Source organism: Microtetraspora sp. NBRC 16547 (assembly GCF_030268965.1).
In the GTDB taxonomy this organism is placed as follows: Bacteria; Actinomycetota; Actinomycetes; order Streptosporangiales; family Streptosporangiaceae; genus Microtetraspora.
Genome location: NZ_BSSE01000012.1, coordinates 113,435 through 205,428, shown reverse-complemented (window position 1 = coordinate 205,428; position 91,994 = coordinate 113,435). Strand labels below are relative to the sequence as shown.

Sequence of the window (91,994 nt, the reverse complement as noted above, 5' to 3'; positions counted from 1 at the left end):
CCGGCTAACCGTCCTCGGGCTGTGCACGTTTACGCGTACTCGCCTCCGCAGCGGGAGGTGTACGCCGACAACACTCACACAGCGTCACGAGAGCCATGCCCCAGGCCCACTGGCATGGCTCTCTTTTCACTAACACTCCAAGGCAGTTGATCAGCAAGTGGCTCTCAAACCGACCGACACATGGCTCTCGGATCCACCTTCATAGCCAGATTGCCGTACACGTTCGTGTGGATCGACGCCTTGGCCTTCGACGGCCCCGCCGACAAAGGCCAAGGCGCTGGGCGACACCTTCGACGGCCTTCTGACCCGGCTGGAGGCGGCCTCCCATGCCCAGAGCCAGTTCGTCGCCAACGCCTCCCACGAACTCCGCACCCCGCTGACCCGGCAGCGGGCACTCGGCCAGGTCGCTCTGTCCGACTCCATGGCCAGTGTCCGTGCGGCCCCTTGATGCCCTCGGCAACGACCGGCAGGACGTCGCTAACGGCACCTCGAGATCGGCGGCCGGCTTCGCCCCCGCACTACTTCCCGGAAGCGGTTCCGGGAAGGGTCAGTGCGTGCACGGTCTCGGTGGAGTAGTCGGCCACGTGCCTGGCCTTCCCGGTGTTGATGTTGACCGCGTAGAGGCTGTACTCGCCATCCAGGGTGAGGACCATGACCTCGGACGGGCTCTCCCAGACGGAGATCGTCAAGATGCCCCTGGGCTTCGCCAGGCCGCGGACGGTCACTTTCCGCAGGATCCGCCCGGTCTTGGTGTCGAGGAGCGTGAGCACCGGCTTCGACTGGTCCTTCATGTCGAAGGCGGCCACCGTGCGGCCGTCCGGGGCGAGCTCGCTGAAGTTGATGAACACGCCGTCGAAGCGCGCCGGCTTGCCTCCGCCTGTCACGGGCATCAGCCACAGGTCGGTCTTGGTGTACCGGACCAGCTCGACAACGCCGCCCTTGACGGTGATGGCCTCGTACTTGCCGGGCAGGGTCATCGACGTGCCGGTGCGCATGTCGATCAGTACGCCGGGCTTCTTGCTCCCCACCTTCGGGTCGAAGACCAGATAGCGGCCGTCGTCGGAGACCACGAGCTGGTTGCCCACGTCGAGCTGGTCCTCCGTCACCTTGACGGGGGAGCGCACCTCGGCGCCGGTCACCAGGTCACGGACGATGTGCGCCTGGGCCTCGCGGCTGTAGTAGGCCAGCATGCGCCCGTCCCGGCTGACGGCGAGGCATACGGTTTGGCTCCTGTCGCTCGCGACGAGCGCCTGCGGCACCCGGTAGGTCGTGCCGGTACGGGTGACCACCCGCCACTCCTGGACGCCGCAGTCGATGATGCGCCCCATGCGGTCGAAGAGGCAGGGCGTCTGGTAGGCGTGGCTTACCGGACCCACCTTGCCGTCCGGCAGATCGGCCACCGTGTCGGCGCGCTGCGGCGTGGCCGTCTGGGCGCCGCGGGGCCAGACCGCGATGGCCCCCTCCGTCGTCGCCACCAGCGCCGCGACCGTCACGATCGCGGTCAACGCCATCCTGGTCCGCCGCCTGCGCCGGTGTCCCGCGATGGCCGCGTCGGCCAGGCTCACCGGCGGGGCCTCTTCCGCGAGCTTCTCGAGCGCCTCGTGCAACCTTGTCATCGGATTACCTCCTGCATGCGCAGTTCTGCCAGCTCTGGCGCGAGCGCGCGCAGACGGGCCAGCGCATGGTGGGTCTGGCTCTTGACATTGCCGATCGAGCAGCCGAGTGTGGCGGCCGTCTGCGCCTCGGTGAGGTCCTCCCAGAAGCGCAGCACGATCACGGCCCGCTGCTTGCGGGTCAGCTTGGCCAGCGCCTGGCGCAGCACGATCCGGTCGAGGGTGGCGTCGTCATGGGAGGCACCGCGCTCGGGCGGATCAGCGCTCGGTAACTCGCGCCTGAACCGGCGCCTCCAGGAGATGTACTCGTTGACCAGCGCTTTGCGCGTGTACGCCTCCGGGTTACCGTCCCTGGACAGCTTGGACCAATGCCCGACGACCTTGGTCAGCACGTTCTGCAGCAGGTCCTCGGCGAGGTGGGCGTCTCCCATGAGCAGGTACGCGGTCCGCATCAGTGCTTGCTGACGGGCGCGTACGAACTCACGGAAGTCGTCGTGACGATCCAATGTGCTCTCCTCTCGCCCGTTCTCAACGCGGCCTATGGGACGAAAGGTTGCACTGTTTTCACAATTGAGGGGACCCGCCATGGTGGACCCCCGGGAGACGCGCCAGGCCATAGCCGCCGAGGCCCTGCAGAGCGCGGCCAGTGGACGCGCCCGCGCGCTGGCCGCCCTGGAGTCCGCCACCAGCCTTGTCCGAACCGCCGTGCTGGCCGGGCACCGGCAAGCACGGCCATCCGGCCTGGAAGGGCGACGGGCGGGGGAATGTAGCAGGCGAACGACCAGTCACGCTAAGGAGCCCGGGTGGGCACTCGGTTTGGCGGTGTCGTCTGAGGTCGTTTCGGTTGTGGTGTAGAGGACCTCGCGGCTCTGCTCCGCGGCGCGGATGAGCTCTTCGCTGACGAAGTCGAGGAAGCGGGCGACGTTCTCCAGGCGGGTGGCGGCCGGGGTGCCGCGGCCGAGGATGCCGACGCCTTGGCGTGCGGCCTCGACGACCTGGTCGTTGGAGCGGGCGCTGCGGATCATCGACTGGTACCACAGGTCGTCGTCGACGACGTAGCGTTCGCGGCGGCGTTCGTCGCGTTCCCGGCGGATGAGGTCCAGGCTCTCGAGGAACGTGATCGCTTTGGAGATGGACGCCGGGCTGACCTGGAGGCGCTGGGCGAGTTCGGAGGCGGTGAGGCTGCCGGTGTCGATGGTGTAGAGGCAGCCCAGCACCCGGGCCATCATCTTGGGCAGGCCCGAGGTCATGAAGACGGTGGTGAGGGTCTCCTGGTAGTCGCGCACGGCCTCGGCGTCGCGTCCGTGGGGCTGCGGGGGCGCCTGCGACCCTTGGGGCGCGGCCTGCCTGCGCCGGTGGGTGCGCTGCTGGGTGGCGCGGTGGGCCAGGTCAGCGCGGTAGCCGGTGGGGCCGCCGTTCCGCATCACCTCACGTGTGATCGTGGAGGTCGGGCGGTCGAGGCGTCGGGCGATCTCGGCGTAGGCCAGGCCGTCGGCCACCCCCAGTGCGATCTGCTGGCGCTCCTGCTGGGTGAGCCTGCCTCCCGGCATCACGACCCCCTTCATGCTCCACGGGTGCTCCACGGGTGCTCCATGGCGCTGCTTGGTGTTGTTTGATGCCCCCACCATAGCGTTCAGCTTCAATGCATTGCAATGATCGAGCGGCCGTCATTGCGTTAACCTCGAAGGCTGTTGCAACAGTTTTCTTGATTCTACCTGCATCGATGTAGATTCTGCGCAACGTGGATGTTGCATGGATTTGGAAAGCAACGTAGCGTTTCCGGTGTCAGAAACAACACGGCACAAGGAACACACGATGCAGAAGTTCGACACCCCCACCCCGATCACCACCATCCTGAACACCCCCGCCGGACGCGTCACCTTCATCGCCGCCGACCGGACCGACACCACGGTCGAGGTCCTGCCCGCAAACACCTCCAAGAGCCGCGACGTGAAGGCAGCCGAGCAGACCACGGTCGAATACGCCGACGGCGTCCTGCGGATCGAAACCCCGGCCAAGAACCAGTACCTCGGCCCGACTGGATCCATCGAGGTGACCGTCAAGCTGCCCGCCGGCTCCCGCATCGAGGCCAAGACCGCCAGCTGCGAGCTCCGCACCGTCGGCCGCCTCGGCGACGTCGCCTTCGAAGGCGCCTACCGCCAGATCAAGATCGACGAGGCCACCAGCGTCCGCCTCACCGCCGTCGACGGCGACGTCGAGGTCGGCCGGCTGGGCGGCCCCGCGCAGATCAGCACCTCAAACGGCGACATCCGGATCGCCGAGGCCACGGGCGGCACGGTCGTTCTGCACACCCACTCCGGCGACATCTCGATCGCCGCCGCCGCCGGCGTCTCGGCCTCCCTGGACGCCGGCACCCCCAACGGCCGCATCAGCAACGCCCTCAAGAACGATGGCACCGCCGACCTGGACATCCGCGCCACCACCTCCAACGGCGACATCACCGCCCGCAGCCTGTGACCCGCAGCCCCTGAGAAGCAGAACCATGACCAACCTGGCCATCGCGCGAACGGACTGCGCACGTCCTACCCCGACAAGAACCACACAGAGCACTAAGTTGACCACGGCCAGGGCGCCGAGGAGAGCGGCGCCCGCCATCCCTTCACGCCAGCGGTAGAAGGTGCGCCGGGAGATACCGCCCAGTTCGTCGAGGACCTGGGTAACGGTCAGCAGTTCGTCACGACGGCTCATCCGGCGCCACCCCCGAAGTCCGCCGAGGATGGCGGCGGTGGCGAGCCGATGAGGACGCGCGAGCGGATCACCACCAACATCCGCAAGGGCGTACTCGAGTACTGCGTGCTCGCGCTCCTCTCGCAGCGCGACATGTACGGCCTGGAACTGGCCGACTGGCTTGTCGCTCGCGGCCTGACCGCGAGCGAGGGCAGCCTGTACCCGCTGCTCGCCCGCATGCGGCAGGCAGGCAGCGTCGAAACCCGCTGGCTGACCCCCGAGCAGGGGCATGCTCGGCGGTACTACGCAATCACGGCCCAGGGAAGGGCGCAGTTGCGCGTGTTCGCGGCGGTGTGGCGCGACATCCAGCCGCACGTGGATGAGCTGATAGGGGAGGAAGCATGACGAACGATGCCCTACCCGAGGCGGCAGAGGCCTACCTGCGAGCGCTCGGCGTGGAGTTGTCGGACGCGCCACCCGACACGGTGCGAGAGATCGTCGAGGATGTCCACGCGCACATCGCCGACGCCCTGGACAGCGGACGGACCATGGACCAGGCTCTGGCCGGTCTCGGCAGCCCGCAGGCCGTCGCGGTGCAGGCGCGCGATGAACTCGCACTTCCGGATGGTGCTCTCGAGCAACGACCTCCGGCGGCTCGACGGCGACCCACGTCGTCATCCGGTGGTTGACCGTACGACCCGACCTGTCGTCCGGCGTTTCATCGCCACGGCCTCTCGGTCATCAGGCCCGATCTACGAGTTCATGACCATAGCGAGATCGCGAAGATCCATTCGAGCCGCACTCCTGACCACGCCCACACGCCGCTGACATCCTCGGAGGTCACGGCCCGGCCGTGAGCTCACGCAGACCAGCCGTCCACCGACCTTGACTCAAGTCCGGATCTCCGGAATCTGGCAGATCCGGACTGATCAGTGCTTGCGCTTCTTGCCGTGGCCGCTGCGGCGCCCTCGTGATCCGGGGGCCGGGCTGGGCACGCGGCGCAGCCGGTGAGTTCGGGCCCGCATCGGCTCGGCCACCAGGGTACGCAGCTCCCGCATGCTCACCTCGGCCGGATGGCCCGAGTTCAGCACCGCCTCGATCGCCCCGAGTGCGTCCTTCCCAGCCATCTCGGTGAGCTGCTGAACGACCTCCTCCGGCCCGCTCAGCTCCAGGAGGGCGAGCAGTCCCTCGGTCATCAGGGCGAGGTGCTCCTCGGGCGTGAGGTCCTCCAGCGCCAGCTCACCGGCATCGAGAAGGGCGGTCACGGCGAGGGGGCCCAGCACCGGATCGCGGCGCAGTCCCGCCATCATCGACCGGCCGCGTACCTCGACCAGGGTGGCGAGCATGGCGGCTGCTCGGGTGCGGAACGGGCAGGCGCGAATCGCATCCAGAAGCGACTCGACGCTCCTGCCATGAACCGACAGCCAGCCCTCCAACTCGGTGGCGGAGGTCTCCAAGGTGTAGTGCTCGGCGAGCACACCCAGCAGCTCTGCCGACGACGCGTCTGCCATCTCTCCGACCAGCGGGACGTGCCGGCCTTCCGCGAGCATTCGCTCCCGCATGGCGCGCACGCCCAGCGGCGTCAGCCGTACCAGCAGACCCGGCTCGGCCAGATGCGAGAGGAGCCGCGCGCACACCTCGGGCGGCAATGTTCGCTCCTCCTCGCCGAGGTGGTCACCGAGGTCACTGGAGTACGTCTCATCCGCCACTCCGTGGCTCAGCTCGACGGCGCCGAGATCGGACAACGCCTCGAGCGCCGCGACCAGATCCCTGTCGACCTGTCGCCGCCAGATTTCCCGCTGGGGGTCCTCACGAAGATCGAGCCAGAATTGCCCCTCACAGGCCAGCCACACGGTCTCCTGGAGCCGGATCACGGGAACGGGGCTCGGCATGCCGTACACCGAGGCGAGCACGTCGGGCAGGATCTCGTCGAACCTTTCGACGAGCATCGAGGAGCCGGCCCATGCGGAGGCCGGCGCGCCGATCGCGGTGCCCAGCTCGAAGAACGCCTCGAAGGCACGTCGCCACAGTGCCTCCGGATCGCGTATGACCGGCGCGGCCTTGGCCACCCGTAGCAGACGTCCCTTGGCCACCCGAACCAGCCGGGCCTTCTTCGCCCAGCTGAGCATGAGGTTGACCCGGGGCATCTCGGTCGAGCTGCGAACCTTCAGCTCCTGCTCCCCCGTGCTGAGCAGCTCGGCCAGCTCTCGGGCGTCAGCCAGCCGCAGGTTCCCGGTGGTGGTGAGCGGCCGCCCCTCCGCCCCCACCCACTCGGCCAGGACGGCGAGTTGCCGCGCACTCGCACTCCGGGCCGCCGCTTCGGCGAGCTCGGCCGGGGGTGGAAGAGTCACCGGAAGCTGGGCGAAAGCGCGCTCCTCATCGAGCTCCGGTGCCAGGAACCGGCCCCTGACCAGCTTGTCGAGTACGTCGGAGTCGTAGCGCACCCGCCCGGCTTCGATGTCTCGCTGGAACCTGCCGAAGGCCCTGCCATCGGTCAGGTCTACGCCGTTGTCGAGCGCCGTCTGCGCCCAGAACTTCCCGATGCTCTGCCGGAGCGGGTCGGCCAGCGCGGCCGGATACTCCGCACCGACCGCGGCGACAGCCGCTTCCAGCTCCGCCAAGGTTGCGCCGCGGGGATCACGCAGCCCGGACGCGGCGAGGTAACGCAGGAGCGTCAGCAGGCTCTCGGGCGCGGCGTCGAGAACGTCACGATGGGCGACGACGTATCGAGGGATCCACTCCAGCAGGAGCCTCCGCACCTGCCTGGGATCCCAGTACGCCAGCCGGCCGTCGCGGCTACGGTGGCGCGAGTCCAGAGCCGCCGACAGCACCATGCCGTCGGCGGACATGCCGTGCTCATCCGCCCAGGCGAGGCAGCGACGGATCAGGAGATCCTTGGCCGCTTCGAACTCCTCGATCTCTTCCGGTTCGAAGTAGGTCCGCATCATGCACTCCGTCGTCTCAGGTCAGCGATCGGGTCAAGGGCGGCTCGGTTCTCATGACCACCGAGGGCCATTTTTCCAGCACCCGACGGCAATCCGTTCCACAACCGGCGAGTCCGGCGACGACTTCGTTCCCCAGCCTCTCGCCTCCTCCGGCGAGTCCTGCCCGTTTCATGATCAATCGCGCTCAGCCGAGTCACCCAGCTGACGGGGCGGTGCTCAGCGCCGAGTTACCGTCAAGAGATGACCGTGGTCAAGGCCGTCCTGATCGACATCGACGGCGTCCTCACCGTCTCCTGGCGGCCGATTCCGGGCGCGGCCGACGCCTTGTCCCGGCTGCGCGACCAGGGAAGGGCGATCGCGCTCGTCACCAACACCACCTCGCATACCCGAGCGTGGCTCGCGCGGACCCTGACCGACGCCGGGTTCTCCGTCAGCCTCGACGACATCGTCACCGCGCCCACCGTCACTGCCTCCTACCTGGCATCGCACCATCCGAGAGCGCGCTGCACTCTGCTGAACAGCGGGGACATCCGTGCGGATCTTCCCGGGGTGGAGCTGGTCGAGGACGATCCCGATGTGGTGATCGTGGGCGGCGCCGGCCCCGAGTTCAGCTACGAGGCGCTCAACCAGGCTTTCGCGTACCTGCACGGCGGCGCCCGGTTGGTGGCCATGGCGCGGACCCTCTACTGGCGCACCGACCGGGGCCTGCAACTCGACGGCGGGGCCTTTCTCGCCGGGCTGGAACAGGCCGCCGGGGTCGAAGCCGAGGTCGTGGGCAAGCCGTCCCCGGCCTTCTTCGCCGCGGCGCTCGACGTGCTCGGGGCGAGTCCTGCGGAGGCGATCATGGTCGGCGACGACGTGCAGGCGGACGTGATCGCCGCGCAGCGCTGCGGGATCAGCGGCGTCCTCGTTCGCACGGGCAAGTACCTCCCGCGCGCTCACCAACTCGCCGACCCGGCCCCTGACCACGTCATCGACTCCTTCGCGGACCTCCCGGCGTTGCTCGACGCCTTGGAGGCGTAGACGGGCAGGGACATGCTCCGTGGAAGGCCTGATCGGCACATATAGGTGGTGGGACGGCGAGCCCGGCGAAACGACCATGACGCCGAACCCACCCGCCGCTCCTTTTAACTGATCACGGGCTCAGCAACCACAGAAGTCCGTCGCGAAAATTCTGGATCAATTACACCGAGCTCTGTCCGCGGAAAGAAAAAGTCCCCGAACAGTGCGGCAACGGCGGTCATGCTCCGCCTGAGGGCCGGATTCTTCCCCAACTAAAGATCAGCCGTTCATAAATCATGTTAGGGCCCGCCCCACCACACTCCATGACAGATCTTCTCGATACGGCCGCCCCGTACAGCGGCGCCATCGTGGGTGGTGCCCGAACTACGGCCTCGCGATACGGCAAAGGAACTCGTGCCGGAGCGCCGAAGGTATGCGTCTCTCAGCAGCGGGAACAGTCTTGTATAACCTATCGGCCAGCGCGAATCTCGCACGTAAATGGTTACCCTGGACCATGCGCAGCAAGCAAGTCCTGCCGGAATGGCGCGTCCGGCCCACAGCCGGGTGGTACGGGATTCCCCTCATCATCTTTCTGGGAGGGGCGGCTCTATGGGCGTTCGCCCTGGCGACATGGCTGGAACCGAAGACGCTTCCTACCATCTTTAACGCCGACGGCGTTGTAATCGACTCAGCGTACGAGCAGGTCGTGCGGTTGTTCTGGGCTGGCGTCGCCTGTTTTGCCGTCGCGCTCGGCTCCACCACCGCCCTGGCACTGGCGCGAGGCCGAACCCGGCGCCGGTTCAAGGCCTGACAAGGCCTCCTCCACCGCGGGAAGCGGGGAAAGAGCATTCCGCCACCCGCCTCGGCGCCCGACTCGACACATGCCTTCAGTCAGGGCAGCGCGGCGATCAAGGCACGGAGCACGATCGAACTGCTCGTCGCCATCCGGCTCCCCCGATCGGCCGACAGCGGAAATCCGTCACCGCCCCTTCCCCCTTGGCCACTTCGACGCGTGCCGCAGCCAGAGACAGCAGGCCCGGGACGCGGACACTCAGTGCGACCACCCTCAGGTAAGGAAGCAGCACGGAGGAGGAGTGCCGGAGCCGTTCGTCGCGATCCGCGGCTGGCTGGGCGGACTGTCTTCGTAACCGTCCGGTGCCGCGGTCACGGACGTCTGGCGGCGATCATCGACGTCCGCCCTTGCGGTCCGCCGTACCAGAACCGCCAGCCGAGGTCGTAGACCCGGACGTCCTCCGCCCCGCACTCGCGGAGCACTTCGGCGTAGTCACGGGCGTTCCGGAAGTCCGCGAGGCGCAGCCTGCCTCCCGGCTTGAGCACCCGGAACGCCTCGCTGACGGCTTTGGCGCGGCCGTCCGCGTCCGGAATGTTGTGAACGGCGAGGCTGGACACGACCAGATCGAACGTGGCGTCCTCGAAGGGCAGGCTGCGCATGTCGCCGGTGACCAGCTCGACTCGGTCCGCGACTCCTTCGGCGCGGGCGTTGGCCCAGGCGGCATCCTGGCTGTTGCCCGACTGGTCCCGGGTCCACAGGTCGAGGCCGGTGACCTTGCCTTTCGGGACCTTCGCCGCCGCCCTGAGCAGGACGAGACCGCGGCCGCAGCCGAGATCGAGGACGCGTTCATCCCCTTTGAAGGCGAGTCGGTCCAGCTCCGCGTCCCAGATCCGGAACTTGCCGCGGAACGTGGTGTGCGCGAACAGCGCCGCGCCGATTATCAGGATGAGCCCGCCTATCAGTAGCACCACCCCAAGGATCGGCCAGCCGATCGCGAAGGTCACGGCGGCGAGGGCCAGTTCCGCGACTCCCCCCAAGGCCAGTCCGGCCAGCACCGCCGGGGCGTCGACGCCGTAATTCGCACGTAGATCCACCACGGTAAGTTCTTACCTTTGACGGACTTGTCATGTACAGAGTTAGCGAGGCGGAAGCGACAGTTCGGTCGGCTCGGCCGGCGCGGCGGTACCGTCCGAGCTCTGGCCGGCTACCCGTACTGATTTCGGCCGACGTGGCGTGGCGGGGGTAATGCCCGGCGGCCATCCGGTTCTCACCCTGCCTGTTCTTCGCCCGAGCGAGTGACGGTCAGGTGCGGGGTGCGGGTGCTCGGGCTCGACCCATACCGGCAGCGGAAACGGCTGCGGCCGTTGGTGGGGATCATGCTGCAGGAGGGCGGCTTCTTCAACGATCTCACGGTCGCCGAGACGGTCTCGCTCTGGCGCGGCATGGCCAAGGACGTGGGCCGACCGGTCAACGAGCGGATCCTGGAAGACGTCGCGCTGGAGGAGAAGGCCAGGACGAAGGTCAGGCAGCTGTCCGGCGGGCAGAAGCGGCGGCTCGATCTGGCGCTGGCCGTACTGTCCCGGCCCGAGCTCCTCTTCCTGGACGAGCCGACCACCGGGATGGACCCGGAGGCGCGGCACGCCACCTGGCGAGTGATCCAGCGGCTGCGCGCCGAAGGGACGACCGTCCTGCTCACCACCCATTACCTGGAGGAGGCCGAGCGCCTGGCCGACCACCTGGCGATCATGCACGAGGGGCGCATCCACAGTCACGGCACGGTCGAGGAGGTCGTCGCCGGGTGCGGCGACCTGATCAGTTTCCACCTTCCCCTGACCACCGAGTCGGCACTCTCCGGCCCGGGTGATCGGTTGCCGTTCCTGGGCGGAGCGGCGCCGACGGTGAGCCACGCCGACGGCTGCGCCACCGTCTACAGCCTGGAGGGCGGTCGGCCCGCCGAGCGCGGACACGCCGCCTTGCGAGCTCTGCTGGCCTGGGCCGACGAGGAGCGGGTGACCCTGCAGCGGCTGGAGGTCCGCCGTGCTGCGCATCCCGGCGGAGTTGATCCCGGTGACCCCGGTAGTGGAGATCATGCGCACCGCCTACCTGGGCCGGGACTTCATCGCCGGCGGCGGCGAGCCGCTCAGCGTGGCCCAGCAGTGGCTGTCGGCGCTGCCCTCGCTGGGCGTCCTGGCCGCCTGGATCGTCGTCGCGGGACTGCTGGCCCGGTGGTTGTTCCGATGGGATCCGCGCCACGGATAGTCGATCCACTGGTCCGCGAGGACGACGGCGGTGCGGGGGCGACGACCGCGAGTGCGGGAACGGGCCTGCGGTTGGCCACGGAACCACGATGAAACGGCGGGCGAGCCGGCCCCTACTCAGGCGCCGGCTCTCGGCTCAGTGCCGCCCCGGCTCACGCGCCGGCCACTGCCTCTGCCTCGACCTCTACCTCTGCGCCGGCCACTGCGCCGGCCACTGCGCCGGCCTCGGCGGCTGATGCCCCCGCGGCGGACTCCGTCGGGGCGGCATCGGGATGGGCCGCGATGAACTGCTCGATGACCTCGTCGGCGACCTTCCCGCGAAGGGGAACATCCAGGCCCTGCTCGCGTGCCCATTCGCGAACGTCGGTCGCGGTGTAGCCCCGCAACCGGGGGGAGACGTCGGCGGTCTTCTTCGACCGTGACGCCTGCTTCACCTCACGGGAGTTCTCCAGGACCTCTTCGATGAACTCGAGAGCGTCGCTGAGCCGCTGCTGGTTGGCGTCGGACAGGTCGATGGCGAAGGTCCGGTTCAGCAGCGGGAACTCCCGTCTCGCCACATCATCGCCCTCGGAGCGGTCGAGGTCGTCAACCAGTATTACCTTCTGCGCCACGTGCAGCCCTTTCCGGGTGGATCTCCGTCTGTCTGGACCGTGGCATCCTACTGGTGGTTGTCGGAACGATCATGTTATTGATCCGCCTTCCGCCATGGCGCCGTGCCCCTCCGAGATGAACACCTGTGCGCGAGCGCTCGCGGCTTGCATGATCCGCAAAACTCTGCTGCCGCGCTCGGGGGCGCGGGCCGATACTTGGGCGCATGAATTTCTCCGTACGGCAGTGCGAGCCCGTTGAGGCCGAGGAAGTGCTGCGGGTCAAGAACACCTCATGGCAGGAGGCGTACCGGGGGCTGATGCCTGACGATCATCTCGACGGCCTGTCGGTCACGGCGGGGGCGGTCGAGCATTGGCGGGCGATGATGGCCGATCCGGCGCGCGGTGTCGTCGTCGGGGAGATCGAAGGACGGATCGTCGGTCTCAGCGCCTTCGGCCCGGCGCACAACGGGGATGCCGGCGGCGAGGTCTATGCGATCTACACGCTCAGGGAGTGCTGGTCGAGGGGGCTGGGAAGCGCGCTCATGGCCCGTTCGCTGGCACGGTTGCGCGAGTTGGGTCACCGCGAGGTGGGACTCTGGGTGCTCGAGGACAACTCGCGGGCTCGTCGTTTCTACGAACGGACCGGATTCGTTCTTTCGGGACGCATGGAGACGACGGAGCTCTCCGGCGTGTCGCTGTCGGAGGTCCATTACCGGATGACGCTCACCTCGGACGCCGGATGATCAGCCGATCGACCTGGCCGCTCGACATCATCGAGCGGCCTTCTTTTTGGGCCTTGTAACGCGGCGGTGTCAAAGTTACGATCGCGTCAACTCTTAGGAAACTTTATTAAAAGATTCCCGGAGCCACCCGCCTCCCGCCCCGTAAGGCCCCTAAGGAGCGCGCATGAGATTACGTCGCATGGCGACGGCGGTGCTCGCCGCCCTCGCAATGTCCGCCGCCGGCATCACCGCCACCACGCCCGTCGCGTACGGCGCCTCGGCCAGGCTGGCCGCCTATCCGGCCTGGCAGGCGTGGACCGCCTACAGCGTCGGCGCCCGGGTGACCTACAACGGCGTCGACTACGAGTGCATCCAGGCCCACACCTCACAGCCGGGGTGGGAGCCGCCGATCGTCCCGGCCCTGTGGAAGCCGGCCGGTGGCGGCGGAGGCGACACCACGCCGCCGAGCGCCCCGGGCAACCTCCGCAGCACGGGCAGCACGACCAGCAGCATCTCCCTGGCCTGGAACGCCTCCACCGACAACGTCGGCGTGACGGGCTACAACGTCTACCGGGGCGGGAGCCTGGTGACGACCGTCACCGGCACCACCTACACCGACAGCGGCCTGTCCGCGGGCACCTCCTACAGCTACACCGTCCGCGCCAAGGACGCCGCGAACAACCTCTCCGCTCCCAGCAACACGCTGACCGCCAGTACGCAGGGCGGCAACGGCACGCCGGGCACGCCAGGGACGCCCACGGTCACCGGCAGCACGAACTCGTCGATCTCGCTGTCCTGGTCGGCCTCCAGCGGCACCGTGACCGGCTACCGCGTCTACGAGGGCGGAACGCAGGTCGCGCAGGTCACCGGGACCACCGCCACGATCTCCAGCCTGGCCGCCTGCTCGTCGCACACCTACACCGTCAAGGCGTACAACGCGAACGGGGAGTCGGCGGCCAGCGGATCCGTGACCGGTAGCACCACCGGCTGCCCGACCGGCGGGCGGATGGCGGGCGCGCCGTACCTCTACATGGGCTGGGGCGACCCGCCGAACGCCGGTACGGTCATGGACGCCACCGGGATCAAGTCCTTCACGATGGCGTTCATCCTGTCCAGCGGCGGCTGCACCCCGGCGTGGGACGGCCAGCGCCAACTCGCCGGCGGCGTGGACGCGCAGACGATCTCGACGATCAAGTCCAAGGGCGGCAGCGTCCAGATCTCCTTCGGTGGCTGGCAGGGCAACAAGCTCGGCCCGAACTGCTCCACCCCGGCCGCCTACGCCGACGCCGTGCAGCAGGTCATCAACGCGGTGGGCCCGGCGGTCGTCGACTTCGACATCGAGAACACCGACGAGTTTGAGAACTACACGGTCCAGGACCGCATCCTCAACGCCCTGAAGACCGTCAAGCAGAACAACCCGAACGTCAAGGTCGTGGTCACCTTCGGCACCACCACCACGGGCCCGAACTCCCACGGTGTCCGGCTGATCAACCAGGCGAAGGCGCTCGCGGTCCCGATCGACAACTACACGATCATGCCGTTCGACTTCGGCGGCGGCGCGAACATGTACCAGAACACCGTCAACGCCGCCGAGGGTCTGAAGAACGCGCTCAAGTCCGCCAACGGCTGGACCGACGCGCAGGCCTACGCGCACATGGGCATCTCCGGCATGAACGGCCTGTCCGACCAGCAGGAGCAGACCAGCCCGGCGACCTGGACCCAGATCCGGGACTGGGCGCTATCCAAGGGCCTGACCCGCCTGGCCTTCTGGTCCGCCAACCGCGACCGGCCGTGCCCGGGTGGCGGCGTGACGTCCAACTGCAGCGGCATCGCGCAGCAGAACTGGGAGTTCACCAAGATCACGGCCGGTTTCTGATCGGCGGCCTCCGTGGATCCGCGTCGCTTCGCGGGTCCACGGACCGCCCCCGGCCGGTACGGCTCACGCCCGCGACGGCGCCCGCAAGCGCGAGCGCGAGCCGTCACATTTCCGGCCGCAGGCCCTCACTTCGGTGAGGGCGGTCGCATGCCGCCTGCACTCATCACCAGGCGACGGGAAGCGCGGCGAACCCTCCGGTGAGGCGGTCGGCCCGCACCGCCAACTCCTCGTACGGCACGGCCAGGCGCAGACCGGGGAAGCGCGCGAAGAGCGCCCGGAACACGGCGCACAGCTCCACCCTGGCGAGACTCGCCCCCAGGCAGTAGCGGCTCGCGTAGCCGAAGCCGACGTGCGGGTTCATGCTTTCCCGCTCGATGTCGAAGCGGTCGGGGTCCGCGTAGGCGTGCTCGTCCCGGTTGGCGGCGAACGTCGCCAGCACCACCAGCTCACCGGCGCGAACGGTCACGCCGCCGATCTCGACGTCCTCGTGCGCGTACCGGACCAGGCCGTGCTGGCTCGGCGCGGCCACGCGCATGATCTCCTCCACCGCCCCGGCGACCCGCCCGGGGTCGCGGACCAGGGTGTCCCGCTGGTCCGGGTCGCGGAGGAGCAGCAGCACGCCGTAGTCGATCTGGTTGACCGTCGTCTCGTGTCCGGCGAACAGCAGGCCGCCCGCGATCCTGGCGACCTCGTTCTCCGGCAGCTCCGCGGTGGCGAGATCGGAGTAGACGTCCTCGCCGGGACGCTTCCGCTTGGCCCGGACGATCGCGTAGCTGTACGCGTTCATCTCGGCCTGGGCGGCGGCCGACCGCTCCGGGTCGGACAGGTCGGTCATCTCCTCCGCGATCGCCCGGAACCGCTCCCTGTCCGCGTACGGCACGCCGAGCAGCTCGCAGATCACCTGGATGGGCAACGGGACGGAGAGGCGCTCGTGCAGGTCGGCCGGCGGCCCCAGATCCGCCATCCGGTCGAGCAGCCTGTCCACGAGGAACGCCACCCGGGCGGAGAGCCTCCGCATCCGGCGCGCCGAGAAGGCGGGCGCGAGCAGCCGCCGCATGGAGTCGTGGACGGCGCGTTCCGTCGCGTGGTCGCCGGTGGGGCCGCCGGCGAACGCGCTGTTGGACAGCCGGGGCGCCGACTCCGGGGTGGGATGCGACCGGCCGAACCGCTCGTCCGCGAAGACCTGCCTGATCTCCTCCCAGCCGCTCACCAGCCAGGCCTCGTCCCCGGTCTCGGTGTGGATCCTGGTGATCGGGTCCCTGGCCCTCAGCTCCGCGAACTCGGGGGAGATCTCCAGGACGTCAGTCCGTACGAACGGCAGCCGAGGCAGTCCGGACATGATCAGATTTCCCTTCGAGAGACCTGAACCTTTCCCGATGTCTCTCCGCCCACCGGTCGAACAAGCCCGTCAAAGCATCCCTTGACGTCACTTTCATGCACATAAGGGAAAGAGTGGGCTGCCGCCCCATGCGCGACAGGAGGGTTATCGCCGACCGAAAGTGGACATTTTGGGGGGTTGACCGGGACAAGTCATAGCCAATGGCCCTACGTTCCTTTTTATGCAACAAACGCCTGGTTATCAGCAGCACCCGTATGACCACTCCCCCCAGCAGCAACGGCAACCCCAACAGCAACAGCCGCAACCTGGCCCGACACCGCCGACCTCCCGCCGGAAGTCCCGCAGCAAGGCGCCGTGGCTGATCGTCGCCGTCATCCTGGTCGTCGCGGTCGTCGGCGTGGTGACTTTTCTCCTGACGGGCAGCGAGAAGCCCGAGTCGGCCGCGAAGCCCGCCAAGAGCGCGGCGGCCCCCCGTGCGCTGCAGACACCGGACGCCGGGCAGCGGGCGGTCTACCTGGAAACCCTCCAGTCGATCGCGCCGGGGCTCGCCGCGAACGAGGACCGGGCGATACGGCAGGCCGGCAAGGTGTGCGACCGGATTCTCAACCCTCCCGAGAGCGGCCCGAGCCTGGCCCAGTACACGATCGCGGAGCTGTCCAGCGGGGACACGACGATCACTCAGGCACAGGCCTTCAAGGTGATCGTCGCGGTGAAGGTGTGGTGCGCCAAGTCCTGAGCCCGAACCCCTGCTCGGTCATATTCGCCGGACCAGAGAACCCGTCGGGAGGCTAGAAGATTCGCAGGGAGACCAGCGGACCCGTCGGGCCCGACATCATGCCGGTGGCCGGATCACCTCATCATCCGGCCGCCGGCATGCCACCGGCCTGCCATCGACATGAAGACCGTCTACCACTTGCCGACCGCCATCCCCTGTTCCCGATCCCTCAGTCCCGCCGCCACCCTGCGCTCACCGGTCCGGCCCGCCATGCCCCACACCGTTCCACCTGTGCGCGCCCTCGGGCGGCCTCGCCGCCATGGGCGTACGGCGGCGTGCCACAGGTGGCACTATTGACCACTTTTGGTATGGGATCTCCCTTTTGCGGGAAAGTGCTGTCCTAAATTGCTCACGTGGGCGACGACAAAGCCCCTGTGAGCATGTGGCAGCGATGCTCCATCAGGACCCGCCTGACAGTGATCACGAGTTCTCTCATGGCGCTGATCTGCACTGTCGTGGCGGTGCTCGTCCTGATGGCCGTGCGGGAGAACGTCCGGGAACGTCGCGTGAGGAACCTCGTCACCCAGGCGGTGGACATCACCCAGCAGGTGCACGAAACGGGCAAGGTTCCTCCTCTGCCCGACACTCCGGGCACCGCGATCCAGGTGTTCGACCCGTCCGACACTCTCATCGCGGCCACGCCCAACATGGTGAACGCGCCACCGATGAACAGGCTGATGTTGCGGCCCACGGGCGTCGCGACCAGCAACATCTGCGACCTTCGGGCGTTCCCCGGCGAGTGCAAGATCGGTATCTACTTCCCCTTCCACATGCCCGACGGGGTGTGGCGGCTCCACATGGCGGTTCCCGATCCTCCCTGGTACGTGAGTTTCACCGTGCTCGGCCTGGTCATCGCCGGGTGGATGCTGCTGGTGGGGGCGACGGCCCTGGCAGCCAACCGGCTCGTGGGCAGTGTGCTCGCTCCTGTGGACGTCATGACGTCCGAACTGGCCGAGATCACCGTCGGCGACCTGAGCCGGCGGGTCCCGGTCCCCTGGTTCCATGACGAGCTGCGGCGGCTCGCCGAACGGGCGAACCAGACCTTGGACCGGGCCGAGACGGCGGTCGAACGGCAACGCCGGTTCGCCTCGGACGCCTCCCATGACCTGCGCAGCCCCCTGACCGCGATACACCTCGAGATCGAGGAGGCGCTCCTTCACCCTGAGAAGACCGACTGGAAGACCACCGCGCGTGCGCTGCTGGACAGCGTGGAACGGCTCCAGGCCCTGGTCTCCTGCCTCCTGCAGATCGCACGGCTGGACGCGGGCGCTCCCAGAGGACGCGACACCGTCGATCTCGCCGATCTGGTGACATCCGAGCTGGCACTGCGACCGCGCAGCATCACGGTGACCGAACAGCTCACCCCCGGCGTGACGATCAACGGCGACCGGCTGTACCTCGCCCGCCTGCTCGGCAACCTCCTCGACAACGCGGAGCGCCACGCCGAGAGCAACGTGACGGTCACGGTCTCCCGCGACGACGGGACCGCGGTGCTCGAAGTGCTGGACGACGGCGACGGCATACCGGCCGACAAGCGGGAGATCGTCTTCCAGCGCTTCGCCCGGCTGGACGCCTCACGGAAGAAGGACACCGGAGGCACCGGCCTCGGACTGCCCATCGCCAGGCAGATCGCCGAGAACCACGGGGGCACACTCACGATCGCCGACTGCCCGCGCGGCGCCAGGTTCGTGCTCCGCATCCCCTGCGCCCCCGAAAAGCGCTGAACAGCGCCCCTGAACGCGCCCCCGAACAGCGCTGAACAGCGCTGAACAGCGCCCCTGTGCAGCGCCGCCGAACCGTCTCGTCCGTGGCCGACGGTCAGTACGGCGTGGCCATGTCCAGCAGCGGGGCCAGCGCCGACTCCAGATCCGTGATGCCGCCGTACAGCACGCCGGTCATGCCGAGCGCCACCGCGGCCTCGACGTTCTCCGCCCGGTCGTCGATGAACAGGCAGCGGTCCATCGGGACGCCGGCCCGCTCGGCGGCGATCTCGTAGATCCCCGCGTCCGGCTTGACCACGCCGACTCTGGCGCTGTTCACGACCTCGTCCGCGAAGTACGCGAGTCCCAGCAGGGCGAGGTCGTCCTCCACATCGGGGGTCGCGTTGGTCACCAGCACGACGGGCACATGCGCCTGCGCGAGGCGGAGCATCTCCACCACGTTCTCATCGGCGCGGAACGGGGTCCGGGTGAACATGACGGCGAGCTCGCGGGCCTGCTCCATCGGCACGTGGTCGGCGAGCGCCGCGGCGATGACCTCGCCCCACTGCTCCACGGTCTGCTCGCCCCGCAGCACCGGCAGGTCGTTCTCGGGCGCGAGAGCGATCTTGGCGGTCGTTCCCTCCGCCAGCCCGGCCACGCGTTCCATCCGGGTCAACTCGGTCATGTCGTAGAAGCGGATCACACCGTCGAGGTCACACAGCACCGCGTCGAAGGGTCTGCCGTGCACAGCCTGGGGATTCGTCACGGCACCTCCATAGCACATCCTCCGTCACTTAAGCCGAATGTCCCGGAGGGTCAGCCCTCCGGGACGTCCGGCTCTGTGCTCTCTTTCGCGCGACGTTCCGCGCTCTGTCCGGTGCTCTGTCCGGTGCCCTGTTCGGTGCTCTGTTCGGTGCTCTGTTCGGTGTGCTGTCCGGCGCGCCGTCCTGGGCGCTGGTCCGAGCCTGGTTCTCCGCCCTCACCGGAACTCCGTCCGGCCGCCTCCGGCGTTCCCTCCGGAGGCGCATCCGCGGCTCCCACTCCGGCGTCGTGCCGGCCGTCACGCCGGGTGTCCCGCCCTGCCTGCCTGAGCGCGAGGCGCAGGCCGTACTCGATCTGGGCGTTGACACTGCGCAGGTCGTCGGCGGCCCACCTGGCGACGGCGTCGTAGACGGCCGGATCGAGCCGGAGCAGGAGCTTCTTGCGTTCAGGCATGGTCAGGCATAGAGGCTGCCGGCGTTGACCACCGGCTGGGTCGCCCGGTCGCCGCAGAGGACGACCAGGAGGTTGGACACCATCTGGGCCTTGCGCTCCTCGTCGAGTTCGACCACGCCCTGCTCGGTCAGGCGGTCCAGGGCGAGACCCACCATACCGACCGCGCCTTCGACGATGTGGGCGCGCGCGGCGACCACCTGAGCGGCCTGCTGCCGGACCAGCATGGCCTGGGCGATCTCCGGAGCGTACGCCAGGTGAGTGATCCGGGCCTCCAGCACCTCGACCCCCGCGAGCACGGTGCGCTCGCGCAGCTCGGCGGTAAGCTCCTCCGCCACCTCGGCGCCGTCGCGCAGGCTGGTCCGGCCCTCGACGTGGGAGTCGTACGGGTGGCTGGTGGCCAGGTGACGCACGGCCGCCTCCGACTGGATGGCCACGTACTGCTCGTAGTCGTCGACCGCGAACGCCGCGCGCCCGGTGTCCACGACCTTGTAGACGACGACTGCTGCGATCTCGACCGGGTTGCCGTCGGCGTCGTTGACCTTGAGCTTGGCCGTCTCGAAGTTGCGAACCCGCATGCTCACGCGCTGCTTGGTCGTCAGCGGGAGCACCCACTGGAAGCCGGCCTCGCTCACCGACCCGATGTACCGGCCGAGGAACTGCACGACCTTGGCCTCGTTGGGGTTGATCACGGTGAAACCCGTGGCTGCGAGGAAGAAGACCGCGATCCAAAGGATCAGTGCCAGGCCCGGGACGGCGAACTCACCCGGGTTCTCGCTCAACGATCCATCGCTCATCCCGTCCCCCAGCCCGCTTCGCAGCGCGATGGCGACGATCACGCCACCGAGCACCAGCAGCCCGATCAGTACGGCGAAGCCGTTCAGACGGAACGCCCGACGCTCCATCGTTCCTCCTTGCTATTGAAGTGATATCACTACGATAGCCCAGAGATAGCCCATTCGCGCAAATCGGATATTTCCCAACTCGGCCGGCGCCCCCGATGACGAGAATGCGCGTTCCGGCCGCCGCGGCCGCGTCGAGCAGCGCCATCGTGGTCGCCGCAACCGTGTGCTCCTGCCCGGGGACGGGCTTCATCGGGTGTTCCTTTCCTTGACGAGGCTCGGGACGGAAGAGTGCGGGCGGGGACGCGGGGGAATCTGTGCCGCGACGATCGCGGCGAGCGAGAGAGCGAAGCCCCCGAGCTGGATCGGGACGAGCGTCTGGCCGAGCAGGACGACGCCGAGAAGCGCGGCGACCATCGGCGAGAGCAGGCCGAGGACCGCGACCGAGGTGACCGGCAGCGTGGTGACGCCGCGGAACCACAGGACGTAGGCGAACAGCCCGCCGAACAGACCCAGCCAGAGGTAACCGAGGACGGCGGGGCCGTCCACCGCGGGCGGCGGGCCCTCGACGAGGAACGTGACGGGCACCAAGAACAGGCCGCCGGCGGTGAGCTGCCAGCCGGCGAACGCGGTGGGGCCGACCCCGGCGGGACGCCCCCAGCGCTTGGTGAGCGTCACCCCGAGCGCCATAGTGACGGCACTGGCGAGGCCCGCCACGAGCCCGACGCCGTCGAACGCCGCGTTCGGGCCGATCACCACCAGGCCGACGCCTACGAAGCCGATCACCCCCCAGACGAAGCGCCGGGCGGACGGGCTCTCATGGAGGATCGCCACGGCCAGGACGGCGACGATGATCGGCTGGGCCGCTCCAAGCGTGGCGGCGACGCCTCCCGGCAGGCGCTCGGCCGCCGTGAACAGCAATGGGAAGAACAGGCCGATGTTCAGCACGCCGAGCGCCGCCGCTTTCCACCACCACGCCCCGCGCGGCAGGGTCCGGGTGATCGCCAGCGCGATCAGGCCCGCGGGCAACGCGCGCAGGAGCCCCGCGAGCATCGGATGCCCCTGGGGGAGAAGCTCGGAGGTGACCACGTACGTTGTGCCCCACACGACGGGCCCGAGTGCCGTCACCGCGGTGCGGAACAGGTTCCCGTACGCGCTACCGGTTTTGACGGAGATTGTGTGTGCTGTCGCGTTTGTCACGAGCCCAGTCTCAGGCGGCGGGCATCAATGAGTCCAATACATACTTGTCACTTCATCAATCTCGATTCACGATTGATCCATGGAGCTTCAGCAGTTGCGCTACGTGGTTGCCGTCGCCGAGACGAACAGCTTCACCCGCGCCGCCGAGCGATGCCTCGTCGTCCAATCCGCCCTCAGCCACCAGATCGCGCGCCTGGAGCGGGAACTCGGCGCCAGGCTCTTCGACCGCACCAGCCGCCGAGTGCGGCTGACGCCCGCCGGTGAGGCGTTCCTCCCCGCCGCCCGCCAATGCCTGGACGCCGCCGAGCGTGCCGCCGCCGACGTCGCCGCGGCCGTCGGAGAGATACGCGGACGGCTCACCGTGGGCGTGATCCCCACCGTCGCCGCGGTCGACATCCCGGCCGCGCTGCACGACTTCCACCGGCGGTACCCGCACGTGCGCATCGGCCTGCGCGTAGGCGCCAGCGAGGAACTCGTCGAGCAGGTCAAGCAGGGTGCCATCGAAGTCGCCTTCCTCGGCCTGCCGGCCACGGCCCGCCCTCAGGGCGTCCGCGCGTACGAGTTGGCCCGTGACCGGCTCGTCGCCGTGGTCGCTCCCGGTCACCCGCTCGCGAAAGAGCCGGATGTCGACCTTCGCCGACTGTCCTCCGAGGTATTCGTGGACTTCCCGGCAGGGACGGCCGGCCGCAACCAGTCCGACCAGGCGTTCTCCGCCGCGGGCCTCGGCCGCGACGTCGCCTTCGAGGTAACCGCGGCGGATCTCATGGCCCGGCTCATCCAGCAGGGTCTCGGCGTCGCGATGCTGCCGTCCACCTACACACCCCAGCTCACCGGCGTGGTCACCATCTCGGTGACCGACGCGCCCGCCCGGGTCGAGCACCTGGTCTGGAGCCGCTTCGGCCTCACGCCCGCGGCGACCGCCTTCCTCACCGCCCTCGGTGTCCCGTCCGAACTCCTCACGGAGCGGAGCCGGCACGACCGGTGAAGTCCTGAGGGCCTCCAACCGCTCGCTGTACTGGGCGGGCGGCTGCCTGGGGCGTCGTGGAACCTGCTCGGCCCGCCCTGACCGGCGGCGTGGGTCAGCGCTGGGCCGGCTGCTGGGCGGGGTGCTGGGGGCCTTTGGCGTACATGTCGGCGATGTGACCGGCGAGCACCGTGAAGAAGCCGGTGAAGCCGAGCAGCGCGAGCACCGCGCCGACGATCACGTCATTGCGGGTCGCCGTGGTCCAGGTCACACTGTCCGGTTGCTGGCCGGTCACGAACGGCGCCGCGACCAGCCAGACCCCTATTGCGAAAAGCAGGCCGATGCCGGCGATTCCCCATCTGCTCACCAGTCCTCCTCGGTGTGCCTGTTGCCGGTCCGCTCAAGCTGGTCGGCGGCCAGCGCGGCCACCAGCGGCTTGAGCAGGCTGTGCAGGTCCTCTGTCGTCGGTACGGCGGGAGCGGGGGCGGGGGGCTGTTCCTGCTCCGACGACGCGGCGGGCTGCTCGGCGGGCCGCTCGGGAAGAAGCCCGTCGGCGCGGAGCTGTGCGCGCCAGGCCCGGGCCCACACCACGATGGTGGCCAGGGAGAGCGCGCACGCGCCGGCTCCCGTCCACATATCGACCTTCACCGCCGTCCCGCCGGAGGGATAGTCCAGCCCGTACGGCGCGAGCATCAGCCAGACGCCGGCGCCGAGAGCGGCGGTCGCCGTGATCAAGCCGGCCAGATAACGGGTCATTTCCTCTCCTTTTCCGTCAATGCCGCGAGCAGCACCTGGCCGGCCAGCGGTCTGAGCAGCCTCCGGGAGGCCACGCGGGCCCGGGCGGCGTCGTCCGCGCCGACACCCGCGGTGCCCGTGCTCCCGTCAGCGCCCCCACCAGCGCCCTCGTCAGCGCCGCCACCAGCGCCGTCCCCCACGTCCGGGACGAGCCGGGCGGCGGCCGCGAGCAACCGGGGCGAATGCCCGCGTTCGAGCCGGTCGGCGAGCCAGGCGAGGGCGACGCCGGTCACCGCCAGCGTCACCGCGCTCGGCTGCGTGGGCGTCTCCCCGCGCAGCGGCACCTCCTTCAGGAAGAGCGCGAGCAGCAGGCTGGCGACGGCGAACGGTATCGCCCACAGGTAGACGGCCTGGACCGCCTTGGTGAACGCTTCGAGCAGTTCGTGGAGCTGCGCGGCGGGCAGCCGCGCGAGCAGGCCGGGATCGAGCTGGACGGCCTTCGGCGGCAGCCCGCCCTTGGCCAGCTCCTCCTCAAGGGTGCGGATCTGGATCGTGCCGAACAGCGCGGTGCCCAGCGAGCCGCCGAGGGTGCGGAAGAACGCGATGGCGCTGGAGGCGGTGCCGATGTCACGCGGGTGTACGGCGTTCTGCGTGGCCACCAGCGGGACCTGCATGAATCCGCCCACGCCCAGCCCGACCACGACCGTGAAGGCCATGAGCAGCGCCATCGAGGTGTCGACCTCGACCAGGCTGAGCAGGTAGAGCCCCCCGGCCAGGATCGCGGCGCCGATGACGGGCATCGCCTTGTACCGGCCGGTCTTGGAGACCACCACCCCGCTCGCCAGGGAGGCGACGATCACGCCGCCGGTCAGCGGGACCAGGGCGAGCCCGGACTCCGTCGCCGTGTCGCCGCGGACGATCTGGAGATAGGTGGGCAGGTAGACGACGGCACCGAACAGCGCGACGCCGGACAGCAGCGACAGCCCGGCGCTGACCGCGACCACCGGATCGGTGATGACCCGCGGCGGCAGGATCGGCTCCGCCGCGCTGCGCTGCCGGGCGGCGAAGGCCACGGTCAGGCAGACGCCCGCGACCGCGAGGCCGATGATCTGCGGCGAGGACCAGTCGTAGGTGCGGCCGCCCCACACGGTGACCATCAGGATTGAGCACACGGCGGCGACCAGGAGGACGGCTCCGGGGTAGTCGATGCTGTGCTGCGTCCTGGTGCGGGGCAGGTGCAGCGCCACCGCGATCACGGCGAGCGCGGCCACGCCGAGCGGGAGGTTGATCCAGAAGATCCACCGCCAGGTGGCGTGGTCGGTGAAGAACCCGCCGACGAGCGGGCCCGCGACGCTGGCCAGGCCGAACACGCCGCCGAAGAGGCCCTGGTAACGGCCCCGGTCACGGGGCGGGATGACATCCGCGATGATCGCCATGGCGAGCGCCATGAGGCCGCCGCCGCCCAGCCCCTGGACACCCCGGAACACGATCAGCTGGGCCATGTTCTGCGCGACGCCGCACAGGATGGAGCCGACCAGGAAGATGAGGATCGCGCTCTGGAAGATCTGCTTGCGGCCGTACAGGTCGGAGAGCTTGCCGTACAGCGGGGTCCCGGCCGTGGACGCGAGCAGGTAGGACGTGACCACCCAGGAGAGCTGGTCCAGCCCGCCGAGCTCCTGCGCGATCATCGGCAGCGCGGTGGCCACGATCATCTGGTCCAGAGCGGCGAGCAGCATGGCGAGCATGAGTCCGGCCATGACGAGCCGGATCTGCGCGCGAGTCAACAACGACAACCCCCGCTTCGGTCACAATGAGTGATTCAGACACTACGCAGAGATGATAATCGCTGTACCCAGAATGACCATTCTTCTCCGTCCCCGGCCGAACGACGGGCCGAACGACGGGCCGGCGAGGGACGCTCCAGCAGGACACAAGATTGCTCCAAGTGGGCGCCGCTACTCATGAAGGCATGAAGAACAGCACCGTCAGAACCCCTTTCAGAACCGCCCGCCGGGCCGGTGCTGCCGCACTGCTGGCGGTCGTCGCCGGAACCCTGGCCGCGCCGGCCGACGCGGCCGCGGCCCGGCTCCACTGGGGGCCGGTCCAGTCCCGGAGCGACCACGGCGGGTACGCCACCGCGGACGTGTGGATCACCGATTTCAGCGCCGAGACGTTCGTCGTTTCCGGCACGCTGTACGACCGCGACGGGCACCGCGACCATTGCGCGTACATCCGCGCCCGCTTCCATTACCCCGGCGGCGGCACCGGATGGGCGCGGCCGCGGACGACCTGCGCGGCGAAGAGCTCCTTCCAGCTCTCCTCCGACGGCGAGATCACGCGTGTGGACGTGAAGGTCTGCGTGCTCGATCGAGCCCAGCGGGCGACGCTGAGCTGCTACGTCGACCCGATCAAGGCCGAGACGGTGGCGAACTGGCCCCGCTAGCCACGGGCGTGACCCCGGCGCCGGAAAAATCCCTCGAAAACCGGCGGACGGATGTCGAGAACCCGGCGACCGCTCCGACTGCCGTGGGGCGTGACCCCGGCGACGTCCTCTCGGTCCCGCGCGCCCTGTCGGCCCGCTGCCACCTCTCAGTCGGAGCGGGACGGGGTCCTCGACATCCGGCGTCGATTATTTCCCGAGCAGTTTTTGCTGAGCTGCTTCCGGGGCTGCTTCCGGGGCTGCTTCCGGGGCTGCTTCCGGGGCTGCTTCCGGGGCCGACTCCGGGGCTGCTTCCGGGGCCGGCTCCGGGCTGTTTCCGGGGCTGTTTTGCCGGGCAGACGCGAACAGCGCCGCCCCGCAGGACGGCGCTGCTCTACTGAAGCCTGGAACGGGCTCAGATGGTGACGCGCACCCCGTACCTCTCCAGCCAGGCGTTGAACTGGATGAACTGCTCCATCGCGGCCCTGCTCTCCTGGAGGCTGGTCGTCCCCACCTCATGATCGACCAGGCTCCGCGTCTTGGCGATGTCGATCAGCGGCGCCACCGCGAGGTCGTCCCGGCCGAGGAGCCGGAGCGTCTCGGCCTGGAGCGCCTGCTCGTACGCGGGGTCCTGCGTCGAGGGGTAAGGGCTCTTGCGGCGCTCGACCACCGACCGCGGCAGGACGTCCGCGGTGGCGGCGCGCAGGAGGCTCTTCTCCCGTCCGTCGAACGTCTTCATCGCCCACGGGGTGTTGAAGACGTACTCCACCAACCGGTGGTCGCAGAACGGGACGCGGACCTCCAGGCCCACGGCCATGCTCATCCGGTCCTTGCGGTCGAGCAGGATCTGCACGAAGCGGGTGAGGTGCAGGTAGCTGACCTCCCGCATCCGCTTCTGCAGGCCGGTCTCGCCGGGCAGCGCCTCCACCTCGGCCAGGGCCTGCTGGTACGCGTCGGCCCGGTAGGCGGGGATGTCGAGCTTGCGCGTGAGCTGCTCGTCGAACAGCGTGTCCAGGCCGCTGCGCCCGATGGACCCCCGCATCGCCAGCCACGGGAAGGTGCCGGAGTTCACCGCGCCGGCGTCGTGGAACCACTTGTACCCGCCGAAGACCTCGTCGGCGGACTCGCCGGAGAGCGCCACGGTCGAGTGTCCGCGGATCGCCTTGAACAGCAGGTAGAGCGAGGTGTCCATGTCGCCGATGCCGGCCGGTATGTCACGGGCGCGCAGGACCGCGGCCCGGACGGCAGGGTCCATCAGATCGGCCGAGTTCAGCAGGATGTCGGTGTGGTCGGCGCCGATGTGCTCGACGACGTCCTGGACGTACGGGCCGTCGGGGGTGTCACGCATCTCGTCGGGCTGGAAGTTCTCGGTGTATCCGGCGAAGTCGACGGAGAACGACCGGACCTTCGTCGTGCCCAGCGCCTTCGCGGCGAGCGCGGTCACGGCGCTGGAGTCCAGGCCGCCCGACAGCAGGGTGCACAGCGGCACGTCGGAGATGAGCTGGCGGCTGACGATGTCGTCCAGCAGCCCGCGCACGTTCTGGATCGTGGTGGGGAGGTCGTCGGTGTGCTCGCGGGACTCCAGCGTCCAGTAGCGGCGCCGGGTCATGCCCTCACGGCGGATCCGGACGAGCTGACCGGGACGGACCTCGTACATGCCGCGGTAGATGGCCCGCTCCGGTGTCTTGACGAAGGCGAGCAGCTCGCGCAGCCCGTCGGCGTCGACCACTCGCTCGGCCAGCGGGTTGGCGAGGATCGCCTTGGGCTCCGAGCCGAACAGCACTCCTGACGGGGTCGGGTAGTAGTACAGCGGCTTGATGCCCATCCGGTCGCGGACCAGGAGCAGTTCCTCGCGGCGGGCGTCCCAGATGGCGAAGGCGTACATGCCGTTGAGCCGGCCGACGAAGTCCTCGCCCCACTCCAGGTAGGCCTCGAGGACGACCTCGGTGTCGCTCTCCGTACGGAAGCGGTGGCCGCGGGCGGCCAGCTCGGCGCGCAGCTCGCGGAAGTTGTAGACCTCGCCGCTGTAGGTGAGGACGGCCAGCAGCCGCCCGTCCCGCTCCGCCGCCATCGGCTGGCGGCCGCCTTCGATGTCGATGATGGCGAGTCGGCGGTGACCGAGCACCGCGTGCGGCTCGGCCCACAGGCCCTCGGCGTCCGGCCCCCGGCACGCCATGGTGTCGGTCATGGCCTGTGCGACGTCACGCTCGGTTCTCAGATCACGGTCGTAGTCCACCCAGCCGGCGATTCCGCACATCTTCAGCCCCCTCTCGAAGAAGTTAGTACAGCTAACTAAACGCCTGACCAGCGCGGATTATGCCCGCGCGCGTACGGAATCAGTTCACCTATCACCACAAATGCGCACAAATGTCATGTAAAGCGACGAACCAACCCGTATGTGACAGATGGGTTCAGTTAGCGCAACGTGGTGATCAGATGGGGCGGTCGTACAGCAAGGAGCAGAGGATGAGGATCATGACCCGGGTCCCGGAGCAGGTGGGCAGCGCCTGCCGCGTGGAGGCGGCGGACAGCGAGGCGGTCGAGGACACCGACGCCGACGCGGCGGTGGCGGTCGAGAGGGCGAGGGGGGCGATCAGGCCGGCGCCGAGGGCCGCGATGAGCAGTGCGCGCATGTCTCCTCCAAGGTTCACGAGGGGGTGATCCGGCACCCGGCCGAACGGTTCGAGGGCGCCTGAGATCAGGTTGACCGGCGCCCCGCGGCCGATGCCACAGACAGGAGGAGTGGGCACTTGCAGTGCAACTCGCGACCGTGTGACCTGCGTGTTCTCAGGGACGGCTGCAAGATTGCACCCCGGATCGCGCCGAGGGAAGGCCCGCACGGCAGCACGATTTCGCGCGGCGGACGCGGGCCCCGGCGCCGGCCCGGGGTACGCGCGCGCGTCGGGAAGGTCAGGGTGGGGTGCGAGGGCGCCAAGAACGGTCAGGGAAGTTCGGCGAAGCGCTCCACGTTGTCGCTCCTCCCCGAGACGAGCACGATGTCGCCGTAGGACAGCTCGGTGTCGGCGGTGGTGTAGGTGAACTCCTCGCCGGGGCTCTTGACCGCCACGATCGTCACGCCGTACTTGCGGCGCAGCTTGGACTGCCCCAGCGGGACGCCCACGAACTCCTTGGGCGGATGGGTCTTGACGAGGGCGAAGTTCTCGTCGACCTCGACATAGTCGAGCATCCGGCCGCTGACCAGGTGTGCGACCCGCTCCCCCATGTCGTGCTCGGGGAAGACGACGTGGTGGGCGCCGATCCGGTGCAGGATCTGGCCGTGCTGACGGCTGACCGCCTTGGCCCAGATGTCCTCCAGCTCCAGCTCCACCAGCAGCGAGGTGGCGAGGATGCTCGCCTCCAGGTCGCTGCCGATGGCGACCACGGCGCGGTAGAAGTCGGGCACGCCGAGCTGGCGCAGCGCCTCGATGTCGGTGGCGTCCGCGGTCGCGATGTTCGTGATCCGCCCGGCCAGGCTCTGCACCACTTTGGGCCGGCTGTCGATGGCCAGCACCTCTGAGCCCCTCGCCGCCAGTTCCAGCGCGATGGAGCTGCCGAACCGGCCGAGCCCGATGACCACGATGGGGTCGCTCTTCTTCTCAGCCAACGATGACTCGCTCCTCGGGTAGTTCGTAGCGGCGGGTGCGCTCCTTGAGGGCGAGCGCGGAGCCGAGCGTGAGTGGGCCGATCCGGCCGATGAACATGAGCGCCACCAGCATCAGGTGCGCGGCCGGGGGCACGTCGGCGGTGATGCCGGTGGTCAGGCCGGTCGTGCTGAACGCCGAGACCGCCTCGAACAGCACCTTGTCCAGGCTGTGCGGCGTCACCACGAGCAGCACGTAGGTGGCCACGGCCACGAGGACGACGCCGAGCGCGCTGATCACCACCGCCTGGCGCTGGGCGGACTCGGTGAGCCGGCGGTGCCCGATGTTGACCTGGGTCTCGCCGCGCATCTCGGCCCAGATGATGAACGCCAGCAGGCCGAGGGTGGTCACCTTGATGCCGCCGCCGGTGCCGGCGCTGCCCGCGCCGATGAACATCAGGATGTCGGTCGCCAGCCAGCTGGACGGCTCCATCTGGGAGAGATCGATGCTGTTGAAGCCCGAGGACCGGGGCATGACGGCGGTGAAGAAGCTGGCCAGCAGCTTGCCGGACTCGTCGAGTGGTCCCAGGGTGGCCGGGTTGCGCCATTCGGTCATGAGGAAGAGCAGCGTGCCGCCCGCGAGCAGGAGCACGGTGCCGACGACCGTGACGCGGGTCAGCACCGACCAGCGGCCGGGCCTCCGCCACGAGCGCAGCAGCTCGAAGACCACGGGGACGCCCAGGCCACCGAGGATCACCGCCCCCGCGATGGTCAGGCAGATCCACGGGTCGGTGACGAACCCCATGAGGCTGTCCGGCCACAGTGAGAACCCGGCGTTGTTGAAGGCCGAGATCGCGTGGAACACCCCGTGATAGAGCGCGTCGCCGAACGACTCGCCGTATCCGATCATCAGCCGGCCGGTGAGGATCGAGGCGATGACCGCCTCCGAGACGAGGCTGAAGACCACCACCTTGCGCAGCACCCGGCGGGCGTCGGCCACGCTGACCGTGCTGGTCTGGGCCTGGGCCATGAGCCGGACCCGGAGCCCCATCCGGCCGGAGACCAGCATGGTGAAGAGCGTGGCCATCATCATGATCCCGAACCCGCCGACCTGGACCAGCCCGGCGATCACTGCTTCACCGAAGGTCGACCAGTACGACCCGGTGTCGACGACCACCAGACCCGTCACGCACACCGCCGAGGTCGCGGTGAAGAGAGCGGACACCCAGCCCGCCGACTCCCCGGAGGTCGTCGCGATGGGGAGGGTCAGGAGCGCGGTGCCGATGAGCACCACGCTGCCGAAGAGGGTCGCCAGGACCTGCGTCGGATTCTGGAATCGATCGAGTACGGCCGAGCCCCACCCGGCTTGCCGCCACTTCACTTCGCCGGCCCTGCCAGAAAAGACCGCCGCACCACCGAACGCCTCCGTCAAGAGAGCATCAAGAGACCATGCTAAAAGGACAATGTAAGCGACCCACGGTAACAGGGTTCGCAGGTAAAAGCCGACGTCAGCCACCTTCGTCCGAAATATGGACTGAAAGCGGTGCTGACGTGCCGATCCGGCATAACAGGTGTCAACCCGGGACTCATAAGATTGGACATGGACTGCCAGATCCGAACGAACGGGGTACCCGGTGCTACACGAGAAGCTGTCGACGATCTACGACAACGTCCTGCGCCGCAATCCCGGGGAAATCGAGTTCCACCAGGCTGTCCGTGAGGTGTTGGAGAGCATCGGCCCGGTCCTCGGCAAGCACCCCGAGTACGCCGAATCCAAGATAATCGAGCGGATCTGCGAACCCGAGCGGCAGATCATCTTCCGCGTGCCCTGGGAGGACGACCAGGGCGAGGTGCAGATCAACCGGGGCTTCCGCGTCGAGTTCAACAGCGCGCTCGGGCCGTACAAGGGCGGGCTGCGCTTCCACCCCTCCGTCTATCTGGGAATCATCAAGTTCCTCGGGTTCGAGCAGATCTTCAAGAACGGCCTGACCGGCCTGCCCATCGGAGGCGGCAAGGGCGGCTCGGACTTCGACCCCAAGGGCAGGTCCCAGCGCGAGATCATGCGCTTCTGCCAGAGCTTCATGACCGAGCTGTACCGCCACGTCGGCGAGTACACCGACGTCCCCGCGGGTGACATCGGCGTCGGCGGCCGGGAGGTCGGCTACCTGTTCGGCCAGTACAAGCGCATCACGAACCGGTACGAGTCCGGCATGATCACCGGCAAGGGGCTGAGCTTCGGCGGCGCCCAGGTCCGCACCGAGGCCACCGGGTACGGCTGCGCCTTCTTCGTCGAGGAGATGCTCAAGGCGCGCGGCACGTCCTTCGACGGCAAGCGCGTCGTGGTGTCCGGCTCCGGCAACGTGGCGATCTACTCGATCGAGAAGGTAGAGCAGCTCGGCGGCGTCGTGGTCGCCTGCTCCGACTCCTCGGGGTACGTCGTCGACGAGAAGGGCATCGACCTCGCCCTGCTCAAGGAGGTCAAGGAGGTCGAGCGCCAGCGGCTGAGCGTCTACGCCGCCAGGCGCAGCGGCGAGGGCGCGGTGTTCGTGCCGGGCCGCAGCGTGTGGGATGTGGCCTGCGAGGTGGCGATGCCGTCCGCCACGCAGAACGAGATCACCGCCAAGGACGCCGAGCGGCTGGTCCGCGGCGGCTGCATCGCTGTGGGCGAGGGCGCCAACATGCCGACGATGCCCGAGGCCATCCGGGTGTTCCTCGACGCGGGCGTGGCCTTCGGGCCGGGCAAGGCCGCCAACGCGGGCGGCGTGGCCACCAGCGCGCTGGAGATGCAGCAGAACGCGAGCCGCGACTCGTGGACGTTCGAGTTCTCCGAGCGCCGGCTGCGCGAGATCATGACCGACATCCACGCCCGCTGCCTGCGCACGGCGGACGAGTACGGCATGGCCGGGAACTACGTGGCCGGTGCCAACATCGACGGCTTCAAGCGGGTCGCCGACGCGATGCTCGCGCTCGGCCTGATCTGATCCGGGCGTCTCCCGGGGAGGGTGCCGTGTCACCCCTCACGTACTCCCCTGGTCGTATTCGACGTGCCTCTGGCCGGACGACGACCCCATGGGCGTGATGGGACGAGGATCCTCCCTAATCCACGTATCCGAAGGGAGCGCACCGTGCGCAGGGTCTACGTCGTGCTGGCCGGCCTGCAACTGCTCGCCGTACTCGCGCAGTTCTACTTCGCGGGGGTCGGCGCCTTCGACAAGCCGCAGTCCGGCGACTCGTACGCGATGCACGGCACCATCGGGATGATGGCCATCCCCGTCCTGTCCCTGCTGGCCACGGTGGTGGCCACGCTCGCCAAGGCTCCGGGCAGGCTGATCGGCCTGAGCATCACGCCGCTCGGCCTGGTCGTCGTCCAGATGCTGATCATCATTCTCGGCCGGGCGCTGGACGACGCCACCGGCGACACCACGACGGCCTCGCTGGCGGTCCTCGGCCTGCACGCGGTCAATGGCCTGGGGGTCATGGCCGTCGCCGGACGCGTGCTCGCCGGAGCCCGCAGGCTCGCCTCGACGAGTGAGACGGCGCCGAAGAACGCGACGGCGCCGGTGTCATGACCACCCCGGGGCTACTCGCGCTCGACCTGCTCGCCTCGGCCCTGACCGCGCTCGCGTGGCTGGGGACCGGGGCGGCGGCCGCCGCCCGGCGTCCGAAAACGGCACTGGCCATGTTCCCCGTCGCCGTGCTGATCACGTTGGCCCGGGTCGCCTGCGTGATCGCGCTCGCCCGCGCGGGCTGGTGGTTCGTCCAGGAGAAGGTCATCATCGAGGTGCCCCTCCTCGGCATCGCCGCACTGGTCGCGGCCGTGCTCGCCGGGCCGCGCCTGGTCCACGCGGCCCGCGGCCGCGCGGCCGCGGCGGCCCGGCCCGTCGTCGTGGTTCCCCTGTTCGGCGTCGGCTTAGCCGCGGCGGCGGGGCTCGTGCACACGCTCCTCCTCGGCTACCCCGCGACCTGGAGCACCGGCCTGCTCACCGTGGCGTTCCTCGGGGTCGCCCTGCTGCTGAGCTGGCGGATCGCCTGCCCGCCGGTGCGCGGGCTCCGGCCCGGCCTCTCGGCGATCCTCGCGGTCGGCCTGCTCGGGACCGGGCTGGCGCTCGCGCCGGTCGAGAAGACCGATCGCGGCGGCGCCGCCTCCGGCGAGGGGCAGGCGCACCAGGGCCGCCCGGTGACCGAGCTGCGCGGACCCACCGCCCCGGCCGAGGGCGGCAGAGTGCGCAGGTTCATGCTGACCGCCCGCACCGCCACCATCGCGCTGTCCTCCGGGCAGCAGGTCTCCGCGTGGACCTTCAACGGCCAGGTGCCCGGCCCGCCGATCATCGCGACCGAGGGCGACCTGATCGAGGTACGGCTGCGCAACGCCGACATCGACTCGGGCGTGACGCTCCACTGGCACGGCTACAACGTCCCCTCGGGTGAGGACGGCGTCCCCGGCCTGACCCAGGAGGCGGTCCTGCCCGGCGAGGAGTTCGTGTACCGCTTCCTCGCGACCCAGGTGGGGACCTACTGGTACCACACGCACCAGGCGTCCGACCTCGGCGTTCGCATGGGGTTGTACGGCACCCTCGTGGTCAGGCCGCGTAGCGCTCCCAGATCCGAGGGGCTGGACTTCACGCTTCCCGTGCACACGTTCTCCGGCAGGACCGTGCTGGGCAACCACGACCAGCCCATCGAGCGGCGAGCCGCCCCGGGCATGCCGGTGCGCCTTCGCCTGGTCAACACCGACAACACCCCGCACCGGTTCACGCTGGTCGGCACGCCGTACCGGCTCGTGGCGATCGACGGCAGCGACCTCAACGAACCCGGCGAGGTGAGCAAGGTGGGGCTGCGCCTGCCCGCCGGCGGCCGGTACGACGTCGCGTTCACCATGCCGTTCCCCGAGACTTCGGATGTGCGGCTGCTCGTGGACGACCGTACGGAGGGCCTGCGGCTGGTTCCCACGGGGTCCGGCGCGTCCCCGGGCGGGAGGACCGCCGGAACGCTTGGGAGGACCGCCGGGACGCTTGGGAGGACCGCCGGGACGTTCGGGACCACAGCCGGGACCACAGCCGGGACCCCCGACACCACCACCGCCGCCACCGGCACCACCACCGACACCACCGCCGCCGCCCCGACCGACACCGCGAGCCCGGCCGCCGGGCCGGTCGAGAACACCGCGAGCTGGCCCGAGTTGGACCCGCTCGCGTACGGGAAGCCCACCGCGCCGCCGATCGACGTGAACGGGCCGGTCAACCGGAGGTTCACCCTCGTCCTCGACCGCGGCCTCGCCGTGGTCGGCGGCCGGCCGGCGTACGCGCACACGGTCAACGGGCGGGCGTACCCATCCATCCCCACGCAGATCGTGACGGAAGGCGACCTCGTCCGGATCACCGTCGTCAACCGGGGACGCGAGACGCACCCGTGGCACCTGCACGGGCACCGCGTGCTCGTGCTCAGCCGCGACGGCCGCGCGCCGACCGGCACTCCCCTGCTCGTCGACACCTTCGACGTACGCCCCGGTGAGGTGTGGGAGGTGGCCTTCCTCGCCACCAACCCGGGAATGTGGATGAACCACTGCCACAACCTCGGCCACACCGACATGGGCATGGCCCTGCACCTCGCCTACGAGGACGTCACCACCCCGTTCCACGGGGCGCACGGCGGCTGACGGGCCCCCGAGGGGACCGGTTCCCCCTCGGGGGTTCCGGCGGCTTCGTGCGCACAGGTCCGGATCACAGGTCCGGATCACAGGGCCGGATATGAGCGATGGACGACAGAATCGTCCGTATGAGATTCGGGATCCTCGGCGGCACGCGGGCCTGGCGCGGCGACGGCAGCGAGGTGCCCGTCGGCGGGCCGGCCCAGCGCGCACTCCTGGCCCTGCTGCTCGCCCACCCCGGCGACGTGGTGCCGGCGGACCGCCTGATCGACGACCTGTACGGATCCGAAGCCCCGGCAGGGGCCGCGCACGCCCTCCAGTCGCAGATGTCCCGGCTGCGCCGCGCCCTGCGGCCGGACTACGCCATCGAACGGACTCCGGCGGGCTACCGGCTCGACGTCGATCCCGGTGACGTCGACGCCCACCGCTTCGCGGAACTGTCCGCCGAGGGCCGGCAGGCGTTGCGGGACGGAGACCTCGCCCGCGCTTCGGCGCTCCTGAGTGAGTCCCTCACCCTCTGGCGCGGCCAGGCCCTCGCGGACGCCGCCGACGCGGGCTCCGCGCGGGCCCATGCCGTACGCCTGGAGGAGCTCCGGCTCGATGCCGTCGAGGTTCGGATCGAGGTGGACCTGCAGCAGGGCGCGCATCGAGCCGTCATCCCCGAGCTGCGCGAGCTGACCCGCCGCCACCCGCTCAGGGAACGGCTGCACGGCCTCCTCATCCGGGCCCTGCACGCGGAGGGCCGGCAGGCCGAGGCTCTCACCGCGTACGAGGAGGTCCGGCGGCTGCTGGCCGAGGAGCTGGGCGTCGATCCCTCGGCGGAGCTCGCCGCGACGCAGCTGGCCATCCTCCGGGGCGAGCGGCCGGCCGCCGCCGCCTCGCTTCCGGCGCAGCTCACGAGCTTCGTCGGCCGGTCGGAGGACGTGGAGGTCGTCACCCGGCTCCTCGGCACCGCACGTCTCGTGACGCTGCTGGGCCCCGGTGGCGTGGGCAAGACCCGGCTGTCGATCGAGGCCGCCGGCCGCCTTCCCGATCAACTCGACGTTCGCTTCGTCGAGCTGGCGCCCCTGCGCGACGGCGCGGCACTGCCCCACGCGGTGCTCCGCGCGCTCGGGCTGCGGGAGAGCGCGCTCCTCGCCCCGCCGTCCGGCACGGAGCCCCTCCCCCGGCTGGTGGCGGCCCTGGCCGATCGCCGGCTGCTGCTCGTCCTCGACAATTGCGAGCACATCGTCGAGGCGGCGGCCGCGCTGGCTGGTCACCTGCTCGCCGTGTACCCGGGCCTGCGCATCATGGCCACGAGCAGGGAACCGCTCGGCATCACGGGTGAGAACCTGTGGCCGGTCCGGTCGCTCGCGCCGTCCTCCGCCGCGCGGCTCTTCGCCGACCGGGCCGCCGCCGTACGGCCCGGGTTCGTCCCGGACGGCGCCGGCGGCGAGGCCGTACGGCGGATATGCGAAGCGCTGGACGGCCTGCCGCTGGCGATCGAACTGGCGGCGGCGCGGATGCGCACCCACGAGCTCGACGAGTTGCTCGACCGCCTGCACGACCGGTTCCGCCTGCTGTCGCGCGGCAGCCGTACGGCCGAGGCACGGCACCAGACGTTGCGCGCGGTGGTCGCCTGGAGCTGGGATCTGCTGTCTCCCGACGAACGGATGCTGGCCAGGCGCCTCACCGTCTTCTCGGGCGGCGCGACGCCCCGGGCGGCGGAACAGGTCTGCGACATCCCGGACGCCGAGGACGTGCTCGACTCGCTCGCCGACAAGTCCCTGCTCGACGTCGGGTACGTCACCGGGTTCGGCGCCGGATCGCACACAGGATCACGCACTGGGCCCGGAACCGGCACGCGGCGTTACCGCATGCTCGACATCATCCGCGCGTACTGCGCGGAGCAGCTCGACGCGGCGGGCGAGACGGACGCGCTGCGGCGGGCGCACGCCCACCATTTCCTCGCGCTGGCGCGGGAGGCTGATCCCCATCTGAGGCGGTCCGGCCAGCTCGAATGGCTGGACCGTCTCGCCGCCGAGCACGAGAACCTCAACGCCGCGCTGCACTGGGCCGTACAGGCCGGGGAGGTCGAGCTCGGGCTCGACCTGATCGCCTCCTTGTCGTCATATTTCTGGATTCGCGGGGTGCACGCGGTGGCGGCCGCGCCCGCCGCCGCGCTTCTCGACGCGATCGGCACCAGCCTGCCGCCGGGGCGGGAAGGCGCGTACGTGCTGTGCGTCCTGACCGCGATCGGACGGCTGGACAGGGAGACGTGGCTCCTGCACAGGCAGGCGGCGGAGTCACTCCTCGCCGCCGGCAGGGGCCGCCATCCGGCCGTCACCCTGCTCTGGCCCCTGGTCAACGCGCTCGAGGGGGATCCAGCGGTGACCTTCTCTCTGCTCACCGCGGCGGGATCCGGGTCCGATCCGTGGGAGAGGGCGATCACCGACCTGATCCTGGGGTATCCCCAACTCGCCTCCGGAGACCTCGCGGCCGCCGAGCGGACCTTCACCGCGACCGTCGACGCCTTCCGCGTGGTGGGCGACCGGTGGGGTACGGCACTGGCCCTGGACGCGCTGGCCGGGATCGCGAGCATGCGGGGAGACCCGTCGCGGGCGCTCGCCCTGACCGACGAGGCGCTGCGCCTGACCCGGCGGATCGGCGCGCTGGAGGACATCGCCGACCTGTTGTGCAACCGCGGCGACTACCGCCTTGGGAGCGCCGACCCGTCCGCCGCCCGGGCCGACTTCGAGGAGGCCGCGGACGCGGCACGCCAGGCGGGCAGCCCGGCCGGCCTCGCGGCGGCGCTGCGCGGTCTCGGCGACGTCGCACGCCTGGAGGGCGACCTGCCCCGAGCGCGTGATCTGTACGAACGGGCTCTGGAGCGGTTCGACACGCACTGGGTGCGCAGCCTGGGCCACCGGACCCGCGCGCTCGTCGGCCTGGGAAGGATCGCCGAAGCGTCCGGCGACCTCGCGGATGCGCGGGCACATTACCTGGACGCGGTCGCGATGGCGGCGAGCATGGGGGCGCCCTCCGAGTGCACCTGGGGGGTCGAGGCCCTGGCCGGCGTCGCGCTGGTCGAAGGCGACGCCGCCACGGCGACCCTGCTGCTCGGCGCGGCGGCGAGCCTGCACGGCGTCACCCTCCAAGGCGACCCCGAGCTGACCGTCCAGGGTGGCCCCGAGGTGATGCGGGTGATCGACGCCGCTCGGGAGGCCCTCGGCCGGTCTCCGTACGAGGAGTTCCACGCGCGGGGCAGGGGCCTGCGTCGCGACGAGGTGCTGCGACTGATCGGGATGCCGGAAGCCGTGGTCCAGGCATCGACCGTACGTTGGTCACTCGTGCCACCCGGCGAGCACCCCGCCGCCGGGGCGCACTGAGCCGGCCCGGCCGAAGCCCTCCCAGTCGGGCCGGGTCGTGTTCCCTAAGCCGCGGGCGTGGCGTCGAAGGCCGCCGCGACCGTCTTCCGGGTCTCGTCCATCGCTGCCTGCCCCCGCTCGCGAGCCACGGATGTCATGTCGACATCGGGCATGCCGCAGGGGATCGCGAGATTCCACGGGCTGAGGTCGCCGTCGACGTTGAGCGCGAAGCCGTGGCTGGTCACGGCCCGGCTGGCCCGCATGCCGATGGATACGATCTTGCGCCCGGTGTCCTTGGTCCAGACTCCGGTGAGCAGTTCCGACCCGGGCGGGGTGTCGCGGCGCTCGGCCGAGATCCCGAGCGTGCCGAGCGCCTCGACCAGCCGCAGCTCAACCTCGCGGATGTAGTCGACGACGCCCTCGTCCGCCCGCAGCTTCACGATCAGATATCCGACCAGCTGCCCCGGCCCGTGGTAGGTGAGCTGCCCACCCCGGCCGGTCTGCATGACGGGAATACCGTACGAGGGATCGGGCAGGTGCTCCTGCGGCGTCCGCTTGCCGATCGTGAACACGGCGGGGTGGCTGAGCAGCCAGAGGGTGTCCGGCCGGCGATCCTCCTGCCGCTCGTCGACCAGAGCGGCCATTCGCTCCATGGCCTTGTCATAGTCGACCAGATCATCCTGAATCAACGTCAACGGTCGTTCACGCATCGGGCACCTCCATTCGCGAGCATAGAACGGGCGCCCAAACCGAATGCACGCAGCCCGGACCGGAATCCCGACCCGGGCAGCCCACCACCCCCGGTCACGGCTCCTTCCCGCGTGAACCTGCCGGTCAGGGCATCAGTAATGCATGCGCGCGGGCGCCTTGGGGACGAAGACCCACATGATCAAGTAGATGACGAACTGCGGGCCGGGGAGCAGGCAGGACAGCAGGAAGAGCAGCCGGACGACGTTGGGCGGCATGTTGTAGCGCTCCGCGATACCTCCGCAGACGCCGGCGATCATCTTGTGCTCTCTGGATCGGTACATGTGTGAACCCCCTTTTCGTCTGGTTCAACGAACCCTCTTCAAGATCCGGTTCCGCTGCGAACCCTGACAAAACCCTGAGATGACGAGGGGGTTCACTTGCCTCCATATCGGACAATCTTCACGGTGGCGGACAATCACCGTATAACGGAAGGACGTCTGACATGGGTATGGATGACAAGCTTTCCAACAAGGCTCGGGAGCTCAAGGACAAGGCCAAGGAGCGCGTCGACGAAATGACCGACGAAGAGCGCAAAAAGGCCAAAGCCAAGGCCGAAAAGGCCAAGGGCAATATCAAGCAGGCCGGCGAGAAGGTGAAGGACGCCTTCAAGGAGTGACCCGAGAACCGGCGGGTGGCGGGGGTTCGCAACAGCCTTCGCCACCCGCCCGGTGTCATCCCGGGCGAGCCCGTCCCAGACCCCCCACGTCTCATCGCCTCGAAGCCCCGTGCCCTCCGTGTGGAAGACCCGGTGCGTGATCCCGTGATGCTGTATGGACTCATGTCGTCGCATGGGGCTGTGTGCGCCCATGTGCCCGTCACACCGGCAAGCCGAATGAGGCGTAGCTCTTCAGCGTGATCGCGCTCGCGGTCTTCCGAACGCTCCTGGCCATCAGCCCTTTCCACGGCAGGTACGGAATGAGCTTGTAGTTCTGGTTGAGGAACCAGGCCATGAACCGGTTCTCGGGGACCATCCACTTACCGACGCCCTCGCCTTGCTTCTGGCATCCCGCGACGTAGTCCCGCATCGCGTCCTCGTACCGGGCGAAGGCAATGCGGTGATCGCCCCGGGCGGCCGCCAGCTCACCCGCGAGAACGTACGCTCCGATCACGGCCAGGCCGCTGCCCATGCCGGACAGAGGAGAGGGAGAGTACGCGGCGTCCCCGATCAGGGCGACCCGGCCGTGCGACCAGCGATCCATGCGAACCTGGCTGATCGAGTCGAAGTAGAAGTCCGGCGCGTCCCCCATGGCGCGAAGGAGCCGGGGAGCCTCCCAGCCGGCCTCGCCGAACGTCTCGGCCACGATCTTCTTCTGCTGCTCGGTGTCGTGGCGGTCATACGGAGCCGACGGTGAGCCGAAGTAGAACACGGCCTTGGCCTCGGCGTTCCCCCGAGCGCTGTACAGACCGACCAGCTTTCCCGGGGTGCTGTACGCGAGTCCCGTGTGATCAAGCCCGAGATAGTTGTCCGTCGTGAAGATCGCGAAATGCAGGCCGAGGTCCTTCACATACGACGACTCGGGACCGAAGGCGAGCGAGCGCACGTTGGAGTGCAGCCCGTCGGCCCCGATCACCAGGTCGAACATGCGCGGCGCGCCCCGCTCGAACGTGACCTGGACGCCGTCCGCGCGTTCCGAGATGGAAGTGATGGAGTCGCCGAAGACGTATTCGGTGTGTTCCTTCGTCGCCTCGTACAGGATGCGGGCGAGATCGCCGCGAAGGATCTCGACATCGCCGCTGAACAGGTCCGCGGGCATGCTCGCGAGCTTCTTGCCCGCACTGTTGACGTACGACAGGGCGCCCATGTGGGTCTGCGCGCGCTGGACGTCGGCCAGGATCCCCATCCGTTCCAGGACGGTGAAATGCGCGTCGCCGCGGAAGTCGACGGCGTATCCGCCGTCACGGAGGGCCGGTGCCCGTTCCACCACTGTGGGGGTGAAGCCATAGTGCCGGAGCCAGTACGCCAGTGCCGGGCCGGCGACGCTCGCCCCGGAGATCAGGATGTTCGCGTTCATGGCACAGAGCCTGCGTGAGCGCGCTCACCATGCCCTCATCATCCGCTCACCGGCACTCACCATCCGCTCACCGGCACTCGCCGCCGCTCGCCGCGCTCTCATCGTGCTCGCACCACGCCTTATGCCCGCCGACCGCGCCCACATCGCCGTTCAACGCGCCCTCGTCGTCCATTTACACGGTCAGCATTTAGGCCCATCCGCAGAACCGGCGTCTCTTCTTCGTCGGTTCGAACCGCTCTGCGGTCGAACTCGAGGCGGTTGCCGACGAGCGTGAGGGAGATACGCGTCCAGTCGCGCTGTTCATCGGCTCCAGCACCAGGCCGCGTCTCCGGAGCGTTCGCCATTCCCATTCCCCCGCGAGGACCGCAATCGCGAATAGGACATTTGCTCCCATCGATCGGACTGGGTGTCTTATGTCCGGAAATATCATGCCGATAATATGAGCGAATTCTTTTGGAATTTGAGTGGCATTCGGCCGCAATCTTGTGGCACTATTCATACAGGCATTCGAATCCAGCGAGAGGGGTGGGCGTGGCCGAGTCCTTCGGATCGTTGAAGTACTCCGGAAAGCGGCCACCCCGCTCCGATTCCGGACCCTGCGATGCGGAGTGGTGGGCTCGAGTAGCAGCACTCGGGGACGGCGGCACTGCTTCCAGTCGCGCCGCCTCCGGTGGTGCCGCCTCCGGTGGTACTGGATCGAGTGACGCGGGTCCGAGCGGCCCCACTCCAGATGGCGCTTCTGGCGCCGCGGGTCGGGTGTCGTGGCCGTTGGTGGCCTCGGTCCGGGAGACGGCCTCCGCGCTGGCGCTCGCGCTGGTGCCGGACTCGCCGGGGGTGTGCCTGGCCGAGGCGGAAGACCTGCTGTTCGCGCGGGATCGGCTCATCTCCGCGATCGCGGCGCGGGTGGAGCGGGTGCATGCCGCCGGTGAGGCCAAGGCGTACGGGCATGCCTCCACCAAATCGTGGCTGCGTACGGCCGCCGGGATGAGTGTCGCGGGCGCGGGCCGGATGCTGGCGCTCGCGGTGGAGCTGGCCCGCCTACCTGAGGTGCGGGCCCGGTTCGCCAACGGCAGCCTGGCGGAGGGGTATGTGACGGCGATCTGCGCGGCGACCGGCCGGTTGACCGATAAGCAGGCCGCGCTGGCCGAGCCGATCCTCATCACGCTCGCCGAGCAGGCGACTCCGGCGGAGATCGCCCGGGCCGGCCGCTACCTGCACGCGGTGCTGAACCCTGATGGGGAGGCCGATGACGCCGAGGCCGACTACCGGCAGCGTTTCCTGCTTGTGCGGGAAAGCTCCACCGGCGGCCTGGAGGGGGAGTTCCGGCTGCCCCGGGAGGCGGGCGCGCGGCTTCGGGCGTTGCTGGATGCGTACGCCAAGCCCAAGGCCGAGGGTGATGACCGGCCGCTGCGGGTGCGGAACGCCGACACGCTGATCGCGCTGCTGGAACACCAGATCGGCACCGAGCTGCTGGTTCTGATCAACGCCGAGTCCCTCCCCGACGACCCACCGGCAGCTCCCAGCCACGACACCCCGGCCCAGCGCACCCCGGCCCAGCGCACCGACACGCAAGCTGCGGCGACACAGGACATGGCAGCCTCCGACCACGGCGTCTCCGGCCATGGCGCCGACACGCAAGAGGCGGCCACGCACGACGTGGCGGCCCCGGACAGTGCCGACCACGACAGCACCGGTTCCGAAGAGGCTGCCCGCGACACAGCCGCCCAGGACAGCGGCGCGACCACCGCGGCCGCGAGTGCGGCTGGCGCCAGGACCGAGAGCGGACCTCCCGCTACAGCCTCGGCATCAGACACAGATGAGCCGCCCACAACACGACAAGAGCCGGTCAAAGCACGGCGCGCGCGGGAGCCGTCCGCAAGCGGGCGGAACACGCCCGGGCAGGAACGCGGGCCGTCCGGCCAGGGTCGTGGCACGACCCGGGATGAAGCGTGCGCGACAGCGGGTGGACGAGGCTCATCGCAACCCACGGGCGGCGCATCGCGGGATACAGCGAGTGCGTCGCGGGATAGGCGAAGCACGTCACAAGACGCAGGCGGTGCGTCGCGGGATGGGCGAAGCTCGTCACGGGATAGGCGAAGCACGTCACGGGATACGGCGAGTGGGCCGCACAGTAGGCGAAGCTCGACGCGGAGCAGGCGGGTGTCTGACTGGGTGACCCCTGGTGGACTGATCTCGGGCCGGACGCTACCCGGACTACTGCTGGCCACCGGACAGTTCCTCCCCATCACCGACATCCACCGCCTGGCATCCACCTCCAGCCTCACCCGCCTGGTCATGAACGCCGAAGGACAGGTCCTGGACGTCGGACGCACCGTCCGCCGCGCCACCAGAACACAGCGGCGGGCCATCCTCGCCCGCTACGCCACCTGCATGGTCGACGACTGCCACCTACCCGCCCACCTCTGCCAGATCGACCACGTCCAAAACTGGAGCGACGCAGGCGCCACCGACCTCGACAACCTCGGACCCACCTGCCAATTCCACAACCGCGACCGCTACCAACACCCCGACCGCTACCAACTCCACCGCGTCGGCGAGAACCGATGGGCATTCACCTACATCGGCCCCCGCCCCGGCCGCACAACAGCTCGTTGAAACCCAAGGCACGACGAACTCGCAGAAACGTTCCGGGACCGCCGCCTCGTCATCGATGAGAACTTCCGGCTTCTTCATCGAGGCCGGCTTCGGCTACCCGGGGAATTCGACGCAGTCATGGGTTTCCCTTCGCCCCAGTCCTCATGTCGCGGCCAAGGTTTCCGCAGAGCGTGCCACCCGATTCCGGCGGGGGACGGCTAGGAGCACCGCGCCGAGGAGCGCCCAGCCGCCGAGCGCCACGTCCGCCAGCCAGGCGTCCGGCAAACGGCTCGACGCGGGATCACCGGAGACGCGCGCCATCCTCGCCGGATCCCACCTGATGGGCGTCGCCTTCGGGCCTCGTTGTCCTCGGAGGAACTGATCTCCTGCGTGACACCTCTGTCCAGCGCTACCTGACCGGTGATCTCCCAATATAGGCTGATTAACCGGAACCCATGGAGCGTGACATGGACATTTCGGGCCTCCAGCAGCAGACACGGCTGATCGTGCACCAGAAGATCACCATGATGGTGAACCGGTATGTCGTCCACGTGGTCCAGCCCGATGGGTCGCCCGGCGAGGTGGTGGCCTTCGCCGAGCAGAAACGGTTGGCCTTCAAGGAACAGGTCACGCTGTACACCGACGAGTCCCGGCAACGGGTCCTCGGCGGGTTCAAGGCACGCAACGTGCTCGACGTCACCGGCGAGTACGACGTGACCGATCACGACGGCGCGCCGATCGGCGTGTTCCGCAAGGACTTCAGCCGGTCGCTGCTGCGCTCGACGTGGCACCTCAGGCAACCGGGTCTGCCCACCTACACCGGCAGCGAGCGCAATCCGGCCGTCGCGATCCTGCGCCGTTTCAGCGACTCGCTGTCGTGGCTGCCCTACCACTTCGACTTCAGCGTGGGAGCGTCGATCGCGTTCTCCGTCGAGCGCATGTGGGGCCTGCGGGACCGCTACGCGGTGACCATCCGCGACCCCCGCCTGGACCGGCGCCTGATCATCGCCATGGCCGTCGCGCTCGACGCGCTCCAGGCCCGCTGACCCAGGCCGCCGCGCACACGAACACCGCCCGCGAACCGCGGAACCCGCGGCGCCCCCCACAAGACAGAGACGGCCGCCCGGAGGCGGCCGTCTCCACGATGCGCTCAAACACCACGCTCAAACACCGCGCTCAAACACCGCGCTCAAACACCGCGCTCAAGCACCACGTTCGAGCGACGCGTTCGAGCGACGCGTTCCGGCGAGGTCAGACCCCGATCGGATGCCAGACGGTCTTCGTTTCGAGGAAGGCCGTCATGCGGTCCATACCCGGGTCGGCCAGCCAGTCGACCGTTTCCTGCGCCGGCCGGAGGACCCGTTTGAGGTTCTCCGCGGCCAGCTCCTCGCAGCGCACCGCGAGATCGGCGTCCGCGCCGGTGAGGTCGATGCCGTTGACGTCCATGTGACCGGCCAGCCAGGGGGCGATCTCCCCGGCCGAACCCGTCAGGATGTTCACCACGCCGCCGGGAAGGTCCGACGTGGCCAGCACCTCGGCAAGCGTGATCGACGGCAGCGGGGCTCGCTCCGAGGCGACCACGACACAGGTGTTCCCTGTGACGATCAGCGGCGCGATCACGCTGACCAGGCCGAGAAGCGGCCCCGCCGGCGGCGCGACCACCGCGACGACACCCATCGGCTCGACCGTGGACAGGTTGAAGTACGGCCCGGCGACCGGGTTGGCGCCGCCCCGGATCGCGCCGATCTTGTCCGACCAGCCCGCGTACCAGACGAGCCGGTCGACGGCCGCGTCCACCAGCTCGCCCGCCTTCTTGGCGGTGACGCCGTCGGCGTCGACCACCTCGGCGACGAACTGCGCCCGGCGCCCCTCCAGCATCTCGGCGACGCGGTAGAGGATCTGCCCCCGGTTGTACGGCGTGGCCGACGACCAGCCGGGGAACGCCTTGCGGGCGGCGGCGACGGCGTCCCTGGCGTCCTTGCGGGATCCCTTGGCCGCGTTCGCCAGGAAATCACCCTTGGAGGAGGTCACGGCGTAGGACCTTCCGCTCTCCGAGCGCGGGAACGCCCCGCCGATGAACAGCTTGTACGTCTTGCGCACGGCCAGGCGCTCACTCATCGAAGGTTCCAATCTCGAGTGGACGGGCCGGCTGGTACACCAGGCCGCACCGGCAGACCCCGCCGCGGTGCGCGAACCAGCCATGCCGTACGGCGAAGCGGCGTGAGCGGCGGCCGCGGGCGTAGCCGACGCCCGCTCCGGCCGCGGCGCGCCGGACGAGGCGGCGGCGCCGGCGATGTTCACACTGCAAGGTACGCCTCCAGACCGTGTCGTCCGCCCTCCCGGCCGTAGCCGGACTCCTTGAACCCGCCGAACGGCGAGGTGGGGTCGAACCGGTTGAAGGTGTTGGCCCACACGACCCCGGCGCGCAGCCGGTCCGCCATCCACAGGATGCGGGAGCCCTTCTCCGTCCAGACCCCGGCCGACAGGCCGTACGGCGTGTTGTTGGCCTTCTCCACGGCCTCCGCCGGCGTACGGAACGTCAGCACGGACAGCACCGGCCCGAAGATCTCCTCACGGGCGATCCGGTGCGACTGCGCCACACCGGTGAAGACGGTCGGCGGGAACCAGAACCCCCGGTCGGGGATCGGGCAGGCGGGCGACCACCGCTCGGCGCCTTCGCTGACCCCGGCCTCCGACAGCTCGCGGATCTTGGCGAGCTGGGCGGCGGAGTTGATCGCGCCGATGTCGGTGTTCTTGTCCATCGGGTCGCCGAGCCGCAGCGTGGACAGCCGCCGCTTGAGAGCGTCCAGCACCTCGTCGGCGACGGACTCCTGCACCAGCAGCCGCGAGCCCGCGCAGCACACGTGGCCCTGGTTGAAGAAGATGCCGTTGACGATGCCCTCGACGGCCTGGTCCAGCGCGGCGTCCTCGAACACGATGTTCGCGGCCTTGCCGCCCAGCTCCAGCGTGAGCTTCTTGCGGGTGCCGGCGACCGACCTGGCGATCATGCGGCCGACCTCGGTGGAGCCGGTGAAGGCGACCTTGTCGACTCCGGGGTGGTTCACCAGGGCGGCCCCGGTCTCGCCCGCGCCGGTCACGATGTTCACCACGCCGGGCGGCAGGTCGGCCTGGCGGCAGATCTCGGCGAACGCCAGCGCGGTCAGCGGGGTCGTCTCGGCGGGCTTGAGCACCACCGTGTTACCGCACGCCAGGGCGGGGGCGATCTTCCAGGCCAGCATCAGCAGGGGGAAGTTCCACGGGATGACCTGCCCGGCCACGCCCAACGGCCGGGGGTCGGCCCCGAACCCGGCATATCCCAGCTTGTCCGCCCAGCCCGCGTAGTAGAAGAAGTGCGCGGCCACCAGCGGCAGGTCCACGTCCCTCGACTCGCGGATCGGCTTGCCGTTGTCCAGGGTCTCCAGGACGGCCAGTTCACGCGAGCGTTCCTGGATGATCCGGGCGATCCGGAAGATGTACTTGGCCCGCTCGGAGCCGGGCAGCGCGGACCACGTGGCGAACGCCTTGCGCGCCGCCTGGACCGCACGGTCGACGTCCGCCTCGGTCGCCCAGGCGACTTCCGCCAGGACCTCCTCGGACGCCGGGTTGATGGTCTTGTGGTGATCCTCGCCCAGGGAGTCGACCCATTCGCCGCCGATGAACAGCCCGTACGACGGCTTGATGTCGACGATCTCCCGCGATTCGGGCGCAGGTGCGTACTCGAACATGGGCCGCCTCAGTCCAGGGTGAAGTAGTCGGGGCCGGCGTACCGGCCGGTGGCCATCTTCTGCCGTTGCATCAGCAGGTCGTTCAGCAGCGTCGAGGCGCCCAGCCGGAACAGGTCCGGGTTCAGCCAGTCGGCGCCCGCGGTCTCGTTGACGAGCACGAGGTACTTGATCGCGTCCTTGGTCGTACGGATGCCGCCCGCGGGCTTGACCCCGATCACGCGGCCGGTGCGCAGCCGGAAGTCCCTGACCGCCTCCAGCATGATCAGCGTCACCGGCAGCGTGGCCGCGGGCTGCACCTTGCCGGTGGAGGTCTTGATGAAGTCGGCCCCGGCCAGCATCGCCAGCCACGAGGCACGCCGCACGTTGTCGTACGTGGCCAGCTCGCCGGTCTCCAGGATCACCTTGAGGTGCGCGTCACCACAGGCGGCCTTGATCGCGGTGATCTCCTCGAACACCTTCAGGTAGTCACCGGACAGGAACGCGCCCCGGTCGATCACCATGTCGATCTCGGCGGCTCCGGCGGCCACCGCGAGCGCGGTGTCGGCGACCTTCACCTCCAGGGACGACCGGCCGCTCGGGAACGCCGTCGCCACGGAGGCGACCTTCACCCCCGAACCGTCCAGCGCGCGTACGGCGGTCGCCACGAGGTCGGGGTAGACGCACACGGCGGCGACACGGGGAACGGAGGGGTCGGTGGGGTCGGGGTGGGCCGCCTTGGCGCACATCGCCCGGACCTTGCCCGGGGTGTCGGCGCCCTCCAGCGTGGTCAGGTCCACCATCGAGATGGCCAGGTCGATCGCCTGGGCCTTGGCCGTCGTTTTGATCGAACGCGTCCCCAGCATCGCGGCCCGCGCGTCCGCACCGACCCGGTCGACACCGGGGAGCCCGTGCAGGAACGCGCGCAGCGTCGCGTTGGAAGAGGCGACCTCCGCGAACGGAGCAGTCGTAGTTGACACCACCCCAGCATCGCCGACCTGTCTCACGGTTTCCAAACCGACCGGAGCCGAGCCCCTTCCAGGTTTTTTGTCACATGTCGCCGGTCCCGCCCCGGGCGGTGCGTAGTGGATCTCCGCAGGAAGATCCGAAGAGAGATCCAAAAAAAGATCCACAGCGGATCCAGAGTGGCCGGAACCCGGCGGGACCACGGTCTAAGGGGGGCTTAGGCGTACTAGGACGCGCGCCCGAAGCACAGATAGGACATCCGCCTGATGTGGCGGAGGGGGCCTTAGCCCGAACCTTGAGTGTGTAAGGAAATAAGAGAGGAAAAAACGTGATGGGTCCCGAGCTGCACTACCAGATGATCATCAACCGCGCCGCGGAGCTCCGCGAGGAGGCCGCCCACCACCGGACCGTACGCGCCGCCATCGCGGCGCTCAAGGAGCGAAGGGACAGCGTCCACCGGGCGCGTGCGTCCCTCGGCAAGTCCCGCGCGGCATGAGCGCGCCTCGAAGGCCCGGCCGGAGTCTCCCTCCCGGCCGGGCCTTTCTGCCTCCATGACCCCTGTCCATTAAGTGGAAAGCAGGCGAAACCGTACGGATGGCGTGTAATGCTTGACCACATGATGGCCCGGGCGGTGAGCCCCGTTTTCGTCGGACGGGGCGCGGAACTCGAGATGCTGGCCGAGGCGTTCGACCAGGCCCGCAAGCAGGCGGCGGTCGCGGTGCTGCTCGGCGGTGAGGCGGGCGTGGGGAAGACCCGGCTGGTCTCCCGCTTCGCCGACCAGGCCGCCAGGGATGGCGCCCACGTCCTGGCCGGCGGGTGCGTGGAGCTCTCGGCGGAGGGCCTGGCCTACGCCCCGTTCACCGCCGCCCTGCGACAGCTCGTCCGCGAGACGAGCACCGCCGACGTGGCCGCGCTCCTGCCCGACGGCTCCGAACGCGAACTGGCCAGGCTGCTGCCCGAGTTCGGCGAGCCCAGCGGCAACCTGCACACCGAGTCCGCGCGGGCCCGGCTCTTCGAGCTGATCCTGACCCTGCTCGAACGGCTCGCGGAGCGACGGCCCGTGGTCCTCATCATCGAGGACATCCACTGGGCCGACCGGTCCAGCCGCGACCTCATCGCCTTCCTGAGCCGCAACCTGCGCGGCGCGCCCGTCCTCATGGTCCTGACGTACCGCTCGGACGAACTGCACCGCACGCATCCCCTCCGGCCGGTCCTCGCGGAGCTCGGCCGGGTGGAGGGCGTCGCCAGGATCGATCTGCCGCGCTTCACGCAGGACGAGGTGGCCGCGCAGATGGCGGGCATCCTGGGCGTCACTCCGGAGTTCGCCAAGGTCGGCAGGGTGTTCGAGCGCAGCGAGGGCATCCCCCTGTTCGTCGAGGCGCTGATCGACTGCGACGAGTGCTCCTTCCCCGAGTCCCTGCACGACCTGATCAGCGCGTCGGTGGAACGCCTTCCCGAGGACACCCAGCACGTGCTGCGGGTCTCGGCCGCGGGCGGGATCCGGGTGGGTCACGCGCTGCTCGCCGCCGTGAGCGGGCTGTCCGACGACGACCTGGAGAAGGCGCTGCGGCCGGCCATCGCCGCCAACGTCATACAGGTCGCCGACGGCGCGTACGTCTTCCGGCACGCCCTGATCCGCGAGGCCGTACACGACGACCTGCTCCCGGGCGAGCACGTGCGGCTGCACGCGCGCTACGCCATGGAGATCGACCGCGACCGTGAGCTCGTCCCACCGGGAAGGGCGGCCATCGAGGTCGCCCATCACTGGTACTCGGCCCGCGACGACGTCTGGGCGCTCATCTCGGCGTGGCAGGCGGCGGAGAAGGCGGCCCGCGCGTTCGCCTACACCGAGAAGGTCCAGTTGCTCGAACGCGTCCTCACACTCTGGGACAAGGTGCCCGACGCGGCACAGCGGATCGGGGTGGACCACGTCACCGTGTTGGAGCAGGCCTCGGAGGGCGCCTACCTCTGCGGCGAGCTGGACCGCGGCAAGAAGTTCGTCCAGGCCGCGCTCGCCGACCTGGACGAGGAGACCGAGCCCGAGCGGGTGGCCGAGCTCCTGGTCCGCCGGGCCAACATCAAGATTCACAAGCATACGTCCGGGTTCATCGAGGATCTCCGGCACGCCGAGCGGCTGGTCCCGCACTCCACCGAGGCCCGGGCCTCCGTCCTGAGCCATCTGGGCCGGGTCCTCATGCTCTGCGACCAGGTGGCCGAGGGGACCGCGGTCACCGAGGAGGCACTCCAGATCGCCCGCGATCTCGGCGACGAGGGCCTGGAGGCGGACCTGCTGCTGAACCTCGCCCTCGGACACTCGATCTCCGGCGATCTGGAGACGACCCACGCCACCAACAGCCGCGCCCTGGCCATCGGGAGGCGCCTCGAATCGGCGCGGATCACGCTGCGCGCGATCGGCAACAACGTGGACACGCTGAACAACCTCGGCCGGTCGGAGGAGGCGGTACGGCTCGCCGCCGAGGGCGAGAGGCTGGCCAAGATGTACGGCAGGTACCGCACCCAGGGCGTCTTCATCGCCCACAACCGGGCCGAGGCGCTGGAGGCGCTGGGCCGCTGGGACGAGGCCGTCGAGGTCACCGCGCGCGCCCTGACCATGGACCCGACGCGACAGAACCGCTGGCACCTGCTGCGGGTGCGGGCCGACATCGCGATCGCCCGCGGCGAGGAGGACGTCGCCAAGAAGCTCCTCACCGAAGTCGGCGCGTTCACTCTCCGGCCAGAGGACGGGACGCAGGAGTGGACCACCAACGCCCGTCTGCTGATCGGCTGGTACCTCCTCCAAGGCGAGCCGCGCAAGGCGCTCGAAGCGGCCGAATCCGCGCTCAGCAACCCGCGCTGGTCCGGGAAGGCCATGCTCGGCTGGCGGCTGCTCGCCGCGGTCCGGACGGCCTGCGACCGGGCCGCCGCCGTCGCCCCCGAGCTCACGGCGACCGTACGGAACCTGACCGGGGAGCTCGCGACCGACACCGTCGCCTGCGGGCCGGTGGGGGACGCGTTCCGCCAGGTGTACCAGGGCAGGTTCGACGAGGCGGCGGCCGCATGGAAGCTCCTGGGCCGTCCCTACCCGCAGGCCAAGGCCCTGGTGTACGCCGCGACCGCCGCGGCGGCGGACGGCGACCGCGACGGCGCCGCCGTACGGCTGCGCGCGGCCAGGCCGCTCGCGGAGGCGGTGGGCGCGGTCCCGCTCGTCACCGAGATCGACGCCCTGGCCCGGCGTGTCGGAGCGGTCCTCGACGACGCTCCGGACCGTGGACTCGCACCTGAAGTCCCGCTGACCCGGCGCGAGCTGGAGGTGCTCCGGCTGGTCGCCCAGGGGCGGACCAACCGGGACATCGCCGCAGAGCTGTTCATCTCGGCGAAGACCGTCAGCGTCCACGTGTCGAACATCCTGCCCAAGCTGGGCGTCTCGACCCGGGGTGAGGCCGCCGCGGCCGCCCACCGCCTGTCCCTGCTCAGCTGAGGGAACCCACAGCTCCCTCCCTCCCGCTCCGCTCCCCGCGTCGGGTCAGGCGAACAGCGGCTCCAGGAGGAGGATCACGCCGAAGAACGCGAACGCGGTGGCCGCGCCGTACTTGATCCACTTCTCGGGGAGATGCGCGCCGACGAACCGGCCGATGACGATCGTGAGGGCGTCGGCCACGACCATGCCGACGGTGGAGCCGATCCAGGTGCCGAACCAGCCGTGCCGCGTCGCGAGGGCAATCGTGGCGAACATGGTCTTGTCGCCCATCTCGCTGAGGAAGAACGCCGCGGTCACGGCGATCAGGACGTAGCGCGTGGTTCTCGCGGCCTTCCCCGACTCCTCGTCGCTGAGCTCGTCACCGCGTAGCGTCCACGCGGCGAAGCCGAGGAAGGCGATGCCGGCCGCGATCGAGAGCGCCGTGGTGGGGAGGGCGTCGCCGATGACCCGGCCGAGGCCGACGCTGAAGAGGTGGACGACCGAGGTGGCAATGGTGATGCCGGTGAGCACCGGCCACACCTTGAACCGGGTGGCGAAGGTCAGAGCCATGAGCTGGCTCTTGTCGCCGAGTTCGGCCGCGAAGATCACGACCAGGGATATCCAGAACGCTTCCAAGGGTCGCCTCTTGTGCTCGCGCGACCGGACCGCGTTCGGCACCCTGGGGAGCTTTCGGGCACACGACTTCGGCCCGGCAGCATGACTGACGTAGCTGACATGGCTGTCGGGCCGAAGGTCTCGTCCGCCGCATGGGCTCCGTGACCCGGCGTGAAAGATCACACCAGTGTGTCGATCCACGGATTTGGGACTACTCCCCTTCGGCTGGTTCGCCCTAACCCAGCGGACGGCGAGCAGGTGCCCATTTCCTCAGGTGGACGCCTCTCAGACGACTCCCAGACGCCTCTCGTCAGTGCCTCTCAGACGCCCCTCAGACGCCTCTCAGGGCGCTCTATTCGCCCAGGGCGAGGCCGACCATGACCGGCTCGTTCACGAGGGTGACGCCGAACTTCTCCCGCACCCCGTCGCGTACCTCCCTGGCCAGCGCCAGCAGTTCGGCCGCGCCCGCCTCGCCGGTGGGGTTCGTGAGGGCGAGCGTGTGCTTGGTCGAGATGCGCACACGCCCCTTCTCGTAGCCCTTGGGGAACCCGGCGTTCTCGATCAGCCAAGCAGCAGGGACCTTCACCGCGCCGTCCGGCATGTCCCAGCGGGGATGTCCGGGCGCGCGGAGCTCGAGGTCGGCCGCCGCCGCCGCGTCGAGCACAGGGTTGGTGAAGAAGGAGCCCGCGCTGCGCGTGTCCGGGTCGTGCGGGTCGAGCACCATGCCCTTGCCCCGGCGGAGTGCCAGCACCGCCTCCCGCGCCTCCGCGAGCGGCACCCGGTCGCCGATCTCCACGCCGAGCCGTACCGCCAGCTCCTTGTACGCGACCGGCCCCGACAGGACGGACCTGGTGAGGGAGTAGGTCACCGCCAGCACGACGTGCCGCCCGGGATCCGCCTTGAAGGCGCTGTATCGGTAGGCGAAACCGCACTGGCTCGCGGTCAGGTCACAGATCTCGCCGGTCATCCGGTCGTAGACGCGGACCGCGGTGACGGTCTGCGACACGTCCTGCCCGTACGCGCCGACGTTCTGGATCGGGGTGGAGCCCACCAGGCCGGGGATCCCGGACAGGCACTCGACGCCGGCCAGTTCCTCGGCCACACAGCGGGCGACCAGCGCGTCCCAGTCCTCCCCCGCCTGGACGGCCACCTGCCCGTCATCGGCGATCTCGACACCGGTGGAGGCGGCCCTGACGACCAGGCCGTCGAACCCCTCGTCGGAGACGACGAGGTTGCTGCCGCCGCCCAGGATCAGCACCGGTTCGCCGTTCCTGTCGGCGTCGGCCACGGCCTCGACGAGCTCGTCCTCGGATCGTGCCTCGACGAAGGCGCGGGCCCGGCCGCCCATCCGCAACGTCGTGTACGGCGCGAGCCGTACCCCTGCCAAACGGTCAGCCATGCGATTCCTCAGCGACGACGGGAGCCTCAGCGGCCGCGGTCCCGCCGCGGCAGGCCCCAGCCTATGGGTGGTCGGCGTCCCGCCGGGCGCGCCGGTCCGCGTCGTCCAAACCTTCCGTCAGGAGAGCTGGACGACGGCGCGGGCCTTGGACAGGACCCGGCTGTCACCCGACCTGGCGGTGAGGACGACCACGACCCGCTTGTCCTCGAGCTTCTCCTCGATGACGCCGCTCACCGTGATGACCGCGCCGTTGTCGTCGTCGGGGACGACCACCATGGAGGAGAACCGGACGCCGTAGTCGACGACCGCGGCGGGATCCCCCGCCCAGTCGGTCACGAACCGGCCGCCCTGGGCCATCGTGAACATGCCGTGCGCGATGACGTCCGGCAGGCCGACGGACTTGGCGAACCGCTCGTTCCAGTGGATCGGGTTGAAGTCGCCGGAGGCGCCCGCGTACATCACGAGGTTCACGCGATGTACGGGGTACTCGACGGCGGGGATCTCCTGCCCGGCCGTGACCTCGTCGTACTTGACCGTCGCAGCCATGGTTACGCCGCCCCTCCACGCTCGACGATGGTGTTGTAGGTGCGGCAGACGAGCTCGCCCTCGGGGGTCGACACGTCGCTCCGCACGGTCAGGAACTCGTTGCGGCCCACGCTGCGGATCTCGGTGATCGTGGAGGTGCAGATCAGCTGGTCACCGGCGTAGATCGGCCGCTGGTACTCGAAGCGCTGTTCGCCGTGGACCACCATGGCGAAGTTGAGCCCGAACTCGGGGTCGGAGAGCGCCTCGTCCGCGCCGGCGAGGCTGAACACGATCGGGAAGGTCGGCGGCGCGATCACGTCAGGGTGACCGGCCGCGGCGGCGGCGTCCCTGTCGGAGTAGATCGGGTTGGTGTCGCCGATCGCGGCGGCGAACTCCTTGATCTTCACGCGGCTGACCTCGTAGGGGGCAGGCGCCGTATACGCCCGCCCGACGAAATCACGGTTCAAAGCCATCGGTGCCCGTGCTCCTTCGCGGCTACAGAGCTGAGAGGCCGACGGTAACAGAACAAGGTTCGACTGTCGTTGGTCAGGCTTTCGCCGTACGCCGGCCAGGACCAACGTTAGCCCGGTCCGGCCGTTGGATCATGTGTCGCCCTGCGCCAACGACGACCACCATGGTTCTGTCTCGACACGACAAAACGGATCACCCGCGCCAAGATGGATGAACCACCCGCGTTCGCGGGTCGCGACGACGATCAGCCGTATTCGCCGGCTCCCCGGCGGGCTTTCAAAGGCGGTCCCGCTTTCAAAGGCGGCCTTGAACGCGAGAAACCGGCGTCCCTGTTCAGGAACGCCGGTTACGCGTTGGAGTGGCCTGGCACATGCCAGTGCAACGCCCCTGCCCGCTTGACGGGCGTGACAGGCAGCACGTCGAAGAGTTCTACCCGGACGCTCGGCGGCGGCGCGCCCAGTGCTTAGCGCGTCTCGCGGTGCGCCTGGTGCGTCTTGCAGTTGGGGCAGTACTTCTTCAGCTCAAGCCGATCCGGGTCGTTGCGCCGGTTCTTCCGCGTGATGTAGTTGCGGTGCTTGCACTCCTGGCAGGCCAGCGTGATCTTCGGCCTAACGTCTGTGGCAGCCACGTGGGAGTGCCTTTCTACGCTTGGGACTACTGGACAACCCGCACCCGGTGTCCTGTGTGAGGGAAACCGGGCAGGGTAGTAGCGGAGGCCGGACTTGAACCGGCGACACAGCGATTATGAGCCGCTTGCTCTGCCTGACTGAGCTACTCCGCCTTGAACCGGCAAAATCGACCGGCCACGCAAGGATACCCGACCTGGACGGCCGTCACGCACGCGCGTGCGGCCGTGATCGGGCTCGGGCACCTCCAGTGTGCCGGAGCCCACCGGAGAAACCCAAACGGTTTTGCGATGAGAGGGCGAAACCCCACCCATCACGCCAAAAGACCCGCCCGAAGGATCGAGCGGGACTTGTTAGCGAGAGCCCCCAAACGGAATCGAACCGTTGACCTTCTCCTTACCATGGAGACGCTCTGCCGACTGAGCTATAGGGGCGTGCCCGCCGCCGCTCTCGCGCTGCGGACAGGTGTAACCATACACGTCCCGGGCGACTGATGCGAAATCAAAGTGGGACGCCGTATCACCCTGGGAGTAGGGGTTCACGGCGTCCTGCGGCCGACCTGCGGGGAAGGGGCCCCACCGCTCACTCCGGGACGCTCACCCCGATGTGCGCCATCACGCACGCCGTCACGGACGCCGTCACGCACGCCGTGCCGCACCGCCGTCCCGGCCACCCCCGGCGGGGGCATGATCCAGGGTGACCGCCGGTATTCCCGCTACTGGTCTTCCGGCGTCGGCAGGCCGCCCGCGAGGTCGGCCATCTCCTTCTGGGCCGCCGGCAACTTCGCCTTGATCGCATATTTCGTGAAGTATCCGTTGCCCTTGAACGGGACGACGGCACTCAGGGTCACGGTGGCGTCGTAGGGCCGGTCCTGGCACTGGGGCAGGCACCAGGTGCCGCTGAGTCGTCCTACGCCGACCGCCCGGCTGGGCCCCCAGCTCTGCCAGCGCATCCCGCTGACCGTGCTGAACTCCGACAGCACGAGAGCCTGGGGACGCTGGTCGCTCCTGCCGTTCTCGTCGCCGTACAGGTTGAGCACGTAGATCTGCGGCTCCTCCGTGGGAGCCGTACGGGGCGCCTGGCTCGTGCAGGCGGCTGCGAGGCACAGGGCGGCCAGGGCGAGTGCGGCGGGCAGGCGCATGGTTCCCCCTCGTGAAATCGGGATTCTCCGAGGTTAGAGGGGTCGCGCCCAGCACGCCGGGAACTACGGGAACTACGGGAGCACGGCCCGCCGATCCTCGTCCCGCGACGGCAGAGGGATCACTTCACAAAGGTCGGCAAGATCGACATATCGGGCGACCTCCTCCACCGAACGGCAGTCGGCGACAGGGTGGCCGTGCCTCCGCACGCGAAGGACCTGACGGCCGTCACGGGTGGCGGGCACGATCTCGTAGCCGTGCGGCCCCACCCATCGCCGTTCCATAGTTCGACAAACTATCGCTTCGCCCCGTCAATTTCACCGAACATCACAGGTCACAACAGTTCGGGCGCGGAAGCTCGCCGGGCCGGTGCTCGTGATGCTGCTCGCGCTACTGCGGGGGGCCACCGGCGGCGGCAACGGCTGATCTTCGGTGCCTGACATCCCCAGCGGGGTCCGTCACGTCGGATAGTGGTAGAAGCCGAGGAGGTCCTTCACCGCGCCGACGTCATCCACCCTCGTCGTCGTTCCGGTGGCGAACGCGTTGATCATCTTGCCGGCGCCGACGTAGACACCGACGTGGTGGGTCTTCTTCCGGCTGCCGTAGAACACAAGGTCGCCGGGGCGCGGCACGCGCACCTTGCGCATCCTGCGGATGTGGTCGTCGGTGTTGCCGCCGCCCAGCACGTCGTCGCCGAAGGCGAGCCGGTACATCCAGCGGGTGAAGCCGGAGCAGTCCAGGCCCCGGGTCCGCTCCGCGGGGCAGGGCCGTACGGACCCGCTGTAGCCGCGGCAGGTGCCCCGGGACGGCCCCGGCCGTTTCCCGTGGCCGCCTCCCCAGGAGTACGGGATGCCCTGGGACGCGTAGGCGTAGCCGACCACTCTGACCAGTTCGTCGGCGCGGGGGACCGATCCCACGGCCAGGAAGAGCACGGCCGCACCGGCGGCCAGCCGCCCCCATCGCATGAACGCGACAATAGCTTTTCATCCCGCTTTGCCGCAGCATTCTTTCCGGAAATATCGCAATATTCCATGACAGAACGTGATATTTGCCGAGGCCACCTCCCTACCGCCATAGTCCAGCCGGAGATCACCGATCGGGCCCGGTCGGTGTTCCATCGTCACAATGAACACACAGACATGCTTTGGTCATGCGCATAGCAGGACAGATGCCGCAGTTCCAGGTGCCTGTGTGTTCATCGTGGCCGGAGGCAGGTGATCAACAGCCGGACGTGGGCACGTGCGGCCGCGGGGCCGGCTGCGTGAACCGGATCGCGTTGCCGAACGGATCGCGCAGCGCGCAGTCGATGCCGTAGAAGCGCTCGGTGGGCTCCTGGGTGAACTCGACGCCCTTGGCGAGCAATGTCTCGTAGGTCCTCCGGCAGTCGTCCGTACTGAAGATGAGCAGGCCGATCGCGCCCTTCGCGACCAGCTCGCGGACCTGCTCGGCCGTCGCGTCGTCCAGCGCGGGCGGGCCCGGCTTCTCCAGCAGGATCTCCCTGTCCGGCTGGCCGGGGACGTTGACGGTCAGCCAGCGCATGAACCCCATGTCGGCGTCGGTGTTGACCTCCAGACCGAGCTTGCCGACGTAGAAGTCGAGGGCTTCGTCCTGGTCGAAGACGTAAATGTGCGAGTGAGTGAGTGCGTTGAACATGCATGCCACGCTAGTCAGCCACGGTCGCGCGGTGCTTCTCCGAAACTGCTCGGTCGCGTCCAGGCCATCGCGAAACAGGTGGGCACGTCCGGAATGCGCCCGCGCTTCCGATGCAGCGTCGGGGATTCGCCGACGATGGCGCGGAAGGTACGGCTGAACGTGCCCAGACTGGTGAAGCCGACGGCGAAACAGATCTCCGTCACGCTCCGGTCGGTCTGGCGCAACAGGAACATCGCACGCTCCACCCGGCGGCGCTGGAGGTAGCGGTGCGGGGTCTCGCCGAACGCCGCCCGGAAGGTCCGGATGAAATGCGCCTCCGAGACGTGGGCGATCCGGGCCAGCGTGGGAATGTCGAGCGGTTCCGCGTAGGCGCGGTCCATCGCGTCACGGGCACGGAGCATCCGCCGGTTGGACTCCTCCACCGCGCGGCTCATCTACCCGCCCCCTGCGCGCCCCAGTCGATCAACGGAACGGGCACGGCACCGTGGGCACGAGCCGTACCGGCCGCCCTGGGGACCGGTACGTCGTGTGGCGGACCCTGGGTCCGCCACACGACGGACACGGTCCCGGTCGCGGTCCCCGTTCACGGGGATGTCGGCGTGTCATCGATCTTTGTACGCTGCGAGCGTGCCAGGACAGACGCGGAGGATCCGATGCCGATCACGCTGGTCATCGCGGACGATCAGGCCATGATCCGAGCCGGGCTGCGGCTCGTCCTGGAGACCGCGCCCGGCATCGAGGTCGTCGGAGAGGCGGCCGACGGCCACCAGGCCCTCACCATGGCCCGGCGACTGCGGCCGGACGTCCTGCTGATGGACATCGCGATGCCCGGTTTGGACGGACTGAGCGCCGCCCGGCTGCTCCTCAACGATCCCCACCCGCCGAAGATCATCATGCTGACCACCTTCAACACGGACGACAACCTGCATGCCTCGCTGCGTACGAGAGTGCACGGTTTCGTGCTCAAGAGCTCACCGCCGGAGCAATTGCTCGACGCCATACGGGCGGCGGCGGCCGGGGACGCGGTCATCGACCCCGCGGTCACCACACGGGTGATCGCCTCGTTCGCGGCCCGCCCCGAGCCGGACACGCCGGTTGAGCTGGCCACGCTCACGCGACGCGAACTCCAGGTGTTGCGGATGGTCGCGCACGGGATGTCCAACCCCGAGATAGCGCGGGAGCTCGGGATCGGCGACGCGACCGTCAAGACCCATGTCGCTCGGATCCTGCACAAGCTCAACCTGCGCGACCGCATCCACGCGGTCGTGTTCGCCTACGAGGCCGGGGTCGTACGTCCGGGAGGGGAGGGTGAGCCGTGCTGACGAGGCTGCTCCGCGACTGGCGGCCGACTTGGCTGGACGTGTCGCTCTCCCTCGCCGTGGGGGTGGTCGGGCTGGTCGAGTCCTTCGGCCGCCAGGGGTTCGAACCCGAACAGATCAAGGATCCGATGCCGCTGGCCGTGGGAGCGGTCATCTCCGGGGTGTTGCTGCTGTTCCGGCGCAGATTCCCGATGACCATGCTCCTCACGCTGACCACTGTCGGCTTCGCCGTACAGGTGATCACGAACACCTGGTACTACGCCGCCTGGCATTTCTACTCGACGTTGATCCTGGTACACACTGTGGGGAGCGCTGCCGAGTTGCGCAGCCGCCGCGGGATCGCCGGGCTGGTCTGCGTGCTGATCGCGTACGGCCACCTGCAGACCTTGCCGGACAACGACGTCGCCGAAATCCTGATAAAGGCCGTCTTCGTCGGGGTGGCGTACACCAGCGGCATCCTGCTGCGCCGGCAGACGGACCGGACGACACGGCTGGCCGAGCGCACCACGCGTCTGGAGATGGAACGCGAGGAGCGGGCCCGCTGGGCAGTGACCGAGGAGCGCTCCCGGATCGCCCGTGAACTTCACGACATCATCTCGCACAACGTGAGTCTGATGACCCTGCACGTGGGCGGGGTGCGCAGGATGCTCGGGGACAGCCGCGAGCGCGAACGCGAGTTGCTGCTCGGCGTCGAGCAGGCCGGACGCGAGGCGGTCGAGGAGCTCAGGCTCATGCTCGGGATGCTCCGCAGCACCAAAGACGGCGATCCGCTGGCTCCCCAGCCGGGACTGGATCGCTTGGACGACCTGATCGCGCAGGTCAAGGAGGCGGGACCGGAGGTCAACCTGCGGATCATCGGCGCTCGGCGGACCCTGCCGCCGGGACTCGACCTGTCCGCGTACCGGCTGATCCAGGAGGCCCTGACGAACGTGCTGAAACACACGCAGGCCGCCAAGGTCGACGTCACCTTCGCGTACGAGCCTGCCGAGTTGAGCATCGTCATCGTCAATGACGGGGCCGGCCCGGGCCGTATCCCGAACGGCGGGGGCGGGCACGGCCTGATCGGGATGCGCGAGCGGACCGCTATGCACGGCGGCGAGCTCTCCGCCGGCCCCATCACGGGCGGAGGCTACCGCGTGTTCGCCAGGTTCCCGCTCGGTGATCCCGCCGAGGTCGGGTGAGCCGCGGCTTGCCTCGCCCACTCCTCGTCGCTCATTCGCAGCATCCTCAGTCCGATCACTCCGGCGCCGGCCAGGTAGAGCGACCCACCCACGGCTGTGCCGATCGGGAAGATCGGCGCCCCCAGAATGCCAGGGAGCATCGCGAAGGGAGCCCACCAGGGCGCGTGGCCGGCGTAGGCCAGGGCCAGTCCGAGAAGGAACAGGCCGAACAGCCCGATGAAGCCCGGGATCTGGAACGCGTACCGGGCTCCGAGGTCGGCGAACGCCTCGTCCGCGAGCAGGGCGCCCTGAGCGGCCGGCAGCGCGCGTTCGAGCCGCGAGTAGAAGAAGTCACCGAGCATCAGCGCAGAGAAGTTCACGATGCCGAGGAGCGCGAGTCCCCCGGCGATGTGTCCGAAGACCACGGCACGCTGCCGGATCAGATGGATCATCCCGATGACGCCCGGAAGCAACAGCACCCAACTCCAGTGCAGGAGCGAGGCGCTGACCGAGACCTGGTCCGGGTATCTGCCGTAGACCCCGACGGTGTCGCTGCCCTCGCCCTGCCTGAGCGCCGGGTCGGCGACGACACCGGCCACGTAGAGGAGCGGCGCCACGATCAGGCAGAGCCCTGCCGCCTGTCTGCGAAATCTGTGTGGATCTGAGAGCGCCGACATGGACCTTCCCTTCCGTCGGGCCCGCCACCGACGGGCGGGATTGGGTAGGGAAGCTAGGCGGCGGCGCCGCCCCGCGTCGTCCCCCGCACGGCCGACCGGCGGTCCTCTATCGAGCCGACCGGGGGTCCTCCGTTGAGCGGAGCACCGGTCGATGACCACGGGCGGCCGCGCGGCATAACGCTTGCATACCGCGGCGATGATCACGGTACGCGTGGCCTACTAGGCGGCCACCGGGCGCAAGCCCCTGGTGATCCGTTCCGAGCAACTGGTCAGCGACCCGGTCTCGGTGGTCGAGCGCTACTGCGACTACGTCGGGCTACCGTTCCTGCCGCACTCGCTCAGTTGGAGTCCCGGCGAGCGACCCGAGTGGGAGCGGTACCGCGCCTGGCATGTGGACGCCATCCGAAGCGCGGGTTTCATCAGCCGCAGCAACGACTACACCGTCACCGTCGACAACAACGCCCTGCTGAAGTCCTACTACGACCACCACTATCCGTTCTACGAACTGCTCATCCAGGACGCCGACTGATCGCCCGTTGTCGGGCATACGGCCTGGGCCGTAGGCCCGGTGAGCCGGCGGTGTCACCATGCGGCCTGTCCCGGCTCGCTCAGCTGTCGACCTGGCGTTCGGTCCCCGCCGCATCGCCCAGGTCGCCTCTCCCCTCGGCCAACGGCCGTACGACCTCCGGCACGCGGCTGTCTCCTTCTGGCTCAATGCCGGCATCTCGGCCCCCGATGTCGCCGAACGGGCCGGGCATAGCGTGGATGTCCTCCTCCGCGTATACGCCAAGTGCCTCGACGGCCAACAAGAGATCGCCAACCGGAGGATTGATGAAGCCCTGACGGCGTGACATACAAGCAAAGGGGTCACTTGCGCGCGGGCGGGTTCCGCCGACCGGACGAGGGCGCCCGCGCGGGCACGCTTCCGATGGCGGTCGAGGCCAGGAGCACGAGACCGGCGATCCCCGCGATCTGGGTCTCGCCCACCGCGGGCAGGTCCGCCTTGGGGCCTCTGACCGGCGGGAACCGTCCCCGGGGATCGAGGACGACCGGTATGGTGTCGCCGCGCTCGCGGCCCTCGCAGTTGGACGCGAACTCGCGCGGGATCGGGGTGCCGTCCTCGTGGCGCAGCGTGCAGTGGTAGTTCAGGGAAGCCTTGCCGCGCGTCACCCAGGTCCGGTCCACGACCGCGTGGGCGTCGATGCCGACCAGCGTCATCGCGATGTCCAGTGCGGCGGCGACGCCGACGCCGTACAGGACGAACACCGCCAGGAAGCCGAGGGTGAGCGGCACATTCCCCAACCGGAGCGGCCGCCGCGTGCCGTACAGGTGCGTCAACGCGAACAACGTGCCGCCCACGCCGGCGATGCCGAGCAGCGCCGCGCCCGTCGTCCCCCACCACAGATGGGCAGCCGAGGACAGTGCCAGCCCGAGCAACGCGACGCCGAGCACGAGGCCTCCGCGCCGCACGGCGGAAAAGCTGACGGCCATGCGTCCTCCACAAAAACGGCGGCGTGCTGATCGAACCGTAGCGGTCACAAATGATCTGAAGGCGTCGGAAGCCCCTGACCTGGTGTTTCTTCCTTGCTCGGATACCTTCCGCTATTGATCGTTCCGGACACGATCCGGATCATGAAGCGAGCGGCCTCACGCCCCCGGACAGATCATCCCGTCGCCGTCGTCCCCTCTGGGGGAGCAGGCCAAGTGATCCGCGTGATCGCCGGGCCATAAAAGGGGGACGAGTCAGGTGGTGATGGCAGCTCCCGGGCCAGGCAGGATGTCGATGCCGGTGACGTCCATGGGACGGTCGCACACGGAACAATGCAGCTCGACGTGGCCGATCTCCCCGCAGGCGTGGTGCCGGTACAGCACCGGCGGCCCGGCCTCGCCCGCCGTCCAGCGGTCGCCCCACCGCACCATCACCATCAGCAGGTCACACAACTCCGTACCTTTGACGGTGAGCGCGTATTCGTACCGGGGCGGCCGCTCCGAATACTGCCGCCGTTCCAGCACGTCGTTGTCCACGAGCCATCTGAGCCGCTCGGTCAGCACCTTCCGGGAGATGCCGAGGCTCTGCTGGAGCTGGTCGAAGCGTCCAATCCCCACCATGACGTTGCGCAGGATCAACGGCGACCATGGCTCGCCGATCACGTCCAGTGTGCGCGCGATCGAGCAGGCCATGTCACCGAACCGGGTTCGCTGCATAAGTTCGATGATAGCCCGAGAGGGTTCCTTGAAGAGACCGACCTCTGCTAGCGTCGGCCACCGCAAGTTCCCTTAAGAGATGCACAGAGGAGCCCGCCGTGCACCGTCCCCCCGTCGTGTCGGCACAGGAATGGCAGGCGGCGCGCGAGGCGCTGCTGGTCAAGGAGAAGGAGCAGACCCGAGCACTGGACGCGCTGGCCGCGGAACGGCGCAGGCTGCCGATGGTCCCCCTCGCCGACGGCTACCGCTTCACCGCGCCGGACCGCTCGACGGTCGATCTGCCCGGTCTATTCGAGGGCCGCCGCCAGTTGGTGATCTATCACTTCATGCAGGCCCCGGGGCAGGACTGGCTGTGCACCGGCTGCGCCACCTTCACCGACAACATCGCCGACCAGTCCCACCTCAACGCCCGGCACACCCGGCTGATCCTGATGTCCCGCGCACCGCAGGAGGAGATCGACGTTCTACGGCGGCGGATGGGCTGGACCGTGCCCTGGTACTCAGCCGGCGACGACTTCTACGACGACCTCGGGCTGGGCAACGGCTTCGGGCTGAGCGTGCTGCTACGCGACGGCGCGGAGGTCTTCCGCACCTACTACACCAGCGGTCGCGGGGTCGACCGGCTCCGGCTCGACTTCAACCTGCTCGACCTCACGCCCTACGGACGTCAAGAGGAGTGGGAGGACTCCCCCGAGGGCTGGCCGCAGGACCCGACGATGAGCTGGCTCCGGCCGCGCGATGAGTACCCCACGATGTCGCGGCCGTGACCCCGCCCGCCCTCGGTTTCCGCAGCCCCCGACCGCTTGCCCAGGAGGCAGCCATGGCACGCACCCTCACCGCCCCCGAGCGCGAGCACTTCCTCGCCCTGCCGCACGTCGGCGTGCTCAGCGTCGCCACCGACGATGGCCGTCCCCCGCTCACCGTGCCTGTCTGGTACGCCTACACGCCCGGCGGAAACCTGACCTTCTTCACCGGCAGTCAAGGCCGGGTCGCGCGCAAGACCCGGCTGCTCCAGCGGTCGGGGGCCCTGAGCTTCTGCGTGCAGCAGGCCGAGTTTCCCTACAAGTACGTCACGGTCGAGTGCACGGTGGTGGAGGAGGACCGGACGCCCGCGGTCGAGGAAGTGACAGCCATCACCTCCCGCTACCTGCCGCCGGACCTCGCCCGCGCCTTCGCCGAGGCCGAGACGGCCAACCCGGCCGGCACCTTCGTGCTGTTCACCGCGCGTCCCGACCGGTGGCTGAGCTTCGATTTCGCTGATGACGCACCCGCCTCGGCCGGAGACTGAGCCGCAGCTGCTCAGGCCCGGGACGCGCATGGCCTGTGGATCTTCCCGTCACCCTCGCCCCACCCGGCTGGAACTGGTCCTTCCGGCGGCCCCGCCTTCCCCTCCGCCCTGACGGCGTGAATGCCTGCCCTACCACTGGGACCCCGGAGCGCTCCAGGGTCCTTCGGCGTTCCCAGGATCGGCTCTCAGCGCTATGCCATCTTGGCGGCCTGAACGGCGGCAGGAACCTGCTGGAGATAGAGCCGAAATCCCTCCGCCTCCGGCTCGAACCCCAACGAGGTATAGAGGCGATGAGCACCGTCGGCGGCATGGCGCTTGTGGGACAGGAGCTGGACCTTGTTGCATCCCGCAGACCGAGCGTCGCTGAGGAGCTGACGCATGATCTCGGTGGCCACGCCTCTGCGGCGATGACCGGCGGCAACCACGACTGCCTCGACAAACGCGGTGGAGGAACAGCCATAGGTCAGGTTCGGCATCACCATCAGCGTTGCCGTCCCGACTACCTGATCGTTGACCTCAGCGAGATAAACAGTGAGTCCGCTGGATCGCATCATCTGTTGCCAGGTCTGCCGTTCCAGATCCGAAACCTCGCGGGGAGAGTCACCATCTGGGCCGCGTTCGGCGGCGTATACCTGCAAGACCGCCACCAGATCCTCTGGACGGGCAGTTCGAATGGTGCAGACTTCGGCAGCATCCATCACACGATCAGCATGCCCGTCTGGAGCAGTCGCCGCCAGGGCAGCGCCCTCGACGTGAGGGCCGGACGCTGGCCGAAAGTGCTCCGCGACCTGGGGAAACACTTCATGATCCATTCCGCGTATATTCCGGGAGCAGCGACAAACAGCCGCTCTGGGCGGCACATGGCTGCATGTCTTGGGAAAGCAAAAGAGCCCCCGGAGGGGGCTCTGAGCTGCCGTTATGGCTGGTGGCAGGTCCAGGGCTCGAACCTGGGTAGGCTGAACCGACGGTTTTACAGGGCGTCGCGCTTGCGACCTCGAAAGGCTCTCTGACCTGCGGCCGAGCGGTGCCCCGGCCCTCTTCCAGAGAGGCGCGTTCCGGATATATTCCGGATCTTGCAAGCTACCCCTCCCGCGCCGGACCTGCGGATTAAAAGCTCGGCTGATCATGGTTCAGGACAGTGCAATGCAGGTCAGCGGGCCTGCGCGGCCTATCTTGAACCGCCCTGGACGGTCCCGTACTGCAACCCCAAGTGCAACCATCGGCGCTCCGATAGGCCGGGGCTGAGGAACGAAGCCCCGGACCGCCGATCGCCCCCAACCATGTTCGGTGGCCAACCACGACGAGGCGATCGCAAGGGCCGCGGGAGATCAACTTAGACAGTCGCCGCCGTGTCACTCGGCGTCATCCCTTGCTTTCGATTGCATAGCAGATGGTGCGATCCAGAGTGGGGCCGTATGATCTTTTGATCCCCGTATCCCCCGCATCGGTAATCGCCTGATCTGTTCGCTGGTTCGCATACTCCAGAAGGGACCATGTGAGCTTGAAACGTCGTCCTCCCGAGCCGACACAACGCCTCGCTTTCCGTGAAATGACTCCCGATGATCTGGACGACATGGCCGCGCTCCTGGGCGACAGCGAGGTCATGCGCTACTACCCACGTCCGATGAGCCGAGACGAGGCCCTGCGCTGGATCGAGTGGAACCAACGTGGTTATCGGGAACACGGTCACGGCCTCTGGCTGATCACACTCCGAAGCAGTGGCGAGTTCGTCGGAAACTGCGGCTTGACCTTGCAGAACATCGAAGGCGTCATCAGAACCGAGGTCGGATACCTGGTTCGAGCTGAGCTTCAGGGCAACGGCTATGCGACCGAGGCGGCGATAGCTTGTCGCGACTACGCCCGTGATGTCCTCAAGCTCGACCGACTCATTGCGATCATCAATCCGGACAACGTTCCTTCGCAACGCGTCGCCGAAAAGATCGGTCTAACGCTTGAGTGTGAGGCGGTGTATCAGGATCGGCCGGCACGGATATATGCCTCTACGCTGTGACGTGAAACGCGCCTGAGCGGTTTTCCGCGGGAGGCGGCGAGAGTGCTAGGGCGCGTATCGGATTGTGATCAATCTGCGGGATTCGCCCGTACGGCGAGGCCTGATCCGATAGGCCGTCTTGCGTGACGCGAGTCCAACTAACAGACGAAGAGTGGGAGTTCATCGAGCCTTACCTGCCAATCGGCGGGTTCGGCCCGTACCCCGAGCGGCTGCGCCGGGCCCTCTGCTGTTCAGCGGCCATGGGTTCGGGTCGTCTCGGCACAGGGGTGCGCAGTCTCTGCGGGTGACCAGAACAGCACCTTGAACAGGACCAGGCTGATGATGTCCGTCGTGAAATCCTCCTCGCTGAGGAACTTGCGGTGGATCCTGAACCGCCACTCTTGATCTCGGCGGCCGAGGTCGAACTCCTCGTTGTACGTGCTGTCTCCAGACCAGGAGCTCATCGCCTGGACCTTCCCGGAGGTCAGGTAGACGCTTCCCGATCGACTCTCACCCCAGTCCGAAGCGGTCGGCTCGCTGTCCCAGAGTTCGTACTTGATGAGAGCGTCATCACAGTGGGTGGAATCGAGTGCGATGGCGTTGGGGCCGCTGTCGGACCAGATCTCGCTGGTAGTGATGAGATTGTGAATCTGCCACGTGGCATCGACGTCTTCGGTGTCTACGATCCCCTCCAAGTACCGCGATATCTTTCTCGGATCGAGAAACGTTTTGATGATCTGTGCCATGGCTCTCCTTGAGAGCGGAGGATGGATATACGTGCCCTGATCATGACGTGCGGGGCTGACAATTCGGGTTGGCGGACGAAGTGTCGAAGCAGGCTGCTCTCCGGCGTACTGGGCCCGTCGGCCAGCCGGTTAGAGTCCGCGGACCTGCTGACGCGGGAGCGCAGTCGAGATCAACGGACGTCATCCTCACGGCACCGGATGGCATTCGGCGAGCAGGCTCGGCATGCTCCACCGAGGTTCGCATCGAAGGAGTCAGATTCTCCGGGCGGAGAGTGCCAGCAGACGTCGCAGGGCATAGGGGGCCCTGGTCGAGATCCTTCGGCAACACATCAATGAATTCGGCCTTGGCCCCGACGGGCGGCTCTTTCAAAGCGAGCGCGGCGGGGTAGTCGCCTCGACGGCCTACACGGAGGTGTGGCAGGAGGCACGAAAGCTCGCTTTCGCGCCTTACCAAGTCGTCTCACCACTTGCGCGCCGACCGTACGACCTCCGGCACGCGGCCGTTTCGCTCTGGCTCAACGCGGGCGTCCCGGCCCCTGAGGTGGCCGAGCGGGCGGGCCACAGTGTGGACGTCCTCCTACGCGTGTACGCCAAGTGCCTCGACGGCCATCAGGAGGTCGCCAACCAGCGAATCGCCAACGCCCTAACTGCCTGATGTACCACACGCACACATGGGGCCCCGGAAGCCATTCGGGGTCCTTCTTCTTTGGGTGTAGCTCTTTCTCGGGGACTGGTTGACCTGGAACGTTGAGGGCTCTGGCACAGAAAAGGTGAAGTGGTGACTCTGCGTGAGGTCACGTCGAGAGCAGGATCCTTTTCCGGAGAAGGTCGAAATTGGCGCGGCCGAACATCTGGCGCATGAGGGCCTTCACGCGGCAGATGTTGCCTTCCACCGCGCCTGAGCTGTGTGGCAGCGTCAGCCCGTTGGGCACGGCGGCGAAGTCCCGGCGGATGCCTCGCGAGTAGGAATGCAGGTGAGGCAGGTCGCCGTCCTCGATGGCGGTGAGCCATGTCTCCAGGTCGTGGGTGCCGCGGCGGCCAGTCATCATCGCGGCGAGCACTAGTCGGCCGCCTCGGCCTACCGCCAATGTCGCCGACATGGCGGTCAAGTCTGCCCGGATTCCTCCAGCTTCCGGGCGATGTGTTCGAGGGCGGCGAGATCCTCCGGCGTGAGCCGGTCGATGAAGTGGCGCCGTACCGACTCCAGGTGGGCCGGGGCGGCGTTCTCGAGCGTCTCTAGGCCGTGCTCGGTCAGAACGAGGTAGCAGCCTCTGCCGTCGGCCGGGTCGGGTTCACGCCGTAGGAGGCCGCGTGCTTCCATCCGAGTGGCGTGCCGAGAGAGACGGCTGCGTGACCAGCCCATCTTGGCGGCCTGCTCGCCCAGCGTGCTGGTGCGGCGGGGCCGCTCCGACAGTGTGCTCAGCACCTCGTAGTCGGGTTCGGAGAGTCCGATCATGGTCAGATCGTGCGCCGTACCGGACTGGACGGCGATCATCATGCGGCGGAAGGCGCGCCACGCTCGCTCCTCGTCCGGGTTCAGCCAGCGGACAGTCTCGGCCGACGAATTCGTTGACATGTAATCAATCTATCGCTACTTTTCGTTTCCATGGAAACTAAATCTGTGAGTGTCCTTGTCCTGGTGTGCAGCACCCGCCCCGGCGCCCTCGGCCCAGCGGTGGGGGACTGGCTGATGAAGACGATTACGCCCCGTGCCGCGGAACTCGGCGCCGAACTCCTGCCGGTAGCTCTCCGCGACCTCGACCTGCCGTTCCTTGATGAGGAGGAGCAGCCGTCCTCCGGTATCTACCAGCACGAACACACCCGACGGTGGAGCGCGCTCGTCGACTCGGCGGACGGCTTCCTCGTCGTGACCCCGGAGTACAACTACGGGATGCCGGCAACCCTGAAAAACGCCTTGGACTACCTCTGCCGTGAGTGGGCGTGGAAGCCGATCGGCTTCGTCAGCTACGGCAACACCTCGGCGGGCACGCGGTCGGTCCAGCACGCCAAGCAGGTGGTGACCACGCTGCGGCTGGTGCCGTTGGGTTCCACGGTAGCGATGCGCATCGCTGACGCGACGGAGAACGGCCGAGTCCGCCCGAATGCCGCTCTTGATGGGGCGGCCGTCGGTGTCCTGGACGAACTGGTCCGGGCTGCCCACGCGCTCCGGCCGATGCGCGAACCGACCCGGGGCGGGGCGCTGTCCGGCCCGCTCCCGGGGTCCTACCTGAGACCATTGACCCCTGACGATGCCCCCGAGGTCACCGTGCTGCAGCGGTGCTGCTGGGTGGACGAGGCCATGGCCAACGACACCCTGGCCGTCCCAGCCCTGCATGAGTCATCGGAACAGGTGCACGAATGGCTGGCCACCTGGCACACCTTGGGTCTGTGGCGGGACGGCCGGCTCTTGGGCATGGTAAGGGCTCGCCGCGTGGACACCGACTGGCACGTGGGCCGACTCGGCGTCGTGCCCGACCTGCGCGGTCACGGCGTGGGTCGCTGGCTGCTGCGCACCGCCGAAGCCGCCGTCGATCCGGAATGCCGCCGCATCGTGTTGTTCACCGGCGCCAACAGTCGGCAGAACATCAAGCTCTACCAGAGCGAGGGCTACCAACTGGCGCCACTCGCCGACGTCGACGGAACCGCCTGCCTCACCAAAGAGGTAACCCTCTAAGGTGCGCGACTACCGGAGCGACGGTCAGGAGCGCCAGCGGAATGTCAGGGATGGGAAGGCCGGGTATCACGACCTGCCACGCGCCGGGCAGCCATCGAGGATGGGTGTAGCTCTTTCTCGGGGACTGGTTGACCTGGAGCGTTGAGGTCTGGCTGCAGTCGTGATCGTCCTTTACCGTGCGGTGAGGAGGCGATCGCGATGGGCTCGTTGCTGGAGGAGTTGGCCCGGCGGGAGGCGGCGGCCCGAGATCGGGTCGAGGCGACCCGGGCACAGATCGAGCGGTTACGCGAGCGGCTGAGGGCTGAGGAAGAGGCGTTGTCCCGCGGGCCGGAAGCGTTGGCCTCGGGTGCGGATGCCTCGTCTGCCTCGCCGATCGGGGTGATCACGGTGCCGCGGTAGCGGCCGGGCATGGACGCGTCGGTGTTGCCGCAGGCTTACCAGGACGTGCTGGAGGTGTTGGCCGATGCCGGGCGGGCGATGCGGGCCGGGCAGATCCTGGCGGCGGTGGGCGCGCCGGCGGGGGCGGCCAAGGTGGAGGGGCTGCGGTCGAAGTTGAAGCGGCTGGTGGAGCGGGGCTGGTTGTGATCATCTGGACCTGCGGGCCGCCCGCGAGCAGCACGCGGCGATGAAAGCGCGCGAGGCAGGCGAGCGCACCGGGGTGACCGGCACCGATCAGGCGGTACGGCGCCGCGTGGAAGCAGGTCATCACCGGCTGCTGGCCACGATCTTCGGGACGGTGACGGTGCGCCTGGCGCGCCTCCGGCGCGGCCACCGTGTATCCGGCCGATGCCGTGTTGCCGCACCGGCCGAAACCCCTCGGCCAGGCTCCTGCTGTCGCCGTCATGCTCATCCTGACGGGGCTGTGCAGCCGCCCCGGTCAGCCAGGCCAGGGGCGCAACCGCGGCCACCATCCTGGGGCAGCGGCTCGATATCGCTCGTAGTCAGTGCCGAAGCTGCGGACCAGCGTCGGCTCCTCGTAGTAGGTCGCAAAGGCCCAAATCACCACGCCAGCGATGATCCCGTACTCCAGGAGCTCTGGGCGGCCCAGCAGCAGCGCCTGCCCGATGATCGCCGTCACCACCGCGAGGTACATCGGGTTGCGGACATGTCGATACAGCCCACCGACCACCAGATGCTCGGTCGGCGCGACCGGTGCCGGGTTCCCAACCCCTCGACCACGAAACGGGCGAAGGCATGCACCAGGACCGCCCCACCCGACGCGACCAGAACACCCCCAGCACTCGAACCGGAAGCCACCACTGCCCAGCGTGCCATCCGGTCAGCCACCACGGGATCAGCCCGGCCACTTCTCCACTCGATCGCGCCACTACTCCACCACCCTCGGCGACATTCGAGCCGACCGCGCCGAACATGCCATCACCGACGACGTCACCACCGGCCGCCTACCTCTGTTCGACGAGGACACCGTTCTCGTCATCTCCGAGTGGCACTACGTCGGGCGCGGTTTCACCCCCGGTGACGCCCTCCTCGCCGCCTCGTTGACAGGCACGGCCTTACCGTCGCCCTCGGCTGCCCGGGGAGGTGACGCCTGATGACGCGCAATGACCGGCTCCTCACCCTGCCCGAGGTGCTCGACGAACTCGGCGGCGTCTCCCGCCGGACCTTCTACCGCTGGCGCGAACTCGGCCACGCGCCCAAATGCATCAAGCTCCCGAACGGAGAACTCCGCGTCTGGCGTAGCGAGCTCATGGCGTGGCTTGAAACCCTGCGGGAGGCTGCGTGAGCACCTCCTATGACGTGAAGTTCTTCGAGACCTACAGAAACAAGTCCAGCAAGACGCCGTCATACGTCGTCCGGTGGCAGGTGGCTAGAAAGCGGTCTTCGAAGACCTTCCGGACCAAGGCTCTCGCCGAGAGCTTCCTCTCGGATCTGCGGCAGGCCGCCAAGCGGGGTGAACTGTTCGAGGTCGAGAGCGGGCTACCAGCCTCGATGATCAAGGCGAAGAGCGCCCGTTCCGTCTTCGACTTCGTCCGGGCGTACATCGAAATGAAGTGGCCTCACGCAGCGGCGAAGACCAGGGACAGCATGTCTGATGCGCTTTCCACGGTGCTGCCCGCGCTCACGAAGGATCGTCCCTGCCGTCCCGATCCGGACACGCTGCGAACGGCCCTGCGCAAGTGCGCTCTCATCCCCGAGGACAAGCGGCCAGACGCACCTCCGGAGATCGCCAAGGCCGTCCGCTGGCTTGAGTCGGCCTCCCTCGACCTGGCCGAACTCAACGAGACCAAGACCGTACGGCTGGCGCTTGATGCGCTCGCGCTCCGCCTCGACGGCAAGGCGGCCAGCGCGAACACGGTCAGGCGCAAGCGGGCCGTCCTGCATGCGGTCCTGGAGTACGCCGTAGAGCTGGAAGAGCTGCCGTCCAACCCACTACACAGGGTCAAGTGGAAGCCTCCCAAGACTACGGAGACCGTAGACCCGCGTGTGGTCGTCAACCCTCGGCAGGCCGAGGAGCTGCTGACCGCGGTGACCTACGTGGGCAAGCGGGGCCGGGGGCGGCGGTTGATGGCCCTGTTCGCCTGCATGTACTACGCGGCTCTCCGTCCTGGTGAGGCCGTCGCCCTTCGTCAGCAGGATTGCTATCTTCCGGCAACTGGCTGGGGCCGGCTGCTCGTCGATGTCTCTCGCCCAGAGGTCAACACCCAGTGGACGGATACGGGCGATACCCACGAGGAACGCGGCCTCAGGCACCGTGGCCGTGACGACGTTCGACCCGTGCCGATTCCCCCGGTGCTGGTCAAGATTCTTCGGCAACACATCGCAGAGTTCGGCGTCGGCCCGGACGGCCGGATCTTCCGCAGCGAGCGCGGCGGAGTGGTCGCCTCGACGGCCTATACCGAGGTCTGGCAGGCCGCCGGGCTCCTCGCCTTTACACTGGCCCAGGTCGCCTCTCCCCTCGCCCGACGGCCGTACGACCTCCGGCACGCGGCGGTCTCCCTGTGGCTCAATGCCGGCATCTCGGCCCCCGATGTCGCCGAACGGGCCGGGCATAGCGTGGATGTCCTCCTCCGCGTATACGCCAAGTGCCTCGACGGCCAACAAGAGATCGCCAACCGGAGGATTGATGACGCCCTGGTGGCGTGACGTGCAAGCCGTACAGACGGGGTCCTGGAAGCCACCCGGGACCCTTCTGCGTTTCTGGCTCAGGTCCGCGGGTCCACGACTACGCGTTCGGATGCTGTGGAACGACGGCACTTGCGATGTCCAGGATCATGGTGCGCGCATAAGCCATTACGCTCCATTTGTGGCAGGGCCTGCACTGGGAGTCGAGCTGGCGGGGCCGGTCTCCAATGAGGTATTGGACCGGTTGCGTCGGATGCTGTCCGGCCTGTCAGAGCGGTTCGTAGAGGAGCGTCCCGGACACTTTGATCTCAGCGTGGTCGCGGAGCGTCTGGATGTCGTTGATATTGATCAGGAACGTTCTCGGCCTTGCCTGGTTGTCGTCGCCGGACCGGAGGTTGGTGACAAGGAGATATTCGAGGCCGAGCATGCCGACCTACCGGATCTCGAACCGCTGATCGGGTTCGCCCCGACCCACGACGTCAGCATCATCGCGATGTGCAATCACCGCGTGGACCACGCAGTCACCGCCCTGCTCACCGCCGCGGTGATGGCCATCGTGGGCGGTGTCGTCTCGTTTGAGGTCCATGACTGGCAATTGCCCACTGTCCGAGGTCTGCCTGGCCTGATTGCGATCACGCCCGGACCCGCGCCCACTGTGTACGGGACCAGCGAGCTGCTGCGGGCGTGGGTGACTCACCCCGACTTCCGGCTGGTCAAGTAGACCTCGTGGCCATCGCCGTTGCTCAGCCTTCCAGCAGGAGGCCGTCAAGCAGTCTGTGGGCCAGAAGTCCTCTCCGTAAGCCATCTTGACCTGGGAAAACAGCCCCAAGATCATTGCACGCATATTGGTGGACCTGTGACAAACGATCGCTCAGGGCGGCACATAGCTGCATGTCTTGGGAAAGCAAAAGAGCCCCCGAAGGGGCTCTGAGCTGGGAAAATCCCGGGTGGCAGGTGCAAGGTTCGAACTTGCGTAGGCTGAGCCGACGGTTTTACAGACCGCTCCCTTTGGCCGCTCGGGCAACCTGCCGTGTCTTCCGCTTGTCGCGGCGACAGGTAGAAGAATAGCGGACTTCGGGCGTGAGCGTGACACCGGTTTGTCCCGCCGCGAACCGTAGGGCCGTACGGCTACGAGGACCCCACCGTGTACGCGAGATGATTGCTCCATGATCAGATGGGCTGACAACGAGGATCTTGCAGGACTGGTCGAGGTCGAACTCGCGGCTGACCGCACCTTCGCCCCTCTGGGCATCGTCTTCCCGTCCGGCACCACGATGATCGAGGATTGCGACGACCCCGGACGTGTGATCGTCGCCGGTCGGCCCGCGGTGGGATTCGCCCTCCTCGGGCAGGTCGACGGCCTGGTGCATCTCGATCAGCTCGCCGTGCATCCCGACCATCAGAGTGAGGGCATCGGCACGCGGCTGCTCAACGCCGTCTGTGATGAGGCCGCGGCCCGCGCCAGCGCCGTAACTCTCACGACATTTCGTGACGTCCCTTGGAACGCGCCTTGGTACGCCCGCCGCGGCTTCGCCGTATTGCCACCGGAGAAGTGGGGACCGGAGCTGCGGGCCTTGGTCGAGCATGAGCGTGCACTGGGCCTCGAACTGGCACCCCGCGTGGTCATGCGCAAGGACGTCTGAGCCTGTGGACCGCTGACGTCCGTCAGGAACGAGGAGAGGAATCCGACAGCCGACGACGATTTCGCGGCTCGGCCTCAAAGACACAGCCCATAATCTTGCGCGTCCGACTCTCAGCGCTCCCAAGCTCCCGGAGCTTGGGAGCGCTGCGTCGTTCCGGGATGCGGGCCTCTGCGGCGGGGCAGGCCGAAAGCTCTCCACGGCCTTCTCGACCACGCTTCGGCGTCCAGGGTGTTCCGGATCATCTCCACGACAGCGTCCACCTGTCTCCTCACGAGATCACCGGGGAACCGATCAGGGCCGGTAATGCTTCCGATATTCCGGACATGGAATCGGGTGACCGATGATCCAAGTGAGGAGGCCGGATGGGATCGGATTCCCACGGCCGGTTCGTGCAGATATACGAACACGCCTACCGCCCCATACTCGGGTACGTCCTGCGCCGCTGTGAGGACCCCGACGACGCGGCCGACGTGGTGGCCGAGACCTTCGTCACCGCGTGGCGGCGTATCGACGAGATCCCTTCGGGGGACGAGGCACGGCTCTGGCTGTACGGCGTGGCCCGCAGGACCCTCGCCAACCACCGGCGGGGCGAGCGGCGGCACGAACGGCGCACCGCCGCACTGCGCGAGCAGCTCGCCGTCTCCCCGGCGCTGGCCGACCCGCCACCGGGCGAGTACACACAGCTCGGCCGGGCCTTCGCCGGCCTCAGTGACGACGACAGGGAGCTGCTGTCGCTGGTCGCCTGGGAGAAGCTCGACACCAAGCAGGTGGCGCGAACGCTCGGGATCACGCGCAACGCCGTACGCGTCCGCCTGCACCGCGCGCGCAAGCGGTTCGCCCGCGCTCTGGCCAACGCCGGAATCGACCTTCCGCTCCTGGAGAGGACCGCACTGTGAACCTGACCGACCTCGCCAGAGTGCATGACGACGACCTGGACGACGACCCGGCCGGGCAGGCGTCCGGAGCGGGGGCCCAGGCGCTGCTGGCCTCGATCATGTCCGAGCCGCCGGGGCAGGGCGGCAGGCCACGCGCGAAGCGACTGCGTGGGCCCACGCCGTGGCTGGCCTCCGCTGTGGGATTGGCCGCCGCCGCGGCCCTGGTGGTCACCTTGGTGGCGGCGCCGGACGGGCAGATCCCGCGCCCGTCTCCCACCACGGCCTCACCCGGAAGCCAGCCGTCGGCGAGCCAGGTCCTGCTCGCCGCCGCGTCCGCCGTCATGAAGGCGCCAACCGCGCCGACGTCGGGCGCCTACTGGCGTACCACCACGGTCTCCTCCATGGACGCGATCTCGCCTGATCGCGGCTACATCGTCAGACGGCGCTCCTCGAAGGAGGAGTGGCTGGCCCGCCGGCCGGGAGCGCAGAGCTGGTGGATCTCGCAGTACCTCGGCGCGAAACCGCTCACCGACGAGGACGAGGCCGCCTGGCGTAGGGCCGGCTCGCCCACCGAGTGGAGGTATCCGCTCGACATGACCGGGCTTGTCGGGGCCAACTCCTCGGAAGTAGTACGAGCCGCCGCGGAGGAGAAGACGGCCACGCGGTTGCGCGGCAAGTGGAAGGGCGTAGGCGGGTCTTTGACGAAAGAGTCCATGACCTGGGACGAGATCCGCCGCATACCGAGCGGCGAGCGAGAGCTGCGCGCCTACCTCGAACGGCGCATCACCGCCCTGGCCAAGGGCGACTACGGGAACGACCCGGAATGGCGGGAGTCGGCCCTGCAGGGGAGCTGCATGGACATCGTCTTCTTCCTGCCGGTCTCTCCCGCCGTCCGTGCCTCCGCCTACCGCATCCTGGCCACCATTCCCAAGATGACGTCTCTTGGCAAGGTGAAGGATCCGCTCGGTCGTATGGGCGAGGCACTCGGGTATCAGACGCGCGACAGCATCCGGGGGGGCACCAACCAGATCGTGATGGTGATCGATCCCGAGACGGGTATGCCGCTCTCGCAGTCGTCGACGACCACGGTCGAACTCGCCGACGGGCGTACGACAGAAGTCACCAGCTTCACGGCCTACCGGCAAATGGGCTGGACCGACGACAAGCCATCTCTGCCGGCCAAGCGCTATTGACCCTCCTCCTGCGGCTTGTCGCTCTACGGTCGTCACCGGCATCGAGCGGTACGCGACCGGGTTCGGCCGGGCGCGAGGCGTCGGCTCCGACTCAACCGTTGCGGGGCCGCCGGCGCAGTGGCTCACACCGCCTGCATCCCAGCACCGGGCGATGCTCGCTAGGCTGATCTGATACGTGAAGGTGTACCGGGTCGGGGCGCGTAAGCCAGCGCGCATCGTGGTGACGCCACTCTGGGCGAACGACGAACCGGCAAGCTGAGAAAGGTCAGTGCTTTGGCAGATTCGTCATTCGACGTCGTCAGCAAGATCGACCGCCAGGAGGTGGACAACGCGCTGAACCAGACGGTCAAGGAGGTCGGGCACCGGTTCGACTTCAAGGGCACCGGAGCGAGCATCTCCTGGTCCGGTCAGAACGACGTCGAGATCAAGGCGAACAGCGAGGAGCGCGCGAACGCCGTTCTTGACGTGTTCCAGGAGAAGATCATCAAGCGGGGCCTTTCGCTCAAGGTCCTCGACGCGGGTGAGCCGAAGCTGTCCGGCAAGGAGTACCGCCTGATGGTCGCCCTCAAGGAGGGCATCGACCAGGAGAACGCCAAGAAGATCTCCAAGATCATCCGGGACGAGGGTCCGAAGGGCATCAAGGCGCAGATCCAGGGTGAGGAGCTCCGGGTCAGCTCCAAGAAGAAGGACGACCTCCAGGAGGTCATCTCCCTCCTCAAGGGCAAGGACCTCGACATCGCCCTGCAGTTCACCAACTACCGGTGACCGAGCGGTGATCTGAACGGGTCACCGCTCTCCGTTTCACGGTGATCCTGATGGGTCACCGCTCTCCGTTTCACGGTGATCCTGATGGGTCACGCGTGCCGTGCACACCGGCCCCTCGGTCCCCCATCGGCACCCCTGTACCAGATCCGCCCCGAGCAGGTCGCTCCGCTCGGGGCGGATCTATGCCGGGCTCAGGCGCGCTTCCACCGCCATCTGCCGTTGCTGTACTGCACGCACTTGTACTTGCGGCCGCTGTATTTGTCGTAGCCGTACTTTCCGCGCGCGGCGGCCGGGCAGAACGCCCCGGGGGTCACGCAATTCCACGAGTCGCCGACCCGCTGCACGCTGCACGCGGCGGACAGCGCGGACACGGACGCCGAAGCCGACACAGATGCGGAAGCGGGAGCGGGAGGGGCGAGCAGGCCGAGGCCGAAGACGGCGACGGCGGCCAGCGAGGCCCTGGAGAGAAGAGAGCCTCTGGACGCTCCAGAAGCCAAGCGGGTGGGAGACGCCGAAGCGGCGGGGATTCGCATGCGCAATCTTTCTGGACGGGGATTGTGAGAGTGGAATACACCCCGGCCCCCGCTTTGTCCCGCTAAATCGCCAAGATTGGCATAATCTCGCTGGAGAACTCACCGCAGGGCACATCGAGGGCACGTGAGACCACGAGAACACCGACAGCCACGGCCTCCGGCGGCCGCGTTCATGGCTCGCCGGGCGAGACGGCTGTCCGCCGCGGCCCGTCCCCGCGCGAGAGCGGCGAGAGCCGTACGAAAGCCGGTGGTGTCCGAGTGACCGCGCTCTCCGAGCAGGTGCGGGCCGCGATCGCCGACAACGTCCGGCACGCCCGCCGTACGCGAGGGCTCAGCATCCGCGACCTCGCCGACCGTTGCGGGTTCAGCAAGGCCCTGCTGTCGCAGATCGAGCGCGGCCTGGCCAATCCCACGCTGGAGGTCCTCTCGGGCATCGCCGAGGCCCTGGAGCTCTCGTTCGCCGACATCACCAGAACCCCGTTGTACGAGCCTCAGGTGATGCGGCGCACGGCGGCCGACGCGGCGGCGCGCACGCTGCTCAGCTCGGTGGACCCCCGCCGCTTCGAGATCTACGAGTCCCTGCTGCCGCCGGAGCACAGCCACGAGAGCGCGCCGCACGGCCGGGGGTCGGAGGAGTTCGCCTACGTCGTCTCCGGCGCGGTGACCCTGGAGATCGCGACCTGGACGGTTCGGCTGCGCGCCGGGGACGCGGTCCGGTTCTCGTCCGAGGCCGAGCACAGCTACCAGGCCGGCGCACGGGCCACCCGCCTGCTGACCATGGTCTCCATGCCCTCCGGCTAGGGAGGCACCTAGCCGGACACTCCCTGGCCCACCTTCCGGACCTCCCTTTCCGGCGGGCTCGAAACCTCCCCCCGTACGGCCTCGGGTCTCGTCTACTGCCAATCGCCGCGAAAATCCCGGTGAGCCGTCCTGAGACGGCCCGTGCGGTGGGTCAGGCCGCCCGGAGCACCACCATGCTGCGGTAGCTGGGCGCGCCGTACCACGCCAGCCGGTCCAGCGTCGCGGCGGGCAGCGGCAGGTCGAGGGCGTCGAGGTAGGTCTCGCCCAGATCCGCGTCCGTCCACGGATCGTTGGCGTAGAAGATGTCACCGTCCACGCTGTGCACCGTGATCCAGTGCGGCGAGGGCTCGGCGTGCATGCCGAGTTGCTCGATCAGCACGAGCACGATGGCGCCGTCGGCCAGGGCCGCACGCAGCTGGTCCAGGTCGAACGCCGTCGTCTCGACCGCGATGCCCCGACCGGCCAGTTCCGATCGGAAGCCCGACTGGATGAACTGCCGCAGATCCCGTTCCTCGTCCGTACGGCAGAGCTCCAGCAGGGTCGGCCGCTCTGTCGACAGCAGCACCTCCGGAACCGCGCCCCGGTCCGCCGCCGCGAGCGCCAGCCCGAGCGGGTCGCAGCCGGCCACGGTCGTGGCCTCGCGCCACATGCGCATCTCCTCGGCCCGGTCCGGCGCCTCCTGCAGTCCCAGCCCGCAGAGCGCCAACTGCAGCGCCACCGGCCCGCAGGTGAAGTCCGTGGTCTGCCGCATGTACGGCAGAGCCCGGTCGGGAGCCGCCCCCCGCCACCGCACCTGCCCGTAACCGGTGTCCGCCTGGTCGCTGGTGACCGGCGCCGCCCACACCGGGACCGGCGCCTCCTGATAGCCACGTTCCAGCGAACGCCGCCAGGCGGTCGTCCCACCCGCTTCCGCCGATCCGGTGTCCCGCACGGTGCCGGCTTCACCACCACCGGAGCCGGTGGCTTCGCCGTTCGCCGGGTCCTTGGTGGCGAAGAAGCGCTTGACCGCGACCGCGCCTTCCCTCCAGGCCCGCTCCTCGATGGTGTCCACCAGGAGGTCGGCCACCCGCTCGTCCGGCGCCCAGACGTCGACGATCTTCCGGTACGCGGTCAGCGGCCGGTGCACCTCGAACGCGGCCCCGACCAGCTCCCCGCCGGCCCGCGCCGTGACGAGGGTGCGCGCCTGGATTCCCCCGGCGCGCCGCCAGCGCCGCAGCATCTCCTCCGGCAGGTCCGGGATCCCGTCGGCGACCTGGCCGACATCCCCGATCACCGGCAGTACGTCGATATCGATCGCACCGGCATCGGTCGCACCAGCGCCGGCGACGACCGCATGGACATCACGTTCAGACATGTACGCGCAATCTCTTAGTCCGCCGCCGGAATCGAGGCCAGCAGCCGTTGGGTGTATTCATGTGCCGGAGCGCCCAGCACGGAATCGACGGGTCCGGTCTCCACCACGCGACCGTGGTGCATGACGTAGACACGATCCGCGATCTGCCGGGCGACCGCCAGATCGTGGGTGATGAAGAGCAGCGTCAGGCCGAGCCTGCGCCGTAGGTCCGCGAGCAAGTTCAGCACCTGCGCCTGGACGGACACGTCCAGCGCGGACACCGACTCGTCGCAGACCAGCAGGCCGGCACGTGGCGCGAGGGCGCGGGCGATGGCGACGCGCTGGCGCTCGCCGCCGGACAGCGCCCGGGGTCGGCGACGTGCGTACGCCGCCGGAAGCCCCACGAGCTCCAGCAACTCGCCCACCTCGGACTTCGGCCGCCCGGCCGCCCGCAACGCCTCGGAGAGCGAGGTGCCGATGGTCAGCCCGGGATTGAGCGCGGAGTACGGATCCTGGAAGACGATCTGCACCCGCCTGGCCCCCGTGGCCGCGCCGTGGAAGACGATCCGGCCGCTGTCCGGCCGCTCCAGACCGACGACGCACCGGGCGAGAGTGGTCTTGCCCGAGCCGGACTCGCCGACCACCGCGACCGTCTCCCCTGCCGCGATCTCCAGATCGACGCCGTCCAGGGCCGGTACGGCAGAGCCGGGGAACCGCTTGGCCAATCCCTCCGCGGTGAGCAACGGCGACGCCGATACTCCCTGGCCCTCCACCGTGAGCAACGGCGACGCCGAGCCTCCGGCAGACCCGCCCTCGGCTGAACCACCGCCCACAGAACCCGTTCCGGGCGCGAGATCACCGGCCCCCTCTGGAGAGGCCACCGGCAGGCCGGCCGTCTCGGGACGCAGGCAGGCCGCCCGGTGCCCCTCGGCCACCTCCGCCAGCTCAGGCTCGGCCGTACGGCAGGCGTCGACGGCGAACGCGCACCGCGCCGCGAAGGCGCACTCCGCATCGACCGACCACGGCCGGGGCACGGAGCCGGGAATCGTCGGCAGCACCGCGAGCCGATGGGTGAGCGGGGGATCGCAGGCAGCCAGCCGCGCGGTGTACGGGTGCGCGGGCGCGTCCATCACCCGGGCGGTCGGCCCCTCCTCGACCAGCCGGCCCGCGTACATCACCATGATCCGGTCGGCCCGGCTGCGGGCGAGGCGCAGGTCGTGGGTGATCAGGATCAGCCCCATGTCGCGTTCGCGCTGGAGACGTGCGATCAGTTCCAGGACCTCGTGCTGCGTGGTGACGTCGAGCGCCGTGGTCGGCTCGTCGGCGATCAGCAGATCAGGGTCGGCGGCCAGCCCGGCGGCGATTGCCACCCGCTGGCGCATCCCTCCGGAGAGCTGGAACGGGTACTTGTCCGCGACCTCGGCGGGCAGCCCGACCTCGGCCAGCAGCCGGGCCACACGCTCGGCCCGCCCTTCCGAGATGGCCCAGCCGATCTGATCTCCGCAGCGATGCACCGGGGACAGCGAGGTGAACGGGTCCTGGAGCAGCAGCGCGATCCGTGACCCCCGCACGTCGCGCCACACCGCCCCGGGTGCGGCCAGGTCGATCTCCCGGCCGGGACGCCCCTTCCGCCCGTCGCTCGCGTCCGTACGGGTGGGAAGCTCCATCCGGCCGCCCGCGTGCACTCCCTCGGGCAGCAGCCCGGTCAGCGCCTTGACGGTCATCGACTTGCCGGATCCGGACTCCCCCACGATGGCGACCGTCTCGCCGGGAGCCACGGTGAGATCGAGCCCGGCGACGATGATGCCGGAGGCCGAGGCCACCCGAAGATCGCGTACGGCCAGGAGCGGAGTCGGCGTCGGCGCCTGCTCCGGAGCCGTCATCGGTGTCGTCATCGGGCCACCATCCGTCGGTCGAGCAGGTCGGAGAGCCAGTCACCGAGCAGGTTCACCGCCGTGGCGGTCAGGATGATCAGCACCCCGGGCACGACCGCGGCGAGCGGGTTGTCGCCGAGCAGCTGCCGGCCGTCCGCGAGCTGGCGTCCCCAGTCGGGGGCGCCCGGCGGGACGCCGAGGCCGAGGTACGACAGCGAGGAGAGCGCGACCAGCGCGAAGGCGACGTTCAGCAGCAGGTTCGCCACCACGATCGGGACGATGTTCGGCGCGATGTGCCGGAACATGATCCTGGACGGCCGGATGCCGAGCACCCGTGCCGACTCGATGTACGGCCGGGGCGCCTGCTCGATGACCGCGCTGCGCACCAGCCGCACGTCCGACGGCGAGAACAGCACGATCAACACGACGACGGTGACCCAGTAGCCCCGTCCGACGAGCCCCGCGACGACGATGGCCAGCAGCACCGCGGGAAGCGCGAGCAGCAGGTCGGCGTAGCGGCCGGCCAGCATGTCGACGATCCCGCCCCGGTAGCCGGCGAACGTGCCGAGGAAGAACCCGATCAGCATCGATCCGACCGCGACCACCAGCGGGCCGGCCAGCGCGGAGCGAGCGCCCGCGAGCGAGAGCTGGAGGATGTCCCGGCCGAGCTGGTCGGTACCGAACAGGTGGCCCTCGACGCCGCCGCCGACCACTCCGAGATAGATGTCCTGTTCCAGCGCCTTCGGGGCGATGAGCTCCTGCGCCAGGGCGCAGATCGCGACGAAGGCCAGCAGCACGGCCGACAGGATCGCGACGACCGGGATCCGCCTCCGGCGCCGGTTCGACGGCCCGCTCACGCGACGGTCCGACCCGCTCATGCGCTGGTTCGACGGCCCGCTCATCACCGCACCGTCCTGGCTCGTACGCGTGGATCGATCAGCAGGTACGACAGGTCGACGAGGAACGCGGTCACGGAGACCACGAAGGCGACGGCCAGCGTCAGTGCCTGCACTACCGGGATGTCCTTGAACAGCACGGACTCCTCCATCAGCGACCCGAGGCCGGGCAGGGCGAAGGTGACCTCGATGAGCACGGTTCCGCCGAACAGGTAGGCGACCATCAGGCCCAGGCTCGTGACAATCGGGATGGCGGCGTTGCGCAGCACGATGCGCAGCGTCGCGCTCTCCGAGAGTCCGCGCCCGCGGGCGAAGGTCACGTAATCCTGGTCGAGTTCGCGGATCACCGCGGCCCTGGTCAGTTTGACGACGAACGCGCCGAGCCCGAGCGCCAGCGCGACCGCGGGCAGCGCGAGATGCCAAAGGGAGTCGAAGAACCCCTCGCCGGTGCCGTAGATCGGGAACCAGCCCAGGCCGAGCGCGAAGACGTACAGCAGCAGGAGGCCGACCGCGAAGCCGGGCGCGCTGACCCCGATGACGGAGACGGTGACGAGCACCCGGTCGAGCCAGCGGCCGCGCCGGACCGCCGTCACGATGCCCGTGGGGATCCCGACGAGGACCGAGAGCAGGAACGCCAGCCCGGCGGTGGCCGCGGTGATCCCCGTCTTCTCCAGCATCAGCGGCCCGATCGGGCGTCCGGTGCGGATGGAGGTGCCGAAGTCACCGGTGACCGCGTGCGTCAGCCACCGCCAGTACTGCTGCAGGAACGGGTCGTCCAGGTGGTACCGGGCGCGGATCTGGGCCAGCGCCTCGGGCGTGACGTTGCGGGTGCCCAGCAGGTTGCGGGCGATGTCCCCCGGCGCGAGGTACAGCATCGCGAACACCAGCAGCGAGAGGGCGAGCAGCAACAGCAGCGTCGCGCCCGCTCTACGCAGGACGAAAATGATCATCAGGCTTTTCACTGGGCCGCGTACAGGTGTTCCGGCCAGTTGGCCATCAGGGTGTATGAGGTGTAGTCCCGCACGCCGACCGCGCCGCTCAGCGCGATCGCGGACTGTCCCCACCACAGCGGGAGGTACGCCACGTCGGCGGCCTGCGCGCTCTGCGCCTCGATCAGCAGCGCGGCCCGCTTGGCCGGGTCGGACTCGGCCTCGGCCTTCGCCATGGCCTCGGTGATCGCGCCGTTGGTGTACTTCGCCGGGTTGTCCGCACCGAGGAACCAGTTCGCGAGCTCGCCCGGATCGCCGGTCGTGTTGAAGTACCACATGTAACTCAGCGGCGGGAAGGTGTTCAGTTCGGCCAGCCACTGCTCGATGGGCAGTTCCTTGACGTCGAGGGTGATCCCGATCTTCTTGAGGTCCGCGGCGAAGGCGAGCGCGGCCGTGCCGAGATGCGGCCCGGTGCTGGGATACGAGAGCGAGACGGTGAAGCCGTTCGGCACCGAGGACTGGGCGAGCTCCTTCTTCGCCTGCTCCAGGTCGTACGCGTACTGCGGGATCGCGGCCAGTTCCTTCGTCGCCTGCTCCGGCGTCCACAGCCCGCCGAACTGCTCGGGCGTGGACAGCGCGGTCGCGACCTGGCCCCGGCCGTGCAGGATGTTCTTGACGATCGCGTCGCGGTTCACCACGTGCGCGATCGCTTTACGCACGTGGACGTCGTCGAACGGCTTGGCCGACACGTTGAAGGTCAGTCCGGCGTAGGAGCGATCGGCGGCGTAGACCACGCGGGTGCCGGGCGCCGACTCCCACTGCCGGGCCTGGGCCAGCGGAACGTTCAGCGACATGTCGGCCTTGTTCGCCTTCCACGCCAGCAGGCGGGTGCTGTCGTCGGCGATGAACTCGAACCGGATCTTGGCGACCTTCGGCCGGGTGCCCCGCCAGGTGTCCACCCGGGTGAGCTCGACGTGCGAGTCCGGGGCGAACTCGGTCACCTTGTACGGCCCGGAGCCGACCAGGAGCGACTGCGCGGTGCCGATCTGGTTCTTCGCCTTCTCCCAGACGGCCTTCGGGGCGATCCACAGCGCGTCGACGTTGGACGGGATCCAGCCGAACGCCTCGTCGGCGGTCTTGCTGGTCAGCGTGATCTCGTTCGCGCCCGACTTGGTGGCCTTGTCGAGGTTCGCCCAGTAGCTGGCGGTGCTCGGCGACACCTTCGCGTCCTTGGCCATCTCGATCGAATGGAGGATGTCGTCGGCGGTGACCGGGCTGCCATCGTGGAACTTCGCGTCGTCGCGGATGGTGTAGACGTAGGTCGTCGGCGACGTGCGCTCGACCTTCGACGCCAGGGCCGGCACGATCGCGCCGGAGGTGTCCACGCCGACCAGGCCCTCCATGCAGACGCCGGCGACGTAGTAGTTCAGGATGCCGGACTCCTGGCCCGGATAGAGGTTCGACAGCGACCCGGGCAGCGCGACGCGGAGCAGCTCGATGTCCTTGCCGGTGTCCGTGCCCGCCGCGGCGCTCCCGCCGGACCCGGACCGCTCGGCCGCCGGCGCCGCGCCGCACGCCTCCAGCAGCGTGGCGGCAGACAGGATGGTCACACCCGTCACGGCCGCTTTGAGCAGCCCGCGACGGCTGAACGCGCCGCGCTCGTCGATACCCGCCATGCCACACCTTCCCGGCACCATGATGTGTCTACCAAAACGCCCCAAATGGCTAGATGCAGTAAACACCATCCATATGGGAATCTTCTAGAGGTTTCCCACTTAAGTGATAGGAAAAGGTATGTAACCTTCGGCACATCGTGGCCTATTCGTAACGCAACCTTTCGACCACTCCCGGCATCTACTAGGTGACGAAAGGAGCAAGCGATGACAAGGAAACTGGCGATCCTCGCCGCCGCCGTCGCCGCGACGACCTCCGCGCTGGCGATCCCCACCATGGCGGAGGCGAAGACGGGAGCCGCCTCCGCCGCGAACGCCCAGATCCGCTACGTCTGGGTGAAGTCCTGCGGGGAGAAGGACTACACCGTCCCCTGCGGATCCTGGAACTTCGTCACGCGCGACGGCAAGACCCGTACGCTCGGCGATGCCCGGGTCTACGCGGTGAACGCCCGCGGCAAGGTCGACAAGGAGTCGCTCGCGGCGCTCGCCATCAGCGATGACGGCGAGAAGGTGGCCTACTTCCGCAAGTCGGACAACAAGCTGGTGATCCGCGACCTCGCGACGAACCGGGTGCGTGCGCTGCCCGGCACGGCGAGCCGCCTGCCCAAGGGCCTCGGCATGAGCGACCTCGTCACCACGCTGTCCCCGGACGGGAGCAGCCTCCTGATCGACTACCAGGACGAGAACGACAAGCTCCCGTCCCTGCTGGTCAACATGGCCACGGGCAAGATCGCCAAGCTCAGGACCGATCTCTACCTCCAGGGATTCAGCCCCGACAGCCGCCACGTCCTGGCGTCCCGGTACACCCGCGAGAACACCACCGAACTCCGCGTCCTCGACGAGAACGGCGCCACGACCGGCCGCAAGGTCGTGCCGCAGGTGATCGCGAACAACACGCCGCAGGCCCTGGCGAACGACGGGAACACCGTGGCGGTGATGATCAACATGACGGGCGGCAAGCAGCGGCTACGCGTCTACGACCTGGAGAGCGACAGCGTCGGCGACGCCGTGAACGTGAACGTGCCGAAGAACGAGACACCCCAGCAGCTCAGATGGGACGACTCCGGCAACCTGACCGTGTGGGAGATGCGCAGCGACAAGGACGGCAACACGAACGGGCTCGTGCGACGCACTCTCGACCCCACCTCGGGCGGCACCACGAAGACCGACTCCTTCCCGCTCACCGCCAAGGTGTACATGTGGTGGGTGCCGGGCGAATGACCCAGTGCCACACGTAAGGACGTAAAGACGACAGGGCCGGTCACGCACCCTCGCCTCGACGTGACCGGTCTTTTCATGCGCCCTCACGCGCCCGCCGGCGCGGAAGTGTCTTGACGTGCGTCCACTGCCGTCAGCGGCGGTAGCCGGCCATCCGCTCCAGCCGGGCGACCCGCTCGGCGGTCGCCGGGTGGGTGGAGAACAGCTTGCCGAGTCCCGCGCCGCGGAACGGGTTCGCGATCATCATGTGGCTCGCCGACGCCAGCCGCCCGTTCTCCGGGAGCGGCAGCCGGCGGGCCCCCATCTCGATCTTGCGGAGCGCCGAGGCGAGCGCCAGCGGATCACCGGTGAGCCGGGCGCTCGACTCGTCCGCCGCGAACTCGCGCGACCGGGAGATCGCCATCTGGATCATCGAGGCGGCGACCGGGCCGAGGATCATCATGAGCAGCGCGCCGATGAAGCCCGGGCCGTCGTCGTCATCGGATCCGCCGAAGAACATGCCGATGTAGCCGAAATAGGTGATCATCGTGGCCAGCGCCGCCGCGACCGACGAGATCAGAATGTCCCGGTTGTAGACGTGGGACAGCTCATGCCCGATCACTCCCCTGAGCTCCCGCTCGTCCAGCATGCCGAGGATGCCGTGGGTGACGCAGACGGCGGCGTTGCGCGGGTTGCGCCCGGTCGCGAACGCGTTGGGCTGCATGGTCGGGGAGACGTAGAGACGGGGCATCGGCTGCCGAGCGTCGTAGGACAGCTCCCGGACGATGCGGTAGAGGACCGGCTGCTCCACCTCGCTGACGGGCCGAGCCCGCATGGCGGACAGGGCGATCCGGTCGGAGAAGAAGTACGCGACGCCGTTGGTCAGAAGCGCGATCACGAGAGCCAGCCGCACACCGGAGCCCCCTCCGAGCCAGGCCCCCACCGCCAGGATCAACGCGGAGAGAGCCCCCAGAAGGATCGCGGTACGCAGGCCGTTGTGGTGCACGCCTCCTCCTCACGATTTGGTGCGTTCACCCTTACCAACGTGTGTGGCCTGGCCGAACGTTCCCAGTGGGCAAGGCTCAGCCGGAGGCGGAGAGGACCAGCTGCGGAGCGACGCAGAACGCCAGCGTGACCAGGACGGCGACCCCGACGGCCACCATGACGGGCACCGATCGGGTACGGCTCACGCCCGCCGGACCGGGCGTGAACAGCTGGGCCGTCCAGGCGATGTAGTAGTAGAGCCCGATGACGGTGTTGACCGCCATCACGACGGCCAGCCACCCGAGGCCGCCGGCCACGATCTCGCGGAACACCACGACCTTGGCGAACAGCCCCGCGAGCCCCGGCGGCAGGCCGGCCAGGCAGACGAGGAAGAAGCCGAGCGCGACGGCCGTACCCGGCCGTTGGGAGGCCAGGCCGCGGTAGTCGTCCAGCTCGTTCCGCGGCGCCGTCCGGGAGACCAGCATGACCACGGCGAACGCCCCGAGGTTCATCGCCGCGTAGATGACCAGATACGCCACGGAGGCGCTGACCGCGCGCCCGCCGATCACGGCCAGCGGGGCGAGGATGTAGCCGGACTGGGCGACCGACGACCAGGCGAGCAGCCGCAACGCGGCGCGCTGGCGCAGGGCGAGGACGTTCCCCGCCGTCATGGTCAGCGCGGCCACGACCGCGACGACCGGGCCCCACACGGCCGCCTGGCCCGGCAGCCCGGTGGTCAGGATCAGGATCAGCCCGGCGAACCCGGCGGCCTTGGAGACGACCGAGAGCAGCGCCGCCACCGGGACCGGCGCGCCCTGGTAGACGTCACCGGCCCAGAAGTGGAACGGCACCGCGGCCACCTTGAACGCGAACCCGGCCAGGACCAGCACGACGGCGACCGACACGGCTCCGGAAGCCCCGGGAGCGGTGGACGAGAGGGCCGCGGACAGCCGCTCCAGGTAGAGGGTCCCGGTCAGGCCGTACAACAACGAGATCCCGAACAGCATGATCGCGGTCGAGACCACGGAGACGAGGAAGAGCTTGAGCGCCGCCTCCGAGGCCCGTCCGTCGTACCGCTTGAGCGCGGTCAGCGCGAACACCGGCAGGGAGACCACTTCGAGCGCCACGACGAGCGTGGCCAGGTCACGCGCGGCGGGCAGCAGGACCGCCCCGGCCAGCGCGCACAGCAGCAGGAAGTACCACTCTCCGGCGGGGATCCGGCGGTCGGCCAGTTCGCCCATGGACAGCAGCACGACCACGGCCCCGGCGCCGAGCAGCAGCCCGGACAGCACCAGGGTGAACCCGTCCACCACGAAGGAGCATCCGCCGCCGCCCAGTGACGCGGGCACGCAGAACGTGCGCCGTTCCCCGCCGCCCACGGCCTGCGCCACGACGACGCCGAACGCCGCGACGACCCCGGCCAGCGTGACCAGCCCGAGCACCCCCGGCGTACGGCGGGGCAGGAAGGCGTCGAGCAGCAGCACGGCCCCCGCCACCAGAGCGAGGATCAGCGGCGCGGCGATCGCGACGTAGTCGATCGACTGGATCACGTGCCCACCCCCGGGAGCATCGCCTGCACGGCGGGCGTGGTGATCGCGAGCAGGGCCTTGGGCCACAGGCCGAAGAGCACGGTCAGCACGACCAGCGGCACCCAGGCGGCCAGCTCGTACGCGGTCACGTCGCCCAGCCCGCCGGGCGGGCCCTCCGACGCCGCCGGACGGCCATGGGTCACCCGGGACAGCATGCGCAGGAAGTACGCCGCGGTCAGGACCGTCCCGAGGCCGCCGACGACCATGAACGTCAGGAACAGCGGCCGGGACAGCTCCGCGGCGGGCCGGAACGCCCCGAACAACGCGAGCATCTCGCCCCAGAACCCGGCCAGCCCCGGCAGCCCCAGCGACGCGACGCAGGCGAAGGTCAGCAACGAGCCGATGTACGGCAGGCGGCCCAGCATCCCGCCGCCCAGCCGGGCCATGTCGGCCGTGCCGTACCGGTCCTTGACGGCCCCGGCGACGAAGAAGAGCAGCCCGGTGATCAGCCCGTGCGCGACGTTGCCGAACAGGGCGGCGTTCACGCCCACCGGAGTCAGCGTCGCGAAGCCGAGCAGCACGAACCCCATGTGCCCGACCGACGAGTAGGCGATCATCCGCTTGAGGTCGCGCTGAGCCAGGCAGGCCAGGGAGCCGTAGATGATGCCGATCACCGCGAACGCCCCCAGCCAGGGGGCCAGCGCGGCGGCGCCCTCGGGCAGGATCGGGATCGCGATGCGCGCGAAGCCGTACGTGCCCATTTTGAGCAGCACCCCGGCGAGCAGCACCGAGCCGACGGTCGGCGCCTCGGTGTGGGCGTCCGGCAGCCAGGTGTGCAGCGGCCACATCGGCGCCTTGACCGCCAGCCCGGCACCGATCGCCAGGAACGCCACGATCTGCGCCGAACGCGCGATGCCGCTGCCCCGGGCGAGCGCCACCATGTCGAGGGTCCCGGCCTGGGACCAGACGACCAGCACCCCGAGCAGCAGGACGGCGGATCCGAGCAGCGTGTAGAGGATGAACTTCACCGCCGCCGCCCGGCGGCCCGGACCGCCCCAGATCGCGATCACGAAGTACATCGGGACGAGGACGACCTCGAAGAACACGAAGAACAGCAGCAGATCGAGCGCGAGGAACGTGCCGATCATGCCGGTTTCCAGGACCAGCAGCGTGAAAACGAGCGCCCTCGGCCTGCTCGGCGGCCGGCCCGCCAGGTGGACGAAGCACAGGAACGTCAGCACCGCGGTCAGCACGACCAGCGGCAGCGAGATCCCGTCCACGCCCAGGTGGAACCGCAGGGCCAGGCCCGGGATCCACGACACATCCGTCTCGAACTGCATCCGTGCCGCGTGGCCGTAGTCGAAGCCGACCGCCGCCACGACGGCGAGGGCCAGCGTCGCCCCGGAGACGGCGAGCCCGTACCCGCGCGGCACCCGTCCCGCGAACCTCGGGAGGAGCAGCGCAGCGGCCCCCAGCAGGGGAACGGCGAGCATCGCGATCAGGATCCAGCTCATCGGCGGGACACCTCCCGGGCGGCACTACGCGGCATCGCGGTACCAGAGGACATGGCGGCGCCAGGGGACATCGCGGCGTCAAGGGCCATCGCGGCATCACGGATCATCCGAGCACCACCACCCCCACCGCGATCAGGAGCACCCCGGCGAGCAGGCCGGTGACGTAGAGCTGGGCGTTGCCGTTCTGCGCGAGCCGCAGCAGGCCGGACAGGCCCACCGCCGCCCGCCCCGAGCCGCGTACGGCCCCGTCGACGACCCGGTCGTCCGCCCGCACGACACCGCGCGCGAGCCGCAGGACGGGACGGACGACCAGCCGGTCGTAGACGGCGTCCAGGTAGAACGCCCGCTCGCAGGGCACCCGGAACGGACCGAGCATCCTCGCCGGATCCTGCTCGGGCGACGAGCGCCAGAGCGCGTAGACGACCCCGGCGCCGAGCAGCGCGATCACCACGCTGATCGCCGCCGACTCCCAGTCGAGCTCGCGCACCCCGGCGAACCCGAGCAGCAGGGCGGGCACGGCGAGCAGCACGACGGGCCAGAGCATGGAGCGGGGAACCGCCGGTCGCCCATGGCCGTGATCGCCCGCGTGGGACGGCGCGCCGACACGGCGGGAGCCGAAGAAGGTCCGCAGCCAGGCGCGAGCCGAGTAGGCGCCGGTCACCCCGACGGTGACGAGCGCGCAGCCGTACAGGAAGAGCTGGGCGGGGCCGTGCGAGCGCTCGATGGCCGCGATCACGGCGTCCTTGCTGAAGAACCCGCTGGCCGGAGGCAGTCCGGCGAGCGCGGCGAAGCCGATCGTCATCGCCCAGAACGTCACGGGAAGGGGGGTGCGGAGCCCGCCCATGTGGCTCATCAGGTTCGATCCGGCGTGGTGGATGACCACGCCCGCGCACAGGAACAGCAGCGCCTTGAACGCGCCGTGCGTCACCAGATGGAAGATCGCCGCGTGCTCCGAC

93 protein-coding genes, 3 tRNA genes and 1 pseudogene (1 of these 97 cut by a window edge) are annotated in these 91,994 nt (G+C 68.9%); 42 read left to right on the top strand and 55 right to left on the bottom strand.

Annotation, left to right across the window (positions count from 1 at the left end):
- Nucleotides 1-277: 277 nt before the first annotated feature.
- On the top strand, nucleotides 278-448 hold the full coding sequence (locus QSK17_RS36200; RefSeq protein WP_352231815.1) for a histidine kinase dimerization/phospho-acceptor domain-containing protein: 171 nt from the start codon (nucleotides 278-280) through the stop codon (nucleotides 446-448).
- 70 nt (nucleotides 449-518) lie between these two features.
- Here the strand turns inward: QSK17_RS36200 and QSK17_RS18590 are convergent, their stop codons facing one another.
- From QSK17_RS18590 to QSK17_RS18580, 3 genes are all read right to left on the bottom strand, one after another.
- Nucleotides 519-1,616: a hypothetical protein gene (locus QSK17_RS18590; RefSeq protein ID WP_285706120.1), complete on the bottom strand. Its 1,098-nt coding sequence runs from the start codon at nucleotides 1,614-1,616 to the stop codon at nucleotides 519-521.
- Nucleotides 1,613-2,119: a SigE family RNA polymerase sigma factor gene (locus QSK17_RS18585; RefSeq protein ID WP_285706119.1), complete on the bottom strand. Its 507-nt coding sequence runs from the start codon at nucleotides 2,117-2,119 to the stop codon at nucleotides 1,613-1,615. Before QSK17_RS18585 ends, QSK17_RS18590 begins: the two co-directional genes overlap by 4 nt.
- 279 nt (nucleotides 2,120-2,398) lie before the next feature.
- Nucleotides 2,399-3,163, bottom strand: a complete 765-nt coding sequence (locus tag QSK17_RS18580) for a GbsR/MarR family transcriptional regulator (RefSeq protein WP_285706132.1) — start codon at nucleotides 3,161-3,163, stop codon at nucleotides 2,399-2,401.
- A gap of 265 nt (nucleotides 3,164-3,428) precedes the next feature.
- Between QSK17_RS18580 and QSK17_RS18575 the strand changes: the two genes are divergently transcribed.
- The 3 genes from QSK17_RS18575 (at nucleotide 3,429) to QSK17_RS18565 (ending at nucleotide 4,990) form a co-directional block, all read left to right on the top strand.
- Nucleotides 3,429-4,091, top strand: coding sequence for a DUF4097 family beta strand repeat-containing protein (locus tag QSK17_RS18575; protein ID WP_285706118.1), 663 nt, complete (start codon nucleotides 3,429-3,431; stop codon nucleotides 4,089-4,091).
- Between the two features lie 279 nt (nucleotides 4,092-4,370).
- Nucleotides 4,371-4,706, top strand: coding sequence for a PadR family transcriptional regulator (locus tag QSK17_RS18570; RefSeq protein WP_285706117.1), 336 nt, complete (start codon nucleotides 4,371-4,373; stop codon nucleotides 4,704-4,706).
- Nucleotides 4,703-4,990 carry an HAAS signaling domain-containing protein gene (locus tag QSK17_RS18565; protein WP_285706116.1) on the top strand — a complete coding sequence of 96 codons (288 nt, stop codon included), beginning with the start codon at nucleotides 4,703-4,705 and terminating at the stop codon, nucleotides 4,988-4,990. Before QSK17_RS18570 ends, QSK17_RS18565 begins: the two co-directional genes overlap by 4 nt.
- A 240-nt stretch (nucleotides 4,991-5,230) precedes the next feature.
- Here the strand turns inward: QSK17_RS18565 and QSK17_RS18560 are convergent, their stop codons facing one another.
- Complete coding sequence (locus QSK17_RS18560; RefSeq protein ID WP_285706114.1) at nucleotides 5,231-7,246, bottom strand: hypothetical protein; 2,016 nt, start codon at nucleotides 7,244-7,246, stop codon at nucleotides 5,231-5,233.
- A 240-nt stretch (nucleotides 7,247-7,486) separates the two neighbouring features.
- Between QSK17_RS18560 and QSK17_RS18555 the strand changes: the two genes are divergently transcribed.
- Complete coding sequence (locus tag QSK17_RS18555) at nucleotides 7,487-8,269, top strand: TIGR01458 family HAD-type hydrolase (protein ID WP_285706113.1); 783 nt, start codon at nucleotides 7,487-7,489, stop codon at nucleotides 8,267-8,269.
- 493 nt (nucleotides 8,270-8,762) lie between these two features.
- Nucleotides 8,763-9,059, top strand: coding sequence for a hypothetical protein (locus QSK17_RS18550; RefSeq protein WP_285706112.1), 297 nt, complete (start codon nucleotides 8,763-8,765; stop codon nucleotides 9,057-9,059).
- Between the two features lie 353 nt (nucleotides 9,060-9,412).
- Here the strand turns inward: QSK17_RS18550 and QSK17_RS18545 are convergent, their stop codons facing one another.
- On the bottom strand, nucleotides 9,413-10,138 hold the full coding sequence (locus QSK17_RS18545) for a class I SAM-dependent methyltransferase (RefSeq protein ID WP_285706110.1): 726 nt from the start codon (nucleotides 10,136-10,138) through the stop codon (nucleotides 9,413-9,415).
- A gap of 198 nt (nucleotides 10,139-10,336) precedes the next feature.
- Between QSK17_RS18545 and QSK17_RS18540 the strand changes: the two genes are divergently transcribed.
- Entirely contained in the window at nucleotides 10,337-11,392 is a 1,056-nt protein-coding gene (locus QSK17_RS18540) for an ABC transporter ATP-binding protein (protein ID WP_285706109.1), read from the top strand.
- Nucleotides 11,393-11,451: 59 nt separating this feature from the next.
- Here the strand turns inward: QSK17_RS18540 and QSK17_RS18535 are convergent, their stop codons facing one another.
- On the bottom strand, nucleotides 11,452-11,910 hold the full coding sequence (locus tag QSK17_RS18535; RefSeq protein ID WP_285706108.1) for a histone-like nucleoid-structuring protein Lsr2: 459 nt from the start codon (nucleotides 11,908-11,910) through the stop codon (nucleotides 11,452-11,454).
- Between the two features lie 203 nt (nucleotides 11,911-12,113).
- Between QSK17_RS18535 and QSK17_RS18530 the strand changes: the two genes are divergently transcribed.
- Together QSK17_RS18530 and QSK17_RS18525 are read left to right on the top strand one after the other, a co-directional pair.
- On the top strand, nucleotides 12,114-12,632 hold the full coding sequence (locus QSK17_RS18530; RefSeq protein WP_285706107.1) for a GNAT family N-acetyltransferase: 519 nt from the start codon (nucleotides 12,114-12,116) through the stop codon (nucleotides 12,630-12,632).
- Nucleotides 12,633-12,795: 163 nt separating this feature from the next.
- Nucleotides 12,796-14,487 (top strand): fibronectin type III domain-containing protein, encoded by a 1,692-nt coding sequence (locus tag QSK17_RS18525; protein ID WP_285706106.1) that lies wholly within the window; start codon nucleotides 12,796-12,798, stop codon nucleotides 14,485-14,487.
- Between the two features lie 163 nt (nucleotides 14,488-14,650).
- On the opposite strand, the gene QSK17_RS18520 is transcribed toward QSK17_RS18525, so the two are convergent.
- On the bottom strand, nucleotides 14,651-15,826 hold the full coding sequence (locus QSK17_RS18520) for a cytochrome P450 (RefSeq protein ID WP_285706105.1): 1,176 nt from the start codon (nucleotides 15,824-15,826) through the stop codon (nucleotides 14,651-14,653).
- A 220-nt stretch (nucleotides 15,827-16,046) separates the two neighbouring features.
- On the opposite strand from QSK17_RS18520, the gene QSK17_RS18515 reads away from it, so the two are divergent.
- Together QSK17_RS18515 and QSK17_RS18510 are read left to right on the top strand one after the other, a co-directional pair.
- On the top strand, nucleotides 16,047-16,562 hold the full coding sequence (locus tag QSK17_RS18515) for a DUF732 domain-containing protein (protein ID WP_285706103.1): 516 nt from the start codon (nucleotides 16,047-16,049) through the stop codon (nucleotides 16,560-16,562).
- A gap of 392 nt (nucleotides 16,563-16,954) precedes the next feature.
- Nucleotides 16,955-18,325, top strand: coding sequence for a sensor histidine kinase (locus QSK17_RS18510; RefSeq protein ID WP_285706101.1), 1,371 nt, complete (start codon nucleotides 16,955-16,957; stop codon nucleotides 18,323-18,325).
- 94 nt (nucleotides 18,326-18,419) lie between these two features.
- On the opposite strand, the gene QSK17_RS18505 is transcribed toward QSK17_RS18510, so the two are convergent.
- The 4 genes from QSK17_RS18505 to QSK17_RS18490 form a co-directional block, all read right to left on the bottom strand.
- Nucleotides 18,420-19,067: an HAD family hydrolase gene (locus QSK17_RS18505; RefSeq protein ID WP_285706099.1), complete on the bottom strand. Its 648-nt coding sequence runs from the start codon at nucleotides 19,065-19,067 to the stop codon at nucleotides 18,420-18,422.
- A 50-nt stretch (nucleotides 19,068-19,117) separates the two neighbouring features.
- Nucleotides 19,118-19,516 (bottom strand): type II toxin-antitoxin system antitoxin, encoded by a 399-nt coding sequence (locus tag QSK17_RS18500; RefSeq protein ID WP_285706133.1) that lies wholly within the window; start codon nucleotides 19,514-19,516, stop codon nucleotides 19,118-19,120.
- Nucleotides 19,517-19,518: 2 nt separating this feature from the next.
- Nucleotides 19,519-20,418 carry an SPFH domain-containing protein gene (locus QSK17_RS18495; protein WP_285706098.1) on the bottom strand — a complete coding sequence of 300 codons (900 nt, stop codon included), beginning with the start codon at nucleotides 20,416-20,418 and terminating at the stop codon, nucleotides 19,519-19,521.
- 186 nt (nucleotides 20,419-20,604) lie between these two features.
- Nucleotides 20,605-21,555 carry an EamA family transporter gene (locus QSK17_RS18490; protein ID WP_285706096.1) on the bottom strand — a complete coding sequence of 317 codons (951 nt, stop codon included), beginning with the start codon at nucleotides 21,553-21,555 and terminating at the stop codon, nucleotides 20,605-20,607.
- Nucleotides 21,556-21,634: 79 nt separating this feature from the next.
- Between QSK17_RS18490 and QSK17_RS18485 the strand changes: the two genes are divergently transcribed.
- On the top strand, nucleotides 21,635-22,540 hold the full coding sequence (locus QSK17_RS18485) for a LysR family transcriptional regulator (protein WP_285706095.1): 906 nt from the start codon (nucleotides 21,635-21,637) through the stop codon (nucleotides 22,538-22,540).
- Nucleotides 22,541-22,634: 94 nt separating this feature from the next.
- Here the strand turns inward: QSK17_RS18485 and QSK17_RS18480 are convergent, their stop codons facing one another.
- Genes QSK17_RS18480 through QSK17_RS18470 form a run of 3 tightly spaced genes read right to left on the bottom strand, consistent with a single transcriptional unit; the run spans nucleotide 22,635 to nucleotide 25,038 of the window.
- Nucleotides 22,635-22,886: an SPW repeat domain-containing protein gene (locus QSK17_RS18480; protein WP_285706094.1), complete on the bottom strand. Its 252-nt coding sequence runs from the start codon at nucleotides 22,884-22,886 to the stop codon at nucleotides 22,635-22,637.
- Nucleotides 22,883-23,275 (bottom strand): hypothetical protein, encoded by a 393-nt coding sequence (locus QSK17_RS18475; RefSeq protein WP_285706093.1) that lies wholly within the window; start codon nucleotides 23,273-23,275, stop codon nucleotides 22,883-22,885. Before QSK17_RS18475 ends, QSK17_RS18480 begins: the two co-directional genes overlap by 4 nt.
- Nucleotides 23,272-25,038 carry an MDR family MFS transporter gene (locus tag QSK17_RS18470; RefSeq protein WP_285706091.1) on the bottom strand — a complete coding sequence of 589 codons (1,767 nt, stop codon included), beginning with the start codon at nucleotides 25,036-25,038 and terminating at the stop codon, nucleotides 23,272-23,274. Before QSK17_RS18470 ends, QSK17_RS18475 begins: the two co-directional genes overlap by 4 nt.
- A 185-nt stretch (nucleotides 25,039-25,223) precedes the next feature.
- On the opposite strand from QSK17_RS18470, the gene QSK17_RS18465 reads away from it, so the two are divergent.
- Entirely contained in the window at nucleotides 25,224-25,697 is a 474-nt protein-coding gene (locus QSK17_RS18465) for a hypothetical protein (RefSeq protein ID WP_285706090.1), read from the top strand.
- A gap of 391 nt (nucleotides 25,698-26,088) precedes the next feature.
- Here the strand turns inward: QSK17_RS18465 and asnB are convergent, their stop codons facing one another.
- From asnB to QSK17_RS18445, 4 genes are all read right to left on the bottom strand, one after another.
- Nucleotides 26,089-27,930, bottom strand: a complete 1,842-nt coding sequence (asnB, locus tag QSK17_RS18460) for an asparagine synthase (glutamine-hydrolyzing) (RefSeq protein ID WP_285706089.1) — start codon at nucleotides 27,928-27,930, stop codon at nucleotides 26,089-26,091.
- A gap of 175 nt (nucleotides 27,931-28,105) precedes the next feature.
- The gene (locus tag QSK17_RS18455; RefSeq protein WP_285706088.1) at nucleotides 28,106-28,306 is read right to left on the bottom strand and encodes a hypothetical protein; all 201 of its coding nucleotides are present in this window, start codon (nucleotides 28,304-28,306) and stop codon (nucleotides 28,106-28,108) included.
- Between the two features lie 308 nt (nucleotides 28,307-28,614).
- Complete coding sequence (locus tag QSK17_RS18450; protein WP_285706087.1) at nucleotides 28,615-29,277, bottom strand: potassium channel family protein; 663 nt, start codon at nucleotides 29,275-29,277, stop codon at nucleotides 28,615-28,617.
- The gene (locus QSK17_RS18445) at nucleotides 29,270-30,634 is read right to left on the bottom strand and encodes a TrkH family potassium uptake protein (RefSeq protein ID WP_285706086.1); all 1,365 of its coding nucleotides are present in this window, start codon (nucleotides 30,632-30,634) and stop codon (nucleotides 29,270-29,272) included. Before QSK17_RS18445 ends, QSK17_RS18450 begins: the two co-directional genes overlap by 8 nt.
- Before the next feature lie 253 nt (nucleotides 30,635-30,887).
- Between QSK17_RS18445 and gdhA the strand changes: the two genes are divergently transcribed.
- From gdhA to QSK17_RS18425, 4 genes are all read left to right on the top strand, one after another.
- Complete coding sequence (gene gdhA, locus QSK17_RS18440) at nucleotides 30,888-32,234, top strand: NADP-specific glutamate dehydrogenase (protein WP_285706085.1); 1,347 nt, start codon at nucleotides 30,888-30,890, stop codon at nucleotides 32,232-32,234.
- A 144-nt stretch (nucleotides 32,235-32,378) separates the two neighbouring features.
- A complete protein-coding gene (locus QSK17_RS18435) occupies nucleotides 32,379-32,822 on the top strand; it encodes a DUF6220 domain-containing protein (RefSeq protein ID WP_285706084.1) in 444 nt (147 codons plus the stop codon).
- Nucleotides 32,819-34,909, top strand: a complete 2,091-nt coding sequence (locus QSK17_RS18430) for a multicopper oxidase family protein (RefSeq protein WP_285706083.1) — start codon at nucleotides 32,819-32,821, stop codon at nucleotides 34,907-34,909. The genes QSK17_RS18435 and QSK17_RS18430 overlap by 4 nt, the downstream gene beginning before the upstream one ends.
- Before the next feature lie 119 nt (nucleotides 34,910-35,028).
- Nucleotides 35,029-38,268 carry an AfsR/SARP family transcriptional regulator gene (locus QSK17_RS18425; RefSeq protein WP_285706082.1) on the top strand — a complete coding sequence of 1,080 codons (3,240 nt, stop codon included), beginning with the start codon at nucleotides 35,029-35,031 and terminating at the stop codon, nucleotides 38,266-38,268.
- A 44-nt stretch (nucleotides 38,269-38,312) separates the two neighbouring features.
- On the opposite strand, the gene lipB is transcribed toward QSK17_RS18425, so the two are convergent.
- Together lipB and QSK17_RS18415 are read right to left on the bottom strand one after the other, a co-directional pair.
- Nucleotides 38,313-38,957 (bottom strand): lipoyl(octanoyl) transferase LipB, encoded by a 645-nt coding sequence (gene lipB, locus QSK17_RS18420; protein WP_285706081.1) that lies wholly within the window; start codon nucleotides 38,955-38,957, stop codon nucleotides 38,313-38,315.
- Between the two features lie 132 nt (nucleotides 38,958-39,089).
- On the bottom strand, nucleotides 39,090-39,278 hold the full coding sequence (locus QSK17_RS18415; RefSeq protein WP_285706080.1) for a PspC domain-containing protein: 189 nt from the start codon (nucleotides 39,276-39,278) through the stop codon (nucleotides 39,090-39,092).
- Between the two features lie 161 nt (nucleotides 39,279-39,439).
- Between QSK17_RS18415 and QSK17_RS18410 the strand changes: the two genes are divergently transcribed.
- Nucleotides 39,440-39,613 (top strand): CsbD family protein, encoded by a 174-nt coding sequence (locus tag QSK17_RS18410; protein WP_285706079.1) that lies wholly within the window; start codon nucleotides 39,440-39,442, stop codon nucleotides 39,611-39,613.
- Nucleotides 39,614-39,812: 199 nt separating this feature from the next.
- Here QSK17_RS18410 and QSK17_RS18405 read toward each other — a convergent pair whose 3' ends face one another.
- Nucleotides 39,813-41,009 (bottom strand): FAD-dependent monooxygenase, encoded by a 1,197-nt coding sequence (locus QSK17_RS18405; protein ID WP_285706078.1) that lies wholly within the window; start codon nucleotides 41,007-41,009, stop codon nucleotides 39,813-39,815.
- Nucleotides 41,010-41,780: 771 nt separating this feature from the next.
- Here QSK17_RS18405 and QSK17_RS18400 point away from each other — a divergent pair.
- Both QSK17_RS18400 and QSK17_RS18395 read left to right on the top strand, forming a co-directional pair.
- Nucleotides 41,781-43,625, top strand: a complete 1,845-nt coding sequence (locus QSK17_RS18400; RefSeq protein WP_285706131.1) for a DUF222 domain-containing protein — start codon at nucleotides 41,781-41,783, stop codon at nucleotides 43,623-43,625.
- 446 nt (nucleotides 43,626-44,071) lie between these two features.
- Nucleotides 44,072-44,650: an LURP-one-related family protein gene (locus QSK17_RS18395; protein ID WP_285706077.1), complete on the top strand. Its 579-nt coding sequence runs from the start codon at nucleotides 44,072-44,074 to the stop codon at nucleotides 44,648-44,650.
- Nucleotides 44,651-44,855: 205 nt separating this feature from the next.
- On the opposite strand, the gene QSK17_RS18390 is transcribed toward QSK17_RS18395, so the two are convergent.
- From QSK17_RS18390 to deoC, 3 genes are all read right to left on the bottom strand, one after another.
- Nucleotides 44,856-45,722: an aldehyde dehydrogenase family protein gene (locus tag QSK17_RS18390; RefSeq protein ID WP_285706076.1), complete on the bottom strand. Its 867-nt coding sequence runs from the start codon at nucleotides 45,720-45,722 to the stop codon at nucleotides 44,856-44,858.
- Nucleotides 45,723-45,901: 179 nt separating this feature from the next.
- Nucleotides 45,902-47,329 (bottom strand): aldehyde dehydrogenase family protein, encoded by a 1,428-nt coding sequence (locus tag QSK17_RS18385; RefSeq protein ID WP_285706075.1) that lies wholly within the window; start codon nucleotides 47,327-47,329, stop codon nucleotides 45,902-45,904.
- 8 nt (nucleotides 47,330-47,337) lie between these two features.
- Nucleotides 47,338-48,285, bottom strand: coding sequence for a deoxyribose-phosphate aldolase (gene deoC, locus QSK17_RS18380; protein WP_285706074.1), 948 nt, complete (start codon nucleotides 48,283-48,285; stop codon nucleotides 47,338-47,340).
- A gap of 314 nt (nucleotides 48,286-48,599) precedes the next feature.
- Here deoC and QSK17_RS18375 point away from each other — a divergent pair, with 314 nt between their 5' ends.
- Both QSK17_RS18375 and QSK17_RS18370 read left to right on the top strand, forming a co-directional pair.
- Nucleotides 48,600-48,767, top strand: coding sequence for a hypothetical protein (locus tag QSK17_RS18375; protein ID WP_285706073.1), 168 nt, complete (start codon nucleotides 48,600-48,602; stop codon nucleotides 48,765-48,767).
- Nucleotides 48,768-48,875: 108 nt separating this feature from the next.
- Nucleotides 48,876-51,749 carry an ATP-binding protein gene (locus QSK17_RS18370; protein ID WP_285706072.1) on the top strand — a complete coding sequence of 958 codons (2,874 nt, stop codon included), beginning with the start codon at nucleotides 48,876-48,878 and terminating at the stop codon, nucleotides 51,747-51,749.
- 45 nt (nucleotides 51,750-51,794) lie between these two features.
- Here the strand turns inward: QSK17_RS18370 and QSK17_RS18365 are convergent, their stop codons facing one another.
- The 12 genes from QSK17_RS18365 to QSK17_RS18310 form a co-directional block, all read right to left on the bottom strand.
- A complete protein-coding gene (locus QSK17_RS18365) occupies nucleotides 51,795-52,364 on the bottom strand; it encodes a TMEM165/GDT1 family protein (RefSeq protein ID WP_285706071.1) in 570 nt (189 codons plus the stop codon).
- 331 nt (nucleotides 52,365-52,695) lie between these two features.
- Nucleotides 52,696-53,742 carry a UDP-N-acetylmuramate dehydrogenase gene (locus QSK17_RS18360; RefSeq protein WP_285706070.1) on the bottom strand — a complete coding sequence of 349 codons (1,047 nt, stop codon included), beginning with the start codon at nucleotides 53,740-53,742 and terminating at the stop codon, nucleotides 52,696-52,698.
- A 117-nt stretch (nucleotides 53,743-53,859) separates the two neighbouring features.
- Nucleotides 53,860-54,288 carry a MaoC family dehydratase gene (locus QSK17_RS18355; RefSeq protein WP_285706069.1) on the bottom strand — a complete coding sequence of 143 codons (429 nt, stop codon included), beginning with the start codon at nucleotides 54,286-54,288 and terminating at the stop codon, nucleotides 53,860-53,862.
- Between the two features lie 2 nt (nucleotides 54,289-54,290).
- The gene (locus QSK17_RS18350) at nucleotides 54,291-54,740 is read right to left on the bottom strand and encodes a MaoC family dehydratase N-terminal domain-containing protein (protein ID WP_285706068.1); all 450 of its coding nucleotides are present in this window, start codon (nucleotides 54,738-54,740) and stop codon (nucleotides 54,291-54,293) included.
- Between the two features lie 461 nt (nucleotides 54,741-55,201).
- Entirely contained in the window at nucleotides 55,202-55,366 is a 165-nt protein-coding gene (rpmG, locus tag QSK17_RS18345; protein ID WP_030921771.1) for a 50S ribosomal protein L33, read from the bottom strand.
- A gap of 79 nt (nucleotides 55,367-55,445) precedes the next feature.
- Nucleotides 55,446-55,519 (bottom strand) — tRNA-Met (locus QSK17_RS18340).
- Between the two features lie 206 nt (nucleotides 55,520-55,725).
- Nucleotides 55,726-55,798: transfer RNA gene (locus QSK17_RS18335), tRNA-Thr, on the bottom strand.
- 281 nt (nucleotides 55,799-56,079) lie between these two features.
- The gene (locus QSK17_RS18330) at nucleotides 56,080-56,505 is read right to left on the bottom strand and encodes a hypothetical protein (protein ID WP_285706067.1); all 426 of its coding nucleotides are present in this window, start codon (nucleotides 56,503-56,505) and stop codon (nucleotides 56,080-56,082) included.
- A 72-nt stretch (nucleotides 56,506-56,577) separates the two neighbouring features.
- Nucleotides 56,578-56,787, bottom strand: a complete 210-nt coding sequence (locus QSK17_RS18325; protein WP_285706065.1) for a transposase — start codon at nucleotides 56,785-56,787, stop codon at nucleotides 56,578-56,580.
- A gap of 174 nt (nucleotides 56,788-56,961) precedes the next feature.
- On the bottom strand, nucleotides 56,962-57,468 hold the full coding sequence (locus tag QSK17_RS18320; protein ID WP_285706064.1) for a C40 family peptidase: 507 nt from the start codon (nucleotides 57,466-57,468) through the stop codon (nucleotides 56,962-56,964).
- Nucleotides 57,469-57,721: 253 nt separating this feature from the next.
- Nucleotides 57,722-58,156, bottom strand: a complete 435-nt coding sequence (locus tag QSK17_RS18315; protein WP_285706063.1) for a VOC family protein — start codon at nucleotides 58,154-58,156, stop codon at nucleotides 57,722-57,724.
- Between the two features lie 14 nt (nucleotides 58,157-58,170).
- Nucleotides 58,171-58,590, bottom strand: coding sequence for a helix-turn-helix domain-containing protein (locus QSK17_RS18310; RefSeq protein WP_285706062.1), 420 nt, complete (start codon nucleotides 58,588-58,590; stop codon nucleotides 58,171-58,173).
- A gap of 219 nt (nucleotides 58,591-58,809) precedes the next feature.
- Here QSK17_RS18310 and QSK17_RS18305 point away from each other — a divergent pair, with 219 nt between their 5' ends.
- Both QSK17_RS18305 and QSK17_RS18300 read left to right on the top strand, forming a co-directional pair.
- Nucleotides 58,810-59,478, top strand: coding sequence for a response regulator (locus QSK17_RS18305; RefSeq protein WP_285706061.1), 669 nt, complete (start codon nucleotides 58,810-58,812; stop codon nucleotides 59,476-59,478).
- Nucleotides 59,472-60,656, top strand: a complete 1,185-nt coding sequence (locus tag QSK17_RS18300) for a sensor histidine kinase (protein ID WP_285706059.1) — start codon at nucleotides 59,472-59,474, stop codon at nucleotides 60,654-60,656. Before QSK17_RS18305 ends, QSK17_RS18300 begins: the two co-directional genes overlap by 7 nt.
- Here the strand turns inward: QSK17_RS18300 and QSK17_RS18295 are convergent.
- On the bottom strand, nucleotides 60,605-61,312 hold the full coding sequence (locus QSK17_RS18295; RefSeq protein WP_285706058.1) for a hypothetical protein: 708 nt from the start codon (nucleotides 61,310-61,312) through the stop codon (nucleotides 60,605-60,607). The genes QSK17_RS18300 and QSK17_RS18295 overlap by 52 nt on opposite strands.
- Nucleotides 61,313-61,559: 247 nt before the next feature.
- On the opposite strand from QSK17_RS18295, the gene QSK17_RS18290 reads away from it, so the two are divergent.
- Nucleotides 61,560-61,841 carry a hypothetical protein gene (locus QSK17_RS18290; RefSeq protein ID WP_285706056.1) on the top strand — a complete coding sequence of 94 codons (282 nt, stop codon included), beginning with the start codon at nucleotides 61,560-61,562 and terminating at the stop codon, nucleotides 61,839-61,841.
- A 115-nt stretch (nucleotides 61,842-61,956) separates the two neighbouring features.
- A pseudogene (locus QSK17_RS18285) lies at nucleotides 61,957-62,163 on the top strand (tyrosine-type recombinase/integrase); the annotation flags it as partial.
- Nucleotides 62,164-62,179: 16 nt separating this feature from the next.
- Here the strand turns inward: QSK17_RS18285 and QSK17_RS18280 are convergent.
- Nucleotides 62,180-62,803: a hypothetical protein gene (locus QSK17_RS18280; RefSeq protein ID WP_285706055.1), complete on the bottom strand. Its 624-nt coding sequence runs from the start codon at nucleotides 62,801-62,803 to the stop codon at nucleotides 62,180-62,182.
- A gap of 252 nt (nucleotides 62,804-63,055) precedes the next feature.
- Nucleotides 63,056-63,517, bottom strand: coding sequence for a winged helix-turn-helix transcriptional regulator (locus QSK17_RS18275; protein ID WP_285706054.1), 462 nt, complete (start codon nucleotides 63,515-63,517; stop codon nucleotides 63,056-63,058).
- A 98-nt stretch (nucleotides 63,518-63,615) separates the two neighbouring features.
- Between QSK17_RS18275 and QSK17_RS18270 the strand changes: the two genes are divergently transcribed.
- Nucleotides 63,616-64,284 (top strand): DUF899 domain-containing protein, encoded by a 669-nt coding sequence (locus tag QSK17_RS18270; RefSeq protein WP_285706053.1) that lies wholly within the window; start codon nucleotides 63,616-63,618, stop codon nucleotides 64,282-64,284.
- A gap of 53 nt (nucleotides 64,285-64,337) precedes the next feature.
- Complete coding sequence (locus tag QSK17_RS18265) at nucleotides 64,338-64,805, top strand: pyridoxamine 5'-phosphate oxidase family protein (protein WP_285706052.1); 468 nt, start codon at nucleotides 64,338-64,340, stop codon at nucleotides 64,803-64,805.
- 191 nt (nucleotides 64,806-64,996) lie between these two features.
- On the opposite strand, the gene QSK17_RS18260 is transcribed toward QSK17_RS18265, so the two are convergent.
- The gene (locus QSK17_RS18260) at nucleotides 64,997-65,617 is read right to left on the bottom strand and encodes a GNAT family N-acetyltransferase (protein WP_285706051.1); all 621 of its coding nucleotides are present in this window, start codon (nucleotides 65,615-65,617) and stop codon (nucleotides 64,997-64,999) included.
- A 689-nt stretch (nucleotides 65,618-66,306) separates the two neighbouring features.
- Here QSK17_RS18260 and QSK17_RS18255 point away from each other — a divergent pair.
- Nucleotides 66,307-66,816, top strand: a complete 510-nt coding sequence (locus QSK17_RS18255; protein WP_285706046.1) for a GNAT family N-acetyltransferase — start codon at nucleotides 66,307-66,309, stop codon at nucleotides 66,814-66,816.
- A gap of 230 nt (nucleotides 66,817-67,046) precedes the next feature.
- Here QSK17_RS18255 and QSK17_RS18250 read toward each other — a convergent pair whose 3' ends face one another.
- The 3 genes from QSK17_RS18250 to QSK17_RS18235 form a co-directional block, all read right to left on the bottom strand.
- On the bottom strand, nucleotides 67,047-67,541 hold the full coding sequence (locus QSK17_RS18250; RefSeq protein WP_285706045.1) for a hypothetical protein: 495 nt from the start codon (nucleotides 67,539-67,541) through the stop codon (nucleotides 67,047-67,049).
- A gap of 794 nt (nucleotides 67,542-68,335) precedes the next feature.
- On the bottom strand, nucleotides 68,336-68,602 hold the full coding sequence (locus QSK17_RS18240) for a transposase (RefSeq protein WP_502889236.1): 267 nt from the start codon (nucleotides 68,600-68,602) through the stop codon (nucleotides 68,336-68,338).
- A 44-nt stretch (nucleotides 68,603-68,646) separates the two neighbouring features.
- The gene (locus QSK17_RS18235; protein ID WP_285706043.1) at nucleotides 68,647-69,117 is read right to left on the bottom strand and encodes a MarR family winged helix-turn-helix transcriptional regulator; all 471 of its coding nucleotides are present in this window, start codon (nucleotides 69,115-69,117) and stop codon (nucleotides 68,647-68,649) included.
- Nucleotides 69,118-69,162: 45 nt separating this feature from the next.
- Here QSK17_RS18235 and QSK17_RS18230 point away from each other — a divergent pair, with 45 nt between their 5' ends.
- From QSK17_RS18230 to QSK17_RS18220, 3 genes are all read left to right on the top strand, one after another.
- Entirely contained in the window at nucleotides 69,163-70,215 is a 1,053-nt protein-coding gene (locus QSK17_RS18230; RefSeq protein ID WP_285706042.1) for a bifunctional NAD(P)H-dependent oxidoreductase/GNAT family N-acetyltransferase, read from the top strand.
- A gap of 198 nt (nucleotides 70,216-70,413) precedes the next feature.
- Nucleotides 70,414-70,614, top strand: a complete 201-nt coding sequence (locus QSK17_RS18225; RefSeq protein WP_285706041.1) for a hypothetical protein — start codon at nucleotides 70,414-70,416, stop codon at nucleotides 70,612-70,614.
- Between the two features lie 21 nt (nucleotides 70,615-70,635).
- The gene (locus tag QSK17_RS18220; RefSeq protein WP_285706040.1) at nucleotides 70,636-70,800 is read left to right on the top strand and encodes a hypothetical protein; all 165 of its coding nucleotides are present in this window, start codon (nucleotides 70,636-70,638) and stop codon (nucleotides 70,798-70,800) included.
- A 292-nt stretch (nucleotides 70,801-71,092) separates the two neighbouring features.
- Here the strand turns inward: QSK17_RS18220 and QSK17_RS36195 are convergent, their stop codons facing one another.
- Nucleotides 71,093-71,344: a methyltransferase family protein gene (locus QSK17_RS36195; protein ID WP_352231813.1), complete on the bottom strand. Its 252-nt coding sequence runs from the start codon at nucleotides 71,342-71,344 to the stop codon at nucleotides 71,093-71,095.
- Between the two features lie 139 nt (nucleotides 71,345-71,483).
- Here QSK17_RS36195 and QSK17_RS18210 point away from each other — a divergent pair, with 139 nt between their 5' ends.
- The 4 genes from QSK17_RS18210 to QSK17_RS18195 all read left to right on the top strand — a co-directional run bounded on the left by QSK17_RS18210 (nucleotide 71,484) and on the right by QSK17_RS18195 (nucleotide 74,020).
- Nucleotides 71,484-71,768, top strand: a complete 285-nt coding sequence (locus QSK17_RS18210; protein WP_285706039.1) for a replication initiator — start codon at nucleotides 71,484-71,486, stop codon at nucleotides 71,766-71,768.
- Complete coding sequence (locus QSK17_RS18205; RefSeq protein WP_285706038.1) at nucleotides 71,768-71,959, top strand: helix-turn-helix transcriptional regulator; 192 nt, start codon at nucleotides 71,768-71,770, stop codon at nucleotides 71,957-71,959. Before QSK17_RS18210 ends, QSK17_RS18205 begins: the two co-directional genes overlap by 1 nt.
- Nucleotides 71,956-73,320, top strand: a complete 1,365-nt coding sequence (locus QSK17_RS18200; RefSeq protein ID WP_285706036.1) for a tyrosine-type recombinase/integrase — start codon at nucleotides 71,956-71,958, stop codon at nucleotides 73,318-73,320. The genes QSK17_RS18205 and QSK17_RS18200 overlap by 4 nt, the downstream gene beginning before the upstream one ends.
- Before the next feature lie 160 nt (nucleotides 73,321-73,480).
- Nucleotides 73,481-74,020 carry a DUF6368 family protein gene (locus QSK17_RS18195; protein ID WP_285706035.1) on the top strand — a complete coding sequence of 180 codons (540 nt, stop codon included), beginning with the start codon at nucleotides 73,481-73,483 and terminating at the stop codon, nucleotides 74,018-74,020.
- A 227-nt stretch (nucleotides 74,021-74,247) separates the two neighbouring features.
- Here the strand turns inward: QSK17_RS18195 and QSK17_RS18190 are convergent.
- Nucleotides 74,248-74,329, bottom strand: a tRNA-Tyr gene (locus QSK17_RS18190).
- A 136-nt stretch (nucleotides 74,330-74,465) separates the two neighbouring features.
- Between QSK17_RS18190 and QSK17_RS18185 the strand changes: the two genes are divergently transcribed.
- From QSK17_RS18185 to QSK17_RS18170, 4 genes are all read left to right on the top strand, one after another.
- The gene (locus tag QSK17_RS18185) at nucleotides 74,466-74,942 is read left to right on the top strand and encodes a GNAT family N-acetyltransferase (protein WP_285706034.1); all 477 of its coding nucleotides are present in this window, start codon (nucleotides 74,466-74,468) and stop codon (nucleotides 74,940-74,942) included.
- A gap of 362 nt (nucleotides 74,943-75,304) precedes the next feature.
- Complete coding sequence (locus tag QSK17_RS18180) at nucleotides 75,305-75,838, top strand: RNA polymerase sigma factor (protein ID WP_285706033.1); 534 nt, start codon at nucleotides 75,305-75,307, stop codon at nucleotides 75,836-75,838.
- Nucleotides 75,835-77,010 (top strand): CU044_5270 family protein, encoded by a 1,176-nt coding sequence (locus QSK17_RS18175; RefSeq protein WP_285706032.1) that lies wholly within the window; start codon nucleotides 75,835-75,837, stop codon nucleotides 77,008-77,010. Before QSK17_RS18180 ends, QSK17_RS18175 begins: the two co-directional genes overlap by 4 nt.
- A 273-nt stretch (nucleotides 77,011-77,283) precedes the next feature.
- Nucleotides 77,284-77,775 carry a YajQ family cyclic di-GMP-binding protein gene (locus QSK17_RS18170; protein ID WP_285706031.1) on the top strand — a complete coding sequence of 164 codons (492 nt, stop codon included), beginning with the start codon at nucleotides 77,284-77,286 and terminating at the stop codon, nucleotides 77,773-77,775.
- 191 nt (nucleotides 77,776-77,966) lie between these two features.
- Here QSK17_RS18170 and QSK17_RS18165 read toward each other — a convergent pair whose 3' ends face one another.
- Nucleotides 77,967-78,308, bottom strand: a complete 342-nt coding sequence (locus QSK17_RS18165) for a hypothetical protein (RefSeq protein ID WP_285706029.1) — start codon at nucleotides 78,306-78,308, stop codon at nucleotides 77,967-77,969.
- 258 nt (nucleotides 78,309-78,566) lie between these two features.
- Between QSK17_RS18165 and QSK17_RS18160 the strand changes: the two genes are divergently transcribed.
- On the top strand, nucleotides 78,567-79,109 hold the full coding sequence (locus QSK17_RS18160; RefSeq protein ID WP_285706028.1) for a helix-turn-helix domain-containing protein: 543 nt from the start codon (nucleotides 78,567-78,569) through the stop codon (nucleotides 79,107-79,109).
- Nucleotides 79,110-79,260: 151 nt separating this feature from the next.
- Here QSK17_RS18160 and QSK17_RS18155 read toward each other — a convergent pair whose 3' ends face one another.
- From QSK17_RS18155 to QSK17_RS18135, 5 genes are read right to left on the bottom strand one after another with little or no spacing between them, the layout of a single operon-like run.
- The gene (locus tag QSK17_RS18155) at nucleotides 79,261-80,463 is read right to left on the bottom strand and encodes a peptidase C39 family protein (RefSeq protein ID WP_285706026.1); all 1,203 of its coding nucleotides are present in this window, start codon (nucleotides 80,461-80,463) and stop codon (nucleotides 79,261-79,263) included.
- Nucleotides 80,464-80,477: 14 nt separating this feature from the next.
- The gene (locus QSK17_RS18150) at nucleotides 80,478-82,337 is read right to left on the bottom strand and encodes a dipeptide ABC transporter ATP-binding protein (protein ID WP_285706025.1); all 1,860 of its coding nucleotides are present in this window, start codon (nucleotides 82,335-82,337) and stop codon (nucleotides 80,478-80,480) included.
- Nucleotides 82,334-83,218, bottom strand: coding sequence for an ABC transporter permease (locus QSK17_RS18145; RefSeq protein WP_285706024.1), 885 nt, complete (start codon nucleotides 83,216-83,218; stop codon nucleotides 82,334-82,336). The genes QSK17_RS18150 and QSK17_RS18145 overlap by 4 nt, the downstream gene beginning before the upstream one ends.
- Nucleotides 83,218-84,162, bottom strand: a complete 945-nt coding sequence (locus QSK17_RS18140; RefSeq protein ID WP_285706022.1) for an ABC transporter permease — start codon at nucleotides 84,160-84,162, stop codon at nucleotides 83,218-83,220. Before QSK17_RS18140 ends, QSK17_RS18145 begins: the two co-directional genes overlap by 1 nt.
- 8 nt (nucleotides 84,163-84,170) lie before the next feature.
- Nucleotides 84,171-85,817, bottom strand: coding sequence for an ABC transporter substrate-binding protein (locus tag QSK17_RS18135; RefSeq protein ID WP_285706021.1), 1,647 nt, complete (start codon nucleotides 85,815-85,817; stop codon nucleotides 84,171-84,173).
- 204 nt (nucleotides 85,818-86,021) lie between these two features.
- Between QSK17_RS18135 and QSK17_RS18130 the strand changes: the two genes are divergently transcribed.
- A complete protein-coding gene (locus tag QSK17_RS18130) occupies nucleotides 86,022-87,035 on the top strand; it encodes a hypothetical protein (protein ID WP_285706020.1) in 1,014 nt (337 codons plus the stop codon).
- A gap of 130 nt (nucleotides 87,036-87,165) precedes the next feature.
- Here QSK17_RS18130 and htpX read toward each other — a convergent pair whose 3' ends face one another.
- The 4 genes from htpX to QSK17_RS18110 form a co-directional block, all read right to left on the bottom strand.
- A complete protein-coding gene (htpX, locus tag QSK17_RS18125; RefSeq protein WP_285706019.1) occupies nucleotides 87,166-88,017 on the bottom strand; it encodes a zinc metalloprotease HtpX in 852 nt (283 codons plus the stop codon).
- Between the two features lie 76 nt (nucleotides 88,018-88,093).
- Nucleotides 88,094-89,545 carry an NADH-quinone oxidoreductase subunit N gene (locus tag QSK17_RS18120; protein WP_285706018.1) on the bottom strand — a complete coding sequence of 484 codons (1,452 nt, stop codon included), beginning with the start codon at nucleotides 89,543-89,545 and terminating at the stop codon, nucleotides 88,094-88,096.
- Entirely contained in the window at nucleotides 89,542-91,038 is a 1,497-nt protein-coding gene (locus tag QSK17_RS18115; RefSeq protein ID WP_285706016.1) for a complex I subunit 4 family protein, read from the bottom strand. Before QSK17_RS18115 ends, QSK17_RS18120 begins: the two co-directional genes overlap by 4 nt.
- Nucleotides 91,039-91,141: 103 nt before the next feature.
- Nucleotides 91,142-91,994, bottom strand: the final stretch of a protein-coding gene (locus QSK17_RS18110) for an NADH-quinone oxidoreductase subunit 5 family protein (RefSeq protein ID WP_285706015.1). 986 nt of this gene lie beyond the right edge of the window; the window shows 853 of its 1,839 coding nt (coding positions 987-1,839); the start codon falls outside the window, past its right edge; it ends in the stop codon at nucleotides 91,142-91,144.

What these genes read in the sequence shown, in the direction of transcription:
- QSK17_RS18185 (WP_285706034.1), top strand. Translation starts at nt 74,466, where the DNA reads ATGATCAGATGGGCTGACAACGAGGATCTTGCAGGACTGGTCGAGGTC.
- QSK17_RS18235 (WP_285706043.1), bottom strand. Translation starts at nt 69,117, where the DNA reads ATGTCAACGAATTCGTCGGCCGAGACTGTCCGCTGGCTGAACCCGGAC.
- QSK17_RS18560 (WP_285706114.1), bottom strand. Translation starts at nt 7,246, where the DNA reads ATGCGGACCTACTTCGAACCGGAAGAGATCGAGGAGTTCGAAGCGGCC.
- QSK17_RS18465 (WP_285706090.1), top strand. Translation starts at nt 25,224, where the DNA reads ATGAAGAACAGCACCGTCAGAACCCCTTTCAGAACCGCCCGCCGGGCC.
- QSK17_RS18525 (WP_285706106.1), top strand. Translation starts at nt 12,796, where the DNA reads ATGAGATTACGTCGCATGGCGACGGCGGTGCTCGCCGCCCTCGCAATG.
- QSK17_RS18580 (WP_285706132.1), bottom strand. Translation starts at nt 3,163, where the DNA reads ATGCCGGGAGGCAGGCTCACCCAGCAGGAGCGCCAGCAGATCGCACTG.
- QSK17_RS18370 (WP_285706072.1), top strand. Translation starts at nt 48,876, where the DNA reads ATGCTTGACCACATGATGGCCCGGGCGGTGAGCCCCGTTTTCGTCGGA.
- QSK17_RS18570 (WP_285706117.1), top strand. Translation starts at nt 4,371, where the DNA reads ATGAGGACGCGCGAGCGGATCACCACCAACATCCGCAAGGGCGTACTC.
- QSK17_RS18130 (WP_285706020.1), top strand. Translation starts at nt 86,022, where the DNA reads ATGACAAGGAAACTGGCGATCCTCGCCGCCGCCGTCGCCGCGACGACC.
- QSK17_RS18140 (WP_285706022.1), bottom strand. Translation starts at nt 84,162, where the DNA reads ATGATCATTTTCGTCCTGCGTAGAGCGGGCGCGACGCTGCTGTTGCTG.
- QSK17_RS18405 (WP_285706078.1), bottom strand. Translation starts at nt 41,009, where the DNA reads ATGAACGCGAACATCCTGATCTCCGGGGCGAGCGTCGCCGGCCCGGCA.
- QSK17_RS18455 (WP_285706088.1), bottom strand. Translation starts at nt 28,306, where the DNA reads ATGCGCGCACTGCTCATCGCGGCCCTCGGCGCCGGCCTGATCGCCCCC.
- QSK17_RS18355 (WP_285706069.1), bottom strand. Translation starts at nt 54,288, where the DNA reads ATGGCTGCGACGGTCAAGTACGACGAGGTCACGGCCGGGCAGGAGATC.
- QSK17_RS18430 (WP_285706083.1), top strand. Translation starts at nt 32,819, where the DNA reads ATGACCACCCCGGGGCTACTCGCGCTCGACCTGCTCGCCTCGGCCCTG.
- QSK17_RS18550 (WP_285706112.1), top strand. Translation starts at nt 8,763, where the DNA reads ATGCGCAGCAAGCAAGTCCTGCCGGAATGGCGCGTCCGGCCCACAGCC.
- QSK17_RS18495 (WP_285706098.1), bottom strand. Translation starts at nt 20,418, where the DNA reads ATGGAGCGTCGGGCGTTCCGTCTGAACGGCTTCGCCGTACTGATCGGG.
- QSK17_RS18330 (WP_285706067.1), bottom strand. Translation starts at nt 56,505, where the DNA reads ATGCGCCTGCCCGCCGCACTCGCCCTGGCCGCCCTGTGCCTCGCAGCC.
- QSK17_RS18305 (WP_285706061.1), top strand. Translation starts at nt 58,810, where the DNA reads ATGCCGATCACGCTGGTCATCGCGGACGATCAGGCCATGATCCGAGCC.
- QSK17_RS18485 (WP_285706095.1), top strand. Translation starts at nt 21,635, where the DNA reads ATGGAGCTTCAGCAGTTGCGCTACGTGGTTGCCGTCGCCGAGACGAAC.
- QSK17_RS18350 (WP_285706068.1), bottom strand. Translation starts at nt 54,740, where the DNA reads ATGGCTTTGAACCGTGATTTCGTCGGGCGGGCGTATACGGCGCCTGCC.
- QSK17_RS18500 (WP_285706133.1), bottom strand. Translation starts at nt 19,516, where the DNA reads ATGCCTGAACGCAAGAAGCTCCTGCTCCGGCTCGATCCGGCCGTCTAC.
- QSK17_RS18250 (WP_285706045.1), bottom strand. Translation starts at nt 67,541, where the DNA reads ATGGCACAGATCATCAAAACGTTTCTCGATCCGAGAAAGATATCGCGG.
- QSK17_RS18555 (WP_285706113.1), top strand. Translation starts at nt 7,487, where the DNA reads ATGACCGTGGTCAAGGCCGTCCTGATCGACATCGACGGCGTCCTCACC.
- QSK17_RS18165 (WP_285706029.1), bottom strand. Translation starts at nt 78,308, where the DNA reads ATGCGAATCCCCGCCGCTTCGGCGTCTCCCACCCGCTTGGCTTCTGGA.
- QSK17_RS18280 (WP_285706055.1), bottom strand. Translation starts at nt 62,803, where the DNA reads ATGGCCGTCAGCTTTTCCGCCGTGCGGCGCGGAGGCCTCGTGCTCGGC.
- QSK17_RS18295 (WP_285706058.1), bottom strand. Translation starts at nt 61,312, where the DNA reads ATGTCGGCGCTCTCAGATCCACACAGATTTCGCAGACAGGCGGCAGGG.
- QSK17_RS18260 (WP_285706051.1), bottom strand. Translation starts at nt 65,617, where the DNA reads ATGGATCATGAAGTGTTTCCCCAGGTCGCGGAGCACTTTCGGCCAGCG.
- lipB (WP_285706081.1), bottom strand. Translation starts at nt 38,957, where the DNA reads ATGCGTGAACGACCGTTGACGTTGATTCAGGATGATCTGGTCGACTAT.
- QSK17_RS18265 (WP_285706052.1), top strand. Translation starts at nt 64,338, where the DNA reads ATGGCACGCACCCTCACCGCCCCCGAGCGCGAGCACTTCCTCGCCCTG.
- QSK17_RS18565 (WP_285706116.1), top strand. Translation starts at nt 4,703, where the DNA reads ATGACGAACGATGCCCTACCCGAGGCGGCAGAGGCCTACCTGCGAGCG.
- QSK17_RS18225 (WP_285706041.1), top strand. Translation starts at nt 70,414, where the DNA reads ATGGGCTCGTTGCTGGAGGAGTTGGCCCGGCGGGAGGCGGCGGCCCGA.
- QSK17_RS18310 (WP_285706062.1), bottom strand. Translation starts at nt 58,590, where the DNA reads ATGAGCCGCGCGGTGGAGGAGTCCAACCGGCGGATGCTCCGTGCCCGT.
- QSK17_RS18315 (WP_285706063.1), bottom strand. Translation starts at nt 58,156, where the DNA reads ATGTTCAACGCACTCACTCACTCGCACATTTACGTCTTCGACCAGGAC.
- QSK17_RS18520 (WP_285706105.1), bottom strand. Translation starts at nt 15,826, where the DNA reads ATGTCCGGACTGCCTCGGCTGCCGTTCGTACGGACTGACGTCCTGGAG.
- QSK17_RS18410 (WP_285706079.1), top strand. Translation starts at nt 39,440, where the DNA reads ATGGGTATGGATGACAAGCTTTCCAACAAGGCTCGGGAGCTCAAGGAC.
- QSK17_RS18475 (WP_285706093.1), bottom strand. Translation starts at nt 23,275, where the DNA reads ATGACCCGTTATCTGGCCGGCTTGATCACGGCGACCGCCGCTCTCGGC.
- QSK17_RS18415 (WP_285706080.1), bottom strand. Translation starts at nt 39,278, where the DNA reads ATGTACCGATCCAGAGAGCACAAGATGATCGCCGGCGTCTGCGGAGGT.
- QSK17_RS18150 (WP_285706025.1), bottom strand. Translation starts at nt 82,337, where the DNA reads ATGACGACACCGATGACGGCTCCGGAGCAGGCGCCGACGCCGACTCCG.
- QSK17_RS18425 (WP_285706082.1), top strand. Translation starts at nt 35,029, where the DNA reads ATGAGATTCGGGATCCTCGGCGGCACGCGGGCCTGGCGCGGCGACGGC.
- QSK17_RS18395 (WP_285706077.1), top strand. Translation starts at nt 44,072, where the DNA reads ATGGACATTTCGGGCCTCCAGCAGCAGACACGGCTGATCGTGCACCAG.
- QSK17_RS18205 (WP_285706038.1), top strand. Translation starts at nt 71,768, where the DNA reads ATGACGCGCAATGACCGGCTCCTCACCCTGCCCGAGGTGCTCGACGAA.
- QSK17_RS18390 (WP_285706076.1), bottom strand. Translation starts at nt 45,722, where the DNA reads ATGAGTGAGCGCCTGGCCGTGCGCAAGACGTACAAGCTGTTCATCGGC.
- QSK17_RS18320 (WP_285706064.1), bottom strand. Translation starts at nt 57,468, where the DNA reads ATGCGATGGGGGCGGCTGGCCGCCGGTGCGGCCGTGCTCTTCCTGGCC.
- QSK17_RS18145 (WP_285706024.1), bottom strand. Translation starts at nt 83,218, where the DNA reads ATGAGCGGGCCGTCGAACCAGCGCATGAGCGGGTCGGACCGTCGCGTG.
- QSK17_RS18275 (WP_285706054.1), bottom strand. Translation starts at nt 63,517, where the DNA reads ATGCAGCGAACCCGGTTCGGTGACATGGCCTGCTCGATCGCGCGCACA.
- QSK17_RS18155 (WP_285706026.1), bottom strand. Translation starts at nt 80,463, where the DNA reads ATGTCTGAACGTGATGTCCATGCGGTCGTCGCCGGCGCTGGTGCGACC.
- asnB (WP_285706089.1), bottom strand. Translation starts at nt 27,930, where the DNA reads ATGTGCGGAATCGCCGGCTGGGTGGACTACGACCGTGATCTGAGAACC.
- QSK17_RS18180 (WP_285706033.1), top strand. Translation starts at nt 75,305, where the DNA reads ATGGGATCGGATTCCCACGGCCGGTTCGTGCAGATATACGAACACGCC.
- QSK17_RS18360 (WP_285706070.1), bottom strand. Translation starts at nt 53,742, where the DNA reads ATGGCTGACCGTTTGGCAGGGGTACGGCTCGCGCCGTACACGACGTTG.
- QSK17_RS18590 (WP_285706120.1), bottom strand. Translation starts at nt 1,616, where the DNA reads ATGACAAGGTTGCACGAGGCGCTCGAGAAGCTCGCGGAAGAGGCCCCG.
- QSK17_RS18325 (WP_285706065.1), bottom strand. Translation starts at nt 56,787, where the DNA reads ATGGAACGGCGATGGGTGGGGCCGCACGGCTACGAGATCGTGCCCGCC.
- QSK17_RS18135 (WP_285706021.1), bottom strand. Translation starts at nt 85,817, where the DNA reads ATGGCGGGTATCGACGAGCGCGGCGCGTTCAGCCGTCGCGGGCTGCTC.
- QSK17_RS18530 (WP_285706107.1), top strand. Translation starts at nt 12,114, where the DNA reads ATGAATTTCTCCGTACGGCAGTGCGAGCCCGTTGAGGCCGAGGAAGTG.
- QSK17_RS18385 (WP_285706075.1), bottom strand. Translation starts at nt 47,329, where the DNA reads ATGTTCGAGTACGCACCTGCGCCCGAATCGCGGGAGATCGTCGACATC.
- QSK17_RS18575 (WP_285706118.1), top strand. Translation starts at nt 3,429, where the DNA reads ATGCAGAAGTTCGACACCCCCACCCCGATCACCACCATCCTGAACACC.
- QSK17_RS18515 (WP_285706103.1), top strand. Translation starts at nt 16,047, where the DNA reads ATGCAACAAACGCCTGGTTATCAGCAGCACCCGTATGACCACTCCCCC.
- QSK17_RS18115 (WP_285706016.1), bottom strand. Translation starts at nt 91,038, where the DNA reads ATGAGCTGGATCCTGATCGCGATGCTCGCCGTTCCCCTGCTGGGGGCC.